At 63.7% G+C, this 83,115-nt stretch carries 89 protein-coding genes and 1 pseudogene; 57 read left to right on the forward strand and 33 right to left on the reverse strand.

Features of this window, described 5'->3' with window-relative positions; all coding sequences use genetic code 11:
• Nucleotides 1–1,012 (forward strand): GGDEF domain-containing phosphodiesterase (locus tag EN990_RS09885; protein ID WP_245469177.1); only part of this gene is annotated, 1,012 nt, incomplete at its 5' end.
• Between the two features lie 125 nt (nt 1,013–1,137).
• Entirely contained in the window at nt 1,138–1,779 is a 642-nt protein-coding gene (locus EN990_RS09890) for a LysE family translocator (RefSeq protein WP_013528810.1), read from the forward strand.
• A 6-nt stretch (nt 1,780–1,785) separates the two neighbouring features.
• Here EN990_RS09890 and EN990_RS09895 read toward each other — a convergent pair whose 3' ends face one another.
• Genes EN990_RS09895 through rlmN form a run of 3 tightly spaced genes read right to left on the reverse strand, consistent with a single transcriptional unit; the run spans nt 1,786 to nt 3,946 of the window.
• Nucleotides 1,786–2,265: a hypothetical protein gene (locus EN990_RS09895; RefSeq protein ID WP_063173380.1), complete on the reverse strand. Its 480-nt coding sequence runs from the start codon at nt 2,263–2,265 to the stop codon at nt 1,786–1,788.
• Nucleotides 2,265–2,714, reverse strand: coding sequence for a hypothetical protein (locus tag EN990_RS09900; protein ID WP_127368614.1), 450 nt, complete (start codon nt 2,712–2,714; stop codon nt 2,265–2,267). Before EN990_RS09900 ends, EN990_RS09895 begins: the two co-directional genes overlap by 1 nt.
• Nucleotides 2,711–3,946, reverse strand: a complete 1,236-nt coding sequence (gene rlmN, locus EN990_RS09905; protein ID WP_027162882.1) for a 23S rRNA (adenine(2503)-C(2))-methyltransferase RlmN — start codon at nt 3,944–3,946, stop codon at nt 2,711–2,713. Before rlmN ends, EN990_RS09900 begins: the two co-directional genes overlap by 4 nt.
• Nucleotides 3,947–4,429: 483 nt before the next feature.
• On the opposite strand from rlmN, the gene EN990_RS09910 reads away from it, so the two are divergent.
• Nucleotides 4,430–5,779 (forward strand): chloride channel protein, encoded by a 1,350-nt coding sequence (locus EN990_RS09910; RefSeq protein ID WP_127368613.1) that lies wholly within the window; start codon nt 4,430–4,432, stop codon nt 5,777–5,779.
• A gap of 55 nt (nt 5,780–5,834) precedes the next feature.
• On the opposite strand, the gene EN990_RS09915 is transcribed toward EN990_RS09910, so the two are convergent.
• From EN990_RS09915 to EN990_RS09925, 3 genes are all read right to left on the reverse strand, one after another.
• Complete coding sequence (locus EN990_RS09915; RefSeq protein WP_013528815.1) at nt 5,835–6,338, reverse strand: invasion associated locus B family protein; 504 nt, start codon at nt 6,336–6,338, stop codon at nt 5,835–5,837.
• A gap of 270 nt (nt 6,339–6,608) precedes the next feature.
• Nucleotides 6,609–6,971, reverse strand: a complete 363-nt coding sequence (locus EN990_RS09920; protein ID WP_127368612.1) for a YkvA family protein — start codon at nt 6,969–6,971, stop codon at nt 6,609–6,611.
• 123 nt (nt 6,972–7,094) lie between these two features.
• Nucleotides 7,095–7,391, reverse strand: a complete 297-nt coding sequence (locus EN990_RS09925) for a 4a-hydroxytetrahydrobiopterin dehydratase (RefSeq protein ID WP_127368611.1) — start codon at nt 7,389–7,391, stop codon at nt 7,095–7,097.
• Nucleotides 7,392–7,441: 50 nt separating this feature from the next.
• On the opposite strand from EN990_RS09925, the gene EN990_RS09930 reads away from it, so the two are divergent.
• Complete coding sequence (locus EN990_RS09930; protein ID WP_013528818.1) at nt 7,442–7,960, forward strand: low molecular weight protein-tyrosine-phosphatase; 519 nt, start codon at nt 7,442–7,444, stop codon at nt 7,958–7,960.
• Here the strand turns inward: EN990_RS09930 and thpR are convergent.
• Nucleotides 7,864–8,460, reverse strand: coding sequence for an RNA 2',3'-cyclic phosphodiesterase (gene thpR / locus EN990_RS09935; protein ID WP_063169549.1), 597 nt, complete (start codon nt 8,458–8,460; stop codon nt 7,864–7,866). The genes EN990_RS09930 and thpR overlap by 97 nt on opposite strands.
• A gap of 125 nt (nt 8,461–8,585) precedes the next feature.
• A complete protein-coding gene (locus EN990_RS09940) occupies nt 8,586–9,230 on the reverse strand; it encodes an arylesterase (protein WP_013528820.1) in 645 nt (214 codons plus the stop codon).
• 88 nt (nt 9,231–9,318) lie between these two features.
• On the opposite strand from EN990_RS09940, the gene EN990_RS09945 reads away from it, so the two are divergent.
• The 4 genes from EN990_RS09945 to EN990_RS09960 all read left to right on the forward strand — a co-directional run bounded on the left by EN990_RS09945 (nt 9,319) and on the right by EN990_RS09960 (nt 14,251).
• A complete protein-coding gene (locus EN990_RS09945) occupies nt 9,319–10,014 on the forward strand; it encodes an ABC transporter ATP-binding protein (RefSeq protein WP_063169548.1) in 696 nt (231 codons plus the stop codon).
• The gene (locus tag EN990_RS09950) at nt 10,014–12,563 is read left to right on the forward strand and encodes an ABC transporter permease (protein WP_127384643.1); all 2,550 of its coding nucleotides are present in this window, start codon (nt 10,014–10,016) and stop codon (nt 12,561–12,563) included. The genes EN990_RS09945 and EN990_RS09950 overlap by 1 nt, the downstream gene beginning before the upstream one ends.
• 227 nt (nt 12,564–12,790) lie before the next feature.
• Complete coding sequence (locus tag EN990_RS09955; RefSeq protein ID WP_127384642.1) at nt 12,791–13,570, forward strand: Bax inhibitor-1/YccA family protein; 780 nt, start codon at nt 12,791–12,793, stop codon at nt 13,568–13,570.
• Nucleotides 13,571–13,678: 108 nt separating this feature from the next.
• Nucleotides 13,679–14,251 (forward strand): GNAT family N-acetyltransferase, encoded by a 573-nt coding sequence (locus tag EN990_RS09960; RefSeq protein ID WP_127369191.1) that lies wholly within the window; start codon nt 13,679–13,681, stop codon nt 14,249–14,251.
• 131 nt (nt 14,252–14,382) lie between these two features.
• Here EN990_RS09960 and EN990_RS09965 read toward each other — a convergent pair whose 3' ends face one another.
• Both EN990_RS09965 and EN990_RS09970 read right to left on the reverse strand, forming a co-directional pair.
• The gene (locus EN990_RS09965; protein WP_127369192.1) at nt 14,383–14,766 is read right to left on the reverse strand and encodes a DUF2794 domain-containing protein; all 384 of its coding nucleotides are present in this window, start codon (nt 14,764–14,766) and stop codon (nt 14,383–14,385) included.
• A 433-nt stretch (nt 14,767–15,199) separates the two neighbouring features.
• Nucleotides 15,200–15,985 (reverse strand): thioredoxin family protein, encoded by a 786-nt coding sequence (locus EN990_RS09970; protein WP_013528826.1) that lies wholly within the window; start codon nt 15,983–15,985, stop codon nt 15,200–15,202.
• A gap of 172 nt (nt 15,986–16,157) precedes the next feature.
• Between EN990_RS09970 and EN990_RS09975 the strand changes: the two genes are divergently transcribed.
• On the forward strand, nt 16,158–16,829 hold the full coding sequence (locus tag EN990_RS09975; RefSeq protein ID WP_064992626.1) for a ceramidase domain-containing protein: 672 nt from the start codon (nt 16,158–16,160) through the stop codon (nt 16,827–16,829).
• 102 nt (nt 16,830–16,931) lie between these two features.
• On the opposite strand, the gene acnA is transcribed toward EN990_RS09975, so the two are convergent.
• A complete protein-coding gene (gene acnA / locus EN990_RS09980) occupies nt 16,932–19,622 on the reverse strand; it encodes an aconitate hydratase AcnA (RefSeq protein WP_013528828.1) in 2,691 nt (896 codons plus the stop codon).
• A 280-nt stretch (nt 19,623–19,902) separates the two neighbouring features.
• On the opposite strand from acnA, the gene ccmA reads away from it, so the two are divergent.
• The 4 genes from ccmA (at nt 19,903) to EN990_RS10000 (ending at nt 22,072) form a co-directional block, all read left to right on the forward strand.
• The gene (gene ccmA, locus EN990_RS09985; protein ID WP_013528829.1) at nt 19,903–20,526 is read left to right on the forward strand and encodes a heme ABC exporter ATP-binding protein CcmA; all 624 of its coding nucleotides are present in this window, start codon (nt 19,903–19,905) and stop codon (nt 20,524–20,526) included.
• Between the two features lie 28 nt (nt 20,527–20,554).
• Entirely contained in the window at nt 20,555–21,220 is a 666-nt protein-coding gene (gene ccmB / locus EN990_RS09990; RefSeq protein ID WP_013528830.1) for a heme exporter protein CcmB, read from the forward strand.
• A 112-nt stretch (nt 21,221–21,332) separates the two neighbouring features.
• Nucleotides 21,333–21,500 (forward strand): heme exporter protein CcmD, encoded by a 168-nt coding sequence (gene ccmD, locus EN990_RS09995; RefSeq protein WP_013528831.1) that lies wholly within the window; start codon nt 21,333–21,335, stop codon nt 21,498–21,500.
• Nucleotides 21,497–22,072: a DsbE family thiol:disulfide interchange protein gene (locus EN990_RS10000; RefSeq protein ID WP_013528832.1), complete on the forward strand. Its 576-nt coding sequence runs from the start codon at nt 21,497–21,499 to the stop codon at nt 22,070–22,072. The genes ccmD and EN990_RS10000 overlap by 4 nt, the downstream gene beginning before the upstream one ends.
• Before the next feature lie 158 nt (nt 22,073–22,230).
• Here EN990_RS10000 and EN990_RS10005 read toward each other — a convergent pair whose 3' ends face one another.
• The gene (locus tag EN990_RS10005) at nt 22,231–22,398 is read right to left on the reverse strand and encodes a hypothetical protein (protein WP_013528833.1); all 168 of its coding nucleotides are present in this window, start codon (nt 22,396–22,398) and stop codon (nt 22,231–22,233) included.
• Nucleotides 22,399–22,657: 259 nt separating this feature from the next.
• Between EN990_RS10005 and EN990_RS10010 the strand changes: the two genes are divergently transcribed.
• Both EN990_RS10010 and EN990_RS10015 read left to right on the forward strand, forming a co-directional pair.
• Nucleotides 22,658–23,578, forward strand: coding sequence for an SMP-30/gluconolactonase/LRE family protein (locus EN990_RS10010; RefSeq protein ID WP_013528834.1), 921 nt, complete (start codon nt 22,658–22,660; stop codon nt 23,576–23,578).
• Nucleotides 23,579–23,654: 76 nt separating this feature from the next.
• A complete protein-coding gene (locus EN990_RS10015; protein WP_013528835.1) occupies nt 23,655–23,861 on the forward strand; it encodes a 4-oxalocrotonate tautomerase family protein in 207 nt (68 codons plus the stop codon).
• A 209-nt stretch (nt 23,862–24,070) separates the two neighbouring features.
• Here EN990_RS10015 and EN990_RS10020 read toward each other — a convergent pair whose 3' ends face one another.
• The 8 genes from EN990_RS10020 to EN990_RS10055 all read right to left on the reverse strand — a co-directional run bounded on the left by EN990_RS10020 (nt 24,071) and on the right by EN990_RS10055 (nt 31,399).
• Nucleotides 24,071–24,601 carry an NADPH-dependent FMN reductase gene (locus EN990_RS10020; protein WP_013528836.1) on the reverse strand — a complete coding sequence of 177 codons (531 nt, stop codon included), beginning with the start codon at nt 24,599–24,601 and terminating at the stop codon, nt 24,071–24,073.
• Between the two features lie 40 nt (nt 24,602–24,641).
• Nucleotides 24,642–25,262 carry a pyridoxamine 5'-phosphate oxidase family protein gene (locus tag EN990_RS10025; RefSeq protein ID WP_013528837.1) on the reverse strand — a complete coding sequence of 207 codons (621 nt, stop codon included), beginning with the start codon at nt 25,260–25,262 and terminating at the stop codon, nt 24,642–24,644.
• Between the two features lie 25 nt (nt 25,263–25,287).
• Nucleotides 25,288–25,962 carry a septation protein A gene (locus tag EN990_RS10030; RefSeq protein ID WP_013528838.1) on the reverse strand — a complete coding sequence of 225 codons (675 nt, stop codon included), beginning with the start codon at nt 25,960–25,962 and terminating at the stop codon, nt 25,288–25,290.
• 61 nt (nt 25,963–26,023) lie between these two features.
• The gene (ftsY, locus tag EN990_RS10035; protein ID WP_013528839.1) at nt 26,024–27,829 is read right to left on the reverse strand and encodes a signal recognition particle-docking protein FtsY; all 1,806 of its coding nucleotides are present in this window, start codon (nt 27,827–27,829) and stop codon (nt 26,024–26,026) included.
• Nucleotides 27,830–27,841: 12 nt separating this feature from the next.
• On the reverse strand, nt 27,842–29,155 hold the full coding sequence (gene mtaB, locus EN990_RS10040; protein ID WP_013528840.1) for a tRNA (N(6)-L-threonylcarbamoyladenosine(37)-C(2))-methylthiotransferase MtaB: 1,314 nt from the start codon (nt 29,153–29,155) through the stop codon (nt 27,842–27,844).
• Nucleotides 29,155–30,039, reverse strand: a complete 885-nt coding sequence (gene dapF, locus EN990_RS10045) for a diaminopimelate epimerase (protein WP_013528841.1) — start codon at nt 30,037–30,039, stop codon at nt 29,155–29,157. The genes mtaB and dapF overlap by 1 nt, the downstream gene beginning before the upstream one ends.
• A gap of 96 nt (nt 30,040–30,135) precedes the next feature.
• Nucleotides 30,136–30,297, reverse strand: coding sequence for a DUF1328 family protein (locus EN990_RS10050; RefSeq protein ID WP_013528842.1), 162 nt, complete (start codon nt 30,295–30,297; stop codon nt 30,136–30,138).
• Between the two features lie 82 nt (nt 30,298–30,379).
• Nucleotides 30,380–31,399, reverse strand: a complete 1,020-nt coding sequence (locus tag EN990_RS10055; RefSeq protein WP_127369572.1) for an MBL fold metallo-hydrolase — start codon at nt 31,397–31,399, stop codon at nt 30,380–30,382.
• A gap of 279 nt (nt 31,400–31,678) precedes the next feature.
• Between EN990_RS10055 and EN990_RS10060 the strand changes: the two genes are divergently transcribed.
• The 13 genes and pseudogenes from EN990_RS10060 (at nt 31,679) to EN990_RS10120 (ending at nt 46,072) form a co-directional block, all read left to right on the forward strand.
• Nucleotides 31,679–32,218, forward strand: coding sequence for a protease inhibitor Inh/omp19 family protein (locus EN990_RS10060; RefSeq protein WP_013528844.1), 540 nt, complete (start codon nt 31,679–31,681; stop codon nt 32,216–32,218).
• A gap of 166 nt (nt 32,219–32,384) precedes the next feature.
• Nucleotides 32,385–33,584 carry a cell division protein ZapE gene (gene zapE / locus EN990_RS10065; RefSeq protein WP_013528845.1) on the forward strand — a complete coding sequence of 400 codons (1,200 nt, stop codon included), beginning with the start codon at nt 32,385–32,387 and terminating at the stop codon, nt 33,582–33,584.
• Between the two features lie 369 nt (nt 33,585–33,953).
• Nucleotides 33,954–34,922 carry a malate dehydrogenase gene (mdh, locus tag EN990_RS10070; RefSeq protein ID WP_013528846.1) on the forward strand — a complete coding sequence of 323 codons (969 nt, stop codon included), beginning with the start codon at nt 33,954–33,956 and terminating at the stop codon, nt 34,920–34,922.
• Between the two features lie 43 nt (nt 34,923–34,965).
• Nucleotides 34,966–36,159, forward strand: coding sequence for an ADP-forming succinate--CoA ligase subunit beta (gene sucC / locus EN990_RS10075; RefSeq protein ID WP_024504973.1), 1,194 nt, complete (start codon nt 34,966–34,968; stop codon nt 36,157–36,159).
• 4 nt (nt 36,160–36,163) lie between these two features.
• The gene (locus EN990_RS10080; RefSeq protein WP_013528848.1) at nt 36,164–36,535 is read left to right on the forward strand and encodes a cupin domain-containing protein; all 372 of its coding nucleotides are present in this window, start codon (nt 36,164–36,166) and stop codon (nt 36,533–36,535) included.
• A 41-nt stretch (nt 36,536–36,576) separates the two neighbouring features.
• Nucleotides 36,577–37,479 carry a succinate--CoA ligase subunit alpha gene (gene sucD / locus EN990_RS10085; protein WP_013528849.1) on the forward strand — a complete coding sequence of 301 codons (903 nt, stop codon included), beginning with the start codon at nt 36,577–36,579 and terminating at the stop codon, nt 37,477–37,479.
• A gap of 128 nt (nt 37,480–37,607) precedes the next feature.
• Nucleotides 37,608–40,595, forward strand: coding sequence for a 2-oxoglutarate dehydrogenase E1 component (locus EN990_RS10090; RefSeq protein ID WP_027163286.1), 2,988 nt, complete (start codon nt 37,608–37,610; stop codon nt 40,593–40,595).
• A 47-nt stretch (nt 40,596–40,642) separates the two neighbouring features.
• Nucleotides 40,643–41,917: a 2-oxoglutarate dehydrogenase complex dihydrolipoyllysine-residue succinyltransferase gene (odhB, locus tag EN990_RS10095; protein WP_127384634.1), complete on the forward strand. Its 1,275-nt coding sequence runs from the start codon at nt 40,643–40,645 to the stop codon at nt 41,915–41,917.
• 59 nt (nt 41,918–41,976) lie between these two features.
• Nucleotides 41,977–42,495: a hypothetical protein gene (locus EN990_RS10100; RefSeq protein WP_127370173.1), complete on the forward strand. Its 519-nt coding sequence runs from the start codon at nt 41,977–41,979 to the stop codon at nt 42,493–42,495.
• Nucleotides 42,492–43,247: an SDR family oxidoreductase gene (locus EN990_RS10105; protein WP_013528853.1), complete on the forward strand. Its 756-nt coding sequence runs from the start codon at nt 42,492–42,494 to the stop codon at nt 43,245–43,247. The genes EN990_RS10100 and EN990_RS10105 overlap by 4 nt, the downstream gene beginning before the upstream one ends.
• Before the next feature lie 76 nt (nt 43,248–43,323).
• Nucleotides 43,324–44,739, forward strand: a pseudogene (lpdA, locus tag EN990_RS10110) (dihydrolipoyl dehydrogenase); the annotation flags it as partial.
• 172 nt (nt 44,740–44,911) lie between these two features.
• The gene (locus tag EN990_RS35770) at nt 44,912–45,295 is read left to right on the forward strand and encodes a hypothetical protein (RefSeq protein WP_206526340.1); all 384 of its coding nucleotides are present in this window, start codon (nt 44,912–44,914) and stop codon (nt 45,293–45,295) included.
• 297 nt (nt 45,296–45,592) lie between these two features.
• A complete protein-coding gene (locus EN990_RS10120; protein ID WP_164753487.1) occupies nt 45,593–46,072 on the forward strand; it encodes a DUF2867 domain-containing protein in 480 nt (159 codons plus the stop codon).
• Nucleotides 46,073–46,082: 10 nt separating this feature from the next.
• On the opposite strand, the gene EN990_RS10125 is transcribed toward EN990_RS10120, so the two are convergent.
• Nucleotides 46,083–47,153, reverse strand: a complete 1,071-nt coding sequence (locus tag EN990_RS10125; protein ID WP_127369657.1) for a TraB/GumN family protein — start codon at nt 47,151–47,153, stop codon at nt 46,083–46,085.
• A 230-nt stretch (nt 47,154–47,383) separates the two neighbouring features.
• Nucleotides 47,384–48,322 (reverse strand): tyrosine recombinase XerC, encoded by a 939-nt coding sequence (locus EN990_RS10130; protein ID WP_024504979.1) that lies wholly within the window; start codon nt 48,320–48,322, stop codon nt 47,384–47,386.
• Between the two features lie 97 nt (nt 48,323–48,419).
• On the opposite strand from EN990_RS10130, the gene rimM reads away from it, so the two are divergent.
• Both rimM and trmD read left to right on the forward strand, forming a co-directional pair.
• Nucleotides 48,420–49,019, forward strand: a complete 600-nt coding sequence (gene rimM / locus EN990_RS10135; protein WP_013528858.1) for a ribosome maturation factor RimM — start codon at nt 48,420–48,422, stop codon at nt 49,017–49,019.
• The gene (trmD, locus tag EN990_RS10140; protein ID WP_127384986.1) at nt 49,016–49,717 is read left to right on the forward strand and encodes a tRNA (guanosine(37)-N1)-methyltransferase TrmD; all 702 of its coding nucleotides are present in this window, start codon (nt 49,016–49,018) and stop codon (nt 49,715–49,717) included. The genes rimM and trmD overlap by 4 nt, the downstream gene beginning before the upstream one ends.
• On the opposite strand, the gene EN990_RS10145 is transcribed toward trmD, so the two are convergent.
• Complete coding sequence (locus EN990_RS10145) at nt 49,699–50,451, reverse strand: sulfite exporter TauE/SafE family protein (protein WP_127368053.1); 753 nt, start codon at nt 50,449–50,451, stop codon at nt 49,699–49,701. The genes trmD and EN990_RS10145 overlap by 19 nt on opposite strands.
• A 329-nt stretch (nt 50,452–50,780) precedes the next feature.
• Between EN990_RS10145 and rplS the strand changes: the two genes are divergently transcribed.
• The 7 genes from rplS to leuC all read left to right on the forward strand — a co-directional run bounded on the left by rplS (nt 50,781) and on the right by leuC (nt 56,821).
• On the forward strand, nt 50,781–51,332 hold the full coding sequence (gene rplS / locus EN990_RS10155; protein WP_013528861.1) for a 50S ribosomal protein L19: 552 nt from the start codon (nt 50,781–50,783) through the stop codon (nt 51,330–51,332).
• A gap of 155 nt (nt 51,333–51,487) precedes the next feature.
• On the forward strand, nt 51,488–51,901 hold the full coding sequence (locus EN990_RS10160) for an organic hydroperoxide resistance protein (protein ID WP_013528862.1): 414 nt from the start codon (nt 51,488–51,490) through the stop codon (nt 51,899–51,901).
• Nucleotides 51,898–52,407 (forward strand): MarR family transcriptional regulator, encoded by a 510-nt coding sequence (locus tag EN990_RS10165; protein WP_013528863.1) that lies wholly within the window; start codon nt 51,898–51,900, stop codon nt 52,405–52,407. The genes EN990_RS10160 and EN990_RS10165 overlap by 4 nt, the downstream gene beginning before the upstream one ends.
• Nucleotides 52,408–52,585: 178 nt before the next feature.
• Nucleotides 52,586–53,383, forward strand: coding sequence for a transporter substrate-binding domain-containing protein (locus EN990_RS10170; RefSeq protein ID WP_013528864.1), 798 nt, complete (start codon nt 52,586–52,588; stop codon nt 53,381–53,383).
• Nucleotides 53,384–53,584: 201 nt separating this feature from the next.
• Nucleotides 53,585–54,394, forward strand: a complete 810-nt coding sequence (locus EN990_RS10180) for an amino acid ABC transporter permease (RefSeq protein WP_027163295.1) — start codon at nt 53,585–53,587, stop codon at nt 54,392–54,394.
• 54 nt (nt 54,395–54,448) lie between these two features.
• Nucleotides 54,449–55,084 (forward strand): class I SAM-dependent methyltransferase, encoded by a 636-nt coding sequence (locus EN990_RS10185; RefSeq protein ID WP_027163296.1) that lies wholly within the window; start codon nt 54,449–54,451, stop codon nt 55,082–55,084.
• 327 nt (nt 55,085–55,411) lie between these two features.
• Nucleotides 55,412–56,821, forward strand: a complete 1,410-nt coding sequence (leuC, locus tag EN990_RS10195) for a 3-isopropylmalate dehydratase large subunit (protein WP_127368052.1) — start codon at nt 55,412–55,414, stop codon at nt 56,819–56,821.
• 39 nt (nt 56,822–56,860) lie between these two features.
• Here leuC and EN990_RS10200 read toward each other — a convergent pair whose 3' ends face one another.
• Nucleotides 56,861–57,178, reverse strand: coding sequence for a hypothetical protein (locus tag EN990_RS10200; protein WP_013528869.1), 318 nt, complete (start codon nt 57,176–57,178; stop codon nt 56,861–56,863).
• A 159-nt stretch (nt 57,179–57,337) separates the two neighbouring features.
• On the opposite strand from EN990_RS10200, the gene EN990_RS10205 reads away from it, so the two are divergent.
• Nucleotides 57,338–58,534 carry a GGDEF domain-containing protein gene (locus EN990_RS10205; RefSeq protein WP_127368051.1) on the forward strand — a complete coding sequence of 399 codons (1,197 nt, stop codon included), beginning with the start codon at nt 57,338–57,340 and terminating at the stop codon, nt 58,532–58,534.
• Nucleotides 58,535–58,607: 73 nt separating this feature from the next.
• Nucleotides 58,608–59,816, forward strand: a complete 1,209-nt coding sequence (locus EN990_RS10210; RefSeq protein WP_027163299.1) for a GGDEF domain-containing protein — start codon at nt 58,608–58,610, stop codon at nt 59,814–59,816.
• Here EN990_RS10210 and EN990_RS10215 read toward each other — a convergent pair.
• Nucleotides 59,800–60,162: a hypothetical protein gene (locus tag EN990_RS10215; RefSeq protein ID WP_024504989.1), complete on the reverse strand. Its 363-nt coding sequence runs from the start codon at nt 60,160–60,162 to the stop codon at nt 59,800–59,802. The genes EN990_RS10210 and EN990_RS10215 overlap by 17 nt on opposite strands.
• Before the next feature lie 261 nt (nt 60,163–60,423).
• Here EN990_RS10215 and EN990_RS10220 point away from each other — a divergent pair, with 261 nt between their 5' ends.
• From EN990_RS10220 to EN990_RS10245, 6 genes are all read left to right on the forward strand, one after another.
• Nucleotides 60,424–60,852 (forward strand): hypothetical protein, encoded by a 429-nt coding sequence (locus EN990_RS10220; RefSeq protein WP_127368049.1) that lies wholly within the window; start codon nt 60,424–60,426, stop codon nt 60,850–60,852.
• Nucleotides 60,853–61,113: 261 nt separating this feature from the next.
• Nucleotides 61,114–61,533 (forward strand): succinate dehydrogenase, cytochrome b556 subunit, encoded by a 420-nt coding sequence (gene sdhC, locus EN990_RS10225; protein WP_013528874.1) that lies wholly within the window; start codon nt 61,114–61,116, stop codon nt 61,531–61,533.
• Nucleotides 61,534–61,535: 2 nt separating this feature from the next.
• Nucleotides 61,536–61,931, forward strand: coding sequence for a succinate dehydrogenase, hydrophobic membrane anchor protein (gene sdhD, locus EN990_RS10230; protein ID WP_013528875.1), 396 nt, complete (start codon nt 61,536–61,538; stop codon nt 61,929–61,931).
• Nucleotide 61,932: 1 nt separating this feature from the next.
• Nucleotides 61,933–63,768: a succinate dehydrogenase flavoprotein subunit gene (gene sdhA / locus EN990_RS10235; RefSeq protein WP_024504991.1), complete on the forward strand. Its 1,836-nt coding sequence runs from the start codon at nt 61,933–61,935 to the stop codon at nt 63,766–63,768.
• 9 nt (nt 63,769–63,777) lie between these two features.
• The gene (locus EN990_RS10240; RefSeq protein WP_013528877.1) at nt 63,778–64,557 is read left to right on the forward strand and encodes a succinate dehydrogenase iron-sulfur subunit; all 780 of its coding nucleotides are present in this window, start codon (nt 63,778–63,780) and stop codon (nt 64,555–64,557) included.
• A 32-nt stretch (nt 64,558–64,589) separates the two neighbouring features.
• Complete coding sequence (locus tag EN990_RS10245) at nt 64,590–65,225, forward strand: DUF480 domain-containing protein (RefSeq protein ID WP_164753663.1); 636 nt, start codon at nt 64,590–64,592, stop codon at nt 65,223–65,225.
• A gap of 2 nt (nt 65,226–65,227) precedes the next feature.
• Here EN990_RS10245 and EN990_RS10250 read toward each other — a convergent pair whose 3' ends face one another.
• Both EN990_RS10250 and EN990_RS10255 read right to left on the reverse strand, forming a co-directional pair.
• Nucleotides 65,228–65,767 carry a hypothetical protein gene (locus EN990_RS10250; protein WP_013528879.1) on the reverse strand — a complete coding sequence of 180 codons (540 nt, stop codon included), beginning with the start codon at nt 65,765–65,767 and terminating at the stop codon, nt 65,228–65,230.
• Nucleotides 65,761–66,114 (reverse strand): hypothetical protein, encoded by a 354-nt coding sequence (locus tag EN990_RS10255; protein ID WP_127368046.1) that lies wholly within the window; start codon nt 66,112–66,114, stop codon nt 65,761–65,763. Before EN990_RS10255 ends, EN990_RS10250 begins: the two co-directional genes overlap by 7 nt.
• 324 nt (nt 66,115–66,438) lie before the next feature.
• Here EN990_RS10255 and EN990_RS10265 point away from each other — a divergent pair, with 324 nt between their 5' ends.
• Entirely contained in the window at nt 66,439–67,410 is a 972-nt protein-coding gene (locus EN990_RS10265) for an AraC family transcriptional regulator (RefSeq protein WP_013528882.1), read from the forward strand.
• Nucleotides 67,411–67,472: 62 nt separating this feature from the next.
• Here the strand turns inward: EN990_RS10265 and EN990_RS10270 are convergent, their stop codons facing one another.
• Nucleotides 67,473–67,898: an OsmC family protein gene (locus EN990_RS10270; protein ID WP_013528883.1), complete on the reverse strand. Its 426-nt coding sequence runs from the start codon at nt 67,896–67,898 to the stop codon at nt 67,473–67,475.
• A gap of 219 nt (nt 67,899–68,117) precedes the next feature.
• On the opposite strand from EN990_RS10270, the gene EN990_RS10275 reads away from it, so the two are divergent.
• The 3 genes from EN990_RS10275 (at nt 68,118) to EN990_RS10285 (ending at nt 69,360) form a co-directional block, all read left to right on the forward strand.
• Entirely contained in the window at nt 68,118–68,339 is a 222-nt protein-coding gene (locus EN990_RS10275) for a hypothetical protein (protein ID WP_024504996.1), read from the forward strand.
• Nucleotides 68,336–68,692, forward strand: a complete 357-nt coding sequence (locus tag EN990_RS10280; RefSeq protein WP_024504997.1) for a YciI family protein — start codon at nt 68,336–68,338, stop codon at nt 68,690–68,692. The genes EN990_RS10275 and EN990_RS10280 overlap by 4 nt, the downstream gene beginning before the upstream one ends.
• 140 nt (nt 68,693–68,832) lie before the next feature.
• Complete coding sequence (locus EN990_RS10285) at nt 68,833–69,360, forward strand: hypothetical protein (RefSeq protein ID WP_024504998.1); 528 nt, start codon at nt 68,833–68,835, stop codon at nt 69,358–69,360.
• A gap of 10 nt (nt 69,361–69,370) precedes the next feature.
• On the opposite strand, the gene EN990_RS10290 is transcribed toward EN990_RS10285, so the two are convergent.
• Complete coding sequence (locus EN990_RS10290; protein ID WP_027163307.1) at nt 69,371–70,630, reverse strand: ubiquinone biosynthesis hydroxylase; 1,260 nt, start codon at nt 70,628–70,630, stop codon at nt 69,371–69,373.
• A gap of 96 nt (nt 70,631–70,726) precedes the next feature.
• On the opposite strand from EN990_RS10290, the gene tesB reads away from it, so the two are divergent.
• The 7 genes from tesB to EN990_RS10325 all read left to right on the forward strand — a co-directional run bounded on the left by tesB (nt 70,727) and on the right by EN990_RS10325 (nt 78,894).
• Nucleotides 70,727–71,602: an acyl-CoA thioesterase II gene (gene tesB, locus EN990_RS10295; protein WP_127388292.1), complete on the forward strand. Its 876-nt coding sequence runs from the start codon at nt 70,727–70,729 to the stop codon at nt 71,600–71,602.
• Nucleotides 71,603–71,819: 217 nt separating this feature from the next.
• Complete coding sequence (locus tag EN990_RS10300) at nt 71,820–72,158, forward strand: P-II family nitrogen regulator (RefSeq protein ID WP_013528889.1); 339 nt, start codon at nt 71,820–71,822, stop codon at nt 72,156–72,158.
• 205 nt (nt 72,159–72,363) lie between these two features.
• Nucleotides 72,364–73,545, forward strand: coding sequence for an ammonium transporter (locus EN990_RS10305; RefSeq protein ID WP_224619141.1), 1,182 nt, complete (start codon nt 72,364–72,366; stop codon nt 73,543–73,545).
• A 325-nt stretch (nt 73,546–73,870) separates the two neighbouring features.
• Entirely contained in the window at nt 73,871–74,146 is a 276-nt protein-coding gene (locus EN990_RS10310; protein WP_013528891.1) for a hypothetical protein, read from the forward strand.
• A 259-nt stretch (nt 74,147–74,405) separates the two neighbouring features.
• Nucleotides 74,406–77,081 carry a DNA translocase FtsK gene (locus tag EN990_RS10315; protein WP_013528892.1) on the forward strand — a complete coding sequence of 892 codons (2,676 nt, stop codon included), beginning with the start codon at nt 74,406–74,408 and terminating at the stop codon, nt 77,079–77,081.
• Nucleotides 77,082–77,232: 151 nt separating this feature from the next.
• Entirely contained in the window at nt 77,233–77,916 is a 684-nt protein-coding gene (locus tag EN990_RS10320; protein ID WP_024505000.1) for an outer membrane lipoprotein carrier protein LolA, read from the forward strand.
• A gap of 171 nt (nt 77,917–78,087) precedes the next feature.
• Entirely contained in the window at nt 78,088–78,894 is an 807-nt protein-coding gene (locus EN990_RS10325) for an exodeoxyribonuclease III (protein WP_013528894.1), read from the forward strand.
• A gap of 28 nt (nt 78,895–78,922) precedes the next feature.
• On the opposite strand, the gene EN990_RS10330 is transcribed toward EN990_RS10325, so the two are convergent.
• The 4 genes from EN990_RS10330 to EN990_RS10345 form a co-directional block, all read right to left on the reverse strand.
• Nucleotides 78,923–79,597, reverse strand: a complete 675-nt coding sequence (locus tag EN990_RS10330; RefSeq protein WP_127365964.1) for a hypothetical protein — start codon at nt 79,595–79,597, stop codon at nt 78,923–78,925.
• Nucleotides 79,598–79,886: 289 nt separating this feature from the next.
• Nucleotides 79,887–80,942: a glycosyltransferase family 9 protein gene (locus EN990_RS10335; protein WP_164753664.1), complete on the reverse strand. Its 1,056-nt coding sequence runs from the start codon at nt 80,940–80,942 to the stop codon at nt 79,887–79,889.
• 215 nt (nt 80,943–81,157) lie between these two features.
• Nucleotides 81,158–81,613, reverse strand: a complete 456-nt coding sequence (locus EN990_RS10340) for a Crp/Fnr family transcriptional regulator (RefSeq protein WP_063173345.1) — start codon at nt 81,611–81,613, stop codon at nt 81,158–81,160.
• A gap of 121 nt (nt 81,614–81,734) precedes the next feature.
• Entirely contained in the window at nt 81,735–82,418 is a 684-nt protein-coding gene (locus tag EN990_RS10345; protein WP_013528898.1) for a response regulator transcription factor, read from the reverse strand.
• 144 nt (nt 82,419–82,562) lie between these two features.
• Between EN990_RS10345 and EN990_RS10350 the strand changes: the two genes are divergently transcribed.
• On the forward strand, nt 82,563–83,099 hold the full coding sequence (locus EN990_RS10350) for a L,D-transpeptidase (RefSeq protein WP_181172690.1): 537 nt from the start codon (nt 82,563–82,565) through the stop codon (nt 83,097–83,099).
• Nucleotides 83,100–83,115: the final 16 nt, after the last annotated feature.

Here is an 83,115-nt window from a genome sequence, read left to right on the forward strand (position 1 = left end):
GGAGAAATCCCTGTTCGAGCCGTTGCGGCTCGACGATTTCGAGATCGCCGCCGGCGCCAGCATCGGCGTCGCGGTCTATCCGCGCGACGGGGCCGACCGCGAGCGGTTGGTCAGCAACGCCGACCTTGCCATGTACCGGGCGAAGAACGACGTGACGCGAGCCGTCTGCTTCTACGAATCCGCCATGGACGAGACGGCGCGGGCGCGCCGCGCCTTGGCCACCGACCTTCGCCAGGCGATCGACCGCGGCGAGCTTTCGCTTCACTATCAGGTGCAGACCTCGGTCCCGACCGGCGCCACCTGCGGCTACGAGGCGCTGCTGCGCTGGACCCATCCCGTGCATGGCATGATCCCGCCCGCCGAATTCATCCCGATTGCCGAAGAGAACGGCTCGATCATGGCGATCGGCGAATGGGTGCTGCGGACCGCGTGCCGGCAGGCGGCCTCGTGGGGCAATGGCCACAAGATCGCGGTCAATTTGTCGCCGGTGCAGTTCGCCCATGCCGATCTCGCCAAGCTCGTCCATCAGATCCTGATCGAGACCGGGCTGTCGCCGAAACGGCTGGAGCTGGAGTTGACCGAATCGACGATCGTCGCCGACAAGGTGCGCACGCTGCATGTCCTGCGCCAGGTCAAGGCGCTTGGGGTGACGATCGCGATCGACGATTTCGGCACCGGCTATTCATCGCTCGATACGCTGCGCTCGTTTCCCTTCGACAAGATCAAGCTCGACCGCTCATTCATGGCCGATGTCGAGCGAAGCCCGCAGGCCAAGGCCATCATCCGGGCGGTGCTGACGCTGGGCCGCAGCCTCGACATTCCGGTGCTCGCCGAAGGCGTCGAGACACATGTCCAGCTCACCATCCTGCAGGTCGAAGGCTGCAATGAGGCGCAAGGCTATTTTCTCGGCCGGCCCAAGCCGATCGACCAGATCACCGGGGACACCGATGTCCGCAACGATCGACTCTTCGCGGAGGAGCCAGCGAGGATACGGCTGAGCAGGCAGGCATAGGACTGCCGCGGCCGGCGCCCAGCGAATGCCGTGCAGACGCCTGCTGGATCGAGATCGGATCGCTGCTGTGTCTGGCGTCGACATGGCGCATCCTGTATAGGCCTCCCAATTCCCCAGGGCCGCTCATGTCGTTCATTCCAGACACCACCACGCTGATCCAGTTCGCCATCGCCACGGTCATCCTGGCGATCACGCCGGGGCCGGACATGACCCTGTTCGTCTCGCGCACGCTGAGCCAGGGCCGTGCCACTGGCTTTGCCTCGATGGCCGGCGCGCTGTGCGGCACGCTGATCCACACCACGCTGGTGGTGGTCGGCGTCTCGGCGCTGATCGTCGCCTCGCCGATGGCATTCTTCGTGCTGAAGATCTTCGGCGCCGGCTATCTCGTCTTCCTGGCCTGGCAGGCAATCACCAGGGGCTCGGCCTTTTCGCCGGAGAAGAAGACGGGACCCGAGATTTCGCTGTTGCGCAGCTGGGCGGCGGGCCTCGGCGTCAATCTGCTCAACCCGAAGATCATCCTGTTCTTCATGACCTTCCTGCCGCAGTTCGTCTCCGCGCATGATCCGAACGCACCGGGAAAGCTGTTTTTCCTGGGCACGATGTTCATCGTGCTGTCGGTCCCGGTGACGGTGCCGATGGTGCTGGCGGCGGAAAAGTTTTCGGCGGCGATGAAGGCAAGCCCGCGCGTTACGCGGGTGGTCGACTATCTCTTCGCCGGCGTGTTCTCCGCCTTCGCCCTCAAGATCCTGACGGCGCAGGCGAAGTAGGCGCCGTCATCCTGTCCGGCCATCCTCTTTTGATCCTGGTTCGCCTTGCCACCAGCTTGCGGCCCAGCGCCCGGCGCTGAGCCAGTAAAAGATACCACCGACCATGCCGCTGCCGATCACGGCCATGATGGCGCTGGTGTCCCTGACGGCGAAGGCGGTGTCACCGCTGTGGTCGGCAAGCCCGAGGAAAACACCGGCAACCACCGCGCCCGCCAGCGCATAGAACAGCCAGTCGCGCCGGCCCAGGATTTCGGCAAGCAGGATGACGACAGAGGCCGGCATCAGGGCGAAATAGGCGACGAACAGGGCGGCGAACGGAATTGAGAAATACAGGGAAGCCGTCGCCGTCGGATGCGCATGCTCCGGCGTGTAGCCGAGCGATGCCAGGAACAGGATGTTGAGGAAGGCGCTCGCCGCCAGCGAGGCGACGGCATAGCCGAACAGGATGACGGTGAAACGGATGAGGTAGCCGACGAGACGCGCCATCAATCCCGGCCCAGATTCCGGCCCGTGCCGGACCTGCGTCCAGCCAGAAGCCAGTAGATCCACCCGGCGGCGATGCCGGCGGTGGCGAGAAAACCCAGAAAGCCCGGATTGAAGACAAAGCTGCTGGCCGAGCGCGGCATGGATACGCCAAAGGCGATGGACGTGATCGCACCGGTGGCGGCGAAGTAGAACCATCCCCGAAGTGAAAACCGTTCGGCGACAAAAAGCGCCGGACCGACGATCAACAGCGCGCCGATCATTACGGTCAACACGGCGAGCGGGAACGAGCCAAGCCAGTCGAAGGCGAAAATGATCGACCAGTTGCCGTCTTCGATGCCTTCCAGAAGAGCGATCAGCAGCACCGGCACCAGGATCGAGGTCAGCACGGCGGCGATATAGCCGACCGCCATGATGGCGAGGCGTCTTAGCCAGGCGAAGGGGCGGTTCACGCCTCGCCGTGCCCCGCTATCATCATCGCTTCCAGAGCCAGCCGGTCGACCTTGCGCATGCGCTCGGAGTCGGATTTGAGCTGGCCGCAGGCGGCGAGGATGTCGCGGCCGCGCGGCGTGCGGATCGGCGAGGCATAGCCGGCATTGTTGATGTAGTCGGCGAATTTCTCGATCGTCTCCCAGTCCGAGCACTGGTAATTGGTGCCCGGCCACGGGTTGAACGGGATCAGGTTGATCTTGGCCGGAATGCCCTTGAGCAGCTTGATCAGTCCCTTGGCGTCCTCGATGGAATCGTTGACGTCCTTCAGCATCACATATTCGAAGGTGATGCGCTTGGCGTTCGACAGGCCGGGATAGGCGCGGCAGGCGGCGATCAGTTCCTTCAGCGGATACTTCTTGTTGATCGGCACAAGCAAGTCGCGCAGATCGTCATTGGTGGCATGCAGTGAGATTGCCAGCATGACGCCGATTTCCTCGCCGGTGCGGAAGATTTCCGGCACGACGCCGGAGGTCGACAGCGTGATGCGCCGCTTCGATAGGGACAGGCCGTCACCGTCGGAAGCGATCAGCAGCGCCTTCTTCACCGCTTCGAAATTGTAAAGCGGCTCGCCCATGCCCATCATGACGATGTTGGACACTTTGCGGCCTTCGGCCGGCACGATGGCGCCGTCGGGCGTGTCGCGGTCAGGGAAATCGCCGAGCCGGTCGCGGGCGGTGAGCAGCTGGGCGAGGATCTCCTCGGCCGTCAGATTGCGCACCAGCTTCTGCGTGCCGGTGTGGCAGAACGAGCAGGTCAGCGTGCAGCCCACCTGGGAGGAGATGCACAGCGTGCCGCGACCCTCTTCGGGAATATAGACAGTCTCAATCTCGACAGGCCGGCCGGCGCCGCGCGGCGGAAAGCGGAACAGCCACTTTCGCGTGCCGTCGGCGGAAATCTGCTCCTCGACGATCTCGGGCCTGGCGACGGTGAAATGCTTGTCGAGCTCAGCACGCAGATCCTTGGAGATGTTGAACATGCCGGCGAAATCGGAGACGCCGCGCACATACATCCAGTGCCACAGCTGCTGGGCGCGCATTTTCGCCTGGCGCTCGGGCACAGCGCCTGATGCAACCAGAGTCTCGGCGAGTTCGATCCGCGTCAGGCCGATCAGCGACTGCTTTTCGGGCTGTGCCGAGCGGGCACGCAACGCGTCGCGGGCGCTGTCAGTGGTGAGATCGAATGAAAGGGTCATGGTTGCACTGATATAAGCGGTTTGCGGCCGATTTCACGCATCGTGCCGGAAAGGAAGCGCGGCGCATAGCACAGGTTGAGGGCAGAGTCATGCTCAGCTAGCTTTACGATCTACGATCGCCTTGGAACGACGTCGGCACCGCCCCTCGTCATGGCGGGCATTTCTCTCCCGATAATGCCTGTCTTGCGGCGGCAGCGCGTTTGGCTGATGGCTTCCCCCACTCCGTCGCTGCTTCGCAACGCCACCTCTCCCCCTCCGGAGGGAGAGGAAGGGAGCCAAGGCTGGCAAATTCGCGCCTTTCCTCTACCCCGTCGATCGGGGGAGAGGTGTCGAGCGTAGCTCGACGGAGTGGGGGTCGACCTTTCACCGAAGCGATGCTTCCGCCTGGCACTCAGGCGAGCGCCAACGACAGGTTTTTCCGGCGCTAGTTTAATAGACTGCCCAGCTGTGTTAGGCCGAAACATTCCCCGCTCGAGGACAGACATGGCCGGCACATCGCGAAAATATCCCATGCTGCGGCGTTCGCGCGCGATGTGGGGCTCACGGCGGGTCTGGCAGCCGCGCCTGGTGTTCTGGGCCGGCGCGCTTGGCATCGGTGTGATCAGCGTGCTGTTCGCGGTGCTGGCCGACAGGGCGCAGGAACTGTTTCAACTGATGACAGGAGATGCAGGCGGCTGGCGTTTCTATCTGCCGCTTGCCATTACGCCGTTGGGTTTCGTGCTGTGCGCCTGGCTTGCCCACACCTTCTTTCCCGGTTCGCAAGGCAGCGGCATTCCGCAGGCGATCGCCGCCCGCCATCTGCGTGACGACGAGGACCGCAGCCACATCCTGTCCCTCAAACTGGTGGCCGGCAAAATCATGCTCACCATCGTCGGCCTGTTCTGCGGCGCCTCGATCGGTCGCGAGGGTCCGACGGTGCAAGTCGGCGCGTCGCTGATGCTGCAGGCGGCACGCTGGGGCGGCATGGTGCAGGCCCGGGGTCTGATCCTGGCCGGGTCGGCCGCCGGGATTGCCGCCGCCTTCAACACGCCGCTGGCCGGCATCGTCTTCGCCATCGAGGAGATGGGCCGCACCTATGAGGCGCGAACCAACGGGCTGGTGCTGACGGCGGTGATCCTGGCCGGTCTCGCTTCGCTTGGCCTGCTCGGCAACTACACCTATTTCGGCGTCGCCAGGGACACCATCTCGTTTGCCGCCGAGTGGCCGCTGGTGCTTGCCTGCGGCGTCATCGGCGGCGGGTTCGGCGCGCTGTTCTCGCTGCTGGCGTTGAAGGCGACGCGGCGGATCCGGCGCTGGAACACTGGGCAGCCTTTGCGGCGCGCCCTGATCGTGGCCGCAATCTGCGGGCTTGCGGTGGCGGTGATCGGCATCGCCTCGGGCGGGCTGACCTTCGGCACCGGTTACGTCCAGGCGCGGGGCGCCGTCGAAGGCACGCCGCTGCCGTGGTTCTTCTTCGCCGAAAAGTTCCTGGCGGGACTGCTGTCGATGATCTCGGGCATTCCGGGCGGTATCTTCGCGCCCTCGCTGGCTGTCGGCGCCGGCATCGGCAGTTCGCTCGGCCTCCTCTTTGGCGCGAGCACTGGGGTGGCGGCACTGCTCGGCATGGCCGGCTATTTCGCCGGTGTGGTGCAAGCGCCGATGACGGCCTTCGTCATCATCCTGGAGATGACCGGCAATCACGACAATGTCATCGCGCTGATGCTGGCCTCGATGCTGGGCTACGGCACGGCGCGCATGATCTCGCACGAGCCGCTCTATCACGCGCTATCGCGTGTCTTCATCGCCGAGGCGATCCGGCGCCGCCGGGCGGAGGCCGGGCCGGGGCAAGTATGAAAGAAAAAGGCCGGGCTTCGCGGCCCGGCCTTTCCCTCAAAAAAAGTAGCTTTGCCTATTTACACTTGGCGATCGATGTCAGCGCCGCCGAAATGCCCTTCAGAGAGAAGACATAGGAGGTGGGATTGCCGCGGCCGGACTTCGCCGTCACCTTCATGTCGGTGCCGGTCTTCATGGCGGCGATCAGTACCGGCTCCTCGGCGGCATTCTCGACCCAGGCCGATTTGCCGCGCGTGAACATCGAAAACGTCTTCTTGTCGATGGTCACGGTGGCCTTGGAGCCTTCCTGGAAATTGTAGCCGGCAATGAATTGCGGCTCGTAGGACACTTGCTGGCCGGGCCGCTGGCTGACGAAGAAGAACATATCGCCATGGTCGAGCGTGGGCGGCTGCTTGTCGGTCGGCACGGTCAGGACATAGCAGACCTTGCCGCCCGATGCCTGGTAGCTGTAGGTGCCCCAGGCATTGTGCTGGCCGATCTTGGTCGCCGACTGCGCCAGTGCCGGCGCTGCCACGGCCACCAGGGCCAGACTCGAAACTATCGCAATCAATCCGCGCATCGCTTTTCCCGTATTCCAAATGGTGCGGAGGCAGGCCGGCTTGGCGTCCTGCCCGTCGCTTCATTTTGATTTAATCTGGGTTACCAAACGGTGAATTTCCGAAGAGAAAAGGACCCTCACCCCGAGGAAACCGCCACCATACCCGCGCCGCCGCCCTGCGAGCGGGTGGCGCGACATCCCTTTGGCGACTTGGAGGCCACGAAAGCGGCAAGAGTTTGACTTTTTACGCTGTCGCCGAAAGCCGGCTCCAACGGCGTTCCGCGCGCGTGTTCAGCCCTTGTCGGCTATGGCGTCCCTGGCGGCCTGCCGGTGCGCAGTGGTGATGTGGGCACTGACGGCGGTGATCGCGGCGGTGAGCACGGCGATGTCGTCGGTGAAGCCAAGCCCGAAGACGAAGTCGGGGATGACATCCACCGGCAGCACGAAATAGCCGAGCGCGGCCAGCAGAATGCCCTTGGCGCGCAGCGGCGTGTTCTTGTCCATGGCGCAATAATAGGCGGCCACGACCTCTTCCATGAAGGGGATCTGCCGCGCGGCCTTCTTGGCTGTGCGCCAGAATTTCTCGCGCACTTCGCTCTCGTCTGACGGCTTGCCGCCAAAGCCGAAGAAATCAAAACCGGATTGTTGCGCCATCAGTCTCTCCTTGCGGGGCTCATGCGCATCCGGCGCCTGCCCCGCGGGGGAAAATGTGGTGAAACCCGACCCCCGCTACAAGATGCCGGTGCCGATTTGGGCCTGCCGAGGCGATACCAGGCCTCAGGCGCCGGCAAAACGGTTCATTTTCGTGGCCAGATCGATATCGAGCGCAGTCACGCCGCCGGCGTCGTGGGTGTTCAGCGTCACGTCGACGGTCTTGTAGACATTCGACCAGTCGGGATGATGATCCATCGCCTCGGCGGCAAGCGCGACGCGGGTCATGAAGGCGAAAGCCTCGGAGAAATTCGCGAAGGTGAATGTGCGCTTGATGGAGGCGCCGTCTTTCGCCAGCGCCCAGCCGTCGAGGCCCGTCAATGCGGCTTCAGCGGCTTGCCTGCCCAGTTTCTCTCTCGCCATGTCCCTATCCTGTGCTATTCGAAAACGACCCTCACCATAGCGACGGATCGATGAGCGCGAAGCCTATAAATTCCATTCTCTTCGTCTGCCTCGGCAACATCTGCCGGTCGCCGCTGGCGGAAGGTGTCTTCCGCGCCGTTTGGGCCGAGCGCGGGTCGGCCCGGGATATCCTGCTCGATTCGGCGGGAACCAGTGACTGGGAGGCCGGCTCTGCCCCCGATCGACGCGCGATCGCGGTCGCCATGCGGCACGGCGTCGACATTTCCGGGCAGAGGGCGCGCAAGGTCACGCCGCAGGACCTCCACCGTTTCGACCTGATCCTTGGCATGGACCGGTCGAATGTCGCTGACCTGAAGGCGCTGGCGCCGGCGGCCGTGCAGGACCGTATCCATCTGTTCCTGGAATTCGCGCAGGGAAAGGCACGCGACGTGCCGGATCCTTATCATGACGAGGCAGAAGCCTTCGCTTCCGCCTATCGCATGATCCGCGAGGCGTCGGAGGCGCTGGCGACAAGGCTGGAGGCGCGGGCGTCCGTGCCTGACAGCGGCCAGGCTTCCTCGACGATGTAGGGTCCGCCGCCGACCGAATCGCGCGACGACATCAAAACGAAACGGCCGATGCGGAACGGCAGCGTCGAGAAATTGCCGCGCGCCGACAGATATTGGGCAACGTCCAGCGGGGTCGAATTGCGCAAGCGCGCCAGCGTCACATGCGGCATGAATTTGCGCGGGTCGGCCGGGATGCCGAGCCGCTGGCAGATGCGGTCGACCTCACCTTGAAGGGCGGCCAGATCGGGCGAGGCGGAAGCGCCCGCCCACACCGCATGCGGCTTCTTCTGGCCGAAAGCGCCGACGCCGGTCAGCGCCAGCGAGAAAGAAGGGCGGTGGACGCGGTCGAGCGCGTTGGCGATCTCGTCGGCGACATGGCCGGGAACATCGCCGATGAAGCGCAGCGTCAGATGGTAGTTTTCGACGTCGATCCAGCGAGCTCCCGGCAAGCCGCCCCGCAGCAGGGACAGCGAAAGGGCAGCGTCACGCGGAATTTCGAGGGCGGTGAAAAGACGCGGCATGAAGAGCCTCCCTTCCTCGAATCGAACTGTCACCCATAGCGAATCATCGATAGTCAAACGGAGCAAGAGGTTTGTTGGCCACAGTCCCTGTTAAAAGCTCGCCGGGCGGAAACAGTTCCAACCCGCTAGGAATCGCCCGGCACCGCCGCGATCACCTTCTCGACCGCGGGCAGGATGCGTTCGACCATCTGGTCGACGCCTCGTGCGCTCGGATGCAGGCCGTCCTCGAGCTGCATGCCGGGCTGGCCGGCGACGCCGTCGAGAAAGAACGGGTAGAGCGCGACGTCGTATTTCTTCGCCAGGTCCGGGAAAATGGCGTCGAAGGCGCTCTGGTAGTCGGGACCGAGATTGGGTGCGGCGCGCATGCCGGCCAGAAGCACGGCAATCTTGCGCTGCTTCAGCTTGCTCAGCATCTCGTCGAGGTTCTTTTTGGTGATGTCGGGCGAGACGCCGCGCAGCATGTCGTTGGCGCCGAGTTCGAGGATGACCAGCTGCGTGCCGTCCGGCACCGACCAGTCAAGCCGCGCCAGGCCGCCGCTCGTCGTGTCGCCGGAGACGCCGGCATTGGCGACGGTCACGTCGTGGCCTTTGGCGCCAAGCGCTGCCTGCAGCCTGTCGGTAAAGCCCTGGTCGGGTCCAAGGCCATAGCCCGCCATCAGGCTGTCACCGAAGCCGACGATCTTGAACGGCTCGGCACGCGCCGACGACATGACGCCGCAAATGGCGAGGAAAACCACGAAGCCTGCGGCAATACTGCGTTTGAAAGACATGCGGCAGGCCCCATATGAGCTAGGAATTCTCCAGTCGACGGCTTCCGGCAAGCAGAGCCTTCATTCCCAGATATAGGACGATTTCATTTTGACAGAAGCCGTCATCGCGCTGAAAGACGTGTCCCTGACCCTTGGCGAGGGCGCTTCATCGGTCCATGTGCTGAAGGGGGTGAGCCTCGACGTGGCGACCGGCGAGGCGACCGGCATCGTCGGACCTTCGGGTTCCGGCAAGTCGACCTTGCTGATGGTCCTGGCAGGCCTGGAAAGGGTCGATTCGGGTACGGTCCGAATCGCCGGCGAGCTGCTCAACGGCAAAAGCGAGGACCAGATTGCTTCGTTTCGTGGCCGAAACATTGGCATCGTGTTCCAGTCCTTCCATCTCATTCCCAACATGACGGCGCTCGAAAATGTCGCGGTGCCGCTGGAACTGGCCGGCCATTCCGATCCGTTCGCGGTGGCGGCGCGCGAGCTGGCGGCGGTTGGCCTCAGCGACCGCGTCACCCACTATCCCGGCGAATTGTCGGGCGGCGAGCAGCAGCGCGTGGCGATCGCCCGCGCATTGGCGCCGTCGCCGCGCATCCTGATCGCCGACGAGCCGACCGGCAATCTGGACCAGGCGACCGGGCGGCAGGTCGCCGACCTCCTGTTTGCGAAGGCGGCCGAGCGCGGCATGACGCTGGTGCTGGTGACGCATGATCCGGCGCTCGCGGCACGCTGTTCGCGCCAGGTTTCGATGCACTCGGGCCGGATCGAGGCACCGGCGCCGGTCAAGGTGACGGCCTGATGCCGCTGTCCCGGACGTTGAGGCTCGCTGTCCGCTTCTCGCTGCGCGAGATGCGCGGCGGCCTGTCCGGTTTCCTGATCTTCCTCGCCTGCATCGCGCTCGGCGTCGCGGCCATCGGCGGCGTCAACTCGGTGGCGCGTTCGATCACCGCCGGTGTCGCCAATCAGGGCCAGACGCTGCTTGGCGGCGATCTTCGCTTCCAGATCAACCAGCGTGACGCCAGTCAGGCGGAGCGCAGCTTCCTTGACGGGCTCGGCACGGTTTCGCGGACCGCCAGCATGCGTTCGATGGCGCGTCTCGCCGACGGATCCGACCAGGCGCTGGTCGAGGCCAAGGCGGTCGACCATGTCTATCCGCTCTATGGCACGCTGGAGACCGAGCCGGCGCTGTCGAAACAGGAACTGTTCGGCGAAGAGTTCGGCGTCTTCGGTGCGGCAGCGCCCGATCTTCTGTTCGAGCGGTTGCACGTCAAGCCTGGCGACCGGCTGAAGCTCGGCACCGCTACTTTCGAACTGCGCGCCAAGCTGGTCGCCGAACCGGATGCCGTGTCCGACGGTTTCGGCTTCGCGCCGAGGCTGATGATCTCGACCGAAGGGTTGGCGGCCACTGGACTGATCCAGCCGGGCAGCCTGGTCGAGAATGCCTACAAAATCCGGCTGCCGGCGGACGCCGACGAGACGAGGCTCAAGGCCATCCAGGATCAGGCCGCCACGGATTTTCCGGAAGCCGGCTGGTCGATCCGCACGCGCAGCAACGCGGCGCCCGCGCTGTCGTCCAACATCGAACGCTTCTCGCAGTTCCTGACCCTGGTCGGGCTGACGGCGCTGGTGGTCGGCGGCGTCGGCGTCGCCAATGCGGTGCGCGCCTATCTCGACGGCAAGCGCGGCGTCATCGCCACCTTCAAGAGCCTGGGCGCTTCGGGCGGCTTCGTCTTTGCCGTCTATCTCGTGCAGATCCTGATCATAGCCGGATTGGGTATCGTGCTGGGCCTTGTGCTCGGCGCACTAATGCCCTTCGCGGCGAGCGCGGCCTTGCAATCCGTCATTCCGGTGCCGGCCGAAGGCGGCTTCTATCCCGGCGCGCTCGGCATGGCGGCGCTGTTCGGCCTGCTGGTGACGTTGGCTTTCGCGCTGCTGCCGCTCGGCCGCACCCGCGACGTGCCGGCAACCGCGCTGTTTCGCGAAATGGGGCTGGAAGGCCGCGGCTTGCCGCGCCCCGCCTATGTCGCGGCGGCCATAGGCATCGCGCTGCTGCTTGCGGCGCTGGCCATTCTGTTCTCGGGCGACCAGCGCATCGCCTCGATCTTTGTCGGCGCTACCGTCTTCGCCTTCCTGGTGCTGCGCGTGGTCGGCGCACTGGTGCAATGGACGGCCAGGAAAAGCCCGCGCGTGCGCTTCGTGGCGCTCAGGCTCGCCATCGGCAACATCCATCGGCCAGGCGCCCTGACGCCATCGGTGGTGCTGTCCCTTGGGCTCGGGCTGACGCTATTGGTGACGCTGGCGCTGATCGACGGCAATCTCAGGCGACAGATCTCGGGCAGCCTGCCGGAACGGGCGCCGAACTTCTTCTTCGTCGACATCCAGAGCGCCGATGTCGCGTCCTTCTCGGCGCTGATCGGCAAGGAGGCGCCGCAGGGCGTGCTGGCCAAGGTGCCGATGCTGCGCGGCCGGGTGATGGCGCTGAACGGTGTCGACGTCGACAAGGTGAAGGTGCCGGCGGAAGGCGCCTGGGTGCTGAGGGGGGATCGCGGCCTGACCTATGACACCAGGCAGCCGGAGAACGCGACGCTGACCGAGGGCAGTTGGTGGCCCGAAAATTACAGCGGCGAACCGCTGGTTTCGTTTTCGGCGCAAGAAGGCAAGGAGATCGGGCTGAAGCTCGGCGACACCATCACCGTCAATGTGCTGGGCCGCAACGTCACGGCCAGGATCGCCAGTTTCCGCCAAGTCGAATGGGAGACGATGGGTATCAATTTCGTCATGGTCTTCTCGCCCAACACATTCGCGGGCGCCCCGCATGGCTGGATGGCGACGCTGACCGAAAAGAGTGCATCGACGGCCGACGACGCCCGCATCCTCAACGCCGTCACCCGCGCCTTCCCGGCGGTGACGACGGTGCGGGTCAAGGACGCGCTCGACGTCGTCAACCGGCTGGTCGGGCAGCTCGGCACGGCGATCCGGGCGGCCGCTGGCGTGGCGCTGATCGCTTCGGTGCTGGTGCTGGCCGGCGCGCTTGCAGCCGGCAACCGGGCGCGCATCCATGATGCGGTGGTGTTGAAGACGCTGGGCGCGACACGCACGACGCTGATATCGGCCTTCTCGCTCGAATATATGCTGATCGGGCTGGCCACCGCCATTTTCGCGCTGGCGGCGGGCAGCGCAGCCGCCTGGTTCGTCGTCGCGCGCATCATGACTTTGCCGTCGCATTTCATGCCGGAGGTGGCGGTGGCAACCATTCTGTTTTCGCTGGTGATCACGGTCGGCATTGGTCTCGCCGGCACTTGGCGGGTGCTCGGCCACAAGGCAGCACCGGTGCTGCGCAACCTGTGACGACAGGCCCGGAACGGGCATCCTGGATTAAATCTTGGTAAGAAAGCCGTCCGAAAAGCCGAGGAATCGGCGCTTCGCCCTCTCACGAACCGTTACATCCGGTTACGGTCTTGTTCTTGACGCGAATAACCATCATATTTCGCCACAGGCATGCTGGAGCCCTGCCAGCGGCGCCTGGGTCCGGAAGGACCTGACACCGGACGGGGCAGAAGCAATAGAGGACTACAATGGCTGATCCCATTCGCAACTACCAGATGCGCGCCGTGCCCGGCGTCGGCGTCGGTGCCGACATCGATCAGGGCCTGCGCGCCTACATGATCAAGGTTTACAATCTGATGGGGCTTGGCCTCCTCATCACCGGTCTTGCCGCTGTCGGCACGATCATGCTGGCCACCACCACCGATCCGGCTTCGGCTGTCGCGACGCTGCCGAGCGGCGAGATGCTGACGTCCTTCGGCTACGCGATCTTCGGCTCGCCGCTGCGCTGGGTGGTGATGCTGGCGCCGCTGGCCGCCGTTCTGTTCCTGTCGTTCCGCGTCCAGTCGATGAGCGTTTCGGCGGCGCAGACGACGTTCTGGGTCTATGCCGGTCTCGTCGGCCTGTCGCTGTCTTCGATCTTCCTGGTCTACACCACGGCCAGCATTTCACAGACCTTCTTCGCCACGGCCGCCGCCTTCGGTGCGCTGTCGCTGTTCGGCTACACCACCAGGCGCGACCTGACGGCAATGGGCTCGTTCCTGATCATGGGCGTGTTCGGCATCATCATCGCGTCGGTGATCAACATCTTCCTGCAGTCGTCGGCGCTGTCGTTTGCCGTGTCGGCGATCGGCGTGCTGGTCTTCGCGGGCCTCACCGCCTATGACACGCAGAAGATCAAGGAGATGTATTTCGAGGGCGACAGTTCGGACGTCGCCGGTCGCAAGGCGATCATGGGCGCGCTGACGCTCTATCTCGACTTCATCAACCTGTTCATGTTCCTGCTGCAGTTCATGGGCGACCGTCGCTAGTTCAGCATGCTGGACCATCGAGTTCCAAAAGGGCGGCCCAACGGCCGCCCTTTTCTTTTGTGCCGGGCTTTGCTGTTATCGCGAGCAGAGAAATGGCACCCATAAACTATGAGCACTATTACGATTCGACCGGCGACAGCGGCCGACCTCGACAGCATCACCGGCATCTACGCCGACGCGGTCGCCCAAGGCACGGCGAGCTATGAGTTGGAGCCGCCGAGCCGCGCGGAGATGGGTGTTCGATTCGACAGCCTGATGGCCGGCGGCTTTCCCTACCTTGTGGCGGAGAAGGACGGCGCGGTTCTCGGCTACGCCTATGCCGGTGCCTTCCGGCCACGCCCGGCCTATCGCTTCATTGTCGAGGATTCGGTCTATGTCGCGCCCGAGGCCAAGGGCCAGGGCGTCGGGCTCAAGCTGATGCAAAGCCTGATCGAGGCGGTGACGACGGCGGGCTTTCGCCAGATCATCGCGGTGATCGGCGATGGCCGTCCCGACAGCGCCTCGGTGCGGCTGCACGAAAAGCTCGGCTTTCGCCATTCGGGCCGCCTTGAAGGTTCCGGCTACAAGCACGGCCGCTGGCTGGACACGGTGTTCATGCAGCTGTCCCTGAATGGCGGTGCCTCGACGCCGCCCGATCCGAGTTCGCTGCCGGAGCGGAAGTTTCGCCTTAGAGCGGACTGAAGAAGGAACTGAAGAATTGCGGAATTGAAGAACTGAAGAATAAAAAGAAGCGGCGGCAACAGATGACGCCGAGGCCTTTTCTCAACTCATCAATTCTCCATTTCTTCAATTCCCCTGCTCTAATTCCCTGCTCAGGCTTCCACCAGCTTCAACTTGCTGTCGAACACACCGAGCACGCGGCCGAGTTCCTGGCCGCGTTTCAAGATGCGGCCGCCGGCGGCGATGACGGCAAAGGCGCCCTGCTTGCGGGCCAGTTTCGGATCCTTGACGATCTGGAACAGCGGCACTTCGCTGGTGCGGCGGAAGACGGAAAAGACAGCGCGGTCGGCGAGATGATCGATGGCGTAGTCGCGCCATTCATTGGCGGCGACCATGCGTCCGTAGAGCCTGAGGATCTGGTCCAGCTCGCGTCGGTCGAACCGCACCGGCTGATCGAGACGTTCGCGTCGCGCCTCGTGCAGCGGGATTATTGCGGATGCGTCCCCATCCTCCGTCCCGCCACTGTCATCGGTCATGCCTCGATCCTTCAAAATGAATCTTTGCCAACCAAAGTTGGCGTGTTCGCGACTGAATTGCAAGGCCCGGCGAACCGAGCCCCGCGCCGCGCCGTTTCCGTCACGTCCAGTCACTTTTATGAAACGCCGTGTTGGAATTGGTGATGTTCCGCCACATTTCTGCCTTTTTTTATCCGCGCTCATGCCCCAATGTCCGACGAATTTACCGGCGTTGCCTGAGACGGTTCGGTCCGGCACCGGCTCGTAAACCCCAAGCCCCCCGCCCACGGGTCTGCGTCGGATCGAACCAACCTCGGCTCTTCCTCGGAAGAACCGGGAGCGACGATCCCAAAACCTAAATGACCGGCGTCAGAAGCAAGCTGACGTCGGTTTTTTATTGGCTGGTGATAGGTGAACCTTCGCGCTACCGCGGCCGGGGTTTGAGCGCTCTATCTCAAGGCTTGTGGATGAATGCGGCGCCGAGAATGGGACCGGGCATGCCGTCCTTGCCGACCGACTGCAGCAGCACGGCGCAGCCGCCCTTTTTGGCAATCTCGCTCATCGGCAGTTCGTAGCGCTGTGCCTTGCCATGCCACATGCCGGCGGTCTGGATGCCGGTGACGGCGTTCCAGTAGGTCATCTTGCGGCCGGTATTTTCGCCCTCGCCGACTTTGACCGTCTGCGGCGGGTCGAAATAGACGATGACGACATGGGCGTCGCTGGGGCCGTTGCCGGCATCGCCGGCGTCGATCATCACGCGATCGCTGGTGCGGCTGACCTTGACGGCGACGCGCATGCCTTCGCCGCTCTTGGCCATGCGGGCGAGCGCACCATCGACCTCGCCGCGGTTGGCGCCGTTGACATGGACGCGGCCATTGATGACGGCCTGCGGCGTATAGACGGAGCGGCTGCCGAAGGCGCGCATATAGTCGTATTGCCGCTCGGTGTTCTCCTTGCGGCCGAGCGTGTCCTGCCAGCCGAGATAGTCCCAGTAGTCGACGTGATAGGCGAGCGCGACGATGTCTTCCTTGGCGGCAAGTTCGGAGAACAGAGTATCGGCCGGCGGGCAGGAACTGCAGCCCTGGCTGGTGAACAGCTCGACCACGCCCAATGGCTTTTCGATCTGGACCCGGTCGGTCTGGGCGCGATCGGATTCGCCGGCATGCCCGGCGCCGGCAGACGCCGAGAAGGCCAGCGCAAGAGCTGCCAGCCACAATGATTTTCGCGAGGCCATGGCCATTCCGATTCCCGCCGGTGATGCCGGCTTTATCTTGATTGCTGAAATATGTGGCAGAACCGGAAGTCAACGGGAAGTCACGTTGCGGTGAAATTTTGCCGTTGCAGCCGACCGCAACCGCGCAATAGGAAGGATCTGCGCTTCAGGATAGAAACCGATTCGGGCGGCAATCGCGATGTGGCAAACGTTTTTGGCGCCGGTCGACCTCTATTGCGAGCGGACCGGCCCGGAATTCTGGTCCGAACCGGTCAACGCCCTGACCAACTTCGCCTTCATCGCCGCCGGCCTGTGGGGCGTGCGCGAGGTGCGAAGGCTGGGCACCGGCGCCTTCGCCGAGGTTCTGGCCTGGTGGGTGGTGGCGATCGGCATCGGCTCGACGATCTTCCATACTTTTGCCACCAAGGGCACGGTCTGGGCCGACGTGCTGCCGATCGCCGGCTTCACGCTGGCCTACACGCTGTTCAATCTGCGTCGCTTCCTCGGCATGCGATGGGGCAAAGCCATCGCCATCTTCATCGCCTTCTATGTGATTGCCGGGGCGATAACCGTTGCCGTGCCGGACTGGCTGCGCCAGGCGTCGAACGGCACGACGGGCTATCTGCCGCCGTTCCTGGCGCTCGCCTTCTTCGGCGCGCTGGTAGCCGCCAGCGGCAATCGCGCCGGCTGGTACAATCTGGCCGGATCGGCGATCTTCGTGGTGTCCGTCGTCTGCCGGATGATCGACCCGCTGGTCTGCGGCGGTTTCCCGCTCGGCACGCACTTCCTCTGGCACATCCTCAACGGGCTGATGCTGGGTGTGTTGTTGGCCGCCGCGGCGCGGTTTGGGGCGCCGAAGGTAGGGCAGTAGGGCAGTAGGGCAGTAGGGCAGTAGGGCAGTAGGGCAGTAGGGTGCTCTATTCCCTATTCCCTATTCCCTATTCCCTTACTGCCTTACTGCCTTATTCCCTTACTAAGCTGCCAGATCGCGCAGCACGTATTGCAGGATGCCGCCGTTCTTGAAGTAGTCGAGCTCATCCAGCGTATCGATGCGGCAGATGATCGGCACGTTCTTGACCGTGCCGTCGCCATAGGTGATTTTGGCGATCATCGTCTGGCGCGGCTTGATGGTGCTCAGCCCGTCGATCTCGACCAGCTCGTCTCCCTTGAGGTTGAGCGATGCCCATGAGGTGCCTTCCTCGAAGACGAAGGGGATGACGCCCATGCCGACCAGGTTCGAGCGATGGATGCGCTCGAAAGACTGGGCGATGACCGCGCGGACACCGAGCAGATTGGTTCCCTTGGCCGCCCAGTCGCGCGACGAGCCGTTGCCGTATTCGACGCCGGCGAAGACGACCAGCGGCACGCCTTCCCTTTTGTACTCCATCGCCGCGTCGTAGATCGATTCCTCTTCCTTCGACGGGTAGTGGATGGTGTAGCCGCCCTCGCGGCCGTTCTCGCCCAGCATGTGGTTGCGGATGCGGATGTTGGCGAAGGTGCCGCGCATCATCACCTCGTGATTGCCGCGCCGCGTGCCGTACTGGTTGAAGTCGGCGACGCCGACGCCGTGGTCGGTGAGGTATTTGCCGGCCGGCGACGCTGCCTTGATCGATCCGGCCGGCGAAATGTGGTCGGTGGTGATCTTGTCGCCGAACAGGCCGAGCACGCGGGCGCCCTTGATGTCGCCGATCTTGCCGAAACCTGACGTCATGCCGGCGAAATAGGGCGGGTTCTGCACATAGGTCGAGTTGTCGTCCCAGGCATAGGTCTGGCCTTCCGGCGCCTTGACGTTCTGCCAGTACTCGTCGCCCTTGAAGACGTCGGCATATTTGCGGGCGAACAGCTCGCGGGTGACGTTCTTCTCGATGAACTCCTGGATTTCGGCCGAGCTCGGCCAGATGTCCTTGAGGTAGACCGGCTCGCCGTTCTTGTCCTCGCCGAGCGGCTCTGTCGTGAGGTCCTTGGTGACAGTTCCGGCCAGCGCATGCGCGACGACCAGCGGCGGCGAGGCCAGATAGTTGGCCTGCACGTCAGGCGAGACACGGCCTTCGAAGTTGCGATTGCCGGACAGGACCGCGGCGGCGATCAGGCCCTTGTCGTTGATGGTTTTGGAGATCGGCGCCGGCAGCGGGCCGGAATTGCCGATACAGGTGGTGCAGCCGAAGCCGACCAGGTTGAAGCCGATCTGGTCGAGCTCCTTCTGCAGGCCGGATTTCTCCAGATATTCGGCGACCACCTGGCTGCCGGGAGCCAGCGAGGTCTTCACCCACGGCTTCTGCTTCAAACCGAGCCGGTTGGCATTGCGGGCCAAAAGACCGGCGCCGATCAGCACGCTCGGGTTCGAGGTGTTGGTGCAGGAGGTGATGGCGGCAATGACGACATCGCCGTGACCGAGATCATGGTCGGTGCCTTCGACGGCATAGCGCTTGGAGATTTCGGCCGCCTTCTTGTATTCGGTCTCCATCGCCTTGGCGAAGCCTTCCGGAATGCCTTCCAGGGCGACGCGGCCTTCAGGCCGCTTGGGGCCGGCCATCGACGGCACGACGGAACCAAGTTCGAGCTCGAGCAGATCAGTGAAGACAGGGTCGGCCGAGCCGGTTTCACGCCACAGGCCCTGGGCCTTGGCGTAGGCCTCGACCAGCGCGATGCGGTCCTCGCTGCGGCCGGACATTGTGAGATAGCGGATGGTTTCCGAGTCGACCGGGAAGAAACCGCAGGTGGCGCCATATTCGGGGGCCATGTTGCCGATGGTGGCGCGGTCGGCCAGCGTCATGTTGGAGAGGCCCGGGCCGAAGAACTCGACGAACTTGCCGACGACCCCCTTCTTGCGCAGCATCTGGGTGACGGTGAGCACGAGGTCGGTGGCGGTGACGCCCTCTTTCAGCTTGCCGGTGAGACGGAAGCCGATGACTTCCGGCAGCAGCATGGAGACCGGCTGGCCGAGCATGGCCGCCTCGGCCTCGATGCCGCCGACGCCCCAGCCGAGCACGCCCAGGCCGTTGATCATGGTGGTGTGCGAATCGGTGCCGACGCAGGTGTCGGGATAGGCTGTGGTTTCGCCGTCCTCGGTGTTGGTCCACACCACCTGGCCGAGATATTCGAGGTTGACCTGATGGCAGATGCCGGTGCCGGGCGGCACGACGCGGAAGTTGCGGAACGCCTGCTGGCCCCATTTCAGGAATTTGTAGCGCTCTTCGTTGCGCTCATATTCCAGCTCGACATTGCGGGCGAAGGCCATCGGCGTGCCGAATTCGTCGACGATGACGGAATGGTCGATGACGAGGTCGACCGGCACCAGCGGGTTGATCTTCTGCGGATCGCCCCCGAGCGAAGCCATGGCGTCGCGCATTGCGGCAAGGTCGACCACGGCCGGAACGCCGGTGAAATCCTGCATCAGCACGCGGGCCGGGCGATAGGCGATCTCGACGCCGGCGGTGCCCTTATCGGTCAGCCAGCCGGCCACCGCCTGGATCGATTCCTTGGTGACGGAGCGGCCGTCTTCGTTGCGCAGCAGGTTTTCCAGCAGCACCTTCATCGAATAGGGCAGTTGCGAGATGCCGGTAAGGCCGTTCTTTTCGGCCTCGATGAGATCGAAATAGGCATATTCAGCGCCGCCTGCGGTCAGCGTGCGGCGGCAATTGAAACTGTCGAGAGATTTTGACACGTGCGATCCTTGTCTGTTCAGCCTGAAAGGGAACGGACGCCGATGGCATGCAATCACGCGCAAAGGTGCGGGTACGGCCATTTCCGCTGTCCGTTCCCAAGCAACCCGAGCCGTTCAAGGCGGCGCGTGCGCTGGTTCGGCGCTAATTCTGTTCCCGTGCCGACCGCTGGCACGGATGCACCGCATATAGAGAATTTTCTGGAATAGTTCTAGACAGTTGGAAAGCAATTTTGTGCGATGCGGCAGCGGCCGCGACACATGGTTTCAGGGCAGGCGAGGAATGCGGCTGATCGCCGAAAATCTGGGCGGCGAGCGAGGCGGCGACGCGGTGTTTTCCGGCATCGGCTTTGCCTTGGAGCAGTGTCAGGCGCTTATCGTCACCGGGCCGAACGGATCGGGCAAGTCGACCTTGCTGCGGATCATCGCCGGGCTGCTGCCGGCGGCGGAAGGCAGCGTGAGGATTGAGGGCGTCATGAAGGTTGAAGACGGGGGCGAAGCGTTTCCGTCTGTCGCCTCGGCCTGTCACTATCTCGGCCACCAGAACGCAATGAAGCCGGCGCTCAGCGTGGCGGAGAATTTGCGCTTTTGGCGAGACTTCAATGGCGACGGACAGCTCGGCGTCGAAGAGGCGCTGGAAACGGTCGGGCTCGGCGGCATCGGCCACCTGCCGTTCGGCTATCTATCGACCGGGCAGCGGCGCCGCGCGGCGATCGCCAGGCTTTTGGTCAGCCACCGGCCATTGTGGCTGCTGGACGAGCCGACGGCGGGGCTGGACAAGGCGGCGGAGGCGCGGTTTGCGGGGTTGATGGCGAGGCATTGCGCGGATGGCGGGATGATTGTCGCGGCGACGCATCTGCCGCTCGGGATCGAGGGGATGGAGTTGAGGATGGGGGAAGCCGGTTGATGGTGTCTGGGCGAAAGCATCTCAAACCATGCTAGCGCTCTTCCTGCGCGACATCCGCCTCAACATCCGTGCCGGCGGCGGAGCGCTGACCGGGGTCATCTTCTTCCTCGCCGTCATCGTCACCATCCCGTTCGGGGTCGGGCCGGACCTGAAGCTGCTGGCCCGCATCGGACCGGCCATCCTGTGGATCGGTGCGCTGTTGTCCTGCCTGCTCGGGCTCGACCGGTTGTTCCAGGCCGATCGCGAGGACGGTTCGCTCGATCTCCTGGTGCTCGGCAACGATCGCCAGATGCTGGCTCTGACAGTGCTGGTGAAATGCCTGGCGCATTGGGCGGGCAGCGTGCTGCCGCTGGTCATTGCGGCTCCCTTGCTCGGCCTGTTCATGAACATGGAGCCGCTCGGCATCGGCGCCACGGCGCTGACGCTGCTGGTCGGCACGCCGGCCATCACGTTCATCGGCGCCGCCGGTGCGGCGGTGGCGGTGGCGCTGCCGCGTGGCGGGCTGCTGATCTCGGTGCTGGTGCTGCCACTGACCATCCCGGTGCTGATCTTCGGCGTTTCGGCAAGCTATGGGGCGACCGCCAATCCCGACCCGTTTCTGCAGCCCTTCCTCATTCTTGCCGCGCTGACCCTGTTTCTTGGCGTGCTGGGTCCGGTCTCGGCGGCGCTGGCGCTGCGCCATGGCACGGATTGACGCGGCGTATGACTGCGGATTGCGAAGCCGACGGAGCGAGGCTAAGGAAAAGCATGTCTAGACTGGGCGACATGATCGGCTTGGAAGGCCCCACCTCAGCGGGGCCTGCCGCATGAGTGCGCATGCACTCTACGTGACCGCCGCCTATGGCATCACTGCCGTGGTGCTCGCCGGATTGATCGGCTGGATCCTGCTCGACCAGCGGGCGCGCAAGCGTGAGCTTGCCGAACTGGAGGCGTCCGGCGTGAGGCGTCGCTCCGACAAGGTCGCCAAGCCATGAGCACCGAAACGGAAACGCCGCCGCCCAGTCGTCGCCTGTTCGTGCTTCTGCCGCTGCTGATCTTCCTCGGCCTGGCCGGACTGTTCCTGTCGCAGCTGCTGTCGGGGCGCGATGCTTCGGAAGTGCCGTCGGCCCTGATCGGCCTGCCTGCGCCGCAAACCAGCCTGCCGGCGCTGGAGGGCTCAAACCTGCCGGGGCTCGATTCGAAAACCTTCGCCGGCAAGGTCACATTGGTCAACGTCTTCGCGTCGTGGTGCGCGCCATGCCGCGAAGAGCACCCGGTGCTTCTGGCGTTGTCGCAGGATAAGCGTTTCACCATGGCAGCGCTGAACTACAAGGACCGGCCCGAAAACGCACGCCGGTTCCTCGGCGATCTCGGCAATCCGTTCCAGGCGATAGGGGTCGACGAAGCGGGCCGCGCGGCGATCGACTGGGGCGTCTACGGCGTGCCGGAAACTTTCGTCATCGGCAAGGACGGCAAGATCGCCTACAAACATGTCGGCCCGCTGACGCCCGAGACGGTGCAGGCGTTGCTGTTGCCGCAGATCGACAAGGCACTGGCGGCGCGTTGATATTCAGGTGATGCCGGCCTGCAAACAGCGGCTTCCTGCGCGTCCGGTGCTCGCGTACCAAAAGTACGCTCCGCTCCGGTTCTCGGAAACCACCGTTTTCGACTCGGCCTGACCTGAATCTCAACGCACCTTGGCGGCGCGTCTTATCGGGCTTGAGATCAGCCGTAGATCTGCTTGTGGATCTGGTAGAGCATTTCCGAGCGGTCGGCGCGCATGTCGGCCAGATCGCGGCTGGAAAAGCTGTCGATTTCGGCGACAAGGCGGTTGTAGTGCTTGCGCTTGGCAATGCTGTTGCGAGCGCGGGTCATGAGACTGTCGAGGATCATAGCAAGGTTCCTTTTTGGCGCCGCATTTCGGCGGCGGTTTCTTCCTCCCTTGATCGATACGAAGCATGACATAGTAATGGTGCATTGCAAAAAGAAGATGTTGCAATGCACCATTGCGCTGGACGCATAGCCGGTTAATGCGGCGCTAACGTCATGCGCAGAGCCGGCAAGCGATCTTTTGTGGGACACTGTGCGTACCCACATTGCCTTCTGTCCCTCCGGCTGGCTTGATCCCTCTCATTGATGCCGGGAGGAAAGCATGGCGGCCGCAGACTATTATGAAATTCTCGATCCGCGCTTCGCGCGCCTGTTCAACGGCAACGCGCAGGTCGAGAAGCTATTCACCGGATGCCAGTGGGCGGAGGGGCCGGCCTGGTTCGCCGCCGGCCGCTATGTCGTCTGGTCCGACATCCCCAACAATCGCATGCTGCGTTATGACGAGACCGACGGCAATGTCAGCGTCTTCCGGCAGCCGTCCGGCAACTCGAACGGCAACACCGTCGACCGGCAGGGCCGGCTGATCACCTGCGAGCATTCGGGCCGCCGCGTCAGCCGCACCGAGTTCGACGGCTCGGTCACCACGATCGCGGCCAAATGGAAAGGCAAGCGGCTGAATTCGCCCAACGACGCGGTGGTGAAATCCGACGGTTCCATCTGGTTCACCGATCCAAGCTACGGCATCGATACGGATTATGAGGGCGACAGGGCTGAGAGCGAAATCGGCGCCTGCCACGTCTACCGGGTCGATCCCGGCACCGGCGAGGTCGAAGCCGTCATCACCGACATGGTCAGGCCTAACGGCCTCGCCTTCTCGCTGGACGAGAGCAAGCTTTATGTCGTCGATACCGGCCGCACGCATGGCGCGCAGAATCCGGCGCATATGCGGGTGTTCAATGTCGGCAAGGGCGGCAAGAAAGTCTCCGGCGAAAAAGTCTTCGCCGACTGCACCGCCGGCCTGTTCGACGGCTTCAGGCTCGACGAGGACGGCCGCATCTGGACCAGTGCCGCCGATGGCATCCATTGCTACGATCCGGACGGCACGCTGATCGGCAAGGTCAAGGTGCCGGAAGTCACCGCCAATTGCGTGTTCGGCGGCAACAAGCTGAATTGCCTCTACATCGCCGGCACCACGTCGCTCTACATGGTGCGGCTGATGGTCAACGGCGCCAAGACATACTGAGAGTTGAACACTGGCGACCGTTCGACGGTTTCATCGAAGCGGGTCGTGAGCACGAACATCCCCGGGAGGACAAGAAATGCCATTCGTCAACATCCGCATCGTCAAGGAAGTGATCGCCGCCGATCCGGCGGGCAAAAAGGCGGATATCGCCAAGAAGGTCACCGCGGCCATCATGGACGCCACCGGGCTGAGCAACGACGATGTCTGGGTGGTTTTTGAAGAGGTCAACGCCCGCGATTGGTACGTGGGGAAGACCGATGTGGAGACGCTGCGAAAGGGGTAGTGCGCGATCTTTCCTTCTCCCCCTTGTTGTGGGAGGTGGATCGGCGCGCAGCGCCGAGACGGTTGAGGGGTGGGTGACGGATTGCCGTCGGTGCCAAGCTGGAACATCCCTCATCCGACCTCGCTTCGCGAGGCCACCACCCTGGGGCGAGCAACGGGTCTCGCCCCGTCCTTCAGACCCACAAGGGGAGAAGGAAGAGAGGCCGCCGCTCAACGCGAGCGGATAAACTCCGCGAAGGCATTCAGTGCATCATGCATCGCCTGCCGGTTCGCCGGCGCCGCCAGGATGCCCGCCACCTCCGGCGGCTTCCTGCCGAGCAGGGCGATCTCCAGCACATCGTCGTAAAGCGCGAACGACATGGTGCGCATGATCTCGGCCAATGCGGCGCGGGCGAACAGCGAGCGCGGCGAGGCGTGTACCAGCATGGCGGGCTTGGCGACGGCGGCATCGCGCGAGACCAGCCAGTCGAGCGCGTTCTTCAGCCCGCCCGGCACGCCATGGGCATATTCCGGACAGGAGACGATCAGGCCGTCGGCTCGACTGACGGCATGGATCAGCTTGGAGGCTTCGAGCGGCGTCCGCTCGCCTTCATCGTCGGGATTGAAGATCGGCAAACGGCCAAGCCCGTCATGGACGGTGACGCGGCAGCCGGACGGCGCTTCGCGCGCCAGTGCGGCGATCAGCGCCGAATTTGTGGAGGCCGCGCGCAGGCTGCCGGAAATGGCAAGGATGTTCAGCAAGGTATGGAATCGGTCCAGACGCGAATCGCGTCCGCAAAAACTACCACATCGTCTTCTTGTATTCCTCGTCGAGCCAGCGGTCGGTCGCCTCGGCGGAATCGGCAACCGCCAGCTGATCGCGCATGATCTGGCCGAGCGTCGGCAGCGTCGCGCGGTCGTACCAGGTTTCCGGCTTCCACAAATCCGAGCGCATGAAGGCTTTTGCGCAGTGCATGTAGGCCGCCTTGACGCTGACCACGACAACGCTTTGCGGCTCCCTGCCGTCGACGGCGAGCCGTTCGCGCAAATTTGCGTCGACGGTGATGCGGGCATCGCCGTTGACGCGCAGCGTCTCGTTCATGCCGGGGATGAGGAAGAGCAGCCCGACCGGGGGATTGACGAGGATGTTTTCCAGCGTGTCGAGCCGGTTGTTGCCGGGCCGGTCGGGAATGGCGATGGTGGTGTCGTCCAGAACGGTGGCAAAGCCCGGTTTGTCGCCCTTCGGCGTCACGTCGGCATTGCCGGCACCGTCGGACGAGCCAATCAGCACGAATGGGCTCTTGCCGATGAAGGAGCGGCAATGGCCGTCAAGTTTTTTCAGCTCCTTTCGGATAGAACCGTCGGTCGGTCGTGGCGTCTTGTAGATCGTCCTCAACTGGTCGCGCGTGGTGACGAATTCCATGGCCCTTTCCCCTTATTTGCAGGCTCTATTTCCCGGCCTTCTCTTCTTTGCCGGTCTTGTCGTCCAGCGAATGGCGCAGGATCAGCGGCATCTGGCTGAAGGTGAACAGAAGCGTGATCGGCATGATGCCCCAGACCTTGAAAGTAACCCAGGCGTCGGTGGAAAAATTGCGCCACACCACCTCATTGACGATGGCCAGGAACAGGAAGAACAGGCCCCAGCGGAAGGTCAGCTTGCGCCAGCCTTCAGCGTCGAGGCTGAAGGCTGAATCGAAGACATAGCCAAGCAGCGACTTGCCGAAATACAGGCCGCCGAGCAGCACCCCGCCGAACAGCGTGTTGACGATGGTCGGCTTCATCTTGATGAAGATGTCGTCCTGCAGATAGAGCGTCAGCGCGCCGAAAATGAAGACGACGACGCCCGACACCATCGGCATGATCGGCAAGGTGCGGGTGAGCAGCCACGAGGCGATCAGCGCGATTGCCGTGGCGGCCATGAACAGGCCGGTGGCGACGAAGATCGGCCCGCCGAACTCGGCCAGAACAGGGAATTTCTGCACCAGCCATCCGCTGCGCGCATTGGCGAAGAAGAACACCATCAACGGACCCAGCTCCAGCACCAGCTTGAGCAGCGGATTGACGCCTTCCTTCTTCTGCTTCTGCGGGTCCGACGGATCGCGTTCGAGAATGGGTGGGTTCATGGAATCTCTTTCTTGCGCATGATCTGATCCAAAAAGTCTGCACCTTTTTGGGACATGCTTGTTAAGCTACTCCAGCGATCGCCCTGGCGAATTCGCTTGCTGAGAAAGGTTCGAGGTCGTCGACCTGTTCGCCGACGCCGATGAAATAGACCGGCAATTTGTGCTTTGCCGCGATCGCCACCAGAATACCGCCGCGCGCCGTGCCGTCCAGCTTGGTCATCACCAGGCCGTTGACGCCGGCGACATTGCGGAAGATCTCGACCTGGTTGAGCGCGTTCTGGCCGGTGGTGGCGTCGACCGTCTGCAGCACGGTGTGCGGCGCTTCCGGATCGAGCTTGCCGAGCACGCGGACGATCTTTTCGAGCTCGGCCATCAGTTCGGTCTTGTTCTGCAGACGGCCGGCGGTGTCGATGATCAGCACGTCGGAGCCGGCCTCTTTCGCCCGCTCGAATGCATCATAGGCAAGGCCGGCGGCATCGGCGCCGAGCTTGGAGGCGATGACCGGCGATTTCGTCCGCTCGCCCCAGATCTTCAGCTGCTCGATGGCTGCCGCGCGGAACGTGTCGCCGGCGGCGAGCATGACCGACAGGCCGCCATCGGTCAGCTTGGCGGCGAGCTTGCCGATGGTGGTGGTCTTGCCGGTGCCGTTGACGCCAACCACCAGGATGACATGCGGCTTGTGCGAGAGGTCGAGCTCCAGCGGCATGGCGACATGGGTCAGCACTTTTTCCACCTCGGCCGCCATGATGGCGCGGACCTCGGTGTCGGAAACGTCCTTGCCGTAGCGGCTGGCGGCCAGCGCGTCGGTAACGCGCAAGGCGGTCTCCATGCCGAGATCGGCGCGGATCAGCACATCCTCCAGGTCCTGCAAAGTCTCTTCGTCCAGCTTGCGCTTGGTGAAGACGCCGGCAATGTTGCCGGTCAGTTCCTTGGACGAGCGGGCAAGCCCGTCCTTCATGCGCTGGAACCAAGAGCGCCTCGGTGCCGGCTCCGGCGCTTTTTGCGGCTCGGCCTTCTGCTCGACCTTCTTGGTGACGGTCACCTTGCCGGGGGCGGCTTTCGGCTCCGGCGCGGGTGGTGGAAGAGGCTGCGGCTCGGGCGCAATTTCCGCAATGACCGGCTGCGATTCGATCGGCGCAGGCTGGCGAATGGGAGGTGCGATTTCGGCGGCGGGTGCTTCGGGCGTCGGCGCTGAAACTTCTTCCTTCTCCCCGTCGCTATACGGGGAGAAGGTGCCGGCAGGCGGATGAGGAGCGGCGCCGGCCTCTGAAGACGGCTGAAGAGGGGACGGCGCCGGTGTGGGCACCTCGATCGGCGCTGGTGTTTCTGCCGGAACCTCGGCCGGCGTCGGCACTTCGACTGGTGCCGGCTCCGGCCGCTTTTCCGGGCGTGACGGGACGATCTCCGGTTCGGCCGGCGCCGGCGCTGGGACTTCTTGCGGCTGCCGTTCGGGCGTGGGTTCGGGAGTCGCAGGGGTGAGCGGAACTTCCTCGGGCGCCGGCGGCTCTGGAGTCTCTGGCGCGGGCGCCGGTTCTTCTTTCGGCGCGGGCTCCGGCAGAGGTTCCGGCTCGGAGGGAACAGTCGGCTCCGGTGCTGGCGGGATGGTCGGCTCCGGCGCGGGCACCGGTTCCTCGACAGGCGCCGGTTCCGGCGCAGGAATTACCTCCGGCTCGACCGTCGGCGTCGTTTCTGCCTCGGGCCGCGGCTCATCGCGCTTCAAGAACTCCGGGACGACCTGTTCGGCCGCCGGCTTCAGCGCATCGAGTGCTTCCCATTTGATCGGCGGTAGCGGGGCGGTCTCGTCGATCCGTTCCTCGACCACCTCTTTCTTGCCGAACGAAAATATCTTCTTGAAAAAACCAGCCATGCTTTGCGTTTCTCAGGCGGCGCGGGCGGCAAGCGGCGCCGCGATCAGCCTGGTACCATCGTGGCCCGATATATCGGCCTCGACGATCTCACCCGGTGCGCCCGTGCCGAGTGCGGCAAGCGTAAAACCCTCGGTGCGGCCAAGGCCGTCTCGCTCGATCAGGATCGACTGACGCGTACCGGTGAGCAACGACAGATGCCTGACATAGGCAACTTCACCGGCGGCGCGCAGCCGGGCGGCGCGCTGCTTGACCACCTCGCGGCGGAGCTGCGGCATGCGCGCGGCAGGCGTGCCTTCGCGTGGGCTGAAGGGGAAGACGTGGAGATGGGTCAGGCCACACTCCTCGACAATTTTCTCCGAGTTCTCGAACATTTCGTCGGTCTCGGTCGGGAAGCCGGCGATGATGTCGGCGCCAAAGACGATACCGGGGCGCAGTTTGCGCACATCCTCGCAGAAGCGGATCGACTGATCGCGCAGATGCCTTCGCTTCATGCGCTTCAGGATCATGTCGTCGCCCGACTGCAGCGACAGATGCAGATGCGGCATCAACCGGGGCTCGGTGGCGATGGCGTCGAGCAAATCGTCGTCGGCCTCGATCGAATCGATCGACGACAGCCGCAGGCGCTTAACATCGGGCACCTGTTTCAGGATGGTCTTCACCAGTTTGCCGAGCTTCGGCGCGCCCGGCAGGTCGGCGCCGAATGAAGTCATGTCGACGCCGGTCAGAACGATCTCGGCATAGCCGTTGCCGGCGAGCCGCTTGACCTGCTCGACCACGGCGCCCATCGGCACCGAGCGCGAATTGCCGCGGCCGTAGGGAATGATGCAGAAGGTGCAGCGGTGGTCGCAGCCGTTCTGCACCTGGACGAAGGCGCGTGCGCGGCCCTCGATGGCGTCGACCATGTGGCCTGCGGTCTCGCGCACGGAAAAGATATCGTTGACGCGCGCCTTCTCGGTGTCGTTGACGCCGAAATCCGGCAGCGCGCGGTAGGAATTCGCGTTCAGCTTCTCTTCATTGCCAAGCACGAGATCGACCTCGTCCATGGCGGCGAATTTTTCAGGCTCGGTCTGCGCGGCGCAGCCGGTGACGATGATGCGGGCTCGCGGGTTGTCGCGGCGCGCCTTGCGGATCGCCTGCTTGGCCTGGCGCACTGCTTCGCCTGTCACGGCGCAGGTGTTGAAGATCACGGCGCCACCTTCCAACGCGCCGAGGCCCGCACTTTCAGCCTCGCGCCGCATCACCTGCGATTCATAGGTGTTGAGCCGGCAGCCGAAGGTGACGACATCGATCCCCGGGGACGCCGGGCTCTTGGGCAGAGCGGACATCAGGCCGCGCTTTCAGTGTCGCGGGCCCATGTCCCGATCGACGGGTCGAAGTTGCCGGAAAATTCCCATTCGGCGGCGCCGGTCAGGACCACGTGGTCATCGTCGCGCCATTCGACATGCAGCGTGCCGCCGCCTGGCGTCAACAGACTGACGCTGCGGCCGGTCCGGTTGGTGCGGGCCGCGGCCACCACGGCCGCGCAGGAGGCCGAACCGCAGGCCTTGGTCAGGCCGGCGCCGCGTTCCCAGGTGCGGATGATCATGGTTTCGGGCGAAGTAACCTGAGCGATGGTTATGTTGGCGCGCTCGGGGAACATCGGGTGGTTCTCGAGCAGCGGACCGAAGCGGTCGAGCTCGTAGGACCAGACGTCGTTGTCGACCCAGAAGATCGCGTGCGGGTTGCCCATCGAAACGACCGAGGGTGAATGCAGCACGGGAGCGTCGATCGGGCCGATCTGCAGCTCGATCATGCGGGTGTCGCGGAATTCCTCGGCCAGCGGGATATCCTGCCAGCCGAAGCGCGGCGTGCCCATGTCGACCGAGATCGAACCGTCGGCGTGTTCGCGCGCATTGAGGATGCCCGCCACGGTCTCGAAGGTGAAGATCTTCTGGCCGGTCTCGGCGGCGAGCGCCTGGACGACGCAGCGCATGCCATTGCCGCAGGCCTGCGCACCGGTTCCATCGGAATTCAGGATGTCGATGAAAAAGGCGGTGCCAGACGTCCTGGCGTCATGGATCGCCATGATCTGGTCGAAGCTGGTCGCGGCATCGGCGTTCAGCGCAACCGCCGCCGCCGCCGTCACCCGATCGGCACGGCCACGCATATCGGCAACGATGATCTCGTTGCCGATGCCGTTCATCTTGGCGAAAGGGGCAGTGCTGGCCATTGCTCCGAAAAATTCCGTGTCCGTTTGGCGCTATATGGCGGAAACGGGCAGGAATTACCAGTGCGCAGCCGCTTGGTCTCGGCGAAAGCGCCGGACTTACGTGACGGCGAAAATGCCCAGCACCACCAGCAGGAAGATGATCAGAACGATGCCGATAAGGATACGCGCACCGGTGGCCGCGGCACCTGCCAGTGCCGGCATGCCGAGCAAGCTCGCCGCCGCGGCGACGATCAGGAGAATGATAATCCATTTGAGCATGACAATGCCTCGCAAACCGGCAAATATTTCAACCACATGAAAACGCGGTTGCAGCGCTGGGGTTCCGTCGAACCGATGCGGATCAGGGCGCTATGTGCTCCGGCACATCCCAGACCTCGCCCGGCCGCAAGGCGCGAAAGCGCTCGCGTGGGATGCCTCGATCGTCAAGCGCCTCGGTCAATTTGCGCGCCGGCTCGTCGATCGGCTCGTCGGTGAGCTGGAAGGTGCCCCAGTGACAGCCGGCGGCATGGGCGGCGTTGCACAGCGTCATGCCTTGCACCGCTTCCCAGGGGTTCTGGTGCTGCGGCGCCATGAACCAGCGCGGCTCATAAGCGCCGATCGGCAGGATGGCGAAGCGGAAACCGCCATGTTTCTCGGCCATCCGCCGGTAGTTGATGCCATCGTGGAAGCCGGTGTCGCCGGCGAAATAGAGCTTGCCGTCAGGCGTTTCGACGACAAAGCCGGCCCAGAGCGCCATGCGCCGGTCGCGGGCGCCACGCGCCGACCAGTGATGCACCGGCTCGACATGAATGGCGGCGCCGTCGCCGATCTCGACCCTGTCGCCCCAGTCATGCGCCGACAGCCGCATGCCGGGCACGGCGGCTTCGATGATGGCGTCGTTGCCGAGCGGAGTGAGCACCAGCGGGTCGTGGCCGGCCTTCAGCCGCCTCAACGTGGCGAGGTCGAGATGGTCGTAGTGGTTGTGGCTGACCAGCACGAGGTCGATCGGCGGCAGGTCGGCAAAGGCGATGCCTGGCGCATTGATGCGTTTTGGTCCGGCGAAGGAAAGCGGCGAGGCGCGCAGCGACCACACCGGATCGGTAAGGATGTTCAGACCGGCCGTCTGGACCAGCAAGGTGGAATGGCCAACCATGGTCACTTTCAGCGCGGCGCCCTCGACCCGAGCCGTCGGTTTCGCCTGCGGAAAGGGGCTTGCATCGCTCGCCGGCCATTTCGAGCGCTGGCCATTCAACTGCCATTTCAGCAGGTCGGCGAAACGGCCGGGTGGCTGGCCGTCGGGATTGAAGAACAATGCGCCGTCGAAATGGTCGCTGGGCGGGCCGCTATAATAGCGATTGGCGGCTGTCTTTCTCGCGGCCAATTTTGCGGCTCCGGCAGGTGTTTCGTTTTCCAGACATAGGCGCTAAGGCGGCTCGCGCAAGCGTCCAACCGTCGAATGTCGGCGCTGCACTGCTTTGACCGGATCCCCAGGCGACGCGCGACAAGCGGTCAGCCGCCGCGATTGCGATAAATTTGCAACAATTCTTGCTGCAAACTGTATTTTAACCATATCGGGTTGAAATTTCGCCACCTTCTCCATCTTGGTGGGGGTGAGATTGTGCGGACGGCTTCCCCCCAGCCGGATCCGACGGAGGTTGGAATGACTTTTTCGAAAACCGGTCTGGTGGCCGTATCGCTGGCGGCGCTCGTTGCGAGCGGCTGTTCGACCTCGCGTTTCTCCTCGATGGATGACCAGCAGCCGGCACCGCTGGAGGCCGCGCCCGCCGGCAAGGTGACGGCGAACCAACTGCCGCCGCCGGCATCGCCCGGCACCACCGACCCGTCTCAATTCCCGACCGCTCCTGCGAACACGCAGGTCGCCGCGCTGCCTTCGGATGGTTCGGCGCCGGCCGGCGCTTCGGACGTGACTGCCGCCAGCGTCGCCGGTGTCTGGAACGCCAGCGTTGCGGGCCAGAGCTGCAAGGTGGCGACACCGCAGACCAAATTCGGCGCCGGCTTCCGCGCTGGGCCGCTGCATTGCCCGGCGCCGATGGACGGCGTCAAGTCGTGGAACGTCGCCGGCAAGCAGCTGACGCTCTATGACGAGAGTGGCGGTGCGCTGGCGCGGCTCTATTCCTCGGGCGGCTCGAAATTCGACGGCCAGACTTCCAACGGCCAGCCGATTTCGCTTACAAGGTAGGCTAATGCATGTCGCCCAAAAGTGGCCGCGGTTTTGGGAAAACAAAGATCTAAAGCGGGTCGTCTGAATCCGTTCAGACACGACCGCTTTAGTCCTCCGAATGCGTGTCGCGCAGAAGTGACCCCGATTTCGGGACAGCGACATGCATAAACAAATGACGTGACCGATGCATCTGCGTGACGGCCTCCAGACCCATGCGACCGTCAGGCAGCGCTACGAGCATCTGGTGGAAACCGGTACGATCGACCGCGATCCGGCGCAGGAACGGATCGTTGCGGCGCTCGACCGGCTGACCGATGAGATCTCGGCCAAGCGGCTGGCGCATAAGTCGAGCGCGCTGGGCTGGCTGTTCGCCCGCAAGCGCGAGACGCATGAGGCCGTCAAAGGCCTTTACATCCATGGCGGCGTCGGTCGCGGCAAGACCATGCTGATGGATATGTTCTTCGAGTTGCTGCCGGTGCGGCGCAAGCGCCGCGTCCACTTCAACGACTTCATGGCGGACGTGCAGGACCGTATCCAGAAGCACCGGCAGGCGCGCAAGAACGGCGATGTCAAGCAGGACGACCCGATCCCGCCGGTGGCCAAGGCCCTTGCCGAGCAAGCCTGGGTGCTGTGCTTCGACGAGTTCTCGGTCACCGACATCGCCGACGCGATGATCCTGTCCAGGTTGTTTTCGGCGCTGTTTGCCAGCGGTGTGGTGCTGGTCGCCACCTCGAATGTGGCGCCGGAAAACCTCTACAGCGACGGGCTGAACCGTCAGCTTTTCCTGCCCTTCATCGGCATACTGGAGCGGCACACACAGGTGCTGGCGCTCGATGCCGACAAGGACTACCGGCTGGAAAAGCTCGCCCGGACACCGGTCTATGTCACGCCGGCCGATGCGGCGGCGGACCAGCTACTCGACGAGGCCTGGCAAGCCATGACGCGCAACGCGCCGACCGCCGAGACATCGATTGCCCTCAAAGGGCGGCAGGTGATCGTGCCGCGTGCGGCAGGCGATGCGGCGCGGTTCTCCTTCGCCGATCTCTGCGAAAAGCCGCTTGGCGCGCGCGATTTCCTGGCGATCGCCGGGCGCTTCTCAACCATTTTCATCGACCACGTCCCGGTGCTCGGCGAAGGCAAGCGCAACGAGGCCAAACGCTTCATCCTTCTGATCGACACGCTCTACGACCATCATGTGCGGCTGGTGGTGAGCGCCGAAGCGCCGCCGCAAGCGCTTTATGCCGCCAAGCGCGGCGTGGAGGTCTTCGAGTTCGAGCGCACCGCATCGCGGCTGATCGAGATGCAAAGTCGCGACTGGCTGGAGGATTGGGCGGAGCGGCAGAAAGGGAAGCCGGCGCCAGAGGCACAGCAGGCGCAGGCCTGAATTTCCAGGGAATGCGTCGGTAGCGATCCTTTGCCCCCCTCTGTCATGCCAACGTCTACAACCCGAACCTCCTCGGCCACCCGCATCACAAGGGCGTCATTACCCGCATCCAGCCTTACGATTTCCATCTTCGTCGGTTATTTCCTCCCAAGTCGGCTTACAAACTCTGACGTTTACGTAAATCCCAAATGATCTAACCGATTGAAAACACTGACGCCAAAATAATCGTTTGAATTTTTTCCGTGCCGGGGCTATTGGGTGCGGCGAAAATTCGCGGTTCCCCGCAGCATTCCGGCCTCTTCTTCGACGCCACCATCAAGTCACCAGAGATTTGAGACGTCGTCACCGACAAAGGGAAAACATCCTCACATGGCACGCAACAAGATAGCGCTTATCGGCTCTGGCATGATCGGCGGCACGCTCGCTCACATGATCGGCCTCAAGGACCTCGGCGACGTGGTGCTGTTCGATATTGCCGAAGGTATCCCGCAGGGCAAGGGGCTCGATATCGCGCAGTCGTCGCCGGTCGATGGCTTCGACTCCAGGCTCACCGGCATCAACGACTATGCCGGCATCGAAGGCGCCGACGTCTGCATCGTCACCGCCGGCGTGCCGCGCAAGCCCGGCATGAGCCGCGACGACCTTTTGGGCATCAACCTCAAGGTCATGGAGCAGGTCGGCGCCGGGCTGAAGAAGTATGCGCCGAAGGCTTTCGTCATCTGCATTACAAACCCGCTCGACGCCATGGTCTGGGCGCTGCAGAAATTCTCAGGCCTGCCCAACAGCCACGTCGTCGGCATGGCCGGCGTGCTCGACAGCGCGCGCTTCCGCTATTTCCTGGCCGAGGAATTCAAGGTCTCGGTCGAGGACGTCACCGCCTTCGTGCTCGGCGGCCACGGCGATTCCATGGTGCCGATGATCCGCTACTCGACGGTATCGGGCATTCCGCTGCCCGACCTCATCAAGATGGGCTGGACCTCGAAGGAGAAGCTCGACCAGATCGTGCAGCGCACCCGCGACGGCGGCGCCGAGATCGTCGGCCTGCTCAAGACCGGCTCGGCCTATTACGCGCCGGCCGCTTCGGCGATCTCGATGGCCGAAGCCTATCTCAAGGACAAGAAGCGCGTGCTGCCCTGCGCGGCGTATCTCTCCGGCCAGTATGGCGTCAAGAATACCTATGTCGGCGTTCCCGTGGTCATCGGCGCCGGCGGCGTCGAGCGCATCATCGAGATCGAGCTCAACAAGAGCGAGCAGAAGATGTTCGACTCCTCCGTGGCGACGGTGCAGGGCCTGACCGAGGCCTGCGTCAAGATCGCGCCGCAACTCGCCTCCAAATGAATCTCCAGTAAGTGAACCCCCAGTCGATCCGGAGACCATCCAGATGAACATCCATGAGTATCAGGGCAAGGCACTGCTGAAGTCGTTCGGCGCGCCGGTGGCCGAAGGCGTGCCGGTGTTCAAGGCGAGCGAAGCGGAAGCCGCCGCCAAGGCGCTGCCGGGCCCGCTCTATGTGGTGAAGAGCCAGATCCATGCCGGCGGCCGCGGCAAGGGCAAATTCACCGAGCTCGGCCCGGACGCCAAGGGCGGCGTGCGGCTGGCGAAATCGGTGGCCGATGTCGTCGCCAACGCCAACGAGATGCTGGGCAACACTCTGGTGACCAAGCAGACCGGCCCGGCCGGCAAGCAGGTCAACCGCCTCTATATCGAAGACGGCGCCGACATCGAACGCGAGCTCTATCTGTCGATCCTGGTCGACCGTTCGGTCGGCCGCATTGCCTTCGTCGTCTCGACCGAGGGCGGCATGGACATCGAGGCGGTCGCGCATGACACGCCGGAAAAGATCATCACCGTCGCCATCGACCCGGAAAAAGGTGTCACTTCAGCCGACCTGAAGGCGCTCAACGGCGCGCTCAAGCTCGACGGCGATGCGGCCAAGGACGGCGATACGCTGTTCCCGATCCTCTACAAGGCCTTCGTCGAGAAGGACATGAGCCTGCTCGAGGTCAATCCGCTGATCGTCATGAAGAACGGCCGGCTGCGCGTGCTCGACGCAAAAGTGTCGTTCGACAACAACGCGCTGTTCCGTCACCCCGACGTGCTCGAACTGCGCGACACCACCGAAGAGGACGAGAAGGAAATCGAGGCGTCGAAATACGACCTCGCCTATGTCGCGCTCGACGGCAATATCGGCTGCATGGTCAACGGCGCCGGCCTTGCCATGGCGACGATGGACATCATCAAGCTCTATGGCGCCGAACCCGCCAACTTCCTCGATGTCGGCGGCGGTGCGTCCAAGGAAAAAGTGACGGCGGCGTTCAAGATCATCACCAGGGATCCGGCGGTCAAGGGCATCCTGATCAACATCTTCGGCGGCATCATGAAGTGCGACATCATTGCCGAGGGCGTCATTGCCGCGGTCAAGGAAGTCGGCCTGGAAGTGCCGCTGGTGGTGCGCCTGGAAGGCACCAATGCCGAGCTGGGCAAGAAGATCATCAACGACAGCGGCCTGAACGTGGTGTCGGCCGACGATCTCGACGATGCAGCCAAGAAGATCGTGGCGGCGGTGAAGGGCTGATCTGGTGCCTCCGCATAAGATAAACCTGGTCGAGGCTGCGGATCAAAAGATCAAGAAGGTCTTCGATCCGCATATCGCCGGCGACGTCAACGACAGCCAGGCGAAGGTCGCCAAGTTCGGCGAGGTCTTCGATTGGCACGCGCATGACAATGAGGACGAAGCCTTCCTCGTGCTGCGTGGGCGTATTGCCATCGATTTCCGCGACGGCCCGGTCGAACTCGGCGAGGGCGATTTCATCGTCGTGCCGCGCGGCGTCGAACACCGGCCGCGCTCGCTCACCGTTGAGCCCGTGGTGCTGATGTTCGAGCCGGCAACGACGCTCAACACCGGCAACGCCAAGAGCGACCTCACCGTCGCCGACTTGAAGCGGCTCTGACCATGTTTTCCTCGATCAACGGTTTTTAGAAAAGGGCTCCCATGTCCATCCTCGTCGACAAGAACACCAAGGTGCTGGTGCAGGGCCTGACCGGCAAGACCGGCACGTTCCACACCGAACAGGCGCTGGCCTATCACGGCACGAAAATGGTCGGCGGCATCCATCCCAAGAAGGGTGGCGAGACGTGGACCGGCGCGAAGGGCGAAAGCCTGCCGATCTTCGCCACCGTCGCCGAGGGCAAGGAAAAGACCGGTGCCAATGCGTCCGTCGTCTATGTGCCGCCGGCAGGCGCCGCCGAAGCCATCCTCGAAGCGATCGAGGCCGAGATCCCGCTGATCATCTGCATCACCGAAGGCATACCGGTGATGGACATGATCAGGGTCAAGGCCAGGCTCGACCGTTCGACCTCGCGGCTGATCGGCCCGAACTGCCCGGGCGTGCTGACGCCCAACGAATGCAAGATCGGCATCATGCCCGGAAACATCTTCCGCAAGGGCTCGGTCGGCGTTGTTTCGCGGTCGGGAACGCTTACTTATGAGGCAGTGTTCCAGACCACCAATGTCGGCCTCGGCCAGACCACCGCCGTCGGCATTGGCGGCGACCCCGTCAAAGGCACCGAGTTCATCGACATGCTCGAGATGTTCCTCGCCGACGAGGAGACCAAGTCGATCATCATGATCGGCGAGATCGGCGGTTCGGCCGAGGAAGACGCCGCGCAGTTCCTCAAGGACGAAGCCAAGCGTGGCCGCAAGAAGCCGATGGCCGGCTTCATCGCCGGGCGCACGGCGCCGGCCGGCCGCACCATGGGCCACGCCGGCGCGGTCATCTCCGGCGGCAAGGGCGGCGCCGAAGACAAGATCGCGGCGATGGAATCGGCCGGGATAAAAGTTTCGCCGTCGCCGGCAAGGCTGGGCACGACCTTGGTCGAAGCGATCAAAGGGTAAGGGAATAGGGGAGTAAGGGAGTAGGGCAGTAGGGAAAATAGCAGCGGCAAAAAGCCCTGCTCCCCTATTCCCTTATTCCCCTACTCCCCTCCAAAAACAGGAGACGGAGCCGGGCTCCGCGGACAAAAATGGCAAGACAAGATCAGGCCAACGACCAATTTTCTCTCACCTCTTTCCTCTATGGCGGCAATGCCGATTACATCGACGCGCTTTACGCCGCCTATGAGGACGATCCAGCCTCGGTCAATCCCGAATGGCAGGAGTTCTTCGCCGGGCTGAAAGACGATTCCGGCGATGTGCGCAGGAACGCCAAGGGCGCCTCCTGGGCCAAGCCCTCCTGGCCGCTGCAGGCCAATGGCGAACTGGTGTCGGCGCTCGACGGCAATTGGGGCATCGTCGAGAAGACGATCGAAAAGAAGGTCAAGGACAAGGCGGTCACCAATGGCGTCGTCCTGTCCGACGCCGACGTGCACCAGGCGACGCGCGATTCGGTGCGCGCCATCATGATGATCCGCGCCTACCGCATGCGCGGCCATCTGCACGCCAATCTCGATCCGCTCGGCATCGCCAAGCCGCTCGAGGACTACAACGAGCTGTCGCCGGAAAACTACGGCTTCACCGAAGCCGATTACGACCGGCCGATCTTCCTCGACAATGTGCTGGGGCTTGAATTCGGCAGCATCCGGCAGATGCTGGAAATCCTGACCCGCACCTATTGCTCCACGCTCGGCGTCGAGTTCATGCATATTTCCGACCCTGAGGAAAAGGCCTGGATCCAGGCGCGCATCGAGGGTGCCGACAAGGAGATCACCTTCACCGCCGCCGGCAAGAAGGCGATCCTGCAGAAGCTGGTCGAGGCTGAAGGCTTCGAGCAGTTCATCGACGTCAAGTACAAGGGCACCAAGCGCTTCGGCCTCGATGGCAGTGAGGCGCTGATCCCGGCGCTGGAGCAGATCGTCAAGCGCGGCGGCCAGCTCGGCATGAAGGAAATCGTGCTCGGCATGGCGCATCGCGGCCGGCTGAACGTGCTCTCCCAGGTCATGGCCAAGCCCCACCGCGCCATCTTCCACGAGTTCAAGGGCGGCTCTGCGGCACCCGATGAGGTCGAAGGCTCGGGCGACGTCAAGTACCATCTAGGCGCCTCGTCGGACCGCGAATTCGACGGCAACAAGGTGCATCTGTCCTTGACCGCCAACCCCTCGCATCTGGAAATCGTCGATCCGGTGGTGATGGGCAAGGCGCGCGCCAAGCAGGATTATCTGTTCGGCCGCAGCCGCGAGGAAATCGTGCCGCTGGAAGAGCGCGCCAAGGTGCTGCCGCTCTTGCTGCATGGCGATGCCGCCTTCGCCGGTCAGGGCGTGATCGCCGAGATCCTCGGCCTGTCCGGCCTGCGCGGCCACCGCGTCGCCGGCACGCTGCATTTCATCATCAACAACCAGATTGGTTTCACCACCAACCCGCGCTTTTCGCGCTCCTCGCCCTATCCGTCCGACGTCGCCAAGATGATCGAAGCACCGATCTTCCACGTCAATGGCGACGACCCGGAAGCCGTGGTGCACGCCACCAAGGTGGCGATCGAGTTTCGCATGAAGTTTTTCAAGCCTGTTGTGGTCGATATGTTCTGCTATCGCCGCTTCGGCCACAATGAGGGCGACGAACCGGCCTTCACCCAGCCGATCATGTACCGCAACATCCGCAACCACAAGACGACGGTGCAGATCTATGGCGACCGGCTGATCGCCGAGGGTCACCTCACCCAGGCCGAGCTCGACCAGTTGAAAGCCGACTGGCGGGCGCATCTGGAATCCGAATGGGAAGTCGGCCAGCACTACAAGCCCAACAAGGCTGACTGGCTCGACGGCGCCTGGTCGGGCCTGCGCACTGCCGACAACCAGGACGAACAGCGGCGCGGCAAGACCGCCGTGCCGGTCAAGACACTGAAGGAAATCGGCAGGAAGCTGACCGAGGTGCCGAAGGATTTCGAGGCGCACAAGACGATCATCCGTTTCCTCGAAAACCGCCGCCAGGCGATCGAGTCCGGCGAAGGCATCGACTGGTCGACGGCCGAGGCGCTGGCCTTTGGCGCGATCCTGCTCGACGGCAATCCGATCCGCCTGTCGGGGCAGGATTCCGAACGCGGCACCTTCTCGCAGCGCCATTCCGTGCTCTACGACCAGCGCGACGAGACCCGCTACATCCCGCTCAACAATCTGTCGGCGGCTCAGGCCGGCTATGAAGTCATCAACTCGATGCTGTCGGAAGAGGCGGTTCTGGGCTTCGAATATGGCTATAGCCTGGCCGAGCCCAAGGCGCTGACCTTGTGGGAAGCGCAGTTCGGCGACTTCGCCAACGGCGCCCAGGTGGTGTTCGACCAGTTCATCTCGTCAGGCGAACGCAAGTGGCTCAGAATGTCGGGCCTCGTCTGCCTGTTGCCGCATGGCTATGAAGGCCAGGGTCCGGAACATTCCTCGGCCCGGCTCGAACGCTTCCTGCAGCTTTGCGCCGAAGACAACATGCAAGTCGCCAACTGCACCACGCCGGCCAACTACTTCCACATATTGCGCCGGCAGCTGAAGCGCGACTTCCGCAAGCCGCTGATTCTGATGACGCCGAAGTCGCTGCTGCGCCACAAGCGGGCGGTGTCGACGCTGCCGGAAATTTCGGGCGAAAGCTCGTTCCACCGGTTGCTGTGGGACGATGCGCAGCTGCTTTCCGGACAAGCGATCAAGCTGGTCAAGGATTCCAAGATCCGCCGCGTCGTGCTGTGTTCGGGCAAGGTCTATTACGACCTCTATGAGGAGCGCGAAAAGCGCGGCATCAACGACATCTATCTGCTGCGCGTCGAGCAGCTTTACCCGTTCCCGGCCAAGGCGCTGATCACCGAACTGTCGCGGTTCCGCAATGCCGAGATGGTGTGGTGCCAGGAGGAGCCCAAGAACATGGGCGCCTGGTCGTTCATCGACCCGTATCTGGAATGGGTGCTGGCGCATATCGACGCCAAGCATCAGCGGGTGCGCTACACCGGCCGTCCGGCCGCCGCTTCGCCGGCGACCGGACTGATGTCGAAGCATCTCGCCCAACTCGCCGCCTTGCTCGAAGACGCGCTTGGTGAATAGAGAAGATCTGGGCGAACAACAGAACCGAAAGAAAACGGACAGGCACAATGGCTACCGAAATCCGCGTTCCCACTCTCGGCGAATCCGTCACTGAAGCGACCGTCGGCAAATGGTTCAAGAAGGTTGGCGATACAATCGCCGCCGATGAACCGCTGGTCGAGCTCGAGACCGACAAGGTGACGGTGGAGGTGCCTGCCGCCGCCGCCGGCACGCTGGGTGAGATCACCGTCAAGGAAGGCGAGACGGTCGGTGTCGGCGCGCTGCTGGGGTCGATTTCGGCAGGCGGCGCGGCTCCCGCCACGAAGCCGCAAGCGGTGTCGCAGGCCTCGTCGCCGGATGCGGCATCGACCGGCAAGCAGGCCGCGGCCGAGACCGCCAAGATCGCCGGCGATGCCGGCCCGGTCGAGCCGCGCACCATGCCACCGGCACCGGCCGCGGCGAAACTGATCGCCGAAAGCAATCTCTCGGTCGACCAGATCTCCGGTTCGGGAAAGCGCGGCCAGGTGCTGAAAGGTGACGTGCTCGACGCCATCTCCAAGGGCGCGCCGTCGCAGCCGGCCGAGACGCCGAAAGCAGCACCGGCACCGGTTGCCGTGCGGGCGCCGTCCTCGGGCGACGATGCATCGCGCGAGGAGCGCGTGCGCATGACCAAATTGCGCCAGACCATCGCGCGCCGCCTCAAGGAAGCGCAGTCGACCGCAGCCATGCTGACCACCTTCAACGAGGTCGACATGTCAGCGGTGATGGCGCTGCGCACCAAATACAAGGACGTGTTCGAGAAGAAGCACGGCGTGAAGCTCGGCTTCATGGGCTTCTTCACCAAGGCCGTCACGCACGCGTTGAAGGAAATCCCCTCGGTCAATGCCGAGATCGACGGCACCGATATCATCTTCAAGAACTATGCCCATATCGGCGTCGCCGTCGGCACTGAAAAGGGCCTCGTCGTGCCGGTGGTGCGCAATGCCGACCAGATGTCGATCGCCGAGATCGAGAAGGACATCGGCCGGCTGGGTATCGCCGCGCGTGACGGAAAGCTGTCGGTCGCCGACATGCAGGGCGGCACGTTTACGATTTCGAACGGCGGCGTTTACGGGTCGCTGATGTCGACCCCGATCCTCAACGCGCCGCAGTCGGGCATTCTGGGCATGCACAAGATCCAGGACCGGCCTGTCGTGGTCGGCGGCCAGATCGTCATCCGGCCGATGATGTACCTGGCGCTCAGCTACGATCACCGTATCGTCGACGGCAAGGAAGCGGTGACGTTCCTGGTGCGCGTCAAGGAAAGCTTGGAGGATCCGGAACGGCTGGTGCTTGATCTCTGAGGTCTGGTGCTGATCCGGCTGTTGGAATGTGTGCCGGAGGAAGGGATCTGCGCGGCAGAATGACGACCCGTTCCCTTAGCCTTTCCAAGGTGCTTTCGATCGCATCGATCGCGGCCGGCATGGTGCTGGCCGCTGCCGGCGCCCATGCCGCCTGCCCGATAGAACTCGCTGTCTATGGCGACGCCCAGAGCGGCAGCGAGATCGATTTCACGCCGACCGGCACCTCGGCGACCGTCACCAACAGCTTCCGGATGATCCTCGACAACAATGTGGTGCTTAACGGCATCGTCATGTGGAATGAAGGCGTATCGCGGCCGAACGGCGCGCTGATGCACAAATGCCCCGAGGGCGACGTCACCGGCGAGGAGCTTGCCGCCTGCACGCCCTGGCACGGCGTCATCTACACGGCGGATGAAAACGGCAACATCGGACTGCTGCCGGCTGAAGGCGTCGAAGCGCCGAAGACGCTGATCCTGCCGGACCTCGGGCCGGCGTTGCGCCAATCCAGCGCCTATGGCGGCAGCGGATTTTCGAAAGTGCCGTGGGATGTGTTTGCCTTGAAGGGATGCCAGGAATGAGCGGGACGCAAAAGGTGCTGCTGGTCACCGGCGGCAGCCGCGGCATCGGCGCCGCGATCTGCCGGCTCGGATCGAAGGCCGGCTACCGGGTCGCGGTCAACTACGCTTCGAACCAGGAGGCCGCCAAGGCGCTGGTCGCCGAGATCGAGGCCGCCGGCGGCGAGGCTTTCGCGGTCAAGGGCGATGTCGGCAAGGAGTCCGATATCGTGGCCATGTTCGAGGCCGTCGACCGCGCCTATGGACGGCTCGATGCCTTCGTCAACAATGCCGGCATCGTCGACGTCAAGGCGCGCGTCGACGAGATGGATGTTTCGCGGCTGGAGCGCATGATGCGCATCAATGTCGTCGGCTCGTTCCTCTGCGCCCGCGAGGCGGTGAAGCGCATGTCGACCCGTCATGGCGGGTCGGGCGGATCCATCGTCAACATCTCGTCGGCCGCGGCGACATTGGGCTCGCCGGGCGAATATGTCGATTATGCCGCCTCCAAGGGCGCCATCGACACCTTCACCGTCGGGCTCGCCCGTGAGGTGGCGCTAGAAGGCATCCGCGTCAATGCGGTGCGGCCGGGCATCATCGACACGGACATCCACGCCTCCGGCGGGCAGCCGGACCGGGTGGAGCGGTTCCGCGATCTGCTGCCGATGAAAAGAGCCGGTACAGTGGATGAAGTCGCGGGCGCGGTTCTCTATCTTCTCTCCGACGCCGCGTCCTATACGACGGGCGCGATCCTGAATGTAAGCGGCGGCCGCTGAGCGCTCTCAAGCAGATCGAGCATGATGTTATCCGAAAACCGCGTCACACTTTTCGGCATCATGCTCAAAACAGAAGGACAGTATCATGGCTTATGACGTCGTTATCATCGGATCGGGACCCGGCGGCTATGTCTGCGCCATCAAGGCGGCGCAACTCGGGCTCAGGGTTGCGGTGGTCGAGAAGAACGCGACCTTCGGCGGCACCTGCCTGAACATCGGCTGCATCCCGTCCAAGGCGCTGCTCCATGCCTCCGAGATGTTCGCCGAGGCCGGCCACTCCTTCGACACGCTCGGCGTCGAGATATCGGCGCCGAAATTGAACCTGAAGAAGATGATGGCGCACAAGGATGCGACGGTGTCGTCGAACGTCAACGGCGTCGCCTTCCTGTTCAAGAAGAACAAGATCGACAGTTTCCGCGGCACCGGCAAGGTGCTCGCCGCCGGCAAGGTGTCGGTCACCTCCGAGGACGGCAAGGTCGAGGAGATCGAGACCAAGAACATCGTCATCGCCACCGGCTCGGATGTCGCCGGCATTCCCGGCGTCAAGGTCGACATCGACGAGAAGGTGATCGTGTCGTCGACCGGCGCGCTGTCGCTGGATAAGGTTCCCGGCCATCTGGTGGTGGTCGGCGGCGGTGTCATCGGGCTCGAGCTCGGCTCGGTGTGGGCGCGGCTCGGCGCCAAGGTCACCGTGGTCGAATTCCTCGACACCATCCTGGGCGGCATGGACGGCGAGGTCTCCAAGCAATTCCAGCGGTTGCTGGGCAAACAGGGCTTCGAGTTCAAGCTCGGCGCCAAGGTCACCGGCGTGGCCAAGGCCAAGAAGGGTGCGACCGTCACCTTCGAGCCGGTCAAGGGCGGCGCCGCCGAGACCATCGAGGCCGATGCCGTGCTGATCGCCACCGGCCGCCGCGCCTATGCCGACAGCCTCGGGCTCGGGGAAGCCGGCGTCGAGGTCGACGAGCGCGGCCGGGTCAAGACCGATGGCCATCTCAAGACCAATATCCCGGGCATCTATGCCATCGGCGATGTCATCGCCGGGCCGATGCTGGCGCACAAGGCCGAGGACGAGGGCGTGGCGGTAGCGGAAACCATTGCCGGCCAGGCCGGCCACGTGAACTATGACGTCATTCCGAGCGTCGTCTACACCAGCCCGGAAATCGCCTCGGTTGGCAAGACCGAGGAAGAATTGAAGAAGGCCGGCATCGACTACAAGATCGGAAAGTTCCCGTTCAGCGCCAATGGCCGGGCGCGCGCCATGCTGCACACGGACGGTTTTGTGAAGATCCTCGCCGACAGGCAAAGCGACCGCGTGCTCGGCGTGCATATCGTCGGCTTCGGCGCCGGCGAGATGATCCACGAGGCGGCGGTGCTGATGGAGTTCGGCGGTTCGTCGGAGGATCTCGCCCGCACCTGCCATGCGCATCCGACGATGTCGGAGGCGATCAAGGAGGCGGCGCTGGCGACGTTCTTCAAGCCGATCCACATCTAAAGCCCTTTCATAAACTCTACTCCGGCGGCCATCTGGCGAGGTTTTCTCCGCTTTCACAGCGCCGCACGTCCTCCTGGACGCTTAAAGGATGCTGTGACCCTTTTTGATTGGCGCATGATCCTCTCCGAAAATCGGACTGATCTTCGGGGTCATGCGCTGCTCACGGACCCAAATGTCCGCTGCGCTCCGGTTCTCGAAAACCACACCAGCTGACTCACCGGAGCGAGTTTCTGGAAAGGCCTTTCTGGCGGCCCCTACAAAACAAAACGGCCCGCTTTTCAGCGGGCCGTTCGTAACTGATATCGAGCCAATCACTGGGCCGGTGCAGGTGCCGGCGCAGGGGCTGGTGCCGGCGCAGGAGCCGGTGCGGGCGCGGGTGCCGGGGCAGGCGCCGGTTCTGCAGGTGCCGGAGCAGGCGCGGGCGCAGGTTCAGCCGGCTTCATCGGTTCCGCCGGTGCAGGCGCTGGGGCCGGTGTGCTGGCCGCCGGCGGCTCGGCGGGTGCCGGGTGCTCACCACTTCTTCCGAAAACATAATACGCGACAACCGCCAGAATAACGACGACCAGGGCAATCAGCCAACCGCTACCACCGCCGCCGCCACTTGGCCTTGGTGCGTTGGTGGACGAATTGAACGGGTCGTTTGGATTCGGTGTGTTCGCCATAAAAGTGTCCTCCGTGGATGAAAAATATCAATCAACACCATACAACGCGCAATCATTGAACTGGTTTCACGCTAGGGTTGGAAAACGCCAAAAACAAGGACAATCCTGCCCTTCCGCAGCCGGAGTGGCGTCGTTTCGCCACGCAGCGCGCCAAGTTTGCGTCTGTTAAGGTCGAATCAGAGGGTTTTGCCGTGACGAATTCGTCAGCTCAGCTTGTCCCGAATCACTGCGATGCTCTTGCCAGAGCCCAGTTCGCAGACCGCTATGTGCTGGTCACTGAAGGCCTTTCCTTAACCGCACTCGGCGCGGCCGAACGCGCTCTGGGGCGAACGCCGCCCTGGGTCGGCAGGCTCATGGCGCTGCGCAATCTTGCCGTCAGGCCGTTCCGGCTGAAGACGGGCCTGGAAACTGCGGTGTTGCCGTCGGGCCGGATCGGGATATTTCCGCTCATCAGCCAGTTTCCCGGCAAGGTTGTGCTTGGCCTCGACGACCGGCATCTCGATTTCCGTGTCCTGGTCGAAGTCAGGGATCTTGGCAGCGGCCGGCAAGAGGTGGCCGCGACGACGATCGTCAAGACGCACAATTGGCTCGGGCGCGCCTATCTCGCGATCATCATGCCGTTTCACCGGATGGTCGTTCCGGCGATGCTGGCCCAGATCCTGGCGAAGTAAGCTGAAGTCACTAAAGTCCGACAGGCGTGACGGTGTAACCGGCCTTGCGGAAACCCTCGACCAGGCCTTCGGGGCCGGGGAGGTGGAGGGCGCCGACCGCCATGAAGACATTGCCTTTGGCAAGGATCGGTTCGGCATGCTCGACCATCACCTTGTTGCGGCTGGTGATCATGGTTTCCTCGAACGCCGCATAGCCCGCGGGGTCGTCCTGTTGGTCCGGCATGGCCGCACGAAACAGCGGCCAGAACATGCCGGTGTCGCCACGCTGGTAGAGCACGATCATGGTTTCGTTGATGTCGTTGACCTTGTCGCCGAGCTTCAGCGTGTCGACGAGGCCCTTCATGTGAAACGCCAGCGGCAGCGAGGCCATGGCGCGCAGTTGGCCTTCAGCCGTCTCCAATCCTTCCACCGGCTTGCCGGAAGCCTTCGCGCCTTCCGCCAGCCTGACATCGAGCACCGGGGCGCCGCCTGACTGACGGGCCAGCTCGCAGGCCGGCAGTGCCATCATGGCCGAGAGCATCCACGGCTTCATCTTGGCAACCGTTGCCGGCGGAATGCCGCGTGCGTCGAGCGCGGTGTTCATGGCCGCCGCATCGTCGGGCGACAGTAGCGACGCCAGCGTCGTCGAATCCGTGAACATCATCAGGTCCGGCTCCTTGAGCATCGCTACCATCATCTTCTGCTTGTCGAGCACGTCGGTGGTTTCGATGACGATGGTGCCGGCGGCGTCATAGGCTTTCTGCGCTTCGGGAGGCAGCGTGGTGACGCGCGGGTCGGTCATATGCATGGTGCCGAACAGGAAGGACGGCTTCTCGCCGGGCTTTTCCAGCTTCCACAACAGGCCCTTGCCGTTCGGCGTCGCGGCGGCTTCCGCTTCGATCTTGCGGTAGGTCGCCGGATCGTTCTTCTGCAGGGCCGACAGCATGTCGGCACCGGTGCAGGTCGGGACTTCGGCATGCGCCTTGCCGGCCGCGAACAGCAGCACGGCGAGGAACGACAGGAAGAACAGAACATTGAGCGCGACGAGCAGCTTCAGCGACACGGAAGCAGCACGGTCGGCGATGGCTATGACGCGTTTCATGAGCCTCTTCTAGGACTGAAAAGCGGCAAAACGGTTAACCTGTGCTGAGAAATTGTCTTGGACTGGCTATCGCCCTCAACTGACGTCGATGGGGCTCATGCTTCAACGATTAGCGGAAACGCCCATTTCTTCGTCATCCCAGGGTCTCCGCGACGGAGCTTCGCTCCTGCTTCGCCCAGGGACGACGACGTTGGGGAGGCTTTCGGCCAAATGGTGAACGTTACCGGCGTTCACGCCCTGGGATGCGCCTGCTCATAAATCTCGAGCAGCCTCGCGGTGTCGACGCCGGTGTAGATTTGCGTCGTCGACAGGCTGGCGTGGCCGAGCAGTTCCTGGATGGTGCGCAAATCACCGCCGCGGCCGAGCAGATGCGTGGCGAAGGAATGGCGCAGCGCATGCGGCGTCGCGGTATCGGGCAGGTTGAGCGCCGAGCGCAGCTTGGCCATGTCGCGCTGGACGATGGCTGGGTTGAGCGGGCCGCCGCGGGCGCCGCGGAACAGCAGGCCCTTGGGGTCGAGATGGTAGGGGCAGAGCCGGCGATATTCGGCGATTGCCCTGAGCGCCACCGGCAGCACCGGCACCAGGCGCGTCTTGCCGCCCTTGCCGGCAACGCGCAGCACCGTGTCGGCCGCCGACGCCAGATCGGCGCCGGTCAGGCCGAGCGCCTCGGAAATGCGCAGGCCAGAGCCGTAGAGCAGCGTCAGCACGGCGGCGTTGCGGGCTGCGATCCAGGGTTCCTCCGCCAGTTGGCCTTCGATGGAAACGATATGCTTGGCATCGCTCGCCGTCAGCGGCTTGGGCAGCGATTTGGGCTGGCGCGGCGCGCGCAGTGCCGCCGCACCGGCCGCATTGGCGAGGCCGCGCCGCTCGAGGAAACGCAGCAGCGAGCGGATGCCGGCGAGACCCCGGCCCAGCGTGCGGGCGCCGGCACCGGCATTGCGCCGCGCCGCAAGGAAGCCGCGCAAATCCGCCGGGCGCAGATCGGCGATGTCCGAAATGCCGGGCGAGCCGCCGCAATGGCCGGTGAGGAAATGCAGGAACTGACGCGTGTCGCGCTCATAGGCTTCCACCGTCTCGGGCGACAGCCGACGTTCTCGCGCCAGCATCTTCAGCCAGCTTTCGCGCGCCGCCTGGAGATCGGGTTTGGCCGGGATGAGGAATTCCTGCATGGCGGCATTTTCGGATATTCGGGTTAGGAAGCGGTGAATAGCCCGTCATTGAAATGACAGCCGCGTGGGGCTAGAGCAGGCCAAAGGATATTTCGCCATGAGCAAGCTCCAGAATCCTGTCCAGATGGCCGTGATCGGCGCCGCCCATGGCATCAAGGGCGAATTGCGGGTGAAGACCTTCACCGGCGAGCCGCTGGCGCTGGCCGATTACGGGCCGCTCTACGCCAGGGACGGGCGCGCCTTCCAGATCGTCGACATCAGGCCCGCCAACACCGTCGTCGTGGTCCGTTTCAAGGGCATTGCCGACCGCAATGCGGCCGAGGCGCTGGCCGGCACGGAGCTGTTCGTCGACCGTTCGATGCTGCCGGACGATGGCGAGGAAGACGAATTCTACCATGCCGACCTCGTTGGCCTCGAAGTCCGCGACGACACGGGTGCCGTGCTTGGCAAGGTGGTCGCGGTGCACAATTTCGGCGGCGGCGACATTCTCGACGTGACGCTGGGCGGGCGCAAGGGCGTGCTGATCCCGTTCACACAGGCTGCCGTACCGCAAGTGTCGATCGCCGAGGGTTTTGTTCGTGTCGATCCGGCGGCAGCCGGGCTGGTCGATGACGAGGATGGCGGTGGTCCGCGTGAGGAAGACTTCGATCCGAAGGGCAGGCCGCGCGGACCGAGCGATGCCGGGGGCAACCGGTGAGTTTTTCCGCTTCGGTGCTGACGCTTTACCCCGAGATGTTTCCCGGCGCGCTCGGCCTGTCGTTGGCCGGCCGGGCGCTCGAGGCCGGGACGTGGTCGCTGGAGACGATCCAGATCCGCGACTTCGCCACCGACCGCCACCGCACCGTCGACGACACGCCCGCCGGCGGCGGCGCCGGCATGGTGATGCGCGCCGACGTGCTGGCGAAAGCCATCGACCATGCTTCGCCGGAAGGCGATGCGCGGCCCCGGCTGCTGATGAGCCCGCGCGGCAAGCCGCTGACCCAGGCGCGTGTGCGCGAGCTGGCCGCTGGGCCGGGCGCCGTCATCCTGTGCGGCCGCTTCGAAGGCGTCGACCAGCGGGTGATCGACGCGCGGGATTTGGAGGAAGTCTCGATCGGCGATTTCATTCTCTCGGGTGGTGAGCCGGCCGCGCTTGTGCTGCTCGACGCGGTGGTGCGGCTGCTGCCCGGGGTCATGGGCAACGCGATGTCGGGCGAGGAAGAGAGTTTTGAAAACGGCCTGCTCGAACATCCGCACTATACGCGGCCGCAGGAGTTCGAAGGCCGTGACATTCCCGAGGTCCTGATTTCCGGCAATCACAAGAAGATCGCCGCCTGGCGGCGGGCGGAGTCAGAAAGACTGACAGCCGAGAGGCGTCCGGACCTGCTTGCCGCTGCTCAGCCCTTGACAAAATAATAGAAGGCCAAAAACAGGCCGACGGCGACGACGAAGCCGCGCACCGCGTTTTGCGGCACCCGCTTGGCGATCCAGACGCCGGCATAGCCGCCGAGCGCGCCGCCCGGGATCATGATGATCGCCTGCGGCCAGGCGACGACGCCGCCCGAGACGAAGACGACGATCGCGACAGCGGCGATGACCATGGCCAGCATGTTCTTCAACGCGTTCAGCCGGTGATAGTCGCCGGCCTGGGTGAGGCCGAGCGTCGCCAGCATCATCACGCCCATGCCGGCGCCGAAGAAGCCGCCATAGATGGCGGTGAGAAATTGTGCGAGCGAGCCGGCCAGCGAGCCCACCGCCGCTTCATGGCCGGGCTTTGGCACTGGTTTCAGCCAGGGGCCGGCGGCGAACAGGGCCGTCGCGGCTAGCAGCAGCCACGGCACCAGAGCGCGAAACGAGGGATTGTCGAGCGCCAAAAGGATCAGAGCGCCGGCCAGTGCACCCACGGCCGAGATCAGGCACAGCAGCAGCGCGCCGCGCCAGAAGTGCCTGATATCGGCCGAGTAGGCGAGGGTCGAGGTGATGTAGCCTGGAAATTGCGTCACCGAGGAGGTGGCGTTGGCAACAATCGGCGGCAGGCCGACCAACGTCATGGCGCCGAAGGTGATGAAGGTGCCGCCACCGGCGACCGCATTGGCGGCGCCTGACAGAAAGCCCGCTAGAAACAGCAGGATGGCATCGAAGACAGACATGAATTGCGGCCGCTCAAAACTGTGTTATTTCAGGCTTTAGAAAGCCTGAACGACCGGCGCAACCCGGCACGGCAGGATTACGATGGTGCCATGCGAGCAGAAAATGCGCGCCCAAGGCGTGACAAAGCGGCGAAATAGCTGTATGTGCCCGCCCGTACCGGCCAGAAAGAATCTGCCGGACCCGTCAACAATGACGGTGTAGTCGCCCCTGCCTGATGTTTCAAAGACAAATGTCTTGGAGACAAAAGGCATAGCCAAGCGGTCAATGGAACTGCAAGGCGAGTGTCGGACGCTCTGACTGTCGGAAGAACAAGAAGTGGACTTTTGAGATGGATATTCTCCGTCAGCTCGAGGCCGAACAGGCCGCCAAGATCGAAGCCAAGCGCAAGCTTCCCGAATTCCAGCCCGGCGACACCGTGCGCGTCCAGGTCCGCGTGACCGAAGGCACCCGCACCCGCGTCCAGGCCTATGAGGGCGTCGTCATCGCCCGCGCCGGCGCCGGCTTCCAGGAGAACTTCACGGTTCGCAAGATTTCCTACGGCGAAGGCGTCGAGCGCGTGTTCCCGGTCTACTCGCCGATGGTTGAAGGCGTCGAGATCGTTCGCCGCGGCAAGGTGCGTCGCGCCAAGCTCTACTACCTGCGCGATCGTCGCGGCAAATCGGCCCGTATTTCGGAAAACACCGGCGTGCGCGCCCGCAAGCTGAACGATGAGGAGCGCGATGCGCTGAACGCCGAGAAGGCCCGCATCGAAGCCGAGAAGGTGGCAGCAGCCGAGGCCCTGGCCGTCGAGAAGGCCGCCCAGGACGCCGCCGAGAAGAAGGCCGCCGCCGAGGCCGAAGCAGCAGCCAAGGCCGCCGCAGAAGCGACCCCTGCCGAATAAGGTTTTCGGAAATCCCATTCAAAAAGGCGGCTTCGGCCGCCTTTTTTCGTTTCACCAGACTGTGAACGCTTTCAGCGCCAGACACAGGATCCGGCTGTTGACGGCGCATTACCTTGTGCACTAAATAATCGTGCACAAGTAATTGGAGATTTGATATGGCACTCTACACCACACAGGCTCACGTCACCGGCGGCCGCGCCGGCCATGGCGAGACCAGCGACGGTCTGCTCAAGGTCGATCTGGCAATGCCCAAGGAACTCGGCGGGCCGGGGGGCGCCACCAATCCCGAGCAACTGTTCGCTATCGGCTATGCCGCCTGCTTCGAAAGCGCCATCCGCTTTGTCGCGCGCAAACAGAAGCTGTCGCTGACGGATGCCGGGGTAACCTCCACCGTCAGCCTGCTTCCCGATGGCGAAGGCTTTAAGCTCGGCGTCGCGCTCGCGGCGGAAACGAAAGGCCTTGATCAGGCGGCGGCGGAAGCGCTTGTATCGGAGGCGCACAAGATCTGCCCCTATTCCAACGCCATCAGGGGCAATGTCGACGTAGCGCTTTCGGTAAAGGCGGCATGACGGAAAAGACGACAAAGAGCACCAGGGACGTCCCGGCGGAGGCCACCGGGACGTTTCACGTTCCGCGGCTCGACCAACAGCTCTGCTTCGCGCTCTATTCGGCAAGCGGGCTGATGACGAAGCTCTACCGCCCGCTGCTCGATCCGCTCGGCCTGACCTATCCGCAATATCTGGCCATGTTGGCGCTCTGGGAACGGGCTCCAAGCACGGTCGGCGAGCTTGGCGAAGCGCTCGGGCTGGATTCGGCGACGCTGACGCCGCTGCTCAAGCGGCTGGAGGCCGGTGGCCTGGTCACACGCCGGCGCGACCCCGCCGACGAGCGCCGGGTTCTGGTCGAGCCGACAGCGAAGGGACAAGCGTTGCGTGAGCAGGCCAAAAGCGTGCCGGCGGCGATGCTTTGCAACCTGCCGCTGGATGCCGACGAGTTGAAATCCCTGCACCGCACGCTGACGCGGTTCGTCTCCGGCTTGCGCAAGGCGGATGCCGGCATCGTGAAGCGGAGCTGATCGCTGCCGCGACACCGTTCATTCCTGAATCCCGGAAATGAAGGCATCGGAATCCCTTTTTAGCGCGCGCTGACGCAGCGGACCGTCTTGCATGACGCTTGCGGAAAGCTAAAGTCGGCGCCGGATTTTCCTGCAAGCCCGGCCGTGCCCGGGTCCGTCAATTTCCGGGGAGTGTGTCATGACCAAATCGAAACTGCTGCTGGCAGGCCTGCTTGCCCTCGTCCTGGTACCCGTTGCCGCCTTTGCGCAGGCGCTGCCCGACCTCGGCGGCAAAAAGGTGGTGGTTGTGACCGAAAACGCCTATCCGCCGCTGCAGTTCATCGATGCCAAGACCGGCAAGCAGATCGGCTGGGAATATGATGCGATGAACGAGATCGCCAAGCGGCTGAATTTCGCCGTCGAGTACCAGAACACATCCTGGGACGCGATGATCCAGGCGGTTTCCGACAACCAGTACAACATCGGCATGACCGGCATCACCATCAAGGACGACCGCAAGGAGAAGGTCGATTTCTCCGACCCCTATATGCGCTCGGAACAGTTCATGCTGGTGCGCGGCGATGAAAGCCGTTTCACCGACGCCAAGACCTTCGGCGCCTTCAAGGATGGGCTGATCGGCGCGCAGGCCGGTACCACGCCCTTCTACACCGCCGTCTACAGCGTGCTCGACGGCAATGAGCAGAACCCGCGCATCAAGCTGTTCGAGACCTTCGGCGCCACGGTGCAGGCTCTGAAATCCGGCGACGTTGACGTCGTCTTGACCGACGGCACCGCCGGCAAGGGCTATGTCGACGCCTCCGAGGGCAAACTGAAGCTGATCGGCGGGCCGCTCGGCACCGAGGATTTCGGCTTCATCTTCCCGAAGGGTTCCGACCTGGTGAAGCCGGTCAATGCGGCGATTGCGGCGTTGAAGGCGGACGGGACGTTCGATGCGCTGAACAAGAAGTGGTTTCTTGATTACAAGATGGGGCAGTGATTTCGCACTGACTTCGCGCTTGAACGCCCCCCTCTGCCCTGCCGGGCATCTCCCCCTCAAGAGGGGAGATTGGCTGTTTTTTCCGCTTTCGCCAATCACCAAAGTTGTAAAAAGAGTGCCGTCGACGAAGCTGCCAATCTCCCCTCTTGAGGGGGAGATGGCCGGCAGGCCAGAGGGGGCTGCCTTGGCGCAATCCTTTTGATGCCTCCCGCCTCTTCCTCCAAAGCCGACTTCCCCTGGTGGCTCGTCGTGGCCGTGACCATCGCGATCGCGGTGGCCGTCTTCGTCGCCACCAGCAATCTCTATGCCCAGGTATTCGCCACGGTCGCCAAGGGTATCGGCGTCACCATCTTCGTCACCGTGATCGCCTTCGTGCTGGCGTCGGCCATCGGTCTCGGCATCGCGCTGATGGGAATGTCGGGTTCGCGCTGGCTGCGCCAGATCGCGCGCTTCTATGTCGAGATCATCCGCGGCGTGCCGATCCTGGTGCTGTTGTTCTGGATCGCCTTTGCCGGCGCGCCGGCCTTCGTCGCGGCCTGGAACGCGCTGACCGCGCCGCTGCAAAGCGCCGGCCTGTTCGGCGAGCTTTTGGTGCGCGACGTGTCGCTGTTGTGGCGCGCCATCATGGCGCTGACCATCGGCTATTCGGCTTTCATCTCGGAGGTTTTCCGGGCCGGCATCCAGGCGGTGGAGAAGGGCCAGATCGAAGCGGCGAAGGCGCTCGGGCTGACCCGCGCGCAGCGTTTCCGGCTCATCGTGTTTCCACAGGCGATCCGCACCATCCTGCCGCCCCTCGGCAATGATTTCGTCGCCCTGGTCAAGGATTCCTCGCTGGTCTCGGTGCTCGGCGTTGCCGACATCACGCAGATGGGCAAGGTCTACGCCGCCGGCTCCTTTCGCTTCTTCGAGACCTATTCGATAACAGCCTACATCTACCTCATCCTGACCGTCGGCCTGTCGCTGGCGCTCAGGGCGCTGGAACGGCGGCTGCGCCGCCAGCACGAGGAATAGTTTTTCGGCCAAGGCAGCGCTACGATCCCCGAGCATTCCCGTTGAGGAGGTCCCATGATCGTCGACAAAGCCAATGCGGCGCTGGATTCCGTCTATACGGCCGACACGCCGGAAGCGCTTGAAGAGGCCTATGCCGCATGGGCCGCGACCTATGACAGCGAGACCGCCTCGCTCGGCTACCTCCTGCCTTTCCTGATCACCGCCTGGGTGGCGCGCCATGTGCCGGCGGACGATGGCCCCTTGCTCGATGCCGGCTGCGGCACCGGCCTGTCGGGACCGTCGCTGAATGCGCTCGGCTACCGCGACATTGCGGGGCTCGACCTCTCGGACGATATGCTGAAGATCGCCGGCAGCCGCAATGCCTACAGCGAACTGAAGCAGGCAATGCTGGGCGGTCCGCTGCCGTGGCCGGACGGGTATTTCCGCGCCTTCTTCTCGACAGGCGTGTTCACCATCAGCCATGCGCCGGCGACAGGCCTGCACGAACTGGTGCGCATCACCCGCAAGGGCGGCCATGCGATCTTCACCGTGCGCGACCGGGTGTTCGAGAGCGGCGGCTTCCAGGCGGTGTTCGATGAGTTGGAGCAGACTGGGAAATGGCGGCCGGTCGAGGAAAGCCCGTGGTTCCGCTGCTATGCGATCGCCGAGCCGGATGCGCTGGTGAAGACTTTTGTGTTTGAAGTGATCTGAGCGGCGCGTTCTCCGATCTTGGCTTCCTTCCTCTCCCCCTGAAGGTGTGGAAGTGAGGACGAGGAACCCGAGTTCTGCGAAGGCAGCTTCCAATTGCCGAAAACCCAAAACATTGATATGAGCCACGCCATGGAAGAGCTTTTTGGCGATCCGGCCTACAAGGGGTTCGTGCTGCAGGACAGAAAACGCCTGCCGTCGCGCTTCTCCGCGCGCGTGTCCGGGGCGCTGACCAGCCGACTACCCTAGGCCGACCCATCGGGGTCGTTTCGCCGGGCCGGAGGTCCGGCACCTGCTCTTTCCCATTCTCATATCGACGGATTTACGCACATGAGCGCACCGCGCACCCTCTACGACAAGATTTTCGACGACCATGTCGTCGATCGCCAGGACGACGGCACCTGCCTGCTCTACATCGACCGCCACCTGGTCCATGAAGTGACCAGCCCGCAGGCCTTCGAAGGCCTGCGCATGACCGGCCGTAAAGTCCGGCATCCGGAAAAGACGCTGGCCGTGGTCGATCACAATGTCTCGACTTCGCCCGAGCGCAAGTTCGGCATCAAGAACGAGGAAAGCCGCATCCAGGTCGAGGCGCTGGCCAAGAACGCCAGGGATTTCGGCGTCGAATATTATTCCGAGAAGGATATCCGCCAGGGCATCGTCCACATCATCGGTCCGGAGCAGGGCTTTACACTGCCCGGCATGACCATCGTCTGCGGCGACAGCCACACCTCGACGCACGGCGCTTTCGGCGCGCTGGCGCATGGCATCGGCACATCCGAGGTCGAGCATGTTCTGGCGACGCAGACGCTGATCCAGCGCAAGGCCAAGAACATGCTGGTGCGTGTCGACGGCCAATTGCCGGAAGGTGTCACCGCCAAGGACATCATCCTGGCCATCATCGGCGAGATCGGCACTGCCGGTGGCACCGGCTATGTCATCGAATATGCCGGCGAGGCGATCCGTGCGCTGTCGATGGAGGGCCGCATGACGATCTGCAACATGTCGATCGAAGGCGGCGCGCGCGCCGGCCTGATCGCCGCGGACGAGACGACCTTCGCCTATGTCAAGGACAAGCCGCGCGCGCCGAAGGGCGCGGCCTGGGATGCGGCACTCGAATACTGGAAGACGCTACAGTCCGACGAGGGCGCGCATTTCGACAAGGTGATCGTGCTCGACGCGGCCAAGCTGCCGCCGATCGTCTCCTGGGGCTCCTCGCCCGAGGATGTCGTGTCGGTGCAAGGCATCGTGCCGAACCCGGACGACATCACCGATGAGAACAAGCGCACCTCCAAGCAGCGTGCGCTCGACTATATGGGTCTGACGCCGGGCACCAGGATCACCGACATCACGCTCGACCGCGTCTTCATCGGTTCCTGCACCAATGGCCGCATCGAGGATCTGCGCGCCGTCGCCAAGGTGGTCGAAGGCAAGACGGTCAGCCCGCATGTCGATGCGATGATCGTGCCGGGCTCCGGCCTGGTCAAGGAACAGGCGGAAGCCGAAGGCCTCGACAAGATCTTTGTCGCCGCCGGTTTCGATTGGCGCGAGCCGGGCTGCTCGATGTGCCTGGCCATGAACGACGACCGGCTGAAGCCGCATGAACGCTGCGCCTCGACTTCGAACCGCAATTTCGAGGGCCGGCAAGGCTTCAAGGGCCGCACCCATCTGGTGTCGCCGGCGATGGCGGCCGCGGCGGCGATCGCCGGCCACTTCGTTGACATCCGCGAGTGGAAGTAGTCCGGACTTGAACGGAACCCGAGCCGCACCCGGCTCGGGTCAACGCTTCCCGTCACGGCGGACGAGTTCGTGGAACTCCTCGCGGCGTCCGGGCTGTTCGGCCGCGACCACAAGCGCAAGCTGTTGTTCCTCGAAGAGCTTGAACCATTCGTCCCATTCGACGAGTTCATAGCCTCCCGCATTGAGCGGCCGTTCAGGCTGGTCCTGATCCTGATAGGCGTGCTGGCCGAAGACCAGCCTCAACATGGGCTGCGTCCCCGCTTCGGGCGAGATGTCGACGATTGCGGGAAAGCCGGCGCGCCCGGCAGCCCACGAGCGGATCGCATCGTGGTCGGTCAGTGTGATTGTGTCGGCCATCGGTCGCTCCAGATTGTCAACGAAGGAACGCTGACCGGAGACGGCGGTTCCCTGACATTATTTTGAGATGGCGGTCCTGCTTGCGGCGAGGCTTAACCGCTTGTTTGGGCTTGCCCTCTAAGCTCTTCCCCGACGTAAGCGAGGGGAAGTCATAGTCGTTTGGACACGGGTCTGCTCATAGCGCTGCTCAACCCGACGATCGCGCTGGCGCTCGGCGCGGCGTTCCTCGTGCTATGGTCCTATCAGCGCCACCGCCCCTATCTGGCCGTGCTGGCGCTCAGCTACAGTCTCTCGGCGGTGGGCTTCCTGCTTCAGTATTTCACCTTGCCGATCGGCATGCCGCTGACCAAGCTGGTGTCGAACATCTGCTTCAGCATCGCCGGCTGCTGCCTGGCCGGCGCCATCGTCCACCGCTATGGCCGCAAGGTGCCCTATGTGGGGATCGGCGCGCTGGCCTGTGGGGGACTGGCGTCGTTCTGCTGGTTCCTGTTCATCGCGCCGGATCTCACCTGGCGCATCCTGGCGATGAACTTCGCTTTCGGCGGTATCAGCCTTCTGGTTGCCGCCGAACTGCGCCCGGTGCGCAACAACGGCCCGACCGAGAAAATCCTGTTCGTGCTGTCGCTGCTGTCGGGCGTCAACTTCTTCGTGCGCACCCTTATCGTCGTCATCGCGCACGGGCCCTTCACGAGCTATGACGGGTTCTATGGCTCGTCCTACTGGACGACGGCGCTGCTGTCGCACGCGCTGCTGTCGCTGCTTATCGCGCTGTGCCTGTTTTCCGCCGCGGCACTCGACGTGTTGAAGGCGTTGAAGGCCGAGACCTTTACCGACCCCCTGTCGGGCCTGCTCAACCGGCGTGGCTTCGAGGAGCGCGGCATGCTGCTCTTGCGGCACTGCGCCTCGGCGCGGTTCCCGGTCGCGTTGGTGCTGGCCGACCTCGATCATTTCAAGGCGCTCAACGATGTGCATGGGCATGGGGCGGGCGATCGCGTGATTGCCGATTTCGCCGCCAAGCTTCGGTCGGCGGCCGGCGCGCGCGGTGTTGCCGGGCGTATCGGCGGCGAGGAATTCGCGGTGCTGCTGCCACTCAGCGATCTTGCCGCGGCACGGCTGTTCGCCGAAGCGGTGCGCACGGTCTATTCGGCCGGCCATGTCGACGGGCTTCCCCAGGGAACGAAGGTGACGGCAAGCTTCGGCGTGGCGGCCCGCAGCGGTGACGAGGCGCTGGAGCCGCTGATGCGCCGTGCCGACGATGCGCTCTACAAGGCCAAGAAGAACGGCCGCGACAGTGTACGCCTGTCCTATGAGCGGCCGGAAACGGCGTTCCTGCCGGAGCCGCTCAAGACCGGCTGAATCCTGGCCGGCCAGGACGTTAACGTCTTCTTCGCCCGTCGATGATTAGCTGTCGGCGCGGGTGCGGGAGAACATGAGCGGCGCCAACTTCATCCTGTTGATCAATCTGTCGGTTGCCGGCCTGCTGGCGGCCTGCTTCATGGCGGTCGCCTTCCACGATGTCGGCCGGGCGCCGGCGCGCTGGCTGGCATTTGGCTATCTGCTGGGCATGGCCTATTCGGCCATCGAATTCTCCATTCCCGCTTTTGCCGACGCGCGGCTCCCGGTCGTTGCCGCCTTCGCGGTCTTCCTTGCCGCAACCATTGCGTTCAATGGCGGGCTTGCCCGCAAATACGGCGTGGCGCCGCCCTGGAAGGCGATGCTGTTTTTCCTGTTGGCCACCACCATAGCTGTGTATTTCGTACAGGACCTGCCCCGCCAGTCGCTGATCCGCATCATGGCCTACCAGCTTCCCTATGCGGTCATGCAGTTCATCGGGCTGGCCATCGTCTGGTCATCGAGGCAAAAGCTTGCCCGTCTCGATCGCATATTGATGGCCGTGCTGGCGGCGAGCGGCCTGCAGTTTGCCTCCAAGCCATTCATCGCCCATGCGCTCGGCGGCTGGGGCGCCAATCCGCAAGCCTATCTGCAAAGCAACTACGCGCTGGTGTCGCAATCGCTCGGCACTGTCTTTGCGCTGGCGCTGGCGCTGCTGATGCTGGCCATCCTGGTTCGCGACGTGCTTGCCGAAGTGACGTCGAAGTCGGAGACGGACACGCTTTCGCGCCTGCTCAATCGCGGCGGCTTCACCCGCCATGCCGAACTGGCGGTGCTTGGCGCCCTGCGGCAAGGCGTGCCGGTCGCGCTGGTCATAGCCGATCTCGATCATTTCAAGAGCGTCAACGACAGCTTCGGCCATGCGTCCGGCGACCGGGTGATCGAGACTTTTGCAGGCTTCCTGCGTGAAGCCGCCGCCGCGCATCACGTTGCCGGCCGCATTGGCGGCGAGGAGTTCGCCATCATCCTGCCGGGAACCAACCTTGCCGCGGCGCGGCTGTTCGCCGAGGGAACGCGCAGCGCCTTCGGCGCGCTGCCCATAGACGGACTGCCGGCTGACAACCGCTGCACCGCGAGCTTCGGCGTCGCCGAACTCCATGCGAGCGAAGACTTTGCCGATCTGATGCGGCGGGCCGACCAGGCGCTCTATCAGGCGAAGAATGCCGGGCGCGATTGCGTGCGCGTCTCCGTCGGGCCTGCCGGCAACTGGTCGTCAGCCGGAACGGAAGCTAGCGGCAGGGGCTGAGTTCGGGCATCTCGCCGTCGGAGAGGCCGTACATATAGGAGCGGCCCTTCACCAGCACCGGCGGCCGGTAGCAATCGCTATAACCGCCGATTTCGTCGGCTTCGTTCTCGTAGATCACCTTGGGCTGGCCGGCGCTGGTGTAGTCGGAGAGCTGCTTGGCCAGCCTGCCTTGGCCGACGATGATGCGCTTGTAGCCGGCGGCGCTGTCGACGACGAGGTTGCCGAAGGAATCGGCGTAGACGCGATCCTGATGCCGTGCGCCGGCAAGCGCTGGCGCTGCAAGGCCGGCGACCGAGGCTGCTACGACGAGCGCCGCAAGGCGCGATTTGCCCGAATTCGAACGCATGGCGTCCTCCGTGTCTTGAGGGAAAGCCTCCTCGAATCAGAAATTAACGGTTTCTTAACCTTTGTTAAGAGGCCGGCGCGTTTGGCGGCGATGTCTCGGTAAACATGGTTAATATCCGTTAATATCCGACTGGATGGAAAACCCGGTGGCCATCATTCGGCCATGCTTGGCCGCACCATCGCAGCGGCGTCCGCCTTGGCGTCGGGACGATATTGATCTGGACAAAGCATCGTGGCCGCTTGCCGCGCGGGAGGACAGCATATGGCGCTACGCCGGCCGATTTGGGCGTCCGTTTTCCCGTTGCTCGGTGTCGTCGCTGCCTGTGTGCCGCAAGACAGCGCGCCGAAGACAGCCAATACCGTCGTCGTCTCACCTGCGCCGGCCCAGCAGTCCGTCGCAGCCGCGGTGCCTCCGGCAGCTGCAACCAAGATCATCACCGACCTTACCGCGCCGCGACCAGGCATAGGCACGGCCACCTACAGATGCGGCAACAACGGTATGATTTCCATCCAAAATCTAGGCACGTCGTTGCGTGTGGTCGGGTCCGACGGCGCGACCGAGGAGTTTGCGGCGTCGCCTGCCAACCAGAGCAGCCGCTACCAGGCGGCCACGCATGACGCAATCGTGATCGACGGGCGCGAGGCGCTGGTGATGAAGAAGGGATCGACGCCGCAGACCTGCAAACGCTGACGCCAGTCTCACCACCGCTGGGCCCTGGGGCCAGATATGTTGCACTGCAGCGATATCGAGCCGGCTTCAGGCCTTCCCGGCCTAATCGATTGAAGCCAAAGCCCGCCTTTTAGTCAGACTAAATTACGTTTTCGAAACGGTTTTCTGGCTTTGACGCGGTGCAAAAAGAGCATTAGAAACCGGCTGTCCGAAGTCGCAACCGGAAGCGGCAATGCCGCATTTCCACCTGAGGCTCCAGAGAGACGCCGAACTGGGGGAGCCATGAGCAAATCACCAGCCACCCGCGAATTTGCCAGACGTGAACGGCCGATTTCGCCGCACCTCACCGTGTACCGGCCGCCGATCACCATGACGATGTCGATCATTCACCGCATCACCGGCGGCGCGCTGTATTTCGGCACGCTGCTGGTCGCCCTGTGGCTGATGGCGGCGGCAAGCTCGCAGGCGACCTTCGATTGGGCCAATTGGGCCTTCGGCACCTGGCTCGGCCGGATCATCCTGTTCGGCTACACCTGGGCGCTGATGCATCATATGCTGGGCGGCGTACGGCACCTCATCTGGGACACGGGCGCGGGCCTGGAAAAGCATACCGCCTCGAAGATCGCCTGGGCGACGCTGGCCGGCTCGATCCTGCTCACGCTGCTGATATGGATCGCCGGCACCATGGCGCGGGGAGCTTGATCATGAGCGGCAAAAACACCGACATGCGCACGCCGCTGGCGAGGGTCCGCGGCCTCGGCTCCGCCCGCGAGGGCACCGGGCATTTCTGGCGCCAGCGCCTGACCGCGATCGCCAACATCCCGCTGATCCTGTTCTTCGTCGGTTTCCTGATCGCGCTCAACGGCGCCGACCACGAGCATGTGCGGGCAGCCCTTGCCAACCCGTTCGTGGCGCTGGTGATGGCCCTGGTGCTCATCTCCGGTCTCACCCATATGCGGATCGGCATGCAGGTGATCATCGAGGATTACGTGCATGGCGAAGGCATGAAGCTGGCGCTGATCGCGCTCAATACATTTTTCACCATAGCGGTCGGCGTCGCCTCGATCTTCGCCCTGCTCAAGCTGGCATTCGGAGGCTGAGTTGGCCAAGGACGCGAAACAAGCCAACACGGCAGGCTATACCTTTGTCGACCACAAGTTCGACGTGGTGGTCGTTGGCGCCGGCGGCGCCGGCCTGCGCGCCACGCTCGGCATGGCCGAACAGGGGCTGCGCACCGCCTGCATCAGCAAGGTGTTCCCGACCCGCTCGCACACGGTGGCGGCGCAAGGCGGCATTGCCGCCTCGCTGTCCAACATGGGTCCCGATTCCTGGCAATGGCACATGTACGACACCGTCAAGGGCTCGGACTGGCTGGGCGATGTCGACGCCATGGAATATCTGGTGCGCGAGGCGCCGGCCGCGGTCTACGAGCTCGAACATTACGGCGTGCCGTTTTCGCGCACCGAAGAGGGCAAGATCTACCAGCGGCCGTTCGGCGGCCACATGATGAACTATGGCGAAGGTCCCCCGGTGCAGCGCACCTGTGCCGCCGCCGACCGCACCGGGCATGCCATCCTGCACACGCTTTACGGCCAGTCGCTGAAGAACAATGCGCAGTTCTTCATCGAGTATTTCGCGCTCGACCTGATCATGGAGCCGGACGGCACCTGCACCGGTGTCGTCGCCTGGAACCTGGATGACGGCACCATCCACCGCTTCTCGGCCAAGATGGTGGTGCTGGCGACCGGCGGCTATGGCCGCGCCTATTTCTCGGCCACCTCGGCGCACACCTGCACCGGCGACGGCGGCGGCATGGCCGCGCGTGCCGGCTTTCCGCTGCAGGACATGGAGTTCGTGCAATTCCACCCGACCGGCATCTATGGCGCCGGCTGCCTGATCACCGAGGGTGCGCGCGGCGAGGGCGGCTATCTCGTCAATTCCGAGGGCGAGCGCTTCATGGAGCGCTACGCGCCGTCAGCCAAGGACCTTGCCTCGCGCGACGTCGTCTCGCGCTGCATGACGCTGGAGATCCGCGAAGGCCGCGGCGTCGGCAAGAACAAGGACCACATCTTCCTGCATCTCGACCATCTCGATCCCGCCGTCCTGCATGAGCGGCTGCCGGGCATTTCGGAATCGGCCAAGATCTTTGCCGGTGTCGACCTGACCAAGGAGCCGATCCCGGTGCTGCCCACGGTCCACTACAATATGGGCGGCGTGCCGACCAATTACTGGGGCGAGGTGCTCAATCCGACGGCGCTCAATCCAGACCAGGTGTCGCCCGGATTGATGGCTGTCGGCGAAGCCGGCTGCGCCTCCGTGCACGGCGCCAACAGGCTCGGTTCGAATTCGCTGATCGATCTTGTGGTGTTCGGCCGCGCGGCGGCGATCCGCGCCGGCCAGGTCATCGACCGCAAGTCGGCGATCCCTTCGCCCAACGAAGCCTCGGTCGAAAAGATCATGGACCGCTTCGACCGGCTGCGTTACGCCAACGGCTCGACGCCGACGGCGGTGCTGCGTGAAAAGATGCAGAAGGCGATGCAGGAAGACGCGGCCGTATTCCGCACGCAGGAGTCGCTCGAAAATGGCTGTAAGCGCATTTCGCAGATCTGGGGCGAGTTGAAGGACATCAAAGTGTCCGACCGCTCGATGATCTGGAACTCCGATCTGGTCGAAACGCTGGAGCTGGAAAACCTGATGGCCAATGCTATCACCACGGTCTACAGCGCCGAGGCGCGCAAGGAGAGCCGTGGCGCGCACGCACGTGAGGACTTTTCGGCGCGCGACGACGCGGTCTGGCGCAAGCATACGCTGGCCAGGCTGAGCGAAGACGGCAAGGTGGCACTCTCCTACCGGCCGGTGCACACCGAGCCGCAGCTGGCTGAAAAGGACGGCGGCATCAGCCTCGCCAAGATCGCGCCCAAGGCCAGAGTGTATTGAGGATCGAACATGGTTGAACTCACGCTCCCCAAGAATTCGCAGATCAAGCCGGGCAAGACCTGGCCGAAGCCGGAGGGCGCCACCAATCTGCGGGAATACCGCATCTATCGCTGGTCGCCGGACGACGACGAGAACCCGCGCATCGACACCTATTTCGTCGACATGGACGATTGCGGGCCGATGGTGCTCGACGCGCTGCTGTGGATCAAGAACAAGATCGACCCGACGCTGACCTTGCGGCGTTCCTGCCGCGAAGGCATTTGCGGCTCCTGCGCCATGAACATCGACGGTTCCAACACGCTCGCCTGCACCAAGGGCTGCGACGACATTTCGGGCGCGGTAAAAGTCTACCCGCTGCCGCATATGCAGGTGGTCAAGGACCTGGTGCCCGACCTCACCAATTTCTACGCCCAGCACGCGTCGATCCAGCCCTGGCTGAAGACGGTGTCGCCGGAGCCGGCCAAGGAGTGGCTGCAGAGCCATGAGGACCGCGAGAAGCTCGACGGGCTCTATGAATGCATATTGTGCGCCTGCTGCTCGACCTCGTGCCCGAGCTATTGGTGGAACGGCGACCGCTATCTCGGCCCGGCAACGCTTCTGCAGGCCTATCGCTGGCTGATCGATAGCCGCGACGAGGCCACCGGCGAGCGGCTCGACAATCTCGAAGACCCGTTCCGGCTCTATCGCTGCCACACCATCATGAACTGCGCGCAGACCTGCCCCAAAGGCCTCAACCCGGCCAAGGCGATCGCGGAGATCAAGAAGATGATGGTGGAGAGAAGGGTTTAGGCGGTTGGTTGGTTGCCGGCGAGAGTAATCCAATGAGCGATGACCTTCCCATCCTTTCCCCTGTGGAAGCTCGCATTCTCGGCTGCCTGATCGAGAAGAAGGAGCTGACGCCGGATGTCTATCCGCTGACGCTCAACGCGGCACTGGCCGCCGCCAACCAGAAGACGGCGCGCGAGCCGGTGATGGCGCTGGAGCAGAGCGAGGTGCACCGGGGGCTGAAGCTGCTCGAACAAAAGGGGCTGGTGCGGCAGATGTTCGGTTCGCGTGTCGAGCGCTACGAGCACCAGATGGCGCAGCGCTTCTCGCTGACCACACCGCAGACCGCCTTGATCGGCTTGCTGTTGCTGCGCGGGCCGCAGACGGCCCATGAATTGTCGGCGCGCACCGAGCGCATGGCACGGTTTTCGTCGATCGAAGATCTGCGCGCCGAGCTCGACATGCTGATCGGCCGCCGACCGCCACTCATCCAGGAAATCCCACGCGGACCGGGCCAGCGCGAGGAGCGTTACGTCCATCTGCTGAGCGGGACTCCGCAGATCGCCCCCATCGCCATGCAGGCTGCGTCGGCTGGTTCATCTGCCTCCGGCCTCGAGGAGCGCGTCAGCGCCCTTGAGGAGGAGATTGCAATGTTACGCGCCCGCATCGACGCGCTGACCGGCGAGCGCTAGGTTCACCTCCTCGAGTAAACGCCGCTCGCTTCGCCGTCGGGGTCGATCAGCCGCAGCTGGTTGCCGTCCAGTTGCCAGCGCAAGGAGACCGGCTTCAGGTCACCGGGCTTGAATTTCCAGAGGCCCGTGAGGTCGGGCCGGCAACCATTGACGGATTTGTAGGTTCCTGCCGTCGGCGTGAAAACCAGGGTCGAGCCGCGCACGGAGGCCTTACCGGTCTTCAGGGTCAGCGACCGGACCTGACCGCAGCCGTCGACCAGAGACGATTGGAACAGCGCGTAATAGGTGCGCCCGTCAGCCCCGAAGGTAAAGGTGACGCTGCCGCCGCTGCCTGGATCGCAGTTGCTGAATGTGTCGCAATAATTGCCGCTGGCAACTGCAAAACCCCACTTGCCGACGAGCGCTGCCGGCATCGCACCGAGGCGCGAGCGTGTCGTCGGTCCCTTGCCCTGGCCGTAAGCGCCGCCGGCGCTGAAGGCCAGCCAGCCGGCAAGCCCGACAAGTGCCGCCCGGCAGGCGTGGTGTGACGAGGCCCTCAACATCCTTTGCTCGCAACAAGCTGCCGGAGATAGACAAGCCGCGTGCCGATGACATTGTTGACGATCGCCGTCTTGCCGGCCGGCGCCATGCCGCCGTATTTCTTGACCGACGGCCCATGATTCTTCGCCTCTTCGTAACCTGCCATCAATTGCCGCAGATCCGCACAGGACATCAAGGCGTACTTCGCCTGCTCCTGCGGGCTGATGACGCTCGATTGCGCCATGCCGGCGGAGTTGGCCGCCGCCATGCCGGCCATGCCGACGACCGCAGAAACCGGGTTGATGCCGACGCAGCCCGATAGGCCGAGGCACAGGACCGGTGCCGCCAGGACTGTATGCCGGACGCTCATGGCCGTCGCTCCCCACACGGCCGCTTCGGATCGCGATGGTCGGCGACGGTTCCGCCGAGAGCGATGGACAACAGATAGACGCGTGGATTGAAGCCTGCCGAGGCGAGCCCCGACAGTGTCCTGAACAATTGCAAATGATACATCGAACCCCCTTGTGGCTGTTTGCGATGCGCTTCCTGATCGGAAACGCGCTGCAAACTAGGTCCGGCAAAAGCGGGCAGCTTGGACGCAGCGGCCCTAAAAACGGCCCAAACGGCCCTGTATTGACGTTTTCGGAGGCGCGGCGCATATCACGCCGCTTCTAATTGACCTGAGGCATGGGGGATGCCGGTGACGGCGACGATGGGGCCAACCGCCTCGTTCCGACTGATGACGGACGCGCTTCCGGAGCGGGATCGCGTCGAGGTCATGCGCGAGGTCTATGGCCGCACGGTGCTCAAGGTCGATCTCGATCCACTCGGCCCGACGCATGTCGATATGCAGGTGCGCGCGTTGCCTGGCCTCGGCATCGCCACGGGCACGTGTTCGGAATTCCGCGTCCATCATTCGACGTCGCTGATCGACAGCGACGATCTCGTCCTCCTGGTCGCCCTCGATGGCGCAAGCGTGATGAAGCATCGCGGCCGTGAGGAGCCGGTCGGCAACGGCCAGGCGCTGATGATGAGCGGCGAGGAGGTCGGCCTCAATGTCATCCAGCCAGGCGGTCTTCGCTTCGTCAATATGAGCTTCTCGCTCAAGGCACTGTCACCGCTGATCGGCGACCCGGCCCCGGCGCTGATGCAGCCGCTGCCAACCTCCGGCGGGGCGATGCGGCTGCTGCTCGACTATGTCAGGTCGATCCAGGATGCCGGCGACGTGCTGACCCCGGAGGCCTGGCATCTGGCGACGACGCATATTTTCGATCTCGTCGCTCTGGCCATGGGTGCCACCCGAGACGCGGCAGAAATCGCCCGGGGCCGAGGCGTGCGCGTGGCGCGGCTGCGTGCCATCAAGGCCGAAATAACAGCCCATGGCGGCGACCTGTCGGCCGAAGACATCGCCCGCCGTCACCGCCTTTCGGCCCGCTACATCAGAAAACTGTTCGAGAGCGAAGGCACGTCGCTGTCGGATTTCATGCTGTGCCAGCGCCTGTTGCGCGCGCATCGGATGCTCAGCAATCCTCGTCATGCCGGACGCAGCATCACGGCGATCGCCTTCGAGGCAGGCTTCAACGACCTCTCCTATTTCAACCGGGCGTTCCGGCGGCGCTACGGCGCGACGCCATCGGATGTGCGGGCGGCCGCGTTGAAGGGCTGACCGCAAACGAAAACGCCGGCCCAAGGGCCGGCGGTTTCTGGATGAATTTGCCGTTCGGGCCTTCAGCCGAGCTTGGCGTCGAGCGATACGTTTATGGCGCCGAGCGCCTTCGAGACCGGGCAGCCGGCCTTGGCCTTTTCGGCCAATTCCTTGAACTTCGCCGCGTCGATGCCCGGGACCTTGCCGACCACTGTGAGGGCGCTTCCGGTGATCCCGGTGCCGGGAACCAGCGTCACCACGGCCTTGGCGTCGAGTTCGGTGGCCGGCGTGCCGTTCTCGGCCAGGAAATGCGAAAACTGCATGGCAAAGCAGCCGGCGTGCGCCGCCGCGATCAGCTCTTCAGGGTTGGTGCCGGATTTGCCGCTCTCGTCCTCGAAGCGCGCTTTGAACGAATAGGGCGTGCCCTTCAGGGTTCCGCTCTGGGTGTCGAGCGTGCCCGTGCCCTCTTTCAGATTGCCTTTCCAGACGGCGTTTGCGGTGCGGTCCATGAATTCCTCCTTATTACAGCGGTGGCGCCGGCCAGGCGGCGTTCCTCCCAACTATAGCGCGGGCGCGAGGGAAGGCCACCGCGCTGTTTGCGCGCGCACGCAGCACCGGCGAGCCGCACCGAATTTTTTTGAAAAAATGTACGTGCAAGAATGTCGACTTGCATCGGCCCCGACCGTCCTGCGGGCGGCCACGGATTCTCGTGGCGGATGGAGGTTCGCATGAACAATCTGTTTTCTGCCCATTGGACAAGCACCTGCCGAACGGCCGATCCAGGGAAAAGCGACCCGCTGCATGTGCCGCCCTCCGGCTTCGGCCGGCTGCTTGCGGCAGTTGCAATCATCGGCATTGCGGTCAGCCTTCTCGACCATGTCGCTGCCGGCAAGAACTCAACCGATACCGTGATCGCCTATGGTTCGTCACAGCAAGGGAGCTGGAAATGAAATATGTCTGTCTGGTCTATGGCGAGGAAAACGACCTCCATGCCATGACGCCGGAGCGTCTGGCCAAGCTCGATGCCGATTCGATGGCTCATGACCGGTCATTGGATCAGCGTGGGGTGCTGATCGTCGCGCAGGCGCTGCAATCGGTGAAGACGTCGAAGACGGTGCGGCGACGCCAGGGCAAGCGGCTGATCACCGACGGCCCGTTCGCCGAAACCAAGGAGCAGTTGCTTGGCTTCGTCATGATCGAGGCCGACAATCTCGACCAGGCGCTGGAGATCGCCGGCGAGATCCCGCTGGCCGAAATCGGCACCATCGAGGTGCGGGCGATCTACAATGTGCCGGGGTCATAGCCCCCGCCATGTGCTACAGCCACGCGGAAACCAAGGCGTTCGATTGAACGATCGTCCCGGTTCATTTGGTGCGCAACTTTTGCGTGTTGAAGCAAGGCGAGAGTTCTCCTATCGTCGCCGGGGTTCTTGGGGATTTCGACATGCCTTTCCTGATTGCTATCCTTGGCGTGATGGGCGCGGCGGCGTTCTGGTGGTACCGGATGAAGGCGATGAACGACGCGGCTCGCGAGGTTGCGGACGTTGTCGGGCGCGTGCAGGGCAACATCCGTCGCAAGAAGCTGCGCAAGCAGGCGGCTCTGTCGCCTCTGACGGCGATCGATGATCCGGTCGTAGCGGCGGCTACGCTGATCACATCAATCGTCTCCGAGGATGGGCCCATCCTGCCGCAGCGCGAGGCTGTCATCCGCGCGGTGATTTCCGAGATCGCCGACAAGAAGAAGACCGACGAGGCGGTGATCTACGCCAAATGGGCGGCGGCGCAGGTCGACGACACCACCGTCGTCATCGACAAGCTGGCGCCGTTCCTGCGCGAACGCCTCGATGTCGCCGAGCGGAACGATCTGCTGCAGATGGTCAACCGCGCCGCCCAGGGCGGCGAGAAACGTCTCGAAATATCCGACCAGAGGATATTGCGGCTGCGGCAGAAGCTGGGTTTTGAGGTCAACTGAGCGATAGCGCTCAGATCGCCTCGCCCTTCAACAATCGCGGCGTGCTGGCGGACAACCCCGACGCCTGCCGGATAAAAAAATCCTTCAGGCGCGGCATGCGTTCGACAAGGCCGAGGCCGATGTCGCGGACGGTTCGCAGCGGGCCGATATCGTTGGAAAACAGCCGGTTCAGCGCGTCCGTGGTGATGCCCATCTGCACCGTGTCGAAGCGGCGCCACTGCTGGTAGCGTTCGAGGACGTCGAGCGCGCCGATGTCCTGGCCGAGCCGGTCGGCCTCGACGATCACCTCGGCAAGGGCTGCGACATCCTTGAAGCCGAGATTGAGGCCCTGGCCGGCGATCGGGTGGATGCCGTGGGCGGCATCGCCGGCGAGCGCGATGCGGGGCGCGACGAAGGCACGCGCAATGGTCAAGCCGAGCGGCCAGGCGCGCGGCGCATCAGTAACGCGGATCTCGCCAAGCTTCAGGCCAAAACGCTGCTCGAGTTCGTGTTCGAACAGGAGATCGTCACCGGCCACCAGCTTCTCGGCATCGGGCGTACGCTCGACCCAGACGATCGACGAGCGGTTGGTGCCGTCCTCGCCGGGTTTGAGCGGCAATGTGGCGAAAGGCCCGGCCGGCAGGAAATGCTCTTCGGCGCGACCATTGTGCGGGCGTTCGTGCGCTACCGTGCAGACGATGCCGGACTGGCCATATTCCCACTTCACCGTCTTGATGCCGGCCATGTCGCGCAGCTTCGAGTTGACGCCGTCGGCGGCGACCAGCAGCCGCGCCTTCAGCGCCGCGCCGTCGGCGAGATGCACGGTGATGCCACTGCCGTTGGTCTCGAAGCCCTGCACCGCGACGCCTTCGATGATATCGATGCCGAGCCTTTCGGCGCTGGCCCGCAAGGCGCCGTTCAGCACCTTGTTGGCGACCATATGCGCAAAGGGCTCGCCCGGCGCCACTTCGCCGCCGAAGGTCAGGAAGACCGGACGCACCGGATCGGCGGTGCGCGAATCGGTGATGATCATCTCAGTGATCGCCTGCGCCTGGGGTGCGATCTCGGCCCACACGCCGAGCTGGTCGAGCATGCGGCAGGCGGCAGCGGCAATGGCCGAGGCGCGGCCATCCCTTTGCCAGGCGCCAGCAGGTGCCGCATCGACGAGAGCGATGGCGAGGCCCGGTCGCGCCTGTTTCAGCGATACGGCGGCGGCCAGGCCGACATAGCCGGCGCCGGCGACCAGGACATCGAGCCCGGATCTGTTTTTCGTGTCCGCCTTGCGTTCCATCATCTTCGCTCCTGCGCCGGCCGGGTCTTGCGCCCTTGACTGCCTGTCCGTCCTGTCGGAAACCGCCATAACACTTCTGCGGCGAGGGCGCGAAATATGACGGCAGCCATGGACGAGCTTCTCGGCATTCTCGACCTCGAGAAGCTGGAACACAATCTGTATCGTGGTCGCAGCCCGCTGCTCGACTGGCAGCGCGTGTTCGGCGGCCAGACCATCGCCCAGGCGCTGGTGGCGGCGCAGCGGACAGTGGATCCCGATCGGTACGTGCATTCGCTGCACGGCTATTTCATGCGGCCCGGCGACACCAAGGTGCCGATCGTCTACGAGGTCGACCGCATTCGCGACGGCGGCTCCTTCACCACGCGGCGCGTGGTGGCGGTCCAGCACGGCCAGGCGATCTTTTCGCTCGAAGCCTCGTTCCAGCAGGATGAGGTCGGCCTGGAGCACCAGGTGCCGATGCCGCAGGACGTTCCGGGGCCGGACACATTGCTGTCGCAACGCGAATTGCTGGGCAAATTCGGCGAGGCGGTGCCCGATGGGATCAAACGCTACTGGGAGCGCGACCGGCCGATCGAGATGAAGCCGGTGATGCTGAAGCATTACACCAGCCGCGAAAAGCTGGAGCCAAAGCAGAACATCTGGATCCGCACCACCGGTCCGGTGCCGGCGGACCACGCCATCCAGGCAGCGGTGCTCGCCTATCTCTCCGACATGACGCTGCTCGACACATCGACCTTCGCGCATGGCCGCGCCATTTTCGATCGCGATATCCAGGCGGCGAGCCTCGACCACGCCATGTGGTTCCACCGCAGCCATGCGCTCGACGACTGGATGCTCTACACGCAGGACAGCCCGTCGACGCAGGGCTCGCGCGGCTTTACACGCGGCTCGCTGTTTGCCCGCGACGGTACGCTGATTGCCTCGGTTGCGCAGGAAGGGCTGATCCGGCTCAAGCGATCGCCTGCAGAGTAGGCATTTTTCAAAATTTGCCTAATTTTTAAGCAGGCGTATCGCCGCAGCTGTGGGCAGGTTGCGTCGGTGCACCCCCTAATCTCTTTGTTTACAGTGGGTTAACACCCTGCTTCGGCACTTGGCACGGAGCTTGAATCCTTGTGGGCACTCTCCGGCTCTTTGGGATCGGTGAAGGTGTACAAACGCGGGGGACCGCAACAGCAAAGGGTGAAACCTTATGAAAATCGTGATGGCAATCATCAAGCCGTTCAAGCTCGACGAGGTACGCGAAGCGCTCACCGCCGTCGGCATCCAGGGCCTGACCGTCACCGAAGTCAAAGGCTACGGGCGTCAGAAAGGGCATACGGAGATCTATCGCGGGGCGGAATACGCGGTCAGCTTCCTGCCGAAGATCAAGATCGAAGTCGCGGTCAGTGCCGACATGGTCGACAAGGCCGTCGAAGCCATCACCGCAGCCGCCAAGACCGGCCAGATCGGCGACGGCAAGATCTTCGTTTTCGGCATCGATCAGGCGGTGCGCATCCGCACCGGCGAAACAGACACCGACGCGCTCTGAGCGGCGATCACGTATTCCAATGGAGAGTTCAATGAATATTCCTTCCACCTTGAAGACGACGGGACGAGCTGCCCTTTTGGGTTCGCTTGCTCTCGCAGCATTGGGCACGGTCGCCGCCTTCGCACAGGAAGCGGCACCGGCCGCAGCCGCGGCCGCGCCGGCTGCTGCCCCGACCCCGGTGCTCGACACCGGCAACACCGCCTGGATGCTGACCTCGACGGCGCTGGTGCTGATGATGACCATTCCGGGCCTTGCGCTGTTCTACGGCGGCATGGTGCGCAAGAAGAACGTGCTCGCCACCGTCATGCAGAGCTTCGCCATCACCTGCCTGGTGACGGTGCTGTGGTTCATGTTCGGCTATTCGCTGGCCTTCTCGGACGGCGGCGGCGTGAACAGCTATATCGGCGGCACCTCGAAGTTCTTCCATCACGGCATCACCACGGCCTCGCTGTGGCTGCCGGGCGTCGCCAACATTCCTGAATTCGTGTTCTCGATGTTCCAGATGACGTTCGCCATCATCACGCCGGCGCTCATTGCCGGCGCCTTCGCCGAACGCATGAAGTTCTCGGCGCTGCTGATCTTCATGGCGTTGTGGCTGCTGGTCGTCTACGTGCCGATCGCGCATTGGGTCTGGGGTGGCGGCTTCCTCGGATCGGCGGGCGTGCTCGACTTTGCCGGCGGTACGGTCGTTCACATCAATGCCGGTGTCGCCGGTCTGGTCTGTGCGCTGGTTCTCGGCAAGCGCGAAGGCTATGGCACCACCAACATGGCGCCGCATAACCTGGTCTATTCGGTGATCGGCGCTTCGCTGCTGTGGGTTGGCTGGTTCGGCTTCAACGCCGGTTCGGAACTGGCAGCCGACGGTCTTGCCGGCGCTGCCATGCTCAACACCCAGGTTGCCACCGCGGCGGCGGCACTGGCCTGGATGTTCGCCGAATGGATCGTCGCCAAGAAGCCTTCCGTGCTCGGCATCATCTCGGGTGCGGTTGCCGGCCTGGTCGCGGTGACGCCGGCTTCCGGCTTCGTCAACCCGACCGGTGCCTTCATCGTCGGCATCGTCGCAGGCGTCGTCTGCTACCTCTCGGCGGTCAAGGTCAAGCACATGTTCGGCTATGACGACTCGCTCGACGCCTTCGGCGTGCATGGCGTCGGCGGTGTGGTAGGCGCTCTGCTCACCGGCGTGCTCGCCGACCCGGCGATCAACAGCCTCGGCGCAGGTGCTTCGCTCGGCAAGCAGATCTACGGCGTTGCCGTCACTATCGTGTGGACCGGCATTGCCACCTTCGTGCTCCTCTACATCGTCAAGGCGCTTGTCGGCCTGCGCCCGACGACCCAGGAAGAGGTCGAAGGCCTCGACATCTCCCAGCATGGCGAAGTGGTGCCGTAAGGCCAGCTTAGCCAAGGGGCCGGCGGAACCCTCCTCCCGCCGGCCCCATATCTCCACGCAATTCCGAATGGAAAGCGCTGCACAGTTCTCCTGGAATTGCTTTGAAAGATCCCGTCGTGATGCTCCCGAAAGGAGTTCACGCATTGAGGCCCGGATCGCATCCGGGCCTCTTTTTTTGGCAAGCCATTCCGGCAATGCCCGGCTTCACGCAATCACGTTCGCGTGATCATGTTTTTTGAGGAAACAACGACCGCTCTGGTTCCGAACCGTGGGGACGATCGTCGTTCTGACGCTCGTGCCAAACAACAGGGAAGGAAACCATCTCATGAACCTCAAGAACATCTGTCTCGGAGCGCTTGCTCTTTCCATGATCGGCGGCGTGGCGTTTGCCGGTGCTCTGGACGAGCCCGACAACATGGCGCCGTTCTTCACGGATTCCGGCATGAAAACCATGAAGCCGATGGCGGACTTCAAGACAGCTTTCATGGCCATGCCGATGGAAAAGCAGGAAGCGATGAAGAAGGAATGCCAGGATGCGGCGATGAGCAAGCCGCATGCGGAATTCTGCGCCAATGTGCAGGCGCTCGGCGGCGCCAACTGATTTGCCGCGATCGGGCCGAGACCCGATCTCTGTTCAGACGACCAATGGCGGGCCGGCAGCCCGCCATTGTTTCGTTCGATGGAGCTCCATCGGTCCGTCGTCCAACATTGCCTCATACGCCTCAACCGGCGGTAATGAGGTTTGAGCGTCTCAACCTCTTATAGTTAATGCGCCCTTAACCTTCCCACCGATAGTCTGAGACCCGAATCTGCCGGAGTGCGCCACGCACCCGGCGAGTCCACGACAGACGGGGAAGAGCATGCGTTCAGGGGCTTCAGCACCGCTCGCGCTGGCCGATACGGGGCACGGCATCCAGGCGTTCGCGCGGCGTCAGGTGGGGCGGCTGGTTGGCGTCGGCCTGTTCGCGCTGGCCGCCTTTGGCGTTGCCAGCCTTGCCACCTGGAATGTCGCCGATCCGAGTTTTTCCCACGCGACGAACAACACCGTCACCAACGCCATGGGCTATGCGGGTGCCGTGTTCTCCGACCTCGCCATGCAGTTCTTCGGCCTCGCCGCCGTCGCCGCCCTGGTTCCGACGGTCATCTGGGGCTTCCTGCTGTTTTCCGCGCGCGGCGTCGACAGGCTGCCCAAGCGCGGGTTGTCCTGGTTCGGCTTCGCGCTGCTGGCCGCTGCGATGGTCGGCTGCGTGGTGCCGCCCAAGACCTGGCCGCTGCCCACCGGCCTCGGCGGCGTGTTCGGCGACATGGTGCTGAAGATCCCCGGTGTCGTCATCGGCGGCTATCCGACCGGGCTGATCGCCAGCATCATCGCCATCCTGCTTTCGGCGCCCGCACTGTGGCTCTTTGCCCATGGCTCGGCGCTGATCGGACGCAAGAACGGCTTTGCGGTGATGGAGGACGAGCCCGCCGTCGATCCGCGCGAGGACGACCTTTTGTTCGACAATGACGAGGACGAAGGCGACGAGGGCATCCTGGCGCTCGGCGCCATCACCCATTGGTGGCTGTCGCTGCGCGCGTGGATGCACCGCCGCGCCGTGCGCCGCAGGCAAGAGCGGGACGAGTACGAGCCGGAGATGGAGCAGCGCTCCACCGCCTGGCGCCGCGCGGCCGAACGGGTCGAATCGGCCGAGTTCGCCGAGCAGCGGATGAGCCAGGATGGCCGCGCCCGCGTCGAGCCGGAATTCTTCGCCGCCATGGTCAATGACCGCAGCGCCTCGCTCGACCCCGACGATGCCGATATCTTCGACGACCGCTTCGACAATGCGGGCGAGGATGCCGATTTCGACGATGAGCCTGTCGTGCAACGCCGCGGCGCGCCGACCGCCAAGGTACAGCCGTTCCGTTCCGATGCCGCCACGCGCGTCGAGGCGCCGGCGGCGCGCCCCGTGCCAGGCGCCCGTGTGCAGCGCGAGGCGCAGACATCGCTGATCGGCTCTGAAAAATTTGAAATGCCGTCGCTGCACTTCCTCTCCGAGCCGAAGAACGTGGTGCGCGACGCCAGCCTGTCCAAGGACGCGCTGGAACAGAATGCGCGCCTGCTCGAAGGCGTGCTGGAGGATTTCGGCGTCAAGGGCGAGATCATCGCCGTCCGTCCGGGTCCGGTCGTCACGCTCTATGAGCTCGAACCGGCGCCCGGCATCAAATCGTCGCGCGTCATCGGCCTGTCCGACGACATCGCCCGCTCGATGAGCGCCATCGCCTGCCGCGTCGCGGTGGTGCCCGGCCGCAACGCCATCGGCATCGAACTGCCGAACGCCAAGCGCGAAACCGTCTATCTCAGGGAGATCCTGGCCAGCCGCGATTTCGAGACGACGAAGGCCAAGCTGGCACTGGCGCTGGGCAAGACCATCAATGGCGAGGCGGTCATCGTCGACATCGCCAAGATGCCGCACGTGCTGGTCGCCGGCACCACCGGCTCGGGCAAGTCGGTCGCCATCAACACCATGATCCTGTCGCTGCTCTACCGGCTGACGCCGCAGGATTGCCGGCTGATCATGATCGATCCGAAGATGCTGGAACTCTCGGTCTATGACGGCATCCCGCATCTGCTGACGCCCGTCGTCACCGATCCGAAGAAGGCGGTGGTGGCGCTGAAATGGACCGTGCGCGAGATGGAGGACCGCTACCGCAAGATGTCCAAGGTCGGCGTGCGCAACATCGACGGCTTCAACGCCCGCGTCAGCCAGGCGGACAAGAAGGGTGAGAAGATCTCGCGCACCGTTCAGACCGGCTTCGACCGCCAGACCGGCGAGGCGATCTACGAGACCGAGAACCTCGATCTCGAGCCGATGCCCTATATCGTCGTCATCATCGACGAGATGGCCGACCTGATGATGGTCGCCGGCAAGGACATCGAAGGTGCCGTGCAGCGCCTGGCTCAGATGGCGCGCGCCGCCGGCATCCATGTCATCATGGCAACGCAGCGGCCGTCGGTCGACGTCATCACCGGCACCATCAAGGCCAATTTCCCGACCCGCATCTCCTTCCAGGTGACGTCGAAGATCGACAGCCGCACCATTCTGGGCGAGCAGGGCGCCGAGCAGCTGCTCGGCATGGGCGACATGCTCTACATGGCCGGCGGCGGCCGTATCCAGCGCGTGCACGGCCCGTTCGTCGCCGATGAAGAGGTCGAGAAGATCGTCGCGCATCTGAAGCTGCAGGGCGTGCCGGAGTATCTCGACGCCATCACCGAGGATGATGGCGAGGATGACGACGAGCCGTCAGGCAAGGGTGGAGCGAGCGGCGGTGGCGGCAACAGCAATTTCGAGGATTCCGACGATCCTTACGATCAGGCGGTCTCCGTGGTGCTGCGCGATGGCAAGGCCTCGACCAGCTATATCCAGCGCCGGCTGGGCATCGGCTACAACCGCGCTGCCTCGATCATCGAGAAGATGGAGAAGGAAGGTATCGTCGGCCCGGCCAACCATGCCGGCAAGCGCGAGATCCTGGTGCCGACCGAAGAGGACAAGTTCTGACCAGAAAGCCTGACCCTTGCGACATCCCTGTCCGGCAACCTTGAACCTTTCAAGGCGTTGAAGCGACCAAGGGACGCCCGACCCGCCAAATTTCAGCCCAACTGGGGGTCCAAGCACAGAACAACTCAGGAATCAGACGAGAGTGACCGATATGAAAAACGATCTTTCAGCGCTCAGCACATTTGCTCCCTCCCGGCGTCAGTTGCTGGGCCTCGGCCTGGCGTTTGCAGGGGCGGCAGCCTTCAACGCGGTGCCCGGCTTCCAGGTGCTGGCCTCGGCGCAGGCGGCTGTGCCGGCCGCTGCGCAGAAGATCGCCGACCACTTTTCCTCGGTCAAATCGATGAGCGGCGAATTCGTGCAGTTCGGCCCCAAGGGCGAGCAGACCGGCGGCAAGTTCTTCCTCGAACGGCCGGGCAAGATCCGCTTCAACTACGACGGCTCTTCGAACTTCCGGGTGATTTCAGACGGCCAGTCGGTGGTCATCCTGAACAAGAGGCTCAACACGTCCGATCTCTATCCGCTGTCGAAGACACCCTTGAAGCTGCTGCTCGACAACAGGATCGACCTCTCCGGCGACCGCGTCAAAAGCGTCAAGCAGGAGGACGACCTCACAACCATCCAGCTCGCCGACAAATCGGTGTTCGGCAATTCGAAGATCACCATGATGTTCGATCCGAAAACCTTCGACTTGCGGCAGTGGACGATCACCGACGCGCAGGGCAAGGATACGACGGTGATGATCTTCAACACCAAGGAAGGCGTCAGCTTCGCGCCGGATACTTTCGCCATCGACTACACGGCGAACCGCGAGCTCAACACCAACAAGGCGCGCTAGCTTCAAACGCTCCAATAGCTGTGGAAAGCACCGGGCCGCGCCTCGTCGGGCGTTGCCCGGCTTGTCTTTGCGGTCCGCGGCTGGCAATTTCCCGGACCGACTCCGTCAAAAGGCGTCTTCCCCGCCGGGACCCATCGGTTCTGGCCGTTGCACGCTGTCCTGGATTGCCAAATGCCCTTCTCCATCGCCACCTGGAACATCAACTCCGTTCGCCTTCGCATGCCGATCGTCGAGCGCCTGCTCGTCGAGCATGCGCCCGACGTGCTGTGCCTGCAGGAAACCAAGGTTCCCGACGAACTGTTCCCCGAGAAGGCTTTCCGCAAGCTCGGCTACGAGCACATCGCCTTCCATGGCCAGAAGGGCTACCACGGCGTAGCAACCGTGGCGCGGCGGCCGATCGAATTGGTCGAAAAGCGACGCTTTTGCGAAATCGAGGACAGCCGGCACCTCTCGGTGACGGTGCGGGCCGGCGGCAAGGCGATCCTGCTGCATAATTTCTACGTCCCGGCGGGCGGCGACGAACCGGATCCCGTCATCAACAGGAAGTTCAAGCACAAGCTCGATTTCGTTGCCGAGATGAATGCCATCCGGGCAGAACATGACGAGGTGTCCGGCTCGGTGCTGGTCGGCGACCTCAACATCGCCCCGCTCGAACATGACGTCTGGTCGCACAAGCAATTGCTCAACGTGGTCAGCCACACGCCGGTCGAGACGGAAAATTTCGAGGCGATGCGTCGCGCCGGCAACTGGGTCGACCTGATGCGGCTCAACGTGCCGGATGAGCAGAAGCTCTACACCTGGTGGAGCTATCGCGCGCAGGATTGGGAGCTGTCCAATCGCGGCCGCCGCCTCGACCACGTCTGGTCGTCGCCGAACCTTGTGCCCAGCTTTTCCGGCTACGAGATCCTGCGTCTGGCGCGCGGCTGGGAGCGCCCGTCGGACCATGTGCCTGTCATCGCGCGGTTCGATCTGGACTAGTCTGGTCGAAAATGCCCGCGTGCGGCAGTCAGTCTGTAGAGTTGGGACCGGCTGGATCCACCCACGGACGGCCCAATCGTGTCACCATCGCCGCGTACCCAACGGCACCTGCCGCCCAAAGGAAGATGCCAAGCTCTTTGACGACGTCCTCGGCGATGGCGGCCGCAGAACCGGGGGTAGGAAACAGCTCTCCGAGCTGGTCGATCGATGCTGACATCGCCAGCAGGAAGCCTGCGGCCACAAAGATGATCGTGCCGTCGAATGTTTTTCGTCGCAGCCGGAAGAACCAGAACAACCCGGCGCCGGCGTAGGCAATCATCGGAACGATCTCTGGTATCCCAACAATGGGCAGCACGTCCTCATGGATCAACAACAGGTCATCGAGGCCCAGGAGGAGGGTAAGGCCGCCGAGAAACGTGCAATCCCATCGGCGCGTGAGCAGGCCAGCAAACAGGGTCGCGGCGCCGGAGCCGATCCATAGCGAAGCACCCAGGGACGAAATCCACCCCGTATAGAAACCGACTCCGGCGGCTGCGGATGGATCTCGATAAAAGATCCACGCGTCCAGACCACGAATTTGCGCGACGAACAGCGCGGCCAAGAGCATCGCAACGTTGATCGCCGCCGCCGCCAACACGACCAAGCGCCAGGCTATTGTCCATTCGCCGCCATGCTTTGTGTTCGGCGCGCTGTTCTCTGGCATTTGCTATTCTCATAGAGGACTGAGAGGAACTCCATTGGAATCAAAGATCAAGAAGTGCTGACCTATGCCTAATCCAGTACGATGGCTGCCAGCTCTGCCGCGCCGAGAACTCCGCCTGCATTGTGCCGGTGGTCAGCATCGAACGGTTGCAGCGCTTCGCTCCACCGAACCCATTGTACCATGGCGCCGATGTTCAGGGGAGGCCGGCCTGCAAATGCCCGACCTGAATCCCAGCACGCTTCGAAGCGCGTCCAAATAAATTCGAACTCAAACGGCGCGCTTCACGTCTTCACGCATGTCGTTGCCCCAGGGCTGCTGCGCTGACAGGCTTATCCGGCAGATGGGGATGGTCGCGGCGGCGTGTCGCCAGCATCCGTTGCGCCGCTTCGATGATTGTCGGCGCCGGGACATCGGCGACCAGGCCGGTCGGGCTGGCATGGCGGGTCGCGATCACGTCCACGCAGTTCGAAAGCGGCCTCCAACGGGCCATGTTGGCGCCGCCATTGAGGATAACCATCGGCGTCATCACCGTTGCCATGAGATGTGCGGTACCGCCTTCGGCGCCGATGTAAAGATCGGCAAACTCGCCGAGCGCCAGCAAAATGTCACCGATATCGACACCTCCGATCGCGGCGGAATCGACAAGCCGCAGCTTCGGCACGCGCTGAGCCAGCTCAGCCATATCGGGACCGTCGCCGGGGGTTCTCACATAGAGAAGGTTCGCCCCGTCGGCGATCAGGCTGTCGGCGATTGCGGCAACCTGATCCGCCGACATGCGCTTGCTGGCGCTGCCATGCGCCGCGATAATGATCAAGGGAGCATGCTTGCCGTCCGCAAGGCTCCTGGCCGCCGCTCGTGCGGCCGGGCTAGGCTCCAGCCGATGATCGAAAGGCAGCCGCTTGCCGGCAAGGCGTTCGATGAGGCGATGGTAGCGCCAGGCATTGTGCCCGGGTCGTGCTTCAGGCCTGTGACCCAGGCGCCAGGAAAGGGCGAAAGCCGGAAAGTTTGCCTCATAGGCAATGCCGCGGCCGAGCAGTGATGCCGAGGCTTGAAGCAGCCAACGCGCCGAGATGCGGAAATCGACGACGGCCAATCGCCCCTTGCCCTTGCTGTGACCGGCGATCAGGCGCGCCAGGGGCGTCCGCACATTGATCGCATCGACCAAATGGCCGGCATGGCGATTGAGGCTATGTTCAAGGGACGACGACCGGGTGGTTCCGTAGACGATGAAACTGTCGGGGAATGCCGTTCTGGCGGCGCGCAATGCCGGAATCCGGATCAGTCCGTCGCCGAACGCGTCATTGCGGGAATACAAGATAATGGTCTCGTACCGCCCTGATGGCATGGCTCGCTCCCCCCAGGAGCCTGGTGGTGATGGCGCCTGCTGCGCCGGCCGCCTTCGAGGTGCTTTAGGATTTCACCTCTTGCCTGTCAACGGAGCCTTGCCGCTGGATCCGGGCGTCCGGATGGCGCGCAGTGCGCCACGACCAGTTCATCGCTGTCGTTGAAAACACTTCTCCCTTCGGCTGCGAAGCCAGCAGCTTCGTGGGTACGCTAGATTTAGCCGGAGAAGCGCGGCGCCAGTTCCTCGATGCGGCGGATCATCGCCTGAAATTCCTCGGAGATGCGCTGGTGCAGCTTGACCGCGACCTCGGGGTATTCCTCCAGGATGCGGTGGAACATCTTGCGGCTGAGCCGCATCACTTCCGAATCGATCTCGGCCGACGCGCTGGTCAGCCGGTTGGTGTCGGCGATCAATGCCAGTTCGCTCAGGATCGTGCCGGGGCCTGCCGTGCCTATCGGGATGCGTTCGCCATTCTGCTCCCGGTAGAGCACGATGCGCCCGCTGACAACGATATAGGCGGAATCGGCCTCGTCGTCCTCGCGATAAAGCTTGTGGTTGGCAATCAGCCTGGTGTTCTCGGCGCCAAAGGCGAGCAGGCGCAGTTGTTCCTGCGTGAAGCCCTCGAAGAGCCTCACGGCGGACAGAACGCGGATGTCGTCATCCAGCGCCATCTAGCTATGTCCCCGAACCGACAGTCCGACTCCTCCTCTGCGAGTTCGATCCAAACCACCCTCCAACTGGATCGTACCCGAAAGCGGCCCCGCCCGGCCGCTCATTGGATAATGAAAATGTTTAAGGAACCAGCTTGTAGCCGCCGCTTTCTGTCACAAGAATTTCCGCATTGGAAGGATCGCGCTCGATCTTCTGGCGCAGCCGGTAGACATGGGTTTCCAGCGTGTGCGTGGTGACGCCGGAATTGTAGCCCCACACCTCCTCGAGCAGCACGTCGCGCGTCACCACCTTCTGGTCGGCGCGATAGAGATATTTGATGATCGAGGCCTCCTTCTCCGTCAGCCGCACCTTGCCGCCGCGCGGGTCGAGCAGCAGTTTCTGGCTGGGCTTGAAAGTATAGGGCCCGACCGAGAAGGTGGCATCCTCGCTCTGCTCATGCTGGCGCAACTGCGCCCGAATGCGCGCCAGCAGCACGGCGAAGCGGAACGGCTTCGTCACATAGTCGTTGGCGCCGGCCTCGAGACCAAGAATCGTATCCGAATCGGTGTCGTGACCGGTCAGCATGATGATGGGCGCCTTGTAGCCGCCCTTGCGCAGGATCTTCACCGCTTCGCGGCCATCCATGTCGGGCAGCCCGACATCCATGATGAGCAGATCGATGAGGCCGCCGCGCGCTGCGGCGACACCTTTTGCCGCAGTCGATTCCTGCAGCACGTCGAATTCCTCGTAAAGGGATAATTGCTCGACCAGCGTGCCGCGCAGGTCATCATCGTCGTCGACGATCAGTATGGTGCGTGAAGTCATGGATCAATCCGTTGTTTTGAAAAGAAAATTCAGTTGACCGCTGCCTGTTTATGCGGAAGCTGACCGGCGTAACAGCCGTTCACAGTGATTTGTTCCGTGGCACGATCATACAAGAAAAAACACGATCGCAATGCAGCCGGCGCAATTTTGCGAAAAGGGCTGCGTGTGCTGACCGTGCGGGCGAGGCCTGGGCATCCAAGCCAGGGCCTGCTGCAGGCCGGGAAAACGGTGTTTGCCTGTGCGCTGGGGCGCGGTGGCATCTCGGCCGACAAGCGCGAAGGCGATGGCGCCACGCCGCTGGCCGCGATGCGGATCCTGTCGGGGTATTTCCGGGGGGATCAGTTCTCCAGCGGCCGCAGGACCCGGCTGGCGATGACGCCGATCGGGCCCGATCTGGGCTGGTGCGAAGTGCCTGACGACCGCAACTACAACAGGCCGGTCAGGATTCCCTATGGCGCCAGCCACGAACGCATGCGGCGCGACGACAGGCTCTACGACGCCTGCCTGGTGCTCGACTGGAACCTGTCGCCGCGCCGGCGCGGACGCGGCAGCGCCATCTTCTTCCATCTGGCGCGCCCCGGCTTCACGCCGACGCAAGGCTGTGTGGCTGTCACGGCGCAAACCATGGCGCGGCTGCTGCCGCTGCTGTCGGACCGGACGGTGGTGAGGGTGGTAAGATAGTAGGGGAGTAGGGGAG

Origin of the sequence: Mesorhizobium sp. M7A.F.Ca.US.005.03.1.1 (assembly GCF_003997975.1) — a bacterium.
GTDB lineage: Bacteria > Pseudomonadota > Alphaproteobacteria > Rhizobiales > Rhizobiaceae > Mesorhizobium > Mesorhizobium ciceri.

What these genes read in the sequence shown, in the direction of transcription:
- EN990_RS09890 (WP_013528810.1), top strand. Translation starts at nt 1,138, where the DNA reads ATGTCGTTCATTCCAGACACCACCACGCTGATCCAGTTCGCCATCGCC.
- EN990_RS09895 (WP_063173380.1), bottom strand. Translation starts at nt 2,265, where the DNA reads ATGGCGCGTCTCGTCGGCTACCTCATCCGTTTCACCGTCATCCTGTTC.
- rlmN (WP_027162882.1), bottom strand. Translation starts at nt 3,946, where the DNA reads ATGACCCTTTCATTCGATCTCACCACTGACAGCGCCCGCGACGCGTTG.
- EN990_RS09910 (WP_127368613.1), top strand. Translation starts at nt 4,430, where the DNA reads ATGGCCGGCACATCGCGAAAATATCCCATGCTGCGGCGTTCGCGCGCG.
- EN990_RS09915 (WP_013528815.1), bottom strand. Translation starts at nt 6,338, where the DNA reads ATGCGCGGATTGATTGCGATAGTTTCGAGTCTGGCCCTGGTGGCCGTG.
- EN990_RS09920 (WP_127368612.1), bottom strand. Translation starts at nt 6,971, where the DNA reads ATGGCGCAACAATCCGGTTTTGATTTCTTCGGCTTTGGCGGCAAGCCG.
- EN990_RS09925 (WP_127368611.1), bottom strand. Translation starts at nt 7,391, where the DNA reads ATGGCGAGAGAGAAACTGGGCAGGCAAGCCGCTGAAGCCGCATTGACG.
- EN990_RS09930 (WP_013528818.1), top strand. Translation starts at nt 7,442, where the DNA reads ATGAGCGCGAAGCCTATAAATTCCATTCTCTTCGTCTGCCTCGGCAAC.
- thpR (WP_063169549.1), bottom strand. Translation starts at nt 8,460, where the DNA reads ATGCCGCGTCTTTTCACCGCCCTCGAAATTCCGCGTGACGCTGCCCTT.
- EN990_RS09940 (WP_013528820.1), bottom strand. Translation starts at nt 9,230, where the DNA reads ATGTCTTTCAAACGCAGTATTGCCGCAGGCTTCGTGGTTTTCCTCGCC.
- EN990_RS09950 (WP_127384643.1), top strand. Translation starts at nt 10,014, where the DNA reads ATGCCGCTGTCCCGGACGTTGAGGCTCGCTGTCCGCTTCTCGCTGCGC.
- EN990_RS09955 (WP_127384642.1), top strand. Translation starts at nt 12,791, where the DNA reads ATGGCTGATCCCATTCGCAACTACCAGATGCGCGCCGTGCCCGGCGTC.
- EN990_RS09960 (WP_127369191.1), top strand. Translation starts at nt 13,679, where the DNA reads ATGAGCACTATTACGATTCGACCGGCGACAGCGGCCGACCTCGACAGC.
- EN990_RS09965 (WP_127369192.1), bottom strand. Translation starts at nt 14,766, where the DNA reads ATGACCGATGACAGTGGCGGGACGGAGGATGGGGACGCATCCGCAATA.
- EN990_RS09970 (WP_013528826.1), bottom strand. Translation starts at nt 15,985, where the DNA reads ATGGCCATGGCCTCGCGAAAATCATTGTGGCTGGCAGCTCTTGCGCTG.
- EN990_RS09975 (WP_064992626.1), top strand. Translation starts at nt 16,158, where the DNA reads ATGTGGCAAACGTTTTTGGCGCCGGTCGACCTCTATTGCGAGCGGACC.
- ccmA (WP_013528829.1), top strand. Translation starts at nt 19,903, where the DNA reads ATGCGGCTGATCGCCGAAAATCTGGGCGGCGAGCGAGGCGGCGACGCG.
- ccmB (WP_013528830.1), top strand. Translation starts at nt 20,555, where the DNA reads ATGCTAGCGCTCTTCCTGCGCGACATCCGCCTCAACATCCGTGCCGGC.
- ccmD (WP_013528831.1), top strand. Translation starts at nt 21,333, where the DNA reads ATGAGTGCGCATGCACTCTACGTGACCGCCGCCTATGGCATCACTGCC.
- EN990_RS10000 (WP_013528832.1), top strand. Translation starts at nt 21,497, where the DNA reads ATGAGCACCGAAACGGAAACGCCGCCGCCCAGTCGTCGCCTGTTCGTG.
- EN990_RS10005 (WP_013528833.1), bottom strand. Translation starts at nt 22,398, where the DNA reads ATGATCCTCGACAGTCTCATGACCCGCGCTCGCAACAGCATTGCCAAG.
- EN990_RS10010 (WP_013528834.1), top strand. Translation starts at nt 22,658, where the DNA reads ATGGCGGCCGCAGACTATTATGAAATTCTCGATCCGCGCTTCGCGCGC.
- EN990_RS10015 (WP_013528835.1), top strand. Translation starts at nt 23,655, where the DNA reads ATGCCATTCGTCAACATCCGCATCGTCAAGGAAGTGATCGCCGCCGAT.
- EN990_RS10025 (WP_013528837.1), bottom strand. Translation starts at nt 25,262, where the DNA reads ATGGAATTCGTCACCACGCGCGACCAGTTGAGGACGATCTACAAGACG.
- EN990_RS10030 (WP_013528838.1), bottom strand. Translation starts at nt 25,962, where the DNA reads ATGAACCCACCCATTCTCGAACGCGATCCGTCGGACCCGCAGAAGCAG.
- ftsY (WP_013528839.1), bottom strand. Translation starts at nt 27,829, where the DNA reads ATGGCTGGTTTTTTCAAGAAGATATTTTCGTTCGGCAAGAAAGAGGTG.
- mtaB (WP_013528840.1), bottom strand. Translation starts at nt 29,155, where the DNA reads ATGTCCGCTCTGCCCAAGAGCCCGGCGTCCCCGGGGATCGATGTCGTC.
- dapF (WP_013528841.1), bottom strand. Translation starts at nt 30,039, where the DNA reads ATGGCCAGCACTGCCCCTTTCGCCAAGATGAACGGCATCGGCAACGAG.
- EN990_RS10050 (WP_013528842.1), bottom strand. Translation starts at nt 30,297, where the DNA reads ATGCTCAAATGGATTATCATTCTCCTGATCGTCGCCGCGGCGGCGAGC.
- EN990_RS10060 (WP_013528844.1), top strand. Translation starts at nt 31,679, where the DNA reads ATGACTTTTTCGAAAACCGGTCTGGTGGCCGTATCGCTGGCGGCGCTC.
- zapE (WP_013528845.1), top strand. Translation starts at nt 32,385, where the DNA reads ATGCATCTGCGTGACGGCCTCCAGACCCATGCGACCGTCAGGCAGCGC.
- mdh (WP_013528846.1), top strand. Translation starts at nt 33,954, where the DNA reads ATGGCACGCAACAAGATAGCGCTTATCGGCTCTGGCATGATCGGCGGC.
- sucC (WP_024504973.1), top strand. Translation starts at nt 34,966, where the DNA reads ATGAACATCCATGAGTATCAGGGCAAGGCACTGCTGAAGTCGTTCGGC.
- sucD (WP_013528849.1), top strand. Translation starts at nt 36,577, where the DNA reads ATGTCCATCCTCGTCGACAAGAACACCAAGGTGCTGGTGCAGGGCCTG.
- EN990_RS10090 (WP_027163286.1), top strand. Translation starts at nt 37,608, where the DNA reads ATGGCAAGACAAGATCAGGCCAACGACCAATTTTCTCTCACCTCTTTC.
- odhB (WP_127384634.1), top strand. Translation starts at nt 40,643, where the DNA reads ATGGCTACCGAAATCCGCGTTCCCACTCTCGGCGAATCCGTCACTGAA.
- EN990_RS10100 (WP_127370173.1), top strand. Translation starts at nt 41,977, where the DNA reads ATGACGACCCGTTCCCTTAGCCTTTCCAAGGTGCTTTCGATCGCATCG.
- EN990_RS10105 (WP_013528853.1), top strand. Translation starts at nt 42,492, where the DNA reads ATGAGCGGGACGCAAAAGGTGCTGCTGGTCACCGGCGGCAGCCGCGGC.
- EN990_RS35770 (WP_206526340.1), top strand. Translation starts at nt 44,912, where the DNA reads ATGTCCGCTGCGCTCCGGTTCTCGAAAACCACACCAGCTGACTCACCG.
- EN990_RS10125 (WP_127369657.1), bottom strand. Translation starts at nt 47,153, where the DNA reads ATGAAACGCGTCATAGCCATCGCCGACCGTGCTGCTTCCGTGTCGCTG.
- EN990_RS10130 (WP_024504979.1), bottom strand. Translation starts at nt 48,322, where the DNA reads ATGCAGGAATTCCTCATCCCGGCCAAACCCGATCTCCAGGCGGCGCGC.
- rimM (WP_013528858.1), top strand. Translation starts at nt 48,420, where the DNA reads ATGAGCAAGCTCCAGAATCCTGTCCAGATGGCCGTGATCGGCGCCGCC.
- EN990_RS10145 (WP_127368053.1), bottom strand. Translation starts at nt 50,451, where the DNA reads ATGTCTGTCTTCGATGCCATCCTGCTGTTTCTAGCGGGCTTTCTGTCA.
- rplS (WP_013528861.1), top strand. Translation starts at nt 50,781, where the DNA reads ATGGATATTCTCCGTCAGCTCGAGGCCGAACAGGCCGCCAAGATCGAA.
- EN990_RS10160 (WP_013528862.1), top strand. Translation starts at nt 51,488, where the DNA reads ATGGCACTCTACACCACACAGGCTCACGTCACCGGCGGCCGCGCCGGC.
- EN990_RS10165 (WP_013528863.1), top strand. Translation starts at nt 51,898, where the DNA reads ATGACGGAAAAGACGACAAAGAGCACCAGGGACGTCCCGGCGGAGGCC.
- EN990_RS10170 (WP_013528864.1), top strand. Translation starts at nt 52,586, where the DNA reads ATGACCAAATCGAAACTGCTGCTGGCAGGCCTGCTTGCCCTCGTCCTG.
- EN990_RS10180 (WP_027163295.1), top strand. Translation starts at nt 53,585, where the DNA reads ATGCCTCCCGCCTCTTCCTCCAAAGCCGACTTCCCCTGGTGGCTCGTC.
- EN990_RS10185 (WP_027163296.1), top strand. Translation starts at nt 54,449, where the DNA reads ATGATCGTCGACAAAGCCAATGCGGCGCTGGATTCCGTCTATACGGCC.
- leuC (WP_127368052.1), top strand. Translation starts at nt 55,412, where the DNA reads ATGAGCGCACCGCGCACCCTCTACGACAAGATTTTCGACGACCATGTC.
- EN990_RS10200 (WP_013528869.1), bottom strand. Translation starts at nt 57,178, where the DNA reads ATGGCCGACACAATCACACTGACCGACCACGATGCGATCCGCTCGTGG.
- EN990_RS10210 (WP_027163299.1), top strand. Translation starts at nt 58,608, where the DNA reads ATGAGCGGCGCCAACTTCATCCTGTTGATCAATCTGTCGGTTGCCGGC.
- EN990_RS10215 (WP_024504989.1), bottom strand. Translation starts at nt 60,162, where the DNA reads ATGCGTTCGAATTCGGGCAAATCGCGCCTTGCGGCGCTCGTCGTAGCA.
- EN990_RS10220 (WP_127368049.1), top strand. Translation starts at nt 60,424, where the DNA reads ATGGCGCTACGCCGGCCGATTTGGGCGTCCGTTTTCCCGTTGCTCGGT.
- sdhC (WP_013528874.1), top strand. Translation starts at nt 61,114, where the DNA reads ATGAGCAAATCACCAGCCACCCGCGAATTTGCCAGACGTGAACGGCCG.
- sdhD (WP_013528875.1), top strand. Translation starts at nt 61,536, where the DNA reads ATGAGCGGCAAAAACACCGACATGCGCACGCCGCTGGCGAGGGTCCGC.
- EN990_RS10240 (WP_013528877.1), top strand. Translation starts at nt 63,778, where the DNA reads ATGGTTGAACTCACGCTCCCCAAGAATTCGCAGATCAAGCCGGGCAAG.
- EN990_RS10245 (WP_164753663.1), top strand. Translation starts at nt 64,590, where the DNA reads ATGAGCGATGACCTTCCCATCCTTTCCCCTGTGGAAGCTCGCATTCTC.
- EN990_RS10250 (WP_013528879.1), bottom strand. Translation starts at nt 65,767, where the DNA reads ATGTTGAGGGCCTCGTCACACCACGCCTGCCGGGCGGCACTTGTCGGG.
- EN990_RS10255 (WP_127368046.1), bottom strand. Translation starts at nt 66,114, where the DNA reads ATGAGCGTCCGGCATACAGTCCTGGCGGCACCGGTCCTGTGCCTCGGC.
- EN990_RS10265 (WP_013528882.1), top strand. Translation starts at nt 66,439, where the DNA reads ATGCCGGTGACGGCGACGATGGGGCCAACCGCCTCGTTCCGACTGATG.
- EN990_RS10270 (WP_013528883.1), bottom strand. Translation starts at nt 67,898, where the DNA reads ATGGACCGCACCGCAAACGCCGTCTGGAAAGGCAATCTGAAAGAGGGC.
- EN990_RS10275 (WP_024504996.1), top strand. Translation starts at nt 68,118, where the DNA reads ATGAACAATCTGTTTTCTGCCCATTGGACAAGCACCTGCCGAACGGCC.
- EN990_RS10280 (WP_024504997.1), top strand. Translation starts at nt 68,336, where the DNA reads ATGAAATATGTCTGTCTGGTCTATGGCGAGGAAAACGACCTCCATGCC.
- EN990_RS10285 (WP_024504998.1), top strand. Translation starts at nt 68,833, where the DNA reads ATGCCTTTCCTGATTGCTATCCTTGGCGTGATGGGCGCGGCGGCGTTC.
- EN990_RS10290 (WP_027163307.1), bottom strand. Translation starts at nt 70,630, where the DNA reads ATGGAACGCAAGGCGGACACGAAAAACAGATCCGGGCTCGATGTCCTG.
- tesB (WP_127388292.1), top strand. Translation starts at nt 70,727, where the DNA reads ATGACGGCAGCCATGGACGAGCTTCTCGGCATTCTCGACCTCGAGAAG.
- EN990_RS10300 (WP_013528889.1), top strand. Translation starts at nt 71,820, where the DNA reads ATGAAAATCGTGATGGCAATCATCAAGCCGTTCAAGCTCGACGAGGTA.
- EN990_RS10305 (WP_224619141.1), top strand. Translation starts at nt 72,364, where the DNA reads ATGCTGACCTCGACGGCGCTGGTGCTGATGATGACCATTCCGGGCCTT.
- EN990_RS10310 (WP_013528891.1), top strand. Translation starts at nt 73,871, where the DNA reads ATGAACCTCAAGAACATCTGTCTCGGAGCGCTTGCTCTTTCCATGATC.
- EN990_RS10315 (WP_013528892.1), top strand. Translation starts at nt 74,406, where the DNA reads ATGCGTTCAGGGGCTTCAGCACCGCTCGCGCTGGCCGATACGGGGCAC.
- EN990_RS10320 (WP_024505000.1), top strand. Translation starts at nt 77,233, where the DNA reads ATGAAAAACGATCTTTCAGCGCTCAGCACATTTGCTCCCTCCCGGCGT.
- EN990_RS10325 (WP_013528894.1), top strand. Translation starts at nt 78,088, where the DNA reads ATGCCCTTCTCCATCGCCACCTGGAACATCAACTCCGTTCGCCTTCGC.
- EN990_RS10330 (WP_127365964.1), bottom strand. Translation starts at nt 79,597, where the DNA reads ATGCCAGAGAACAGCGCGCCGAACACAAAGCATGGCGGCGAATGGACA.
- EN990_RS10335 (WP_164753664.1), bottom strand. Translation starts at nt 80,942, where the DNA reads ATGCCATCAGGGCGGTACGAGACCATTATCTTGTATTCCCGCAATGAC.
- EN990_RS10340 (WP_063173345.1), bottom strand. Translation starts at nt 81,613, where the DNA reads ATGGCGCTGGATGACGACATCCGCGTTCTGTCCGCCGTGAGGCTCTTC.
- EN990_RS10345 (WP_013528898.1), bottom strand. Translation starts at nt 82,418, where the DNA reads ATGACTTCACGCACCATACTGATCGTCGACGACGATGATGACCTGCGC.